At 69.3% G+C, this 97819-nt stretch carries 86 protein-coding genes and 2 pseudogenes (1 of these 88 cut by a window edge); 31 read left to right on the top strand and 57 right to left on the bottom strand.

From position 1 onward, the window contains the following. Positions 1-233 (bottom strand): helix-turn-helix domain-containing protein (locus tag AC0NZN_RS14440; protein ID WP_474593008.1); only part of this gene is annotated, 233 nt, incomplete at its 3' end. Between the two features lie 253 nt (positions 234-486). On the opposite strand from AC0NZN_RS14440, the gene AC0NZN_RS14435 reads away from it, so the two are divergent. Genes AC0NZN_RS14435 through AC0NZN_RS14425 form a run of 3 tightly spaced genes read left to right on the top strand, consistent with a single transcriptional unit; the run spans position 487 to position 3864 of the window. Continuing rightward, positions 487-1545 (top strand): ABC-three component system protein, encoded by a 1059-nt coding sequence (locus tag AC0NZN_RS14435; protein ID WP_474593007.1) that lies wholly within the window; start codon positions 487-489, stop codon positions 1543-1545. Then, positions 1533-2006, top strand: a complete 474-nt coding sequence (locus tag AC0NZN_RS14430) for an ABC-three component system middle component 2 (RefSeq protein WP_474593006.1) — start codon at positions 1533-1535, stop codon at positions 2004-2006. Before AC0NZN_RS14435 ends, AC0NZN_RS14430 begins: the two co-directional genes overlap by 13 nt. Then, entirely contained in the window at positions 1996-3864 is a 1869-nt protein-coding gene (locus AC0NZN_RS14425; protein ID WP_474593005.1) for an ATP-binding protein, read from the top strand. Before AC0NZN_RS14430 ends, AC0NZN_RS14425 begins: the two co-directional genes overlap by 11 nt. A gap of 213 nt (positions 3865-4077) precedes the next feature. Here the strand turns inward: AC0NZN_RS14425 and AC0NZN_RS14420 are convergent, their stop codons facing one another. The 5 genes and pseudogenes from AC0NZN_RS14420 to AC0NZN_RS14400 form a co-directional block, all read right to left on the bottom strand. Then, a complete protein-coding gene (locus tag AC0NZN_RS14420) occupies positions 4078-4827 on the bottom strand; it encodes a nucleotidyltransferase domain-containing protein (RefSeq protein ID WP_474593004.1) in 750 nt (249 codons plus the stop codon). Between the two features lie 382 nt (positions 4828-5209). Then, positions 5210-6616, bottom strand: a complete 1407-nt coding sequence (locus AC0NZN_RS14415; protein ID WP_474593003.1) for an IS1380 family transposase — start codon at positions 6614-6616, stop codon at positions 5210-5212. A gap of 78 nt (positions 6617-6694) precedes the next feature. Beyond that, a complete protein-coding gene (locus tag AC0NZN_RS14410; protein ID WP_474593002.1) occupies positions 6695-8353 on the bottom strand; it encodes a hypothetical protein in 1659 nt (552 codons plus the stop codon). A 216-nt stretch (positions 8354-8569) separates the two neighbouring features. Beyond that, positions 8570-8770, bottom strand: a pseudogene (locus AC0NZN_RS14405) (transposase); the annotation flags it as partial. After that, the gene (locus AC0NZN_RS14400; protein WP_474593001.1) at positions 8766-9095 is read right to left on the bottom strand and encodes a transposase; all 330 of its coding nucleotides are present in this window, start codon (positions 9093-9095) and stop codon (positions 8766-8768) included. The gene AC0NZN_RS14400 and the pseudogene AC0NZN_RS14405, both read right to left, overlap by 5 nt. Before the next feature lie 759 nt (positions 9096-9854). On the opposite strand from AC0NZN_RS14400, the gene AC0NZN_RS14395 reads away from it, so the two are divergent. Then, on the top strand, positions 9855-10331 hold the full coding sequence (locus AC0NZN_RS14395; protein ID WP_474593000.1) for a hypothetical protein: 477 nt from the start codon (positions 9855-9857) through the stop codon (positions 10329-10331). Here AC0NZN_RS14395 and AC0NZN_RS14390 read toward each other — a convergent pair. Both AC0NZN_RS14390 and AC0NZN_RS14385 read right to left on the bottom strand, forming a co-directional pair. Further along, positions 10328-11258, bottom strand: a protein-coding gene (locus AC0NZN_RS14390; RefSeq protein WP_474592999.1) for an IS5 family transposase whose coding sequence is annotated in 2 segments (ribosomal slippage) — positions 10328-10882 and positions 10884-11258 — 930 coding nt in all. Because the reading frame shifts where the segments join, the coding sequence is not laid out codon by codon here. The two genes, AC0NZN_RS14395 and AC0NZN_RS14390, sit on opposite strands and share 4 nt — an antisense overlap. A gap of 371 nt (positions 11259-11629) precedes the next feature. Beyond that, a complete protein-coding gene (locus tag AC0NZN_RS14385; RefSeq protein WP_474592998.1) occupies positions 11630-13432 on the bottom strand; it encodes an alkaline phosphatase family protein in 1803 nt (600 codons plus the stop codon). 666 nt (positions 13433-14098) lie between these two features. Here AC0NZN_RS14385 and AC0NZN_RS14380 point away from each other — a divergent pair. Beyond that, positions 14099-14617, top strand: coding sequence for a hypothetical protein (locus AC0NZN_RS14380; protein ID WP_474592997.1), 519 nt, complete (start codon positions 14099-14101; stop codon positions 14615-14617). Positions 14618-14727: 110 nt separating this feature from the next. On the opposite strand, the gene AC0NZN_RS14375 is transcribed toward AC0NZN_RS14380, so the two are convergent. Continuing rightward, positions 14728-15216, bottom strand: coding sequence for a hypothetical protein (locus AC0NZN_RS14375; RefSeq protein ID WP_474592996.1), 489 nt, complete (start codon positions 15214-15216; stop codon positions 14728-14730). Between the two features lie 399 nt (positions 15217-15615). On the opposite strand from AC0NZN_RS14375, the gene AC0NZN_RS14370 reads away from it, so the two are divergent. Next, positions 15616-17250, top strand: a complete 1635-nt coding sequence (locus AC0NZN_RS14370; protein ID WP_474592995.1) for an MFS transporter — start codon at positions 15616-15618, stop codon at positions 17248-17250. A gap of 154 nt (positions 17251-17404) precedes the next feature. Beyond that, entirely contained in the window at positions 17405-18070 is a 666-nt protein-coding gene (locus tag AC0NZN_RS14365) for a GTP cyclohydrolase II (protein ID WP_474592994.1), read from the top strand. Positions 18071-18118: 48 nt separating this feature from the next. Here the strand turns inward: AC0NZN_RS14365 and AC0NZN_RS14360 are convergent. Further along, positions 18119-19505 (bottom strand): annotated as a pseudogene (locus tag AC0NZN_RS14360) (pyridoxal phosphate-dependent decarboxylase family protein). 125 nt (positions 19506-19630) lie between these two features. Between AC0NZN_RS14360 and AC0NZN_RS14355 the strand changes: the two are divergent. Continuing rightward, a complete protein-coding gene (locus AC0NZN_RS14355; protein ID WP_474592993.1) occupies positions 19631-20944 on the top strand; it encodes a cyanophycinase in 1314 nt (437 codons plus the stop codon). 59 nt (positions 20945-21003) lie between these two features. Here AC0NZN_RS14355 and AC0NZN_RS14350 read toward each other — a convergent pair whose 3' ends face one another. The 11 genes from AC0NZN_RS14350 to AC0NZN_RS14300 all read right to left on the bottom strand — a co-directional run bounded on the left by AC0NZN_RS14350 (position 21004) and on the right by AC0NZN_RS14300 (position 34329). After that, complete coding sequence (locus AC0NZN_RS14350) at positions 21004-21867, bottom strand: MurR/RpiR family transcriptional regulator (RefSeq protein ID WP_474592992.1); 864 nt, start codon at positions 21865-21867, stop codon at positions 21004-21006. A gap of 27 nt (positions 21868-21894) precedes the next feature. Further along, complete coding sequence (locus AC0NZN_RS14345) at positions 21895-23088, bottom strand: M20 family metallopeptidase (RefSeq protein ID WP_474592991.1); 1194 nt, start codon at positions 23086-23088, stop codon at positions 21895-21897. Next, on the bottom strand, positions 23088-23885 hold the full coding sequence (locus AC0NZN_RS14340; protein ID WP_474592990.1) for an amino acid ABC transporter ATP-binding protein: 798 nt from the start codon (positions 23883-23885) through the stop codon (positions 23088-23090). The genes AC0NZN_RS14345 and AC0NZN_RS14340 overlap by 1 nt, the downstream gene beginning before the upstream one ends. Positions 23886-23893: 8 nt before the next feature. Beyond that, positions 23894-24826 (bottom strand): amino acid ABC transporter permease, encoded by a 933-nt coding sequence (locus tag AC0NZN_RS14335; RefSeq protein ID WP_474592989.1) that lies wholly within the window; start codon positions 24824-24826, stop codon positions 23894-23896. A 73-nt stretch (positions 24827-24899) separates the two neighbouring features. Continuing rightward, positions 24900-25874 carry an ABC transporter substrate-binding protein gene (locus AC0NZN_RS14330; protein WP_474592988.1) on the bottom strand — a complete coding sequence of 325 codons (975 nt, stop codon included), beginning with the start codon at positions 25872-25874 and terminating at the stop codon, positions 24900-24902. A gap of 105 nt (positions 25875-25979) precedes the next feature. After that, on the bottom strand, positions 25980-26900 hold the full coding sequence (locus tag AC0NZN_RS14325) for a S66 peptidase family protein (protein ID WP_474592987.1): 921 nt from the start codon (positions 26898-26900) through the stop codon (positions 25980-25982). Then, on the bottom strand, positions 26897-28828 hold the full coding sequence (locus tag AC0NZN_RS14320; protein WP_474592986.1) for a prolyl oligopeptidase family serine peptidase: 1932 nt from the start codon (positions 28826-28828) through the stop codon (positions 26897-26899). The genes AC0NZN_RS14325 and AC0NZN_RS14320 overlap by 4 nt, the downstream gene beginning before the upstream one ends. Continuing rightward, positions 28821-30542 carry a nickel ABC transporter ATP-binding protein NikE gene (gene nikE / locus AC0NZN_RS14315; RefSeq protein ID WP_474592985.1) on the bottom strand — a complete coding sequence of 574 codons (1722 nt, stop codon included), beginning with the start codon at positions 30540-30542 and terminating at the stop codon, positions 28821-28823. The genes AC0NZN_RS14320 and nikE overlap by 8 nt, the downstream gene beginning before the upstream one ends. Then, positions 30542-31459: an ABC transporter permease gene (locus AC0NZN_RS14310; protein WP_474592984.1), complete on the bottom strand. Its 918-nt coding sequence runs from the start codon at positions 31457-31459 to the stop codon at positions 30542-30544. Before AC0NZN_RS14310 ends, nikE begins: the two co-directional genes overlap by 1 nt. After that, a complete protein-coding gene (locus AC0NZN_RS14305; protein ID WP_474592983.1) occupies positions 31456-32487 on the bottom strand; it encodes an ABC transporter permease in 1032 nt (343 codons plus the stop codon). Before AC0NZN_RS14305 ends, AC0NZN_RS14310 begins: the two co-directional genes overlap by 4 nt. Positions 32488-32496: 9 nt before the next feature. Next, on the bottom strand, positions 32497-34329 hold the full coding sequence (locus AC0NZN_RS14300; protein WP_474592982.1) for an ABC transporter substrate-binding protein: 1833 nt from the start codon (positions 34327-34329) through the stop codon (positions 32497-32499). Positions 34330-34484: 155 nt separating this feature from the next. Between AC0NZN_RS14300 and AC0NZN_RS14295 the strand changes: the two genes are divergently transcribed. Continuing rightward, positions 34485-35834 (top strand): M20/M25/M40 family metallo-hydrolase, encoded by a 1350-nt coding sequence (locus tag AC0NZN_RS14295; RefSeq protein WP_474592981.1) that lies wholly within the window; start codon positions 34485-34487, stop codon positions 35832-35834. A 13-nt stretch (positions 35835-35847) separates the two neighbouring features. On the opposite strand, the gene AC0NZN_RS14290 is transcribed toward AC0NZN_RS14295, so the two are convergent. Continuing rightward, positions 35848-36684, bottom strand: coding sequence for a serine hydrolase (locus tag AC0NZN_RS14290; protein WP_474592980.1), 837 nt, complete (start codon positions 36682-36684; stop codon positions 35848-35850). A gap of 130 nt (positions 36685-36814) precedes the next feature. Here AC0NZN_RS14290 and AC0NZN_RS14285 point away from each other — a divergent pair, with 130 nt between their 5' ends. From AC0NZN_RS14285 to lysA, 4 genes are read left to right on the top strand one after another with little or no spacing between them, the layout of a single operon-like run. Next, a complete protein-coding gene (locus AC0NZN_RS14285) occupies positions 36815-37528 on the top strand; it encodes a hypothetical protein (protein ID WP_474592979.1) in 714 nt (237 codons plus the stop codon). Continuing rightward, positions 37518-38153, top strand: coding sequence for a MurR/RpiR family transcriptional regulator (locus tag AC0NZN_RS14280; RefSeq protein ID WP_474592978.1), 636 nt, complete (start codon positions 37518-37520; stop codon positions 38151-38153). The genes AC0NZN_RS14285 and AC0NZN_RS14280 overlap by 11 nt, the downstream gene beginning before the upstream one ends. Continuing rightward, on the top strand, positions 38153-39268 hold the full coding sequence (menC, locus tag AC0NZN_RS14275; protein WP_474592977.1) for an o-succinylbenzoate synthase: 1116 nt from the start codon (positions 38153-38155) through the stop codon (positions 39266-39268). The genes AC0NZN_RS14280 and menC overlap by 1 nt, the downstream gene beginning before the upstream one ends. Next, complete coding sequence (gene lysA / locus AC0NZN_RS14270; protein WP_474592976.1) at positions 39265-40518, top strand: diaminopimelate decarboxylase; 1254 nt, start codon at positions 39265-39267, stop codon at positions 40516-40518. Before menC ends, lysA begins: the two co-directional genes overlap by 4 nt. Before the next feature lie 18 nt (positions 40519-40536). Here lysA and AC0NZN_RS14265 read toward each other — a convergent pair whose 3' ends face one another. Genes AC0NZN_RS14265 through AC0NZN_RS14235 form a run of 7 tightly spaced genes read right to left on the bottom strand, consistent with a single transcriptional unit; the run spans position 40537 to position 47736 of the window. Beyond that, positions 40537-42150 carry an amidohydrolase gene (locus AC0NZN_RS14265; RefSeq protein WP_474592975.1) on the bottom strand — a complete coding sequence of 538 codons (1614 nt, stop codon included), beginning with the start codon at positions 42148-42150 and terminating at the stop codon, positions 40537-40539. A gap of 3 nt (positions 42151-42153) precedes the next feature. After that, entirely contained in the window at positions 42154-42786 is a 633-nt protein-coding gene (locus AC0NZN_RS14260; RefSeq protein ID WP_474592974.1) for a TetR/AcrR family transcriptional regulator, read from the bottom strand. Next, positions 42783-43595, bottom strand: a complete 813-nt coding sequence (locus AC0NZN_RS14255; protein WP_474592973.1) for an ABC transporter ATP-binding protein — start codon at positions 43593-43595, stop codon at positions 42783-42785. Before AC0NZN_RS14255 ends, AC0NZN_RS14260 begins: the two co-directional genes overlap by 4 nt. Next, positions 43592-44371, bottom strand: coding sequence for an ABC transporter ATP-binding protein (locus AC0NZN_RS14250; protein ID WP_474592972.1), 780 nt, complete (start codon positions 44369-44371; stop codon positions 43592-43594). The genes AC0NZN_RS14255 and AC0NZN_RS14250 overlap by 4 nt, the downstream gene beginning before the upstream one ends. Then, a complete protein-coding gene (locus AC0NZN_RS14245) occupies positions 44368-45231 on the bottom strand; it encodes an ABC transporter permease (RefSeq protein ID WP_474592971.1) in 864 nt (287 codons plus the stop codon). Before AC0NZN_RS14245 ends, AC0NZN_RS14250 begins: the two co-directional genes overlap by 4 nt. Further along, positions 45228-46178 carry an ABC transporter permease gene (locus AC0NZN_RS14240; protein ID WP_474592970.1) on the bottom strand — a complete coding sequence of 317 codons (951 nt, stop codon included), beginning with the start codon at positions 46176-46178 and terminating at the stop codon, positions 45228-45230. The genes AC0NZN_RS14245 and AC0NZN_RS14240 overlap by 4 nt, the downstream gene beginning before the upstream one ends. Before the next feature lie 10 nt (positions 46179-46188). Further along, positions 46189-47736 (bottom strand): ABC transporter substrate-binding protein, encoded by a 1548-nt coding sequence (locus AC0NZN_RS14235; RefSeq protein WP_474592969.1) that lies wholly within the window; start codon positions 47734-47736, stop codon positions 46189-46191. Positions 47737-48042: 306 nt separating this feature from the next. Here AC0NZN_RS14235 and AC0NZN_RS14230 point away from each other — a divergent pair, with 306 nt between their 5' ends. Together AC0NZN_RS14230 and AC0NZN_RS14225 are read left to right on the top strand one after the other, a co-directional pair. Further along, positions 48043-49236 carry a M20/M25/M40 family metallo-hydrolase gene (locus tag AC0NZN_RS14230; RefSeq protein ID WP_474592968.1) on the top strand — a complete coding sequence of 398 codons (1194 nt, stop codon included), beginning with the start codon at positions 48043-48045 and terminating at the stop codon, positions 49234-49236. Between the two features lie 98 nt (positions 49237-49334). Further along, positions 49335-49571: a hypothetical protein gene (locus AC0NZN_RS14225; RefSeq protein WP_474592967.1), complete on the top strand. Its 237-nt coding sequence runs from the start codon at positions 49335-49337 to the stop codon at positions 49569-49571. An 86-nt stretch (positions 49572-49657) separates the two neighbouring features. Here the strand turns inward: AC0NZN_RS14225 and AC0NZN_RS14220 are convergent, their stop codons facing one another. Next, positions 49658-50659 (bottom strand): LacI family DNA-binding transcriptional regulator, encoded by a 1002-nt coding sequence (locus tag AC0NZN_RS14220; RefSeq protein WP_474592966.1) that lies wholly within the window; start codon positions 50657-50659, stop codon positions 49658-49660. A 70-nt stretch (positions 50660-50729) separates the two neighbouring features. Here AC0NZN_RS14220 and AC0NZN_RS14215 point away from each other — a divergent pair, with 70 nt between their 5' ends. Genes AC0NZN_RS14215 through AC0NZN_RS14205 form a run of 3 tightly spaced genes read left to right on the top strand, consistent with a single transcriptional unit; the run spans position 50730 to position 53673 of the window. Further along, positions 50730-51914, top strand: a complete 1185-nt coding sequence (locus tag AC0NZN_RS14215) for a Gfo/Idh/MocA family protein (protein WP_474592965.1) — start codon at positions 50730-50732, stop codon at positions 51912-51914. Beyond that, on the top strand, positions 51911-52615 hold the full coding sequence (locus AC0NZN_RS14210; RefSeq protein ID WP_474592964.1) for a ThuA domain-containing protein: 705 nt from the start codon (positions 51911-51913) through the stop codon (positions 52613-52615). The genes AC0NZN_RS14215 and AC0NZN_RS14210 overlap by 4 nt, the downstream gene beginning before the upstream one ends. Beyond that, positions 52594-53673: a Gfo/Idh/MocA family protein gene (locus AC0NZN_RS14205; RefSeq protein WP_474592963.1), complete on the top strand. Its 1080-nt coding sequence runs from the start codon at positions 52594-52596 to the stop codon at positions 53671-53673. The genes AC0NZN_RS14210 and AC0NZN_RS14205 overlap by 22 nt, the downstream gene beginning before the upstream one ends. A 14-nt stretch (positions 53674-53687) precedes the next feature. On the opposite strand, the gene AC0NZN_RS14200 is transcribed toward AC0NZN_RS14205, so the two are convergent. Further along, the gene (locus AC0NZN_RS14200; protein WP_474592962.1) at positions 53688-53915 is read right to left on the bottom strand and encodes a hypothetical protein; all 228 of its coding nucleotides are present in this window, start codon (positions 53913-53915) and stop codon (positions 53688-53690) included. A 563-nt stretch (positions 53916-54478) separates the two neighbouring features. Here AC0NZN_RS14200 and AC0NZN_RS14195 point away from each other — a divergent pair. The 3 genes from AC0NZN_RS14195 to AC0NZN_RS14185 all read left to right on the top strand — a co-directional run bounded on the left by AC0NZN_RS14195 (position 54479) and on the right by AC0NZN_RS14185 (position 56540). After that, complete coding sequence (locus tag AC0NZN_RS14195) at positions 54479-54682, top strand: cold-shock protein (RefSeq protein WP_474592961.1); 204 nt, start codon at positions 54479-54481, stop codon at positions 54680-54682. Positions 54683-54904: 222 nt separating this feature from the next. Beyond that, a complete protein-coding gene (locus tag AC0NZN_RS14190; RefSeq protein WP_474593012.1) occupies positions 54905-55972 on the top strand; it encodes a fatty acid desaturase family protein in 1068 nt (355 codons plus the stop codon). A 91-nt stretch (positions 55973-56063) separates the two neighbouring features. Next, positions 56064-56540, top strand: a complete 477-nt coding sequence (locus tag AC0NZN_RS14185; protein ID WP_474592960.1) for a MarR family winged helix-turn-helix transcriptional regulator — start codon at positions 56064-56066, stop codon at positions 56538-56540. 45 nt (positions 56541-56585) lie between these two features. Here the strand turns inward: AC0NZN_RS14185 and AC0NZN_RS14180 are convergent, their stop codons facing one another. Beyond that, on the bottom strand, positions 56586-57293 hold the full coding sequence (locus tag AC0NZN_RS14180; RefSeq protein ID WP_474592959.1) for a phosphatase PAP2 family protein: 708 nt from the start codon (positions 57291-57293) through the stop codon (positions 56586-56588). 53 nt (positions 57294-57346) lie between these two features. On the opposite strand from AC0NZN_RS14180, the gene AC0NZN_RS14175 reads away from it, so the two are divergent. The 4 genes from AC0NZN_RS14175 (at position 57347) to AC0NZN_RS14160 (ending at position 61961) form a co-directional block, all read left to right on the top strand. Beyond that, entirely contained in the window at positions 57347-58243 is an 897-nt protein-coding gene (locus AC0NZN_RS14175) for a hypothetical protein (RefSeq protein WP_474592958.1), read from the top strand. 227 nt (positions 58244-58470) lie between these two features. Beyond that, positions 58471-59526, top strand: a complete 1056-nt coding sequence (locus AC0NZN_RS14170; RefSeq protein ID WP_474593011.1) for a zinc-dependent alcohol dehydrogenase family protein — start codon at positions 58471-58473, stop codon at positions 59524-59526. A 161-nt stretch (positions 59527-59687) separates the two neighbouring features. Beyond that, a complete protein-coding gene (locus tag AC0NZN_RS14165) occupies positions 59688-60446 on the top strand; it encodes a patatin-like phospholipase family protein (protein WP_474592957.1) in 759 nt (252 codons plus the stop codon). Positions 60447-60518: 72 nt separating this feature from the next. After that, the gene (locus AC0NZN_RS14160; RefSeq protein ID WP_474592956.1) at positions 60519-61961 is read left to right on the top strand and encodes an MFS transporter; all 1443 of its coding nucleotides are present in this window, start codon (positions 60519-60521) and stop codon (positions 61959-61961) included. An 8-nt stretch (positions 61962-61969) separates the two neighbouring features. On the opposite strand, the gene AC0NZN_RS14155 is transcribed toward AC0NZN_RS14160, so the two are convergent. The 6 genes from AC0NZN_RS14155 to AC0NZN_RS14130 form a co-directional block, all read right to left on the bottom strand. Further along, the gene (locus tag AC0NZN_RS14155; RefSeq protein ID WP_474592955.1) at positions 61970-64948 is read right to left on the bottom strand and encodes an alpha-mannosidase; all 2979 of its coding nucleotides are present in this window, start codon (positions 64946-64948) and stop codon (positions 61970-61972) included. A 189-nt stretch (positions 64949-65137) separates the two neighbouring features. After that, entirely contained in the window at positions 65138-66352 is a 1215-nt protein-coding gene (locus tag AC0NZN_RS14150; protein WP_474592954.1) for an ROK family transcriptional regulator, read from the bottom strand. A 105-nt stretch (positions 66353-66457) separates the two neighbouring features. After that, entirely contained in the window at positions 66458-67831 is a 1374-nt protein-coding gene (locus AC0NZN_RS14145) for an FAD-dependent oxidoreductase (protein ID WP_474592953.1), read from the bottom strand. Between the two features lie 51 nt (positions 67832-67882). After that, a complete protein-coding gene (locus tag AC0NZN_RS14140) occupies positions 67883-68944 on the bottom strand; it encodes a polyprenyl synthetase family protein (RefSeq protein WP_474592952.1) in 1062 nt (353 codons plus the stop codon). 43 nt (positions 68945-68987) lie between these two features. Continuing rightward, the gene (locus AC0NZN_RS14135; RefSeq protein ID WP_474592951.1) at positions 68988-69737 is read right to left on the bottom strand and encodes a demethylmenaquinone methyltransferase; all 750 of its coding nucleotides are present in this window, start codon (positions 69735-69737) and stop codon (positions 68988-68990) included. A gap of 13 nt (positions 69738-69750) precedes the next feature. Next, positions 69751-70428 carry a TetR family transcriptional regulator gene (locus tag AC0NZN_RS14130; protein WP_474592950.1) on the bottom strand — a complete coding sequence of 226 codons (678 nt, stop codon included), beginning with the start codon at positions 70426-70428 and terminating at the stop codon, positions 69751-69753. 194 nt (positions 70429-70622) lie between these two features. Here AC0NZN_RS14130 and AC0NZN_RS14125 point away from each other — a divergent pair, with 194 nt between their 5' ends. Further along, positions 70623-71990: a flavin monoamine oxidase family protein gene (locus AC0NZN_RS14125; RefSeq protein WP_474592949.1), complete on the top strand. Its 1368-nt coding sequence runs from the start codon at positions 70623-70625 to the stop codon at positions 71988-71990. Here AC0NZN_RS14125 and AC0NZN_RS14120 read toward each other — a convergent pair. Genes AC0NZN_RS14120 through AC0NZN_RS14095 form a run of 6 tightly spaced genes read right to left on the bottom strand, consistent with a single transcriptional unit; the run spans position 71987 to position 76821 of the window. Then, the gene (locus tag AC0NZN_RS14120) at positions 71987-72625 is read right to left on the bottom strand and encodes a hypothetical protein (RefSeq protein ID WP_474592948.1); all 639 of its coding nucleotides are present in this window, start codon (positions 72623-72625) and stop codon (positions 71987-71989) included. The genes AC0NZN_RS14125 and AC0NZN_RS14120 overlap by 4 nt on opposite strands. Then, positions 72622-73965: a DUF58 domain-containing protein gene (locus tag AC0NZN_RS14115; protein ID WP_474592947.1), complete on the bottom strand. Its 1344-nt coding sequence runs from the start codon at positions 73963-73965 to the stop codon at positions 72622-72624. The genes AC0NZN_RS14120 and AC0NZN_RS14115 overlap by 4 nt, the downstream gene beginning before the upstream one ends. Positions 73966-73984: 19 nt before the next feature. Further along, positions 73985-74995, bottom strand: a complete 1011-nt coding sequence (locus AC0NZN_RS14110; protein WP_474592946.1) for an AAA family ATPase — start codon at positions 74993-74995, stop codon at positions 73985-73987. Next, complete coding sequence (locus AC0NZN_RS14105; RefSeq protein ID WP_474592945.1) at positions 74992-75522, bottom strand: hypothetical protein; 531 nt, start codon at positions 75520-75522, stop codon at positions 74992-74994. Before AC0NZN_RS14105 ends, AC0NZN_RS14110 begins: the two co-directional genes overlap by 4 nt. Then, positions 75519-76235, bottom strand: a complete 717-nt coding sequence (locus AC0NZN_RS14100) for a DUF4129 domain-containing protein (RefSeq protein ID WP_474592944.1) — start codon at positions 76233-76235, stop codon at positions 75519-75521. The genes AC0NZN_RS14105 and AC0NZN_RS14100 overlap by 4 nt, the downstream gene beginning before the upstream one ends. Positions 76236-76281: 46 nt before the next feature. After that, positions 76282-76821, bottom strand: coding sequence for a DUF402 domain-containing protein (locus AC0NZN_RS14095; protein WP_474592943.1), 540 nt, complete (start codon positions 76819-76821; stop codon positions 76282-76284). A 40-nt stretch (positions 76822-76861) separates the two neighbouring features. On the opposite strand from AC0NZN_RS14095, the gene AC0NZN_RS14090 reads away from it, so the two are divergent. Next, a complete protein-coding gene (locus tag AC0NZN_RS14090) occupies positions 76862-78139 on the top strand; it encodes an isochorismate synthase (protein WP_474592942.1) in 1278 nt (425 codons plus the stop codon). 82 nt (positions 78140-78221) lie between these two features. Here AC0NZN_RS14090 and AC0NZN_RS14085 read toward each other — a convergent pair whose 3' ends face one another. From AC0NZN_RS14085 to AC0NZN_RS14060, 6 genes are all read right to left on the bottom strand, one after another. After that, positions 78222-79037: an ABC transporter permease gene (locus AC0NZN_RS14085; RefSeq protein WP_474592941.1), complete on the bottom strand. Its 816-nt coding sequence runs from the start codon at positions 79035-79037 to the stop codon at positions 78222-78224. Next, entirely contained in the window at positions 79034-80077 is a 1044-nt protein-coding gene (locus tag AC0NZN_RS14080) for an ABC transporter ATP-binding protein (RefSeq protein WP_474592940.1), read from the bottom strand. Before AC0NZN_RS14080 ends, AC0NZN_RS14085 begins: the two co-directional genes overlap by 4 nt. A 67-nt stretch (positions 80078-80144) precedes the next feature. Further along, positions 80145-81065 carry a permease prefix domain 1-containing protein gene (locus tag AC0NZN_RS14075; protein ID WP_474592939.1) on the bottom strand — a complete coding sequence of 307 codons (921 nt, stop codon included), beginning with the start codon at positions 81063-81065 and terminating at the stop codon, positions 80145-80147. Further along, the gene (locus AC0NZN_RS14070) at positions 81062-81412 is read right to left on the bottom strand and encodes a PadR family transcriptional regulator (protein WP_474592938.1); all 351 of its coding nucleotides are present in this window, start codon (positions 81410-81412) and stop codon (positions 81062-81064) included. Before AC0NZN_RS14070 ends, AC0NZN_RS14075 begins: the two co-directional genes overlap by 4 nt. Before the next feature lie 81 nt (positions 81413-81493). Next, entirely contained in the window at positions 81494-83410 is a 1917-nt protein-coding gene (gene menD / locus AC0NZN_RS14065; protein WP_474592937.1) for a 2-succinyl-5-enolpyruvyl-6-hydroxy-3-cyclohexene-1-carboxylic-acid synthase, read from the bottom strand. A 1-nt stretch (position 83411) separates the two neighbouring features. After that, the gene (locus tag AC0NZN_RS14060; protein ID WP_474592936.1) at positions 83412-83936 is read right to left on the bottom strand and encodes a PLD nuclease N-terminal domain-containing protein; all 525 of its coding nucleotides are present in this window, start codon (positions 83934-83936) and stop codon (positions 83412-83414) included. Positions 83937-83972: 36 nt separating this feature from the next. On the opposite strand from AC0NZN_RS14060, the gene AC0NZN_RS14055 reads away from it, so the two are divergent. Beyond that, the gene (locus tag AC0NZN_RS14055) at positions 83973-84329 is read left to right on the top strand and encodes a DUF4229 domain-containing protein (protein ID WP_474592935.1); all 357 of its coding nucleotides are present in this window, start codon (positions 83973-83975) and stop codon (positions 84327-84329) included. 24 nt (positions 84330-84353) lie between these two features. Here the strand turns inward: AC0NZN_RS14055 and AC0NZN_RS14050 are convergent, their stop codons facing one another. From AC0NZN_RS14050 to AC0NZN_RS14040, 3 genes are all read right to left on the bottom strand, one after another. Then, positions 84354-85316, bottom strand: a complete 963-nt coding sequence (locus AC0NZN_RS14050) for a 1,4-dihydroxy-2-naphthoate polyprenyltransferase (protein ID WP_474592934.1) — start codon at positions 85314-85316, stop codon at positions 84354-84356. 123 nt (positions 85317-85439) lie between these two features. Continuing rightward, positions 85440-86573 (bottom strand): AMP-binding protein, encoded by a 1134-nt coding sequence (locus AC0NZN_RS14045; RefSeq protein WP_474592933.1) that lies wholly within the window; start codon positions 86571-86573, stop codon positions 85440-85442. Continuing rightward, positions 86573-87508, bottom strand: coding sequence for a 1,4-dihydroxy-2-naphthoyl-CoA synthase (locus tag AC0NZN_RS14040; RefSeq protein ID WP_474592932.1), 936 nt, complete (start codon positions 87506-87508; stop codon positions 86573-86575). Before AC0NZN_RS14040 ends, AC0NZN_RS14045 begins: the two co-directional genes overlap by 1 nt. A 92-nt stretch (positions 87509-87600) precedes the next feature. Between AC0NZN_RS14040 and AC0NZN_RS14035 the strand changes: the two genes are divergently transcribed. Both AC0NZN_RS14035 and AC0NZN_RS14030 read left to right on the top strand, forming a co-directional pair. Then, positions 87601-88134, top strand: coding sequence for a hypothetical protein (locus tag AC0NZN_RS14035; protein ID WP_474592931.1), 534 nt, complete (start codon positions 87601-87603; stop codon positions 88132-88134). Further along, a complete protein-coding gene (locus tag AC0NZN_RS14030; protein WP_474592930.1) occupies positions 88131-91064 on the top strand; it encodes an ATP-binding cassette domain-containing protein in 2934 nt (977 codons plus the stop codon). The genes AC0NZN_RS14035 and AC0NZN_RS14030 overlap by 4 nt, the downstream gene beginning before the upstream one ends. 70 nt (positions 91065-91134) lie before the next feature. On the opposite strand, the gene AC0NZN_RS14025 is transcribed toward AC0NZN_RS14030, so the two are convergent. Continuing rightward, positions 91135-91824 (bottom strand): NADPH-dependent F420 reductase, encoded by a 690-nt coding sequence (locus tag AC0NZN_RS14025; RefSeq protein ID WP_474592929.1) that lies wholly within the window; start codon positions 91822-91824, stop codon positions 91135-91137. Positions 91825-91955: 131 nt separating this feature from the next. On the opposite strand from AC0NZN_RS14025, the gene AC0NZN_RS14020 reads away from it, so the two are divergent. Next, complete coding sequence (locus tag AC0NZN_RS14020; protein WP_474592928.1) at positions 91956-92465, top strand: MarR family winged helix-turn-helix transcriptional regulator; 510 nt, start codon at positions 91956-91958, stop codon at positions 92463-92465. Positions 92466-92468: 3 nt separating this feature from the next. On the opposite strand, the gene metH is transcribed toward AC0NZN_RS14020, so the two are convergent. The 3 genes in view from metH to AC0NZN_RS14005 are tightly spaced (at most 23 nt apart) and all read right to left on the bottom strand, a layout consistent with a single transcriptional unit that may run on beyond the window. Next, positions 92469-96092 carry a methionine synthase gene (metH, locus tag AC0NZN_RS14015; protein WP_474592927.1) on the bottom strand — a complete coding sequence of 1208 codons (3624 nt, stop codon included), beginning with the start codon at positions 96090-96092 and terminating at the stop codon, positions 92469-92471. Between the two features lie 4 nt (positions 96093-96096). Continuing rightward, positions 96097-96879, bottom strand: a complete 783-nt coding sequence (locus tag AC0NZN_RS14010) for an LLM class F420-dependent oxidoreductase (RefSeq protein ID WP_474592926.1) — start codon at positions 96877-96879, stop codon at positions 96097-96099. Positions 96880-96902: 23 nt separating this feature from the next. Beyond that, positions 96903-97819: the 3' portion of a permease prefix domain 1-containing protein gene (locus tag AC0NZN_RS14005; RefSeq protein ID WP_474592925.1), read on the bottom strand. It continues 64 nt past the right edge of the window; only the last 917 of its 981 coding nucleotides appear in the window; its start codon lies beyond the right edge, outside the window — the gene reads right to left on this strand; it ends in the stop codon at positions 96903-96905.

Below are 97819 nucleotides of genomic sequence, written 5' to 3'. Positions count from 1 at the left end.
GACACGATCCGCCGCTCCCGCCGCGTCGACAACTGGCTGGGCGAGTGCTCCGGACGCGAGGACCGGTCCGTCAGCGGCTGCCCCGCCCGATACCGTCGCGCCCACCGAGACGCGGTCGCGGGCGAAACCTGGAACCGTTCCGCCGCTCTTCTGACAGCCCAACCGTCATCGACGATCAGTGAAGCGAGTCGGCGACGCCCTTCCGGCGTCAAGGGCGCGTTAGCGTGAGACACGAAGACCTCCGTGGAGCGGATGTGAGGGTGGTACCCACATCGTCCCGGAGGTCTTCGCCTCACCTCACACGATCACAACGTGTCGAGGAAGAACAGCTAGTTCCCAACCAGGGACCGGCAAGCGGCGCTGTCCGACAAGTCGCCAATCGGTCGAGCGACAGACTGGTAGCCTCACGTGAAGACATGTACCTGAGCTGCAAGGACGCTGCATCGTGCGAGGAGAACCGGGGTGGCGCCCAGCAGAGAGTGCTCGATGAGCGATGACGCGCTGATTCCTCTGACAGTCGACCGATTGCAGCGCGGGCCGCGGATGCGTCCTGCAACGATCCTGGCCGCCTACGACGACCGCGAATGGGAGTCGTTCATCGAAGAATGGGCGACCACGAGGGAGCCGCACTACCTGTCGGTCCACCGCTTCGGTGGAAGCGGTGATCGCGGCATCGACATCGCGGGGTTCGTGAGCGAGCTCGGATTCGAGGGGGTCTGGGACGGGTTTCAGGCTAAGCACTACGTCCACAGCCTCGGGCCCGCCGCGGCGTGGCCCGAGGTCCTCAAGGTGATTCTGCTCCGCGTCGATACGCCGTCATACACGGTGCCGCGGAAGTACGTCTTCCTCGCGCCACGAGGAGTGACAACGAAGCTTGCGCACCTTCTGCACTCACCTAGTGAAATGCGAACGGCGTTCCTAGCCCAGCTCGATGACCCTACGTCCGAGCCATTTCGAGTGCTTTCCGATGAGCGACGCGCTGCGGTGCGGGAGCTCGCAGCTGAACTCGACTTCGCTATCTTCGACTCCTACGAGGCTGTGCAGCTGGTAAACGACGTTCGCGGGACACCGTCCTTCGCTGTCAGGTTCGGTGGGCCACTCCCCGACCGGGCGCGGGATTGGACGGTGCCCGCCGCCGTGCAATCTGGCGAGTCCGAGTATGTGGCCGCGCTGCTTGAGGCCTATCAGGAGAGGTTTCCGGGGGAGATATCTGACATAAGCAGTGTGGTGACGCATGGAGTCTCCGCGCCACATTTTAGACGCCAGCGCGAGTCCTTCTTTCGAGCGGAGTCTCTACGGGAGTTCGCGCGGGATTCAGTCCCGCTGGGAACCTACGAGGGCCTCCAGGAGGAGATCTACGACGCCGTCGTAGAGACAGTGGAATCTGATCATGCCGATGGCCTGGCGCGCCTTCGCAGCGTGCTGGATGCTGCTGTGCAAGCCCAGCTCACTTCCAACGCGCTCATCACCGTCCTTGAGCCCGGTGACCGAAAGGGCGTCTGTCACCAGTTGGCTAATGGCAAGCGAGTGAGATGGGTGAGATGACTCCTCGATCGTTGCTGAACTCGCCACTTGAGATTGGAATTCGGTGCGTGGCCATCTTGGTCGCGCTCTACCCGCGCTCAGCTGACGTTTCACGCCTGGTCCTTCTCGACCATGTGCTCCTGCACACAGCGGACTTTGGCGGCGCCCCGTCAATCCACCCGCCGGTGCCAGGCAGAGGGGGGCAGATCGGGATGAAGCGCGGCTTGATCAATGACGGACTGATACTCGTTGGATCCCGTGGCCTGGTCGAGCGAGTCGTCGGCAGTGAGGGCATCTCGTACGCGGCCGGCGAAGATGCGAATCCGTTTCTGGAATCGTTGGAGTCACTGTATTTGGCCGACCTGCGGGAGCGTTGCGAGTGGGTCGCGCGAACGTTCGGTGATGTCAGCGAGGATCAACTCAGAGGAGTGTTGATTGAAGTCGTCGGACAATGGCGGGAGGAGTTCGGCGATGAGGCTTAAAAGCAACGGGCGTCGCCTTGTGCTGGCGTACATCACCGTGGTGGGTGTCAACGTGGAGCCCGCCTCGATCGACTTCGGAGCGCACCTCACCGTCGTCCATGGCGCTTCTGACACCGGCAAGTCTCACATCCTCGAGCTTCTGGAGTACTGCCTCGGACTCCGACAGAAGATCGTTATGCCGCCGGAAGGCGACGGCTATCAGTATGCGATGCTCGGGCTGACGACTCCGGCCGCGGGCGAGGTGACGCTGGTTCGAGACCTTCACGGGGGAAAGATCGGTCTTTACCCGGGCCATCTGCGGTGGCTCCCCGTCGACCCGGCCCCTGAGTACGTGAAACCGAATCACACATCCAACGACCCGAGGTCTATATCTCGGTTGTTGCTCCGCGAACTCGGCTTGGATGAGTTGTTCGTGCGTCGAAATCAAAACAACGTGCTGCGCATGTTGGAGTTTCGTGATGTATTCAGACTCGCCGCGGTTGACGAGCAGAAGATAATTGCGAAGCGCTCTCCGATTGAGTTCGGGCAGTTTCAGGACCGGCCTGTCGAGTCCGCAGTCTTCCGACTCCTAATCCAGGGCGAGGATGATTCAGGCCTCGTCGAGATTCCCAAGGTTGCAGCGTTGAAGGAGGCCGCAACCAACAAGATTGCGGTCGTCGATCAGCTGATCGCGCGGCTCGAGGCTCAGCTTGTTGGTGTGCCCGAGCCAGCGGATCTGCAAGATCAGGATGCACGGCTGAGCAGGACGATCTCTTCTTCTACAGATGCCCTTGAAGTGGTCTCGGCGGGCAGAGACGAACTCATCGCCGAGAGGTCGGCGATCTCGCGGCGTATCGACGAATCGACGGGTCGGCTGGGCGAGATTTCCAGTCTCCACGCGCGATTCAGTCTCCTTCAGGACCAGTATGAATCTGACCTGAGCCGCCTCGAGGTGCTTCGTCAGGTGGGTGACGTGTTCCAGCCTCGCGACGGCTCGCCGTGTCCCTTCTGTGGTGCTGACTCGCATCACCAGGACTGGGGAGACGGCGGAGATGACGACGCAGGAGACATGCGGTCAGCGATCGACGCTGAAGCTGCAAAGATCTATGTTCTCAGGGGAGATCTCGCCGTTGCGTTGGCCGAAATGGTTCAGGAGCGCCAAACTCTTGCCGTTGCCGTCGGTCAACTCGACGACCGTAGGCACGAGCTGTCGCTGGAGATCGCCAGCCTTGACCGCGACATTTCTGCTCCTGCGAGGAGCCTTCAAGAGGTCGTTCGCCTGCAAGCCGACGTCCGCAAGAAGTTGGATCTCCTCGGGCAGCTGTCAGAGCTCGTTACGCTTCGTCAGGAACTTGCGACATTCGAGAAGCCGAAGACAGACGCCAGGGTCCCGATCAACTCGAGTGACCTCATAAGGTTCGACGCTGTCGCGTCTGACGTGCTCCGTGCATGGGCCTTCTCAACCGGTGAACCTGAAGTCCGATACTCGACCGAAGATCGTGATCTCGAAATCGACCGACGTACTCGTATTGAGCGAGGTAAGGGCGTGCGCTCAATCCTTCACGCGTTGTTCAACGTCTCCTTGGCCGAGTACTGCGCCAGCAGGGACATCCCTCATCCGGGGTTCGTGGTTCTGGACTCTCCTGTCGTTTCTTACCGTCATCCTGGTGAGTCCACTCCGACAGGCGAAGATGAGACAGTCTTGCTGAGCGTTGTCGACGCGTTCTATGCCTACCTGCAGGGGGCCTTCTCAGGGCAAGCCATCGTGCTGGAGAACAAGTCGCCAGTGTCACCGCTGCCCCCGGGCGCCACGGAGTACTTCTTCCGGGGGGTCGGTCAAACGGGAGGTCGTGAGGGCTTCTACCCGACCAGGCCTTGACTCGCCGCGTGACTGAGGAGCGGCTGTACCGCATGTGACTCGTCGGCCGGAGGTCGCCTTGCAGTGGACAGAAGTTCTCAATGGCGCTGCCGCTGTGCGCGAGGCGGGGCCCCGATTCGCTAGCTGACATCGGGTTGCGCGATAGCACGCCTTGTGAGCGGTGAAGGTGCTCACGACGCCCCCCAAACGTTCGACGCGCGGATAGGGATCGGATCAGGTCACGGGTGTGGCCAGTGCGTCGAATGCGGGTCGCAGTCGTCGCGCCCGGTCGGGGTCGGTCTTGGTGACCTCGTCAAGAAGCAATCGGGTCAGCGTGATGCGAGCACGGTCGAGATCGTCGGCGACGAGCTGGGCGGTCAGCGTCGCTTCCAGCCGGGCAAGGTCGTCCGCGGGCAGGCGGTCGATCTCGCGACCATGCCACGCAATGAGCCCGACTCGTGCGCACATGAGAGCGAGCACCTGACTGCGCAGTCCATCGAGCATCGACGTCGCCTGCCAGAGCTTGCCCCGCGCAATCGCCGAACGCGCATGCAGTGCGTACAACCAGCCCATCCCGACCATCGCCGACGCATCGGACGGAGCCGGCTTGGTGGCCGCGTTGGGTGCGCCGAACAGGACCCGGAAGCCCGGTTCGGTGGCGCGGAACTTGTCCCGCGGCCAGAACGACACATCGATCTGCAGCGAGTTGGTGAGGAGAAACACCCGATAGCGGGCACCAGCGGCCCACACATCGTGTGTGTCGGATAGGCCGTGCTCGTCGTTGATCGCCTGGGTCCACTCGTGGACCAGCCGCTCCTCGTCGACGCCATCGTCGAGCTGGAGAGCGAGGTCGATGTCAGACCAGTCGTCCTGGGACCCGCGCGCCGCCGATCCGACCAGTGCCGCGCCGATGACACGCTGATCGGCCTGCGCTCGCTCAATCAAGCCCGACTGGATCGTCGCCCGCTCCGTTGCAGAGAACATGGCACAACCCTTGCACGGACGCGGAACCTCTCACGTCCGTTGTCGCACCGACCGCGCCCGGCACGCCCCACCAGCGGCCAATGCCCGTTTACGGATCGGTGTGATCCCCGCGGGCGGGTTCCGGCTGGGAGACGGGGCGACGCGCGTTGGCGGGGCCGAAGTCGTGAGCCCTGAAACCGAGCGCATGGTTGAGCCAACTGGCAAGGTCTCGCTCGAGGCTTTCGGGAGTGCTCTCGCTAAGCCTCGATCCACCGACGAGCTTGGGGTGGCCGGGGCGGCGTGGTCGCTGCGGGGGTGACGTTGTCTTGGGCAGGGCTGAGTTCCGGGCGTCGCATCCCGGTCGTCCACTGGATTCTCGGTCGTGCCGCGGTCGCGGCGATGGTCAGTTGGCCATCGTTGGTGGTGGTGCGTGCGTGGCTGTGAAGAGCCGGTCGAACGCGGCCTGCCAGGGCCATGCTGCCGGGAGGTGCAGTGTGGTCCGGCGCGCGGACCTGGCCAGCCGTGCGGGCACTGCGATGAGGGTGCGGCGGATCGTCGCGGTCGTCGCTCTGGCGAGCCGTCCGGCGCGGTCGGCGATGAGTCCGGCAGCGCGGGTGAGGTTGAACGCGATCACGGCGAGCACGAGCCAGGCGCTGTTCGCGGTGAACACACCGGAAGGCAGGTGAGCGAGTGGCCCGTTCTTCAGGTCGGCGTGGACTTGCTCGATGATCGCGTGACCGCGGTGGGTCTTGTCCGCGACCACCGTGTCCATCACGTCAGGGTCGGTGGTGGTGAAGAACGCGTGGTGCCGGAACACGTCGAACAGCGTCGGCTGTTCCACCCGCGTCGGGTTGAGGTCAGGGATGCGCCGCACCACGAGCCGCCCCGGCATGCGCTCGGCCATCTTCCTCGACCGGAACGCGGTGAACGCCACCTCGGCGACTTCGGCTTTCGAGATCCATCGGCCGGTGGTCTCGTCGCGGATCGCGTCGGTGTATTCGATCGTCGTCCACGCGTCATCCGGGATGGTCGCGATCGCTGCTTTCACGGCGGGGTCCATCCGGACGGTGACCGACACGTCCGCGCCCGCGCGGATCGCGGTGCCGATGGTGGCGTGGCCGTAGAAGGCAGAGTCAGCGCGCAGCAGCGGCTGCGCCCCATTGCTGACGCCGGTGCGGCGGAGGGTGGCGAGGGCGTCGCCGACGATCCGGGCGGCGCCTTTCGGGGAGCCGGTCTTGCCCTGCCGCAGCCGCTGCCCGAGGATCACCGGCGCCGACGACGAGGTGCTGGCTGTCGCGATCAGGGCGTTCAGTCCGCGGACCCCGGAGTACCCGAACCCGGCGCCCTGCTTCTTGTATCCGTGGACCTCGATGATCGTGTCGTCCAGATCCACCATCACCCGCTCACCCGGACGGAGCTGCAGGAGCGGCGCCTGGCCGGCGAGGTTCTGCAGGACCCGGGTCGCGACCGCGTCGAGCTGGCGGACGTGCCCGAACCGGAACGCGCGCAGGAACGACCCCAGCGTGGATGGCGCATACGTCCGATCGAACAGACGACCCATGCCGCCGTGACGGAGCAGGTTCATGTCGTCGATCGAGTCCGCACCCGCGAGCATCCCCGCGACCAGCGCCATCACCTTCGACCCGGCGTTGGAGCCCTTGTCCGTCGGGACGCTCAACCGGGACTGCGCGAGCTTGTCGAGCCCTGCCTGCTGCGCGAGCCGGAGCATCGGGACCAGGCCCGCCACCGACACGAGATTCGGATCATCGAAGACCGCGGACAGCGCGGCCGGGGCATGCTTGAATTGCACCTACGAGATGCCTCTCGCTTCAGACAAATAGGACCTTAGACAAGCTCTATTTTCCCTGATCCGAGGGGCATTTCCGCGTTACCACGCCCGATCGGCACCGTGGCTCATCGGTGGATCGAGGCTAAGGATGCGAGATCGAAACACCCCTGCCAGGCTCGGGCTGCGTGTTTCGAGCCGTGCGTGGATCTCGTGGCCGAGCATCATTGCGATCTCGAACAGCGCGTTGGCGCGGGCTGTCTGAGTTCCGTCGCCTTCGGGTTCACGCTGAATCGCCGTGAGCAGTTCGCGGGCACCCACATGCCGGGACCGTTCCTGTTCGTGCGCGAACTCGCCGAGAGCCCGAACGAGGGGGCTCAACCCTTTCCAGCCGGCCGCTTCCACCCACCTTTGGGGAGTTGTGTTTTGGCCGCGCTGTTCCAGCTTGTCGGCTCGTTGAGGTTTGATCCGGTGTGTCCGTACTCGCGCCACCGACTCGAGCACCGTCCGCATGCAGGTGAGTGACTCGTCGACGTCCTGCAGCCACAGGATCCAGGAGGACTCGAGGGCAGATGCGGCCGCCCGGAGACCGTCCCGCTCGACTCCGTCCTCCTCGTCCGCGACGAGATGCGCCATCTCCGTGATCAGCTGGTACTGAAGCAGCGTTGCTGTAACGCTCACGGTATCGAACTGATTTCCGCGCTGGATCGCCTCCAACTCGAAAGCTCCGCGGGCCTCGTCAATCGCGCGAACCCAACGCTCCTCGATCGCCATCCACGAATCGAACGGCTCAAGACCGAGTGGCTGCGTTATGCGGCGGGCGATGCCCCGCCGGTACTTCTCGCCCCAGGTCGTATAGCGCGTGGCGTCAGCCGACATCACAAATGGGAAATCGAGCGGCTCCATGAAGACTTCCAGGAACTTGGGCGGATCCGCCGGCCGGGGGAGATCTATCACGCGAGCTTGAAGCGCCGCATACGAAGCGTCATCGAGGTTCCCGTGGTCCTGGGCGTACGAGGTGATCACGCCGCGAACCTGACGTAGCGGGATCTCCGCAGCCCGCACGATGAAGTTGTGCACACGTGCTCGCGCCGTGTCGGACATGGAGGCATCGACCGCCAGCGGAGTGCCGGCGACCACCACGGGCCGCCCGTGGAGCAGTTCGGACAACGTCGCCCAGTTCACCGCAACCTTTCCACGGTCGGGCATTTGCGGGTAAACGTCCCACACACATCCGATGTACGCGACGTCATCCTCACCGTCGGTGCGGGTGGTGCCCGTCGAGAACGCGAGGTTCGATGTCCATCTTTCGATATACCGCCTGGTGAGCGCCGCGGCTGCGAGGGTGTACCCGAACCGGAGGTGCCAGCAGATCCGCGCGAACGTATCCAGACCCTCACGCAGTCCACCGAGCCCGCGTTCTTCCATTGATGAATCACTGTCCGTACGGAACCACGGAGCGCCGTGCCTTTCAAGAACCACGTCAGCTGCCGCGATCGCGTAGCCCACCCGCCACCCGAAGCTCGAGAGCAGGTGTGGCTGCGCGGCGTGCGTGGCTGCCCGCGCCAGACAGCGTGCGTTCACGTGCGTCACGAAGCGGGTCGGATTTGCGATGACTAAGGACTCTAGTTCGGACAGGCCTCTCCCGTCGCCATCGACTTCCTCGGCGGGGAGGCTCGCCGTGAATCGCCGGAGCGTCTCCAGCTGTTGATCCCTGTCTGCCGCGGTCCGCTGTTGCTTCGCGCGACGCCCGGAACCCATCCCCCCAAGGTAGAGCACGCCCGAGTTTGAACCCCAGCACCGCATAACGATGCCAACACGGCGTCGTAGCGAGCTATCGATGGAACATTGTGCGGCGCACCGCCACCGTCCCAGCGGTCGCTGGGACGGGTGCAGCACCAACTTCTCTGCGGAACCGACGGTGACGTCCCGCTGGTTGGTGGAGTTTCTCGACACCGTGCGGGTCAGCTGATGTGATTATGCCGCGGTGAGTTCGGGGATGGCCACCTCCTCTGGTTCGGCGAGGAGGAGGGTCATGGAGTGCTCGGAGAAGTAGCGGCGGTCGGCGCCGTCCCATTCGTCGTGTTGCTCGATGAGGACGTGGCCGGCCAGCCGCAGCAGCGCGGCGGGGTTGGGGAACGTGCCGACCACGTCGGTGCGGCGTTTGAAGCTCTCATGTCAAGAGCTGGGCTCGGTTCGCGTCGCGGATCATGGTGCGGTGGATCGTGTTCGATAGGTGGCGCTTGAGGATGCGCATGGCTTCTCGGCGGGTGTGTCCGCGGCTGATAGCGGATAGGTAGAGCTCTTGGGCGCGTGGTTCGCAGCGCAGCTGGGTCACTGCAGCGCGGTGGAGCGCGGCGTTCAGTCGGCGGTTTCCGCCGCGGCTGAGTCGGTAGCGTCGGGGTCGTCCACCGCCTTCGCCGGAGCTCACCGGGATCGGCGCGGTGCCGTTGAATCGCGCGAAGCCGGCTTCGGTGAATCGACGTGCGTCCCCGACCCTCAAGCAGGATCTCGGCTGCGGTGCGGGCGGCGATCCCTGGGATCGATTGCAGTGTGGATCCGGTTGCAGCGACGAGCTTGGCGAGCTCAGCTCCGGCGACCTTGTCCTGGTCGAGGACGTCTTTGAGCATCGTGATCCGGTGACGGATGAGCTTCAGGCGCAGCCGTTGCACGGGGTCGGCGGGTCGTAGATGACCGAGTGCGGCGATCGCCGTGATCCGAGCACGTGCGGTGACGCGTTCGGGGAGTCGTGCCCGGAGTTGTTCGGGGAGGTCTTGGATGAGGGCGTCGAGTTCTCCGATCAGGTCGGTCCTGGCGTATCGCAGGGCACGGAGGTAGCGCCTCTTTGCAACGGTCCCGCAGGCTGGACTTGACTGCGTCCCGAAGTCACGTCCCGCCGTCGGTTCGGTGACGTCCCCTGGGGTGGTGTAGATCTCGGGCTCGAGGTTGGCCTTTCGGGCGCGGCGCGGACAGGGATGGCGACTGAGCGCGCCCAGCCGTACGCGAGGTCCCGCCATCGGGCAATGCTCGCTTACGGATCCTCACGGGGCGTCAGCAAGGTCTCGCACTGACCTTCCGCGAAGGCTCCTCGCCCCCGGGATGGCTACCCACCACCGCGGCGACCTGAGCCGAGTGCGACAGAGCTACATGCGCTGGTCGAGCAGTAGTTGCGCGCGCTCCGACGAGTCGTTCATCCCACCTCGAAGGAGCCTGTGACCGGCGGGTGGTTGCGGTCGCTCCTCGCGGCTGGTAGCCCTGCTCTATGCTGGACCGCTTCCTGCGACGATTCGCCATCGTGATGCTCGTCGGCTACACCTTGCAGTTCGTCCTCGGGATGACGCTCAACCTCTTCGTGAAGATTCCGGACGCTCACCCGGGGACTTCCGGTGAAGAGTACTTCAGTCGGTCGTTCACCAGTCTTGGCTGGGCACTGTCTGGAGCAGGCGGGCCAGCGCTGTTCACTCATGCGCTTCTCGGGGCCGTGCTCTTCACGGGTGCAGTCACCCTCTTTGTCATCTGCCTTGCCCGCCAAGCCCGCGGCTGGCGATGGCTCACTGGGATTGCCACCTTCTTCACGTTCGGTGCGTTCTTCAACGGAATGAGCTTTCTCGACTACGGCGAGGACTTCAGTTCAGCGATCATGGCGGGGTGCTGGCTGATTTCGACAGGTGCCATCGTCGTCGTACTCATCCGCCGTCAGCCGCACCAGGCTGACGCGCCGGTTGACTCCGCCGGCTAGGGCGTGTCTCCCAATAGTCGTGTCCAGGTGAGGATGGCGCAGAGGGCGACTCCGGCGCGGTAGGTGATCGCGAGCTTGTCGAACCTCGTGGCGATGCCGCGCCATTGCTTGGCGAGCGCGAAGCATCGCTCGATGACGTTCCGGTCTCGGTATGCGTGGGCGTCGAAGCCCGGAGGCCGCCCGCCGCGGCTGCCACGCCGCTTGCGGGCGGCGATCTGGTCTCGCTTGTCCGGGATGACGGCCTTGACCTTGCGGCGGCGAAGCTCGCTGCGGATGACGCCCGTCGCGTAGGCGCGGTCCGCTATCACAGCGTCCGGTCGGGTCCGCGGGCGACCCGGACCCAGCCGGGGAACGTGGATCTGGGCGAGCACGTGGGCAAGCATCACACCGTCGTTGCGCTGGCCTCCGGTGACGATCATCGCGAGCGGGCGGCCGTGCCCGTCGACGGCCTGGTGGATCTTCGTCGTCAGACCGCCGCGGGAGCGGCCGATGCCGTGACCAGGCGGCTCAATCTCGTGCCAGGGCAGATTCTTGTGATTCGATCCAGCCCCCCGTGTCCTGCTCGGGACGGGTGGTGTTCGTCGCGTGCTGATGCGCACGCGCGATCGTCGCGTCGATTGATACCGCCCAGTCGATCTTGCCGACCGCGTCGGCCTCAGCCAGGATCTGCGTCAGCACGCGATCCCACGTGCCGTCGCCCGCATACCGGCGGTGACGCTTCCACACCGTCTGCCACGGGCCGAACGGCTCGCGGGGAAGATCACGCCACGGGATCCCGGTGCGAAACCGGTACGCGATACCCTCCACGACCCGCCGGTTCTCGCCGAACGGGTGACCGCGGCGCCCCGAGTTCGAGGGCAATAACGGCTCGATCCGCTCCCACTGCTCGTCCGTGAACACCCGATACCGCGAACCCGTCGACCTCACCCAGCCAGCATCCCGCGAGCCCCACCGACAATATGGGAGACACGCCCTAGACTGCGGCTGGCTGCTGACTTCTCGGGAATGTCACGGTGATGTCCAGTCCCCCTGTCTGGGGTGCCACCGTTTCTACGGTCGCGGCGTGCGCGTGTCGGGCACCCCGTACACGTCGGCGTGCTTTGGAGACAGGGGCGTATTCGATGAGTCAGGCCCGCTGGACGCCGGTGAAGCGTCCGAGAATCGCTGCATCCTGCATCGTGTAAACCTCATCGCGCAGAACAGGATTTGCGATGTACGACGTCTGCAGGGTCACCCGCTGCGCCCTACGCGATGAGGCCGGGGCGCGCGCCCCGGCCTCATCGCCCGTTCGGTGTGCGTCAGTGCCTCGTCAGCCCCGGGAGGGCCTTCGTCCCCTCGGCGGTCACCGCGGTCAGTGCCTTCGGGTCGAGCCCGAGGGCCGACAGGATCGTAGGCGCGACCTGGGTGGTCTCCACGGCGGCGGACTGGACCTGCGCCGGGACGCCCGGGCCGTTCACGAGCATCAGCACGTGCTGGTCGCCCGGGTTCATGCCGCCGTGCTCGGCGAGCTTGGTCGGCTTCGCGTAGACGACGCCCTCCTGCACCTTGCCGAAGACGTCCGGGTACCGGCCGTCGTCCACGGCGACGCCGAAGAAGTTCGCGGCGGCGCTTCCGGCCCAGATCTCCGCGAGGCCGGAGTGCTGCACGGTCACCGGCTTCTTGTCGACGTCGTAGCCCTGGGCCGTGTGATTCCACAGGTAGGACTTCACGAAGTCGGCCGCGGCCTGCGATGTGTCGGAGAGGTACGACTGCCACAGGTCGTCGTCCGTCCCTGCGACGATGAGGCCTGTGTTCGCGGGGTGTGTCTTCGCCCATTCGGCGTTGATCGCGCTGATGATCGGGCCGTCCTGGATCGTGACGAGCTTGTTCGGATCCTGCGGAGACTGGCCGTGCTTCGCCGTCACGATGATCGTGGTCGAACCGGTGAGCCCCGCCTTGTGGATCGAGCGCACCATGCGGCCGAGCTGCGCGTCCACGTAGTCGAGCGCGCTCGAGAGCACGGGACCGGGAACCAGCTCGCCGCCGACCCACTGGTAGCCGCCGGCCTCGGGAGCGCTGGTCGTGTAGCTGCCGTCGGCGTTCTTGATCAGGGTGGTCGGCGTCGAGCGGATCTTCTGCGCCACCGAAACCGTCTGGAAGTTCATGCCGAAGATCGCGGGTGTTCCGACGTGGCTCTTGCCGGAGTGGTCGAGCCCGTCGATCTCGTTCACGACGGCCTGCACCTTGTATCCGTCGTACTGCTTGGTGGCAGCGTCGATGTGGGCCCAGTCGTCGTCCTGCGGGTACGGCACACCGTTCGGCATGACGGCCTGCGAGTCGATCTCGGGCGAGAACAGGTCGTCGATGCTCCGCCCGTTCGAGCCGGGTCCGTTGAAGGATGCGTAGACCTCGTGCTTGTCGGACCACGCGGTGCGCAGGCCCGCGTGGTGGATGACCTGGAAGATCGTGTTGTCGCCGAGGTAGTCCCAGGGCGTGATCGGCTGGCAGGTCTCGGGGTCCACCGGGAACGTCGCGGGGTTCAGCGACGTCGCGGGGTCGAATGTCAGGTTCATGATCGCGGCCGGGTTCTTGTCGACCCCCCGGGCGAACACGGACCCGTTCTCGTCGAACGACGGGAAGGTTCCGCTGGACGGGTCGATGAGGTCGGGCACGGATGCGAGCGCGTCGTCCGGCGAGTCGTAGATGACGTCGCCTCCCGTCGCCGCGCGGCCGGGCGTGCATGCCGCGCCGGCCTCGTCGACCTTGTGACTGTACTCGACGTCGTAGTACACGCCGGTCGTCCTCGGGTTGCCACCCGTCATGATTGCCGTGCCGCCCGGATCGGAGTCCGACGGATTGGAGGTCGACGCATTGGTGTACTCGCTGCCGCCATGCGTGAGCTTCGCGAGGGTCGAGTCCGGATGCTTCGCGATGTACCAATCGAGATCGCCCTGATGCATCCCGTCGACCGAGATCAGCAGGACGTGGTGCGATCGCCCGGCGGGGGCCGGCCGATCCGACGCCGAGGCGCTGCTCGCGGTCGTCGCGCTCGCGAGCGCGACGACCAGAGCCGCGACTCCGGTCGCGGCGACTGCCGCGCGGGTTCTCGCTGTACCGTTCATGGATTTCCTCCGTCACCGGCCCGAGCGCCGACGCCTGTGGGACGCCGTGGGGGTCACACGGGCACGGTGAAACGCTCATTCGCCGATGTGAACGTGGCCTGACGCCCGTATGACATCTGAATGAACCGCGAGCCCTCCTATGTTCGTGCTGTGGATGCCCTCTCGCGGGACTGTGGGCGGCCTTTTCCCGCACCGCCGACACGCGAAAGCGCCGATTCCTCTCTGAAGGCACGCGCACGTGAAGACCTGCAGCGGATTGGACGCAGCGCCACGGAAGTCTCATCGATCACGCCGGCGGGGTCATGGCCCGTCGCGGGCAACACCACGAGCCAGAACAGCCGCGGGGGCTCGCTCGCGCCGGCGTGGTTCGAGACGAGGATCAGGCCGCGCGGCAATGTCACCAGTCCGCAAAAAGTCCGCAGAATCCTCTCCGCAGCTCATTCCGCGCCATTCGAAGACAACCCGACTTCCGCGTAATTCCGCGGTTCTCGCCCTTGCCCGATGCCCGACAAACTGCCGGATGCCGTTCGTCAACTACCGCTGACACGAGCCCCTGACCTGGCGTTTCAGTCCGCACGGAGTCCACGTTCTGCGTCGATCTTCGAGTAACCGGGGTGAGGAACGGGGATGCGGACGCAAGCGATTGTCCACGCCGAGAATGGGCTCGTGGACCTCGACGGCGTAACACAGCCGCCGGCTGAACCCGCTGCTCCCCTCATGGCAACCGGGCTCATCTTCATCGCCAGGGAACCTGGCCTTCACATCCATACCGGCATCAACAGAGGCCCCGTCGTCCTCGATCTCGAGTTCCTCGAGACGCCGCCTGAAATACATGACGAAACGGAGGCGTGGGAGGACGTCGCGGAGTTCACGGCGGCTCACATCCCGGGCGATGCTGTGGCTGTGCACGGAGCGACGGAGTTTCCACCCGACGGTGCAAGCGTCAGTGTGGCCGGTGCGCCCTCCTTTGTGCGTCTGCGTGTCTCCGCGATGGGCCGCATGCTTGCTTTCGACGTGGTCGTCAGCGAACCCTGCGAGCGCTACCTGCTGCAGATCTGGCCCGTCTCAGACAGCGAGCAGCGCGTCGTCTCTTCGATCACTTCCACACGACTCATCCCGTCGAGACTGGATCCCCTTCCACCAGACAGTGCTGTGGTGATCGATACACCCCGACGCATCGGGTAGCTTCGCCGGCCCCTCGCGCGGTGGACCTGTTGTCGTCGTCGACGACAGATTCGCCGTGGCGGATGGGAGACATCGGGACTTGCTGTCGCGTCCCGGCTGGCGTCCCGCAGTTAGACGATCCTTCGCCGTCGGAGGACTGCCGATGCGATTCCCGTCGAGATCAAACCCAGCACAAGCAGACATGCAACGCCACATAGCGTCGATATCAGCAGGTTGCCGACCGTGACCCCGCTGCCGCTTCCAGCGAAAGCGATGCAGACAAGGATCACCACAAATACCGCCCCGGTGGCGGAGACGAGCAGAGCGAACGCGCGCGGTGTGTCGTGATCCCGGCCTGAGATATGGCGAACGGCAGCAGCGCCGGCGACCGCCGTTCCAGCCACCAGGAGCACAAGCATCGACGTGATCGCCGAATTGCTCAGAACCACTCTCCCCGTGCCCGAGCAGACGCCGGCGAGGGCGGCTACCTCGTTGTCAGCAACGCTGCGGCACCCTCCGAGGAAGAAGAACACCATGGCCGTCACACCGATGATGACGGAGAGGCCGTACACGGCGACTAACCAGAGCCATCCCGCAGTGATCGTAGTCAGCCGTCGCATGCGTCCTCATCCCTTCATTCGCCCTGGTTGCACGGCCATGTAATTGGTGCGACTGCCCCGTAGTTCAGTGACGACCAACATGCGTTTGGGCCCACCCAACCGCGCGAGTATGCGAGGACGTTCCTGCTGCTACCAGGTCCGGGCCAGAGGCATGGAGTGGAGCGTTTCATAGCTCAAGCGTTCGACCGCGTCTCGACGTACTTCGGTATTCGAGCACGGATTCCCTCTTCAGTTCATTTCATCCACGAATGTACTCACCTCTCTCGCGCCCGCGAGCCTCCCGGGTGGACGTGTTGTCGTCGTCGACGACAGATTCGCCGTGGCGGATGGGATACATCGTGCATGAATGTCTACTGCTAGATAAGCTAGCTACCAGCTAAGCGAGCGAAGGAAGACATCATGGCGCAGGGAACCCCGCAGTCGGCGCGATCGTCACGATGGGCGGGGCTGGTCTTCATCAGCCTCGCGGTGTCGCTGATCATCGTCGACTCGACGATCGTCAACGTGGCCGTGCCGCAGATCGTCGACGAGCTCTCGCTGTCGTCCACGCAGGTGCAATGGGTCCAGGAGGCCTACACCCTGGTGTTCGCCTCGCTGCTGCTCGCATTCGGATCGCTCGCCGACCGAGTCGGACGCCGACGGATGCTCGTAATCGGCACAGCGATCTTCACCGTGTCCTCTCTCTTCGCCGCGCTCGCCCCCACCGGAGAGCTGCTCATCGCCGCGCGCGTGCTTCAAGGAGTGGGGGGCGCGATGATGCTTCCCACCACGCTCGCGCTGATCAACGCGACCTTCCACGGCCGCGAGCGCGGTCTGGCGTTCGCGGTGTGGGGATCGACGATCGGCGGAATGGCCGCCGTCGGCCCGCTCCTGGGCGGATGGCTGACGACCGCGTACTCGTGGCGTCTCGCGTTCGGTATCAACATCCCCCTGGGGATCATCATCGCGATCGGCGTCCTCGTCACGGTGAAGGAGTCGAAGGACCCGGACGCGCGGCGCGTCGATGTGGTCGCCGCCATCCTCTCCGTCATCACGTTCGCCTCGCTCGTCTTCGGACTCATCGAGGGGCGCACACTCGGCTGGTGGCTCTCCGACAAGCCGTTCACAGTCGGACAGTGGACCTGGCCCTGGGAGCTGTCGCCCGTTCCGGTCGCCTTCCTCATCTCGGCGATCGCTGCGGCCGCGTTCATCGTGCGCGGCCTGCGCCGACAGAAGGCCGGCAAGCCGACGATGCTCGCCTTCAACCTGTTCCGCACCCCGAGCTTCCGCAACGGCAATCTGGTCGCGATGATCGTCTCGCTCGGCGAGTTCGGGATCATCCTCGCGCTGCCGCTCTGGCTTCAGTTCGTGCTCGGCTTCGAGGCCGTGCAGACCGGCCTCATCCTGCTGGCGCTCGCTGGAGGATCGTTCGCGGCGAGTGCGCTCACGGCGCCGCTGAGCGGCCGCATCCCTCCCTTGACGCTTGTGCGCTGGGGGCTGGTCGCTGAGATCGTCGGGATCGTGGGCCTCGGGGTGATGATCCACCCGGACGCCAACTGGGTCACGCTGCTGCCCGGCCTCTTCGTCTACGGCCTCGGAGTGGGGCTGGCGACCGCGCAGCTGACGGGCGTCGTGCTCACCGATGTGCCTGTCGCGCAGAGCGGCCAGGGGTCGGGAACGCAGTCGACGGCTCGCCAGGTCGGATCGGCGCTCGGAATCGCCATCCTCGGCACCATCCTCTTCTCCGTGACAGGCGGGATCCTGGCGGCCGACCTCGCGGACAAGGGCCTGCCCGCCCAACAGGCGAAGCAGGTCGTCTCGGCCGTCGTGGACAGCGCCGGCGCAGCCATTCCGGCGCTGCGCAACTCGCCCGCGACCGCGCCGCTCGCGGCTGCGGCGGAAGACGCCTTCTCGACCGGCACCCGGCTGGCGGCATTCTCGGCGGCGGCGTTCCTCACGGTCGGCCTGCTGGCGACCGGGTCGCTTCGCACGAGGCGGCCCGGGGCGCCCGAGCGGGATGACGTCGGCTCTGAGCAGGTGCGCACGACGGAGTGACACCCCCGTCGCAGCTCATGTTGCCCTCAGGTGTGATCACTAGCTAAACTAGCTACATCGTAAGCTAGCGAAATCGTCGGAAATAAGACGGACGGTTCAGTCCTTGAACATCTCCACAACCGACCAGCGCCCGCACCGAACGCGAGGAGAGGCAATGCTGACATTGCGCGAAGGCCGAGGAACGACCGCTGCAGCGAGCATCCGTACCGCCGTCACCGTTCCGATACGCTTCCCCGACGGCTATGCGACGGTCGCGCGGGTCCTGACCTTCGAAGGGCTGGAGGACGGACGGGAGCACCTTCTGCTCGCGTTCGGCGATGCGTGGAGTGAAGACGGGGCCGTGGATCCCCGTCCGTCTCCCCTGGTCAGGCTTCACAGCGAATGCCTCACCGGCGACGTGTTCGGGTCGGAGCGGTGCGACTGCGGACCTCAGCTTCGGGAGGCCGTCGAAGTGCTGGAGCGCGAGGGCGGACTGCTCCTCTACCTGCGCCAGGAAGGTCGCGGGATCGGCCTGTACTCGAAGCTGGACGCCTACGCGCTGCAGGATGCGGGGCTCGACACCTACGAGGCGAACCTCGCGCTCGGTCACGACGCGGATGAGCGGGACTACACGTGCGCGGCACAGATGCTGGCCGCCGTCGGCGTCGAGAGTGTGCGCCTGTTCACCAACAACCCGGACAAGTCGGGCCAGCTGCGCGATCTGGGCATCGGCGTGGACGCCGTCATCCCGACCGCGGTGCATCTGACGCCGGCGAACGCGCGCTACCTGCAGGCCAAGCGCGATCGCACGGGGCACCACCTCGACCTGCCGGCCGCTTGAGGCCCGCGAAGCTGCGCCCGAGCCCCTGAACCCCCGACCCGCGATCGGTCACTGCAGAGTGTCGAGCACGCCCTCCAGCATCTCCACCGAGGTGAGGGGGTTCACGATTGCGAACCGCAGCACAGGCTCGCCGCGGAACGAGCTCGGCACCACGAACGCGCGCTGCTCGTCGAGGAGTCGGTCCGACCACGCCTGATAGTCGTCCTGTGACCAGCCCACGCGCTGGAAGACGACGACGGAGAGGTCGGGCTCGCGCACCAGCGACAGGTGCGGTCGCTCGCGGATCTCGTCCGCGATGAGCGACGCCATGCGCATACCGTGCTCGATGGCTTCCCGGTACGCATCGGTGCCGTGGGTGGCGACCGAGAACCAGAGCGGAAGCCCACGGGCGCGCCGGGTGAGCTGGATGCCGAGATCCGAAGGATTCCAGTCGGTGGATTGGGTGAGGGTGTCGAGGTACTCGGCGTGCTGCGTGTGCGCGCGGAATCCGTCCGCCGGGTCCCGATAGAGCAGCGCACACGCATCGAACGGTGCGAAGAGCCACTTGTGCGGGTCCACGATCAGCGAGTCCGCGCGCTCCACGCCCGCGAACAGCGGACGAACGCTGTCGACGAGCATGGCCGCCAAGCCGTAGGCGCCGTCGATGTGCAGCCAGATGCCGCGCGACTTCGTCGCCTCGGCGACCGAGGCGATGTCGTCGACGATCCCGAAGTTCGTCGTGCCGGCGGTCGCGACCACGGCGAACACGGCATCCCCCGCCGATTCGAGCACGGGATGCAGCGCATCCCCCCCGCATCCGCCCTTCCCCGTCCACGGGCACGGTGACGACGTCCACGTCCATCACGTCGGCCGCCGATCGCACCGACGAATGCGCCTCCGCACTGCACACGACCACCCAGCGTGCGGGAGCGGGATGCTGTGCGGCGGCGAGGCGCCGGCGCGCCGCGGCTCGCGCGGCGACCAGGGCCGACAGGTTGCCGATCGTGCCGCCCTGCAGGAAGACCCCGCCGGCGCTCTCGGGCAGTCCGAACTCGTGGGCGAGCCAGCCCAGCACCTCGTTCTCGGCGTAGACCGCGCCGGACCCCTCCATCCAGGAGCCGCCGTAGATGGACGATGCCGATACGGCGAGGTCGAACGCGGTCGCCGCCTTGCTCGGTGCCGACGGGATGAACGACAGGTAGGCCGGGTGGTCGGTGGACAGACAGGCCGGCGCGAGCACGTTCTCCCACAGGGCGGCCGCGCGGTGCGCGCCGATGCCCGAGCGGGAGATGGAGCCGGACGCGAGCCGAGCGAGCTCGAAGTGCTCCAGCGGCTTGTCGAGCGGCACCGATTCGAACAGCACCCGGCGGCGTGCGTAGTCCAGGACGGTGTCGACGACAGCGGTGGTGTGCTCGCCGATCGAGTGCATTTCCTGGGCGGTGACGATCGTCGGCATTCTGGCTCCTTCGCAGGCGAATCGGGATGACGAGCCGGGAGAAATGCTTCCCGAGCGTATGTAATGTACGTTACATTTGTCTCAATCGGTTACCAAAGTGTATCTTCCGTTTCGAAGGAGAAGCGATGCATCGATCACTCGTCCACGCCCTCACCGGGGCCGTCGCCACGGCGACGCTCCTGGCGGGAGCGCCCGCATCCGCGGCCACCGGTCACACGCACGCCGCAGCACAGGCCCCCTCCCCCTCCGTCGTCCTCATCGGAGGGAACCTGAAGGAGAACGCCGAGATCCTCCAGAAGATCGTGGATCTCGCAGACCCCGACGGTGCCGGACCGGCCAAGGCGCGAATTGCGATCTTCACAGCTGCGGCCACCCCCGCGAAGAGCGCAGCCGATGCCGCCGACCCGGACAACAACAACGCCGCAGCGAACGCGCTCTACTACTCGGAGCTCTTCGCGAAGTACGGCGCCGAGAGCTACTCCGTGCCGATCGACACCTCCGTCGACTACCCGGGCGACCCGTTCACGCCGGCCAACGCGTCGAGCGCCGACGTGGCCGCCGAGGTGCGGTCATCGACCGGAGTGTTCTTCGGCGGCGGCGACCAGATGGACTACGTGCGCACGCTCTTCACGTGTGCCGCGGCGCCACAGGACGCGTTCACCTCCTGCACCGACACCCCGGTCATGACCGCTGTCCGCGACGTGGCCGCGCGCGGCGTCGTCGCCGGCGTGAGCGCAGGCCTCACGATCCAGCAGGGCGCCGACATGGTCACCGGCGGCGAGTCGTACCAGTCGTGGCGAGACGGAGCACAGGCCGGCTACCTCGACGATGCGTCGGCTCTCGGCTATCTGCCCTCCGGCGGCTTCGGCTTCGTGGATTCGGCGCTCATCGACAGCCACTTCGCCACGTGGGGTCGCGAGGGTCGCGCCGTGAAGCTCGCTCTCGCGACGCACCACCCCTACGTGCTGGGAGTGGATGAGACCACGGCCGTGGTGCTCGATCGGCGCACCGGCAAGGGCACCGTCATCGGCGAGCACGGCGCCTCCCTCATCGATGTGCGGCATGCCGTCACGACGGCGACCGGTGTCCGGGGAGTCCGCTGGAGCTATCTGAACGCGGGAGACTCCCTCGCCCTGCGCCGCAATGCCGCGGTGGACCCGGGCGAGGGTGCGAAGAAGGCCGCCCGCTCGGGCGCCACCCCGCCCGTGCAGCGCGACGTGTGGGACTCGATCGACGGCCCCGGCGGCACCTACTCACTGCGCGACCTCGCCCAGGAGACCGCGACCTCTCGCGCCGGCGTGGGCACCGGCCTCTCCTTCGAGACCGGCCCGCAGTTCGCGACGACGGTCGCGCGGGACCGCGACACCGCGGTGTGGACGACGGCCGGTGGGAAGATCTCCTTCGCGGGCCTGACGATGGCGATCGACCGGCTCCCCTGACCCTCGACCACGAAATGCCCGGTCCGTCCAGGACCGGGCATTTCGTCGGACAGGGGCAGTCAGTACAGGCCGAGCTCCTCCGCCGTACGATCGGCGCCCTCCATGCGCTTGGTGGCCGCGTCGCCCAGGAGGTCGAAGCATCCCGCCACCACCGTCTCGATGAGGGCGAGCACGGGGGTCATCGCGTCGAACGGCGAGGGCGCCGGAGTCTCGCTGGCCAGCACCACCTCGGCATCCGAGGCGATCGGCGAGAGCCACGCATCGGTGAACAGGACGATGGCAGCGCGCCGGGAACGGGCGCGGCGGGCGAGGCGCTGCGTCGCATCCTCGTAGCGCCGGAAGTCGAACAGCACCACGACGTCGCGACGGGTGAGGTCCTCCATCATGGCGGCGCGCGAGGACGGCTCATCGGGAAGCATCGTCACGTGCGACCGCAGCTGCTGCAGGTGAAGGGCGAGCAGGCGCGCCAGGAGGGTGCTGTAGCGGCCGCCGGCGATGACGACGGATCCGGATGCGCGCGCGAGCAGCTCGACCGCGCGGGTGAGGTCGTGCGCGGTGATCGACTCGAAGGTGCGCGTCAACGTGTCGACGGCGATGGCGGCAGCCCGCTCCCGGAGGGTGCCCTCGACGTCCGGAGCGCCCGTCGACACTCGGTCCTCGTAGATGCGCAGCGGGGAGGCCGAGCGCACGTCCAGGTCGTGGCGCAGCGCCTCCTGGAAGTCGGGGAAGCCGCGATAGCCGAGCCGATTCACGAACCGGATGACGGTGGGTCCGCTGACACCGGAGCGTTCGGCGAGTCGCGCGACCGTCTCGAAGCCTGCGGACGGATAGGCCGCGAGCAGCACCCGCGCCACCTTCCGCTCCGCCGGCGAGCAGTCGCCCATCCCCCGGCGGATCGCATCGGCGACGCTGGCTTCGGCCATCTGGGTCACCTCCGACTCCGACAGTACTCAGTCCTCCGCGATGCGGACGACCAGACGCGCGAGCAGGGCGGCCCGCTCGGGCACGCTCGCCAGATCCAGCCATTCGGACTCGGCGTGGTCGTCGCCGCCGATGGGGCCGAGCCCGTCGAGCACCGGCACGCCCGTGGCAGCGGCGAAGTTCGCGTCGGAGACACCACCCGTGCGCGACCCTCGGATCTCGATGCCGAGGTCGGCGCCGGCGCCGGCGGCGAGGGCGAGGAGGCGCTGGGATGCCGCCGGCTCCAGCGGCGGGCACAGCTCCTGCCGTTCGACGCGGATCTCCACGCCGGCCACGAGCGCCTCGGCGGCACGGGCGTCGATCGCGTCGAGGGTGGCGTCGAGGTCGGCGAGCGTCCAGGCCCGCACCTCGCCGCTGAGACGGGCGTGCGCCGGGATGATGTTGCGCTTGTCGCCGGCATTCACCGTGCCGACGTTGACCGTCACGCCGCGGCTCGCGTCGTTGAGGGACTGCAGGAACAGGAGCAGGTGGGCGGCTTCGACAGCGGCGTTCGCCCCGCGGTCGGGCTCGATCCCGGAGTGCGCGGCCCGGCCGCGCACGTCGATGACGACATCGGCGATGCCCTTGCGGGCGGAGACGAGATCACCGTTCTCGCGGGCGCACTCCAGGCACAGCGCGGCATCCGCCTGTGCCGCCAGCTCGCGCAGCAGGGCGCCGGATGCCGGTGATCCCACCTCTTCGTCCGGGGTGAAGGCGACCACGAGCTCGCCGAACCCGTCGTAGCCGGCATCCCGCAGCAGACGCATCACGAGAAGCGCGGTGGCGGCTCCGCCCTTGTCGTCGGACACCCCCGGGCCGTAGGCTCGGCCGCCCTCTTCCCGGTAGGGCCGGGCGCCGGCGGTCCCCTTCTCGAACACGGTGTCGAGGTGGGCGAAGAGCAGGATGCGGCTCGTGCCTCTGCCGCCGCGCCGTGCGACCATCGCGCTGCCGTAGCGGATACCGTCCACCAGGGGCATCGGGATCAGCTCGGTTGTGAAGCCCAGCTCGACGAAGCGCTCCGCACTCCAGCGCGCGGCGGCATCAACGTCAGCCGCATCCAGCGATCCGGAGTCGATGGAGACGAGCTCCGCCAGCTCGCGGCGGAACTGCTCCAGTCCTGCCTCCGCACGCCGGCGAAGGGATGCCGCGGTGGGCGGAGCATCCACGCCCAGAGCCGACGGCATCACAGCACCTTGGCGAGGAAGGCCCGGGTCCGCTCCTCGCGGGGGCTTCCGAGCACGTCGGCCGGCGTGCCCTGCTCGACGACCACTCCGCCGTCCATGAAGACGACGAGGTCGCCGACCTCACGGGCGAAGCCGATCTCGTGGGTCACGACGATCATGGTCATCCCGGACGCGGCGAGGTCGCGCATGACGTCGAGGACGTCGCCGACGAGCTCCGGGTCGAGCGCAGACGTCGGCTCGTCGAACAGCATCACCTCGGGGTCCATCGCGAGCGCCCGGGCGATCGCGACGCGCTGCTGCTGTCCGCCGGAGAGCGCATTGGGGTACGCCCCGGCCTTGTCGGCGAGGCCCACACGGTCGAGCAGCTCGAGCGCCCGCGCGCGGGCCGCCACCCGTCCGAGGCGTCTCACCTGCGTCGGCGCCTCGACGATGTTCTCGAGCGCGGTCATGTGCGGGAACAGGTTGAAGCGCTGGAACACCATCCCGATGCCACGGCGCTGGCGGGCGACATCCTTCTCGCGCAGCTCGTGCAGACGTCCGCCGCGGTCTTCGTAGCCGACCGTCGTGCCCGCGACGCGGATGGAGCCGCCGTCGATCTTCTCCAGGTGGTTGATGCAGCGCAGGAACGTGGACTTGCCCGATCCCGACGGGCCGAGCAGGCAGGCGACCTGGCCCTTCTCGACCTGCAGGCTGATGCCCTGCAGGACGTGCAGCGGGCCGAAGCGCTTGTGGACGTCTCGGGCGTCGATGATCGCCGTCGAGCCGGTCTCGGCGGATGACGTGTCGGTGGGGGTCATGAGCGTGGTCACTTCTGTCCGGCCTTCCAGGCGCGCATGAGGCGCGTCACGAATCCCTCGCGGGCGCCTGTGACGCCCCGTCCGTAGCGGTGCTCGAGCCAGGCCTGCGGCACGGCGAGGATGCTCGTGAGGATGAGGTACCAGATCGCGGCGACGATGAGCAGCGGGATGATCTTGAAGTTCTGGGCGTAGGCCGCCTGCAGGTTCGACATGAGGTCGTGCCCGGCGATCACCGAGACGAGCGCGGAGGTCTTCAGCATCGTGATCACCTCGTTCCCCATCGGCGGCACGATGACCCGCATCGCCTGGGGCAGCACGATCCTGAGCATCGTGCGCGAGGGGGTCATCCCGAGCGAGTGCGCCGCCTCGGTCTGACCGCGATCGACCGATTGGATGCCGGCACGCACGATCTCCGACGCGTATGCCATCTCGTTGAGGCCGAGCGCGAGCAGAGCGGCGACCACCGCGGGGATGAGGTCGCTCGTGCGCGCCGACCAGAACACGACGTCGGTGAAGGGGACGCCGAGGACGATCTTCGGGATGAAGGCGCCGATGAAGCCCCAGAAGATCAGCTGCAGCAGGACCGGGGTGCCGCGGAAGACCCACACGAACAGCCCGCTGACCACGCGCAGAACGGGGTTCGGCGACAGGCGCATGATCGCGACGACGATGCCGCCCCCCAGGCCGATGACCATCGCCGCGGCGGTGAGGGAGATCGTCGTGGTCAGACCCTGCAGCGTGAGGGGTGCGAAGAGGTACGCCCAGACCGTCGGCCAATCCAGGTTGGGGTTCTGCGCGAACGCGGCGATCACCGCAGCGGCGCCGAGGCCCACCAGGATTCCCGAGATCCAGCGGCCGGGGTGCCGGAGCGGCACCGGGGCGGCACCGGCGTGCGCGCCGGCGCCGATGCGGACATCGCTGTCCTGTCTGATCGCAGTCATTGGTTCCTCACTGAGGTCGAGCCGAAGAAGACGGGAGGGAGGGCGCGGCCGACGCGCGGCCGCGCCCCGCGCCTCAGCTGTTGGCAGCGCCGTTGATGGTCGCCTTCGTCACACCGATGCCGGCGACGCCGTAGTGGTCGAGGATCTTCGCGTAGGTGCCGTCATCCATCAGCGACTGCAGAGCGCCCTGGATCGCCTTGGCGAGCTCGGTCTGGTCCTTGAGCACGCCGATGCCGTTGAGCGTCGCCTTGTAGCCGGTGGGGGCGGCGGGGTCTTCGACCACCATGAAGGTCTTGCCGCTGTTGGTGGTCTTGGCCACGAAACCGGCGCTCGGCTTCGTCATGAGAGAGGCCACGGCCTTGCCCGCGGTGATCGACAGTTGCGCGTCGGAGTCGGAGGGGTACTCGCTCAGGTGGATCGCGTCGTGGCCGGCCGCCTTGCACTCGGCCTGCCACGTGTTGTTCACCAGGTCGGCCTGGCTGGTCGCCTTCTGGACGGCCACGTTCTTGCCGCAGAGGTCGAGGTACGTCTTGATGTGGTCGGGGTTGCCGGTGCGGGTCAGGATGCCGGTGCCCGAGGCCGAGTAGTCGACGAACGTGAGGACGTCCATGCGGGCGACGCTCGAGGTCATGGCGGACATCGCGACGTCATAGTTGCCGGCTTGCAGGGCGGGGATGATGCCGTCGAAGCTCTGCTGCGCGAAGTCGAAGGTGATGCCGAGCTTGGCGCCGATGGCGTGGCCGAGCTCGACGTCGACGCCGGTGAGGTCCTTCGAACCCTCGGAGACGAACATCTCGAAGGGAGCGTACGGGGCATCGGTGGCGACCTTGACAGCGCCCGCCTGACGGATGTCGGCCGGCAACGACGCGTTGAGCGTGTCGTCCACGGAGATCTTCGTGCCCAAGACCTCGACGCCGGAAGAGGCGGCGTGCGTGGCCTCCTCACCCGCGGCGGGCGACGAGCACCCTGCGAGCAGGAGACCCGCGATGACGAGAGCGGACAGCGGTGCGCCCGCGCGCATCGCGCGGGAGGCAAGCGGGTGGTGCATCTGTGGACCTTTCTCGGTGCCCTCTACGGTGAGCGGCTTGAGAGAGATTCTGTAACAAAAGTTTCAGATTGTCCAATCCAAATGCATTCTGTAATGAACGCCACTTCACCCCTCGATCGACAGGACAGCCTCATCCCCCGCCGAGAGCGTGGCGCGCACGCCGAGCGGGATACTCGGGGCCGCCTTGTCGTGTCCGAAGCCGAGCTGCCAGACGAGCGGGATCCCGAGCGGCACGAGCAGCTCGTCGACGACGGCACGGATCTCGGCGAGGTCGCCGCAGTCCAGCCAGCTGCCGAGCGCGATGCCGACGACACCGTCGAACCAGCCCGCCCGCAGCAGCTTCACCAGGAGGCCGTCGATCCGGTACGGCTCCTCTCCGACGTCCTCGATGAGGGCGATGCGTCCGGTGTGGTCGAATGCAGACCGGTCCTTCGCCCCGAGCGTCATGGCCAGAAGGCTGAGATTGCCGCCGACCAGCACCCCCGACGCCTCGCCGCGCACGAGGGACACCGCATCGGAGGAGGTGTAGCTGCGACCGGGCACCGGTTCGAAGACCGCTCGCCGCAGGCTCTCCGTCGCCTCGGCGTCATCGAGGAGGGCACCCGTCGCAAGCATGGGGGTGAACCACGTGGCGACCCCCAGCCGCTCGCGCCAGAACTCGTGCACCCCCGTGACGTCCGAGCTGCCGAAGAGCGGCTTGGGCCGCGCGCGCCGCAGCGCGTCCACATCGAGCCGATCGAGAAGCCTCACCGAGCCGTAGCCGCCGCGCATGCAGAACACGGCGTCGATGGTCTCGTCGCACCAGGCGGACTGCAGGTCCTCGGCGCGCTGCGCATCCGTTCCCGCAAGATACGGGAGCGTGGGATGCGTCGCCCGCCCGCTCGGGTACACGACCGGGTCGAGCCCCCAGCGGTCGAGCAGGGCGAGGGACTGATCCAGCCGCTCTTCATTGATGGGTCCCGATGTCGCGACCAGCGCGACGCGGTCGCCCGCCTTCAGGGGCGCGAGCGCCATGGTCTCCGTCATCGATCCCCCTCCGGGTCGCTGATGCCGAGGTGACGCCGGAGGAACCGCAGTTCGCGGGCCGCGGCATCCGCCACGGTCGATGCCGCGCGGAACCCGTGCTGCTCTCGTTCGTAGCCGATGTACTCGAATGTCTTCCCCGCTGCAGCGAGTCCGTCGACGAACCGCTGGGTGGTCTCGGGGAGACAGATCCGGTCGTCGAGACCCTGCAGGATGAGCATCGGACCGTGTGCGAGGTGCGGCCGTTCGGCCGGCGATCGCTCACGGTACCGCGCCTCGTCTTCGGGAAGGGATCCGACGAGGCTCACCAGGTACTGCGACTCGAGATCGTGGTTCTCGCCCGACATCCATGCGAGAAGGTCGATGACCGGGTAGCGGATGAGCGCCAGCGCGAACGGCGAGGCGACCGTCATCGCCGCCGCGCTTGTGAAGCCTCCGGCACTGCCGCCTCGCACAACGAGTCGGTTCGGGTCCGCCAGCCCCTCCCGCACGAGCGCCTCGGCCACGTCGATGGTGTCGTGGAGGTCGACGACGCCCCACTGCCGGTCGAGCCTGTGACGCCACGCCCGCCCGAATCCGGTCGAGCCGCCGTACTCCGGCACCGCGACGCCGATGCCCCGCGACGTGAACGCGGCGATCTCGAGGTCGAGGGTGACGCCGTTCTCGCCCGTCGGGCCACCGTGGACGTGCACGACGAACGGAGGACGCTCCCCCACCGGTGCGACCGTGTCCGGATGCGCCGGCGGGTAGACGGTGACGGGGATCTGCGCCCCGTCGCGGCCCTCCACCCACCGGAACTCCGGCTGGGGCAGCCACGCATCGTCGAGCGGTGCGCCTGCGACGACGGGGACGGATGCGTGGGAACCGCGCGTCGCCGTGCCCTCGTCATCCGACCAGGTCACGAGTCGCGGCAGACTGCGCGGCCCGTAGCCTGCCGAGGCGAGCCGGCCGCCGTCGGCGGAGAGAAAGGCGCTCCAGGTGGTGACGAGCCCGTCGTCCGCCGGATCGAGAAGGGTGAGGGTGCCGCGGTTCCCGTCGAGCACGGCCGGCTTGCCGTGCACGAGCACGCCGTACCGGCGGGCTCCGAGCACAGCAAGCCAGCTGGTACCGGGCCGCCACAGCGGCCCGCCCAGCTCCTGTGTGACCTCGAGGACCGGCCCCGCCTCGCCCAGTCGATGGAGGTTCCACCAACCGCTGGTGTCCGAGAGGAAGACGAGCGAGCCGTCCACGTCCCACTCCGCCTGGCAGATCGACTCTCCGCGGCCGCCCGCCACCACGCGGGCGTCGACGAATCGACCCTCACGGATGTCGGCGACCACGAGCTCGGTCTCGTTCCACGGCATGTGCGGGTGGTTCCACCCGATCCAGGATGCACGAAGGCCGTCGGCGGAGACGCGCAGGCAGGAGAGGAATCGATGGTCGCCGCCGAGGAGGCGGATGCGCTCCGGCGACGTAACCCCCGACCCGTCGAGCGGCACCGCCACGAACGTGCGCTGCAGATCGGTCGGCGACGCGCTGAAGAACTCCTCCCGCATCACCCAGACCTCGTCGCCGACGATGAACGGCTCGGCATACCGGTACTGGGCCTCGAACGCGGGGACCGGCGTCAGTGGCCGCACCCCCTCCGCAGTGCCCGTGTAGAGGCGCTGGTCGCTCCACTCGGTGATGACGAAGCCGTCGCCGCCCGCGGCCCAGGGCAGGCCGCCGTACTCGTGGACCCGGTTGCGCACGTTGACGCCCACGGGGGTCAACCGCCGGTGCGATTCGCCGTCGAGGAGGTAGAGCGCCAGGCGCCCGTCGTCGGCGGGGTCGCTCTCGACCCACCACAGCTCTCCCCCGGGCTGACCCACCCAGCTGATCGCCGAGTGCGCCGCGGCGATGTCTTCCGGGCCGATCGGCGAGGACCAGGTCCCGTACGGGCGCTCAGGCACGGACGCCCACGGTCTCCGGCTCGCAGCATCGCGCGCCGTCATCGTCGGACGCATCCTCGCCGTCCACCAGCGCACTGGGCACGACGGACAGCAGCTGCCGGGTGTACTCGTGCTGGGGAGACAGCAGCACCTCCTCGACGGGCCCCTCCTCGATGATGCGTCCCTGCTTCATCACCACGACCCGGTCGGCGATGTTCCAGGCGAGCCCGAGGTCGTGGGTGATGATGAGCGCTCCGAGACCGAGCTCGTACTTGAGCCGCATGAGGAGCGCGAGGATCTCACCGCGCGCGGAGGCGTCGAGACTGGCCACCGGCTCGTCGGCGACGATGAACCGCGGATCCAGGGCGAGGGCGCCGGCGATGACCACCCGCTGCCGCTGTCCGCCGGAGAGCTCCTGCGGGATGGCGTCGAAGAACTGCTCGGGAGGCGACAGCTCTGCCTGCCGGAGCGCGCGCGCGACGCGCTCGTGCTCGTCGCCCGCCAGACGGTGCAGCCTCGGTCCCTCGGCGACGGACTCGTAGACGCTGTGCTTCGGGTTGAGCGAGGCTGTCGGGTCCTGCAGCACGAACTGCACCTGACGGCGGTACTCCTTGAGCGCCCGCTGCGAGCGGCCGAGCGGAGCGCCGCTGAACAGCACCTCTCCGGACGTGGGGCGCTGGAGCCCCAGCACCGTTCGGGCGAGGGTCGTCTTGCCCGAGCCGGACTGACCGACCAGGGCCACGATCTCGCCCGCCCCGCACCGGAGGTCGACATGGTCCACGGCGCGCACCGCGCGGCCGCGGGCCGAGAAGCTCACGCACAGGTCGCGCACCTCGAGCACCGTGTCGTGCGCATCCCGTCCGGCGGGCGTGGGGGTGCCATCCTGCGCGGGAGCATCCGGAGCGGTGTAGCTCGGGAGCCGCTTGCGCGAGGACCAGTCGCCGATGGTCGGGAACGCGGCCGCGAGCGCCTGGGTGTGGGGGTGCTCGGGGGCGCTCATCACGCGGGCGCTCGGGCCCTCCTCCACGATCCGGCCGTTCTGCATGACGATGACGCGCTCGCACGTCGCGGCGAGCACCGAGAGGTCGTGGCTGATCATGACGAGCGAGAGACCGCGATCCCGCACGAGGCCGGTGAGGACGTCGAGAACCTGCGCCTGCACGATGACGTCGAGCGCCGTCGTGGGCTCGTCGGCGATGATGAGCTCCGGATCGCACGCGAGGGCCATCGCGATCATGATCCGCTGTTTCTGGCCGCCGGACAGCTCGTGCGGGTACGACAGCCCCTTGTCGGCGTTCAGATCGACGAGTCGCAGCAGCTCGTCGACGCGCGCGTAGCGCTTCTCCCGCGTCGGATACTCCTTCGCCAGGTGCGTCTCCAGGGCCTCCGCGATCTGGTCGCGCACACGCGTGACGGGGTTGAGGGAGTGCATCGCGCCCTGGAACACGATCGCCGCCTCGGTCCATCGCACCGCGCGCAGTTTGCCCCACGACAGCCCGAGCATGTCCTTGTCGCCGAACCGGATCGCTCCGGTCAGCGTGGCGTTCGGCGGCAGCAGCCGCAGCACCGACATCGCCACCGTCGACTTGCCGGATCCCGATTCGCCCGCGATGCCGAGGGTGCGGCCGGTCTCCAGCGTGAGGCTCACCCCGTCGACCGCGGTCTTGTGGATCGGTCCGTGCTCTCCGGTGACGGTGTAGGTGATGTGCAGGTCTTCGAGCTGCAGTGTGGGCATCAGCGTCCTCGCAGAGTGGGGTTGACGACGGCCTCGGTCGCTCGGCCGACAAGGGTGAAGCACAGCACGACGAGCACGATGGCGATGCCGGGCGGCAGCACGAACCACCAGTAGCCGGCTGTCGCTGCGCCGGTGTCCAGCGCGCTCTTGAGCATGCTCCCCCAGGACATCTGGGTGGGATCGCCGAGGCCCAGGAACGAGAGCGTCGACTCGGCGATGATGGCCGATCCGACGGCGAGCGTCGTGTTGGCCAGCACGAGCGGAAGCACGGCGGGGAGGATGTGACGTCCTAGCACGTGGCCGTGACCTGCGCCGAGCGCCCAGGCGCGTTCGATGTAGGGCCGAGACTCGATGGTCAGCGTCTGCGACCGCACGAGCCGGGCCGTCGCCGCCCAGCTCGTGACGCCGATGGCGATCACGATCGTCAGCACTCCGCGCGAGAGCACGGTGGAGAGCACGATCGCCAGCACGAGCGAGGGCAGGACCAGGAAGAAGTCGATCACGCGCATGAGCACCGCCTGGGTGCCGCCGCCGTAGTGGCCGGCCGACATGCCGACGACGGTGCCGATGACCATCGACACCGCGGTGGCCGCGAAGCCCACCAGGAGAGACACGCGCGTGCCCCACAGGAGCATGACGAGCACCGACCGGCCAGCCGGGTCGGTGCCGAGCGGATATGCCCACGACGGCGGCTGGTTCGGCGGAGCGGTGGCCTTCGTCACGTCGAGCAGTTCGGCGGGCGCGATGAACGGCACGAGGACTGCCACCGCCACGACGAAGACGAGGATGACGAGGCCGATCATCCCGGACCGGTGGCGGCGGAATTCTCCCCACGCTCTGGCGGCGCTCTGGCGGCGGCGGCTGCGGCGCACCGCGTGCGAGGCACTCCGGGGCGACGAGCTCTGGATGGCGGTCACGATGCCTTCAATCGGGGGTCGATGACCCGGTAGACGACCTCGGCGGCGAGGTTCATGATGATGACGATTCCCGAGAACACCACGAAAGTTCCCTGGAGCAGCGGCAGGTCCGGGGCCGTGAGTGCCTGGAAGGTGAGGTAGCCCAGCCCCGGCCATGAGTAGACCGTCTCGACGGTCACTGCGCCGCTGATGAGGCCTCCGATGGTGAGGAAGATGAGCGTGATGGTCGGAAGCAGGGCGTTGGGGATGGCGTGTCGGCGCCGTACGACGTCCTCGCGCAGTCCCTTCGCGCGAGCAGTGACGAGGTAGTCGCTCGTCATCTCCTCGAGCAGCGACGCACGCATCACCATCAGGTACTGCGCATAGACCACGGCGACCATCGTCGCCACGGGGAGGACGAGGTGGCGGGCCACATCCCACACCCCGGTGACGCCGCTCTCGTCGATCCCGGGCGTCGTCATGCCGCCTGTCGGGAACCACTGCAGCCAGCCGCCGAAGACGAGGAGCAGGATGAGCCCGAGCCAGAAAGTGGGCACCGACCAGAACACCAGGGCGACGCTCGTCGCCGAGCGGTCGAAGCCCGAGCCGCGTCGCCAGGCCGCCCGCTGTCCCAGCCAGAGGCCGAGGACGATGGAGATGAGTGCCGCGGTCCCCGTCAGGAGAAGGGTGGGGCCGACGCGCGTCGCGATGAGGTCGGAGACCGGCTGATTGTACGTGTACGAGATGCCGAGATCGCCGTGGAGGAGCCCGACGAGGTAGTTCCAGAACTGCACGAGGAGGGGCTGGTCCAGTCCGAACTGGTGGCGGAGCTGGGCGACCTGCGACGCACTGACACGGCGACCGCGGGTCATCGAGATCGCAGGGTCACCGGGAAGGATGCGGAAGGCGAAGAAGCCGACAGCCACGACCATGATCAGGCTGACGGCCGCCCCGCCTCCCTTGACGGCCAGATACCGGCCCCAGGTGGCGCCGCGAGGAGTCTCCTCCTCGGGCGCCGCCTGGGCCAGTTCTGCCGCTGGAAGCGACATCGTCATCTGCTACTGCCTGTCGTCCGCTGTCGCACGACGCCGACGGACGACGAGGAGGGTCACGACTCCGCCGACCACGATCACGGCCACGACGATCCCGATGATCAGTCCGGGGTTCGGAGCATCCGCGGGCTTCTCCGAGCTCACCGGAACCGCGCTGTACAGACCCCAGTACCCGTTCTGGTTGGTGATGACGCCGTTGCTCGCCGGCTGCTTCTGGAAGCCCGTGAAGCGGTCGGACCGGTAGGCCTCGAGCGCGTCCGCGTACCAGATGACCGTGTTGGTGGCCGCCTTGTACATGGTAGCCATGGCGTCCTTGACCAGATCGGCACGCTTCGCCGGGTCGAGTTCGGTGTGCTGCTGCTGGTAGAGCTTGTCGAACGCGGGGTCGCACCAGTTGTTCTCGCTGGTCGCGCCCGAGCCGTCGGCGTTGGGGCGCGCTGCGCAGATGTTCAGGACCAGCTGCGAGTCGGGGTCGGGGTCGACGCCCCACCCGGTGAAGTACATGTCGTACTTGCCGAGGGTCGAATCGTCGTTGACCTGGTTGTCGCTCTCGGTCGTGAAGGAGGCCTTGACGCCGATCGCCTGCAGCCACGGCACGATGTAGCCGGCCATCTGAGTGTGCAGCGGGTTGCTGCTGCGGCCGAGCAGGCGCAGGTCGAGCGGCTTGCCCGTCGTGTCGAGGCGGATGCCGTCCGCGCCCTTCTTGTACCCGGCGGCGTCGAGCATCTGGTTCGCCTTGGCGGGATCGAACGGGATGGTGTCGGCCTTGTCGATTCCGAAGTACGCCGGGTACACCGGCGGGATCTCCGTCTGACCGAGCGTCCCCAACCCGCCCGCGACCTTCTCGAGCAGCGTCTTCTTGTCGATCGCCATCACGATCGCCGTGCGCAGGGTCTTGTCCTGCAGGGCCGGGTTGCCGTCTCCGAGCACGTCGCCGTTCGCATCCTTGGCCCCGGGGTTGATGGCGAGAGCGGAGTGCCGGCGGCCCACACCGGCGTTCAGGCCGATGTTCTTGACGCCCTTCAGCGACGTGTACTGGGCCGGAAGCAGCCCGCCCACGACGTCGATCTCACCGGTGCGCAGAGCCTGCACCTCGGCGTCGCCGTTCTTGTAGTAGACGTACGTGATGCCGTCGATCTTGGGCGCCCCGCGCCAGAAGGACTTGTTGGAGACGAGCTCCACCGACTGGCTCTGCGCGTAGTGCTTGACGGTGAAGGGACCGGAGCCGACCACATCCGAGTCATTGGCGAACTTCGCCGGGTCCTTCACCTTGCCCCAGATGTGCTGGGGCACGATCGGCACGCTCGCGCCGGGGTTGGGGGCCTGCGGCTCGCTCAGCGTCAGCACGAGGGTCGTGGCGTTCTTCGCCTGCGCCTTGACCACATTGGCGATGTCACCGCCGTGCGCCTGCTGGAGCTCCTTGTCGTCGATGATCGACGTGTAGGTGAACGCGGCGTCCTCGGCCGTCACCGGCTTGCCGTCGGACCATTTGCGGCCCTCGGGGATCGTGAAGGTCCAGGTGAGGCCGTCGCTCGACGTCGACCACTTGGACGCCATGCCGGGGACGATCGCGTTGTCCTTCGCCCCGTACGCGACCAAGGTCTCGTACTCGAGACCGACGATCGACTGGCCCGAGGCCAGGATGGTCGTGAACGGGTTCAGCGTGTCGATGTCGGAATCCGTCGCGATCTTCAGGATGTGCGACGCAGGCGGTGCGGCGGCGATGGCAGGCGACGCCAAGGCCGCGGCGCCCAACGTCATCACCGCGACCGTCGCGGCCGCGCCGACGAGGATCCTCTTTGTCGAATGTGCCCGTTTCGGGCTCGTGGTTCGGGTCACGTAGCAGTCCTTTGCGTGAGATTTACGTGTCGCATAAATCAGGTTGAACATGAGTTTGTGGGTCGGAAGCAAGAAAATCAAGCGTGATTCTGACCAATCTCGTCACGATCTGTGCGAACATGCGAAACGTAACATCGCTGAAACGAAAGGTCGACATGACCGCAGAGGCAACCGGCCCCGTCACCCGGACCCGCATCCAGACCGTTGCCGAGCTGTGCGCCGAACTCATCAGGTTCGACACCACCAACTACGGGAACGGCCGCAGCGAGGGCGAGGGCCGCCTGGCACGTCACATCGCGGACCTCCTCACCGAGGCGGGCTACGACCCGCTGCTGGTGGGTCCCTCGCCCGAGCGCGCAAGCGTGGTGCTGCGGGTGCCCGGCATCGACAGAACGCTCGCCGGCCTCCTGGTGCACGGTCATCTCGACGTCGTGCCTGCCGAGGCCTCCGACTGGACCGTGCCGCCGTTCGCCGGAGTGATCTCCGACGGGTACGTGTGGGGCCGGGGCGCCGCCGACATGAAGGACATGGTCAGCATGATGCTCGCGACCCTCCTGGATTGGGCCGACACCGGGATGCGCCCACGACGCGACATCGTGTTCGCGTTCGTCGCCGACGAGGAGGACCGCGGCGAGCACGGGGCCCAATGGATCGTGCGGGAGCGCCCGGATCTGCTGGCCGGTGTCGGGGCCGCGATCGGAGAGAGCGGTGGCGACGCCACGCAGGCGATCGCCGCAGACGGGACACCGGTGCGGCTGTACCCGATCGCGACGGCGGAGCGCGGGACGATGCATCTGCGCCTGACCGCGACGGGGCCCGCCGGCCACGGATCGCGCCCGACGTCCGAGAACGCCGTCGCCGCCGTCGTCGACGTCGCCCACCGGCTGGCCCATCATGCGTGGCCGGTGCACCTCTCCGACACCGTGCGGGCGCACCTCACCGAGGCCAACGCCGCCCTCGGGTTCGAGGTCGCGCTGGAGACTGAGGACGGCGTGCTGGCCGCGGTCGAGCGCCTCGGCGCGGCAGGAGAGGTCGCGCGCTACACGGTGCGCGCCTCCGCCACTCCCACCGTGCTCAGCGCCGGCTACAAGGTGAACGTCATCCCCACGCTCGCCGCCGCCGAGTTCGACGTTCGATGCCCGCCGGGCTACGAGACCACGATGCTCGCGGAGCTCGAGCAGCTCCTCGGCGACGAGGTCGAGCACGAGTTCCTGTCGCTGCAGCCTCCCGTCGAGGCACCGATCCGCTCCGGCTGGTTCGACGCGATGGCCGCCGCCGTGCGGCGGTTCGATCCGGAGGCCGCAGTCGTGCCGTTCTGCATGGGGGGAGGCACGGACGCGAAGGCCTTCACGCCGCTCGGGATCGCGTGCTACGGATTCGCGCCGCTGGGTCCTGACCCGGACGGTCGCACCGTCGCCGGCGTGCACGGCATCGATGAGCGGATGCCGGTCGCGGCGCTGGAGTCCGGACAGCGCATCCTCGACGACTTCCTCACCACCGTGTGAGGGCGGCGGGCGATCAGGGAAGGCTGGCCCTGATCGCCCGCCCCACATCTGCCATCGTCGCGAGCACGCGGCCGCGGGGATCGTCCTGCGCGCCGTCCCAGTTCGCACCGACCGCGTACGCGATCGCACGCCCTCCGGCGGCTGCGACCCCGACGTCGATGCGAGCGGTGCTGATGGTTCCGGTCTTGTTGCGCAGGAGGACGCCGCGATCGCTGTCCGCATGGGCCAGCGGATCCAGTCCGAACGCCGAAGCGACCATCGACAGGTCGGTGTTCAGCGCGAGCCACGACAGCACGCGGTCCGACACTGCCGGCGAGACGATCTCGCCACGGTGCAGACGCCCCAGCAGCGCAGCCAGTTCGCGACCGGTGCCCCGGGACAGGGTCGGCGGATGCTCCGCAAGACGCTCCTCGCGCACCCGGTCGAGCAGCGCGGAGTCCACGAACCCGAGTGCGCGACTGGTGTCGCCGATCGCATCGATGCCGATGCGACGCACGAGCACGTTCGTCGCCAGGTTGTCGCTCACGGCACCGATCAACGCGCAGACGTCGGCGATCGGCAGCGTCTCGACGACCAGCGTGTGCCAGATGCCCGAGTCGGCGACGATCTCGTCCGGTCTCCGGGTGACGCCCTCTCCCAGATCGAGGATCCCCTCCGCGGCCTGGCGCGCCACCTCGATGAGCAGGAAGATCTTGCCGACGCTCGCGGTCTTGAGAATGCGGTCCGGGTCGTGCTCCCACAGCACGTCTCCGGTGAGCGCGTCGGTGACGGATGCCGTCCAGTGGACTCCGGGCACCCGTTCCAGTTCGGCGGTCAGAGCATCGGCGGGGAAGGTTCGTTGCGCGGGCATTCCGACACGGTAGTGGATGCGGTGCCCCCACGCCAGCTCGAAGATGCAAGATAGGCTCCGTATGTTGTGGCAGAGCTGTTATGAATTCAGCATTGCGATGGGTAACGGTCGTGAGATACGTTCTGTATCTATGACCACCACGACCACCGGCCCAAGGGTCGACGTGCGTCGGATCGAATCCTTCGCCGAGCAGCGCCGCGCCGCGGAGCTGTACCGTTCGGTCTTCGCCTACTCCGACCACGCGTTCGCCGTGAGTCCTCGCCTGATGCGGGGCCTGCTCGACAATGGAGGCACGGTCCTCGGCGCCTTCCTTCCCTCGGGAGACATCGTCGGGTTCTGCTACGGGTTCACGGGTGTCGGCGATGGCGGGGTGTTCCACTACTCGCAGGCCACCGTCGTCGCCGCGAGCGCTCAGGGAGCAGGTATCGGTCGCCGACTGAAGATGGCCCAGGCCCAGGAAGCCCGGGCGACGGGCGCACGGGCGATGCGGTGGACCTTCGACCCGTCCATGGCGCGGAACGCCTCGTTCAACCTGAACGGACTGGGCGCACACGGCATCCGCTTCCTCGCCGACTACTACGACGAGCCGGGCACGGACCGGATGCTCGTGGAGTGGCCCCTCGATCCCGCGGCGATGGAGGCGAACCGGCGCACCGTGGAGCGCCTGCGCGCGGTGGCGGATGACGAGAGCGAAGCGCATCGGCGAGGCCTCGTCCTCGCCCCGGTGGATGCACCGGGGGACGGACTGCGGCGGGCGTTCGAGGCCGGGCTGAATGCACTGGCCTGCCTTCCGCGCTGTGATACTGCTGTCTATGTCTTCGGAAGGACGCCCGATGGAGCGTGACCAGCAGACCAGTCCGAGTCAGCGCTTCGATGCGCGCGTGCAGCGCCGCTCGGCGCTGGTGCTGAAGCGTCGGGTCGTCGAACAGGAGCGCGAGCAGATCCTGCGCGCGCTCGACTGGGCTCGCGACGATTCGTCGTTCGAGCGGATTGCGGCCCTGATCGTCGCCGCCCGGCGGCGGTTCGTGCTCGGCGCGGCGAAGTCGTTCACCTACGCGTCGCTGCTCGCCATGGACCTGAGTGCGGGGCTGGCGAGCGTCACCCTCATCGACGGGACGATCGTTCGCCCCCTCGATGTGCTGACGGATGTCCGCTCCTCCGACGTGCTCGTCGCGATCTCGCTCTCGCGATACCGCAAGTACACGGTCGAGCTGGCCGAGCACTTCAAGAAGGCGGGCGGAACCCTCGTCGTCATCACGGATGCGCCGGACGCACCCCTGGTCGCGCTCGCCGATGAGGCGCTGATCGTCAACACCGCGAGCGCATCCTTCGCGAACTCCCCCACGTCGGTCGCGCTCGTCATCCATATCATCAGCACGCTGACGACGGCGAGCGCCAAGGGAGCCGCCCGTCGGCTCCTCGAAAGAGATCGGCTGAGCGACGAGCTCGGCCTCTATGTGGAGGATTAGTGCGCGTCATCGCAGCCACCGTCGACCGCGTGCGACTTCCGCTGGTCCATGAGTTCCAGACCAGCTCTCACAGCAAGAAGCATCTCGAGCACCTCATCATCCGCCTGGAGGATGAGTCCGGTGCCGTCGCATGGGGCGAGGTCGCGTCGCCGAGCGGCCCGTTCTACGGAGCCGAGACGACGGACACCTGCTGGATCGTCGTCACCCGTCACCTCCTTCCGTCCCTGCTGGGCGTGCACTGGGACACGCCGGCCGAGGCCGCCGCGACGTGGGCGAAGGTCCGGGGCAACAACTTCGCGAAGGCGGGGGTGGATGCCGCGGTGTGGGGTCTGTTCGCATCCATGACGGGTCGGAGCCTGGCAGCGGCCCTGGGCGGAGAGCGCAGCCAGGTTGCGGCGGGCGTCTCCCTCGGCATCGAGCCGTCCGTCGGCGCGCTGCTCGAGCAGGTCGCCGCCCAGATCGAGGCCGGGTACCGCAGGGTGAAGCTGAAGATCGCCCCCGGGTGGGACATCGAGCCGGTCGCCGCGGTGCGGGCCGAGCACCCCGACCTGGATCTCCACGTCGACGCGAACGGCGTGTATCGAGAAGAGGAGGAGCACCTCGACGCCCTCGTCGCGCTCGACGAATTCGGACTGACGATGATCGAGCAGCCGTTCGCGCCGCACGAGCTGCTGGCGCACGCCCGACTGCAGAGGCGACTGTCCACCCCGCTGTGTCTCGACGAATCGGTCGAGACCGTGGCGCAGCTGCGCACCGCTCTGGAGCTCGCAGCGGGCCGGATCCTCAATATCAAGGCGTCGCGGATGGGTGGCCTCTCCCCCGCCCTCGAAGCGCACGCTGTCGCGCGCGAGGCAGGGATGCCGGTGTGGTGCGGCGGCATGCACGAGTTCGGCGTGGGTCGAGCGGCGAACATCGCCCTGTCCAGCCTGCCCGGCTTCGTCCTGCCCTCCGACGTCTCGGGATCCGACAAGTACTACGCGCGCGACATCCTGACCGAGCCGATCCTCGCCGACGGCGGCATGGTGCAGGTTCCGTCGTCGCCGGGCCTCGGCGTAGAGGTCGACGAGCTCTTCCTCCGCGAGCGCAGCGTGCGCCAGGAGGATGTGAGGCTGTGAGTCCGGGATACGCGTCAGCGGCCGCAGCCGCAGCCGAGCACGGCACGCCGGTGTGGGTCTACGACGAGGCCACGATCCTGCACCAGGTGGAGCGTCTGCGCCGGTTCGACACCATTCGCTTCGCACAGAAGGCCTGCTCGAACACGCACATCCTGCGCGTGCTGCGCGAGTCGGGCGTGTCGGTGGATGCCGTGTCCCGCGGCGAGATCCTGCGGGCGCAGCGCGCCGGGTACCCCGCGAGCGGCGAGGGCGATCCGCTCGTGTTCACCGCGGACCTTCTCGATCGGGCCACTCTGGCACTGGTCGTGGATGCGGGCATCACCGTGAACTGCGGATCGCCCCACATGCTCGAGCAGATCGGAGCCGTCTCACCGGGCCACCGCGTGTGGCTGCGGATCAATCCCGGCTTCGGACACGGACACAGCCGCAAGACGAACACCGGAGGCCCGTTCAGCAAGCACGGCATCTGGCACGAGGATCTCGAACAGGCCCTGGCGATCGCTCGACGGCACCGACTCGACGTCGTCGGCCTGCACATGCACATCGGCTCGGGTGCAGACATGGAGCATCTGGCCCGCGTCGCCGGCACGATGGCCGATCTGATCGTCGCGACGGGGCTGGATGTCGAGGCGATGTCCGCCGGGGGCGGACTCCCCGTCCCGTACGGACCGGGTGAGGCCGATGTGGACACCGACGCGTACTTCGACGTCTGGGACGGCGCACGCAACGCCGTGGCCGCCCACCTGGGTCATCCGGTGCGGCTCGAGATCGAACCCGGCCGCTTTCTGGTGGCCGCAGCGGGCTCGCTCGTCGCCGAGGTCCGCGCCTTCAAGCGGATGGGCGAGAATCGCTTCGTCCTCGTCGACACCGGATTCAACGACCTCATGCGACCCGCGATGTATGGCAGCAGCCATCGTGTGACAGCCCTCTCCCCGGACGGCACCCCTCGTCGCGAGGGTGTCGTGGACACGGTGCTCGCGGGCCCCCTGTGCGAATCGGGGGATGTCTTCACCCAGGCCGCCGACGGGACGGTCACGTCGATCCCGTTGCCGGCGGTGGACGTGGGCGACCTCGTCGTCTTCCATGACGCGGGCGCGTACGGGGCGAGCATGTCCTCCACCTACAACACGCGTGGTCTGGCCCCCGAGGTGCTCGTGACGGGTCCCGGCATCAGCCGCGTCATCCGCCGCCGGCAGAGCATCGACGAGCTGCTCGACCTGGAAGAACCAGCCGGCAGCCCCGCCTTCTGAGATCGCGACGCACTGCCGTCAGAGCGAGCGCGCGATGCCGTCCAGCAGCGTCGCGAGCACCGGGGCGGCGGCCACCGTCTCCGCCGGAGCGGTCACCGGGTCCACGGCGAAGACGGTCATGTCGGCGTTTCGACCGATCTCGAGCGTGCCCACACGGTCGCCCCACCCGATGGCGCGTGCCGCGGCGCGCGTGTAGCCCTCGACCGTGTGAGCAGGCGTCAGCGCCTGGCGAGCGAACGTGGTGCCCGACCGCGGCCGGTCGTGCGGGCGGCGCAGCCGAGCGTCCGCGATCACCCCGCGGGGGTCGTAGGGCGCGACCGGCCAGTCGGATCCGAGAGCGACGGTGACCCCGGCATCGACCAGGTCGCGGAATCGGAAGCCGTTCAGCCGCCCCCGTGTCGGTCCGAGGCGCCTGCTCCACTCGTCCTGATGGTCGGGCCAGACGTACAGGGTCGAGTGCGTCGGCTGCATGCTCGCAATCGCCCCGGATGCGACGAAGGCGCGGACGAGCTCGTCGGGCATCGTCTCGATGTGCTCGATGCGGTGCGGGGCGCGGGCCTTCTCGGCATCCGTCAGCGCAGCGATTCCTTCGACGGCGTGGCGGATCGCACGGTCGCCGATGGCGTGGGTCGCCGTCGCGATCCCGAGACGTGCGAGACGGTGCAGGGCGACACGATACCGATCGGGGTCCTGCCAGAGGCTGTGGGACGAGTGGCCGCACGTGTCAGGCTCCTCGAGCCATGCGGTTCCGTTGTCCACCGTGCCGTCGAGCACGAACTTCACGCCCTCGATGCACCATCTCCGACCGGAGACCCCCTGCAGACCGATCACCCGGTCCAGCTCCTCGGCGAACGGCAGCGCGGGATCGAAGACCGGCGAGCACCGCAGGCGGAGGGGCAGGTGGCCCTCCTCCTCCAGCGCTCGGAGGATCGCCAGGGTGCTCTCCTCCAGGTCGAGAAGCGACAGCGTCGTCAGGCCCGTCGCGGCCATCCGCTCCAGCAGGGCGCGGAGGGAGCGCGCCTGGTCCACGGGCGAGAGCGGCGGGATGCGGCGTCGCACCAGCTGCATCGCGTCATCCTCCAGCAGCAGGCCGGTGGGTGACCCGTCGGCATCTGTCGCAACGGTCGCGTTGGAGCCGAATCGCTCGCGTCCGGTCACCCCGCCGCGCTCCAGTGCGGCGCGGTTCGCGATCCCCGAGTGACCGTCGGCCATCTTCAGATAGACCGGTCGATCGGTCCGACCGTCGAGGAAGGCGGAGCCGACGGCGCGGCCGGCGAAGAGGTTGGGATCCAGCGACCAGCCGAGCACCCAGTCGGTGTCCGGCTCGTCCGGCTGCCCCATGACCGTCTCCGCCACCTCCTCCAACGTGGAACAGCGCGAGAGATCCACCCCGCGACGAGCGACTCCTGCCGAGACGGCGTGAGAGTGAGCGTCGATGAAACCCGGGGTGATGGTGGCATCCCCGTAGTCGATGCTCCCCTCGACCGACTCCCAGCCGGCAGCGTCGGAACGCGTGCCGAGTGCCGCCACGCGGCCCTCTCGGACACCGACGGCCTGCACCGGAGCCTGGTGGGCATCGATGCGGATGCGGTCGGCCAGGATGACACGATCAAGGCCTGCGCTGCGCGTCATCTCCTAGCCCTCCTGCCCGGCGCCGACGATCGCGGCATCGACGGGCGCACTCCAGAGGAGGAATGAGTCCGTGAATGCACGGCAGACCGCGACCGCATCCTCGTGCGTGAGGTCGCCGTAATCGACGACGAGGCGCAGCGCGAGACCGTCGAGGAGGGCCGAGAAGGCCTGGACGAACGCGGGGATGTCGAGCGCCCCCGGCAGCTCGCCGCGCTCGATGGCGTACTCGAGCACGTCTCGCAGACGACGCTGCCAGTCCACCTCCAGGGAATGCACGACCTCGCGGACCTCGTCATCGTGGGCGGCCGCCGCCCAGGCCTCGAGCCACAGTGCGAGGTTCGGGTCGCGCTCTCCGATCGGCGTCGCCGCATCCATCAGCCATTCCCAGCGCCCGCGTGCAGTGGGGATCTGCGCGAACGCCTCCTCGGTCCGCTCCCGCAGGTCGTTCTCGACGGTGCGCAGGGCGGCGAGGAACAGCGCCGTCTTGCTCTCGAAGTAGTAGAGCAGGTGCGCGCCCGTCATCCCGATGCTCTCGCCGATGTCGGCGAGCCGTGCATTGTGCAGCCCGTTCTCGCTGAGCGGCTTGATCGCGGCGCGTGCGATGTCCTGCGCCCGACCCTCGCGTCTGCTGGTCATCGTGTCTCCATCCCTGCGAAATCCGGAAGCTGAGGCGATGCGTCGATGAGCTCGCGCGTGTACTCCTCCTGAGGGTGATCGAACAGCAGGTCGACGGGGCCCGACTCCACGATCCTCCCGCCGTTCATCACGATCGCCCGATCGCACAGGTAGCGCACGAGGTTCAGATCGTGCGCGATGGAGATCAGGGTGATGCCCGAGTCGGCTCGCAGCTCCTGCAGGAGCTCGAGCACAGAGGCCTGCACGATGACGTCCAGGGCGCTCGTGGCTTCATCGGCGATCAGGATCTGCGGCTCGAGCGCGAGCGCTCGCGCGATGGCCACGCGCTGCTTCTGGCCGCCGGACAGCTCGCGCGGGTAGGCGCGATACACGGTCGACGGCAGGCGCACCCGATCGAAGAGCTCGCGCACGCGCGCCTGTCGCGACCCGGCAGGCACGATGCGGTGGACCCGCAGGAGCTCCTCGATGGCGTCGCCGACCCGACGAGTCGGGTTGAGCGTCGTCCCGGGGTCCTGGAAGACCATCTGGATCGCGCGGCGGGATGCGGCGGACCGACGGGGACCGAGCACCTCGCCCTCGAAGCGGATCACGCCCTCGTCCACGGGGACGAATCCCATCACGGCCCGCATGATCGTGGTCTTGCCCGATCCCGATTCGCCCACGATGCCGAGGGCCTCTCCCCTGTCGACGCGGAAGGCGGCATCCGAGACCGCGGCCGGTCGTGGGTCTTCCGCTCCGGGGCGGCGACGCCAGACCTGCGCCGCATGCCCGTATCTGATGGTGACGTGATCCAGCTCGAGAAGGGTCATCGGGTCGCGCCTTCGACGGGTGCGGCGATCGCCGCGCGGCGGGAGAGGTTGGCCTCGAGCAAGGCGCGGGTGTACGCGTGCTGCGGCCGGGACAGGACATCCTGTGTCGCACCCTGCTCGAGCAGAGCGCCCTTGTTCATGACGAGGATGCGCTCGCAGACCGAGCTGACGACGGCGAGGTCATGGCTGACGAACACCATCCCGAGACCCCGCTCGCGCACGAGCGTGGCGAGCAGCGCGAGGATCTGGGCCTGGACGCGGACATCCAGGGCGGTCGTCGCCTCGTCGCACAGGAGCAGCTCCGGCTCGGTCGCGAGCGCCGCGGCGATCACGATGCGCTGCTTCATGCCGCCCGACAGCTCGTGCGGCCAGGCCCCGTAGCGGGATTCGGCGTCGCGTATGCCGACATGCGTCATCAGGTCGATGGCGGCGAGACGGGCCTCGCGATCGGAGCAGCCGCGGTGATGACGGCGCCACGTCAGTCGCAAGAGGGTTCCCACGCGCAGCGTCGGGTTCAGCGCCAGCGTCGGCTCCTGGAAGACCATCGCGGCCTTCGGTGCGACGGTGGATGCGCCGCTGATCGAGATCGTCCCGCTGACGGAGAGCGACGGCGGGAGGATGCCCATGACGGCGCGCAGCGTGAGGCTCTTGCCGCTGCCCGATTCGCCGACGATGCCGACGGTCTCGCCGGGCGCGACCTCGAGCGAGAGGCCGTCCACGAGGGGCCGCCCCTGCGCATCCGCGATCCGCAGGTCGGCGATGCTCAGCAGGCTCATCGTCGTCCCTCCGTGTGCAGTGCGTCGCCGATCAGCGCCAGTCCGAGAGCGAGGACCGCGAGCACGAGGCCGGGGGCGATCGTGAGCCAGGGCGCAGGGGCGATGTACTGCTGGGCGGCGGCGATCATGTTTCCCCACTCCGGCGTCGGGGGCTGGACTCCGAGGCCGAGGAAGGAGAACGAGGCGAGTGCCGTGATGGCGAAGATGAGATCGGAGGTGAAGTACACGATGGTCTGCCGCATCGTGTTGGGGAGCACGTGCAGCAGCATGATCCGTGGATGCCGCAGGCCTGCTGCCGTGGCGGCCATGACGTAGTCCGACTGCCGCACGCGAAGGGTCTCGCCACGGGTCAGCCGGGCGTAGACGACCCAGCCGACGGCTGTGAAGGCGATGATGAGCGAGCCGACACTCGGCCCGAGAACGAAGACGAGCACGATCATGAGGATGTACGTCGGGAAGGCCTGCAGCAGGTCAGCGGTGCGCATGACCGCGACATCCACGCCCTTGCCGAAGTAGCCGGCGAGCAGACCGAGCGCCGTTCCCACGGCACACGGCAGGACCGTTCCGAGGAGCGCCACGAGCAGATCGATCCGCGCGGCGACGACCACTCGGCTGAACGCATCGCGGCCGAGCTCGTCCGTGCCGAGGAGGTGCGAGGGCGACGGCGGCTGGAGCGCGTTCGCGACGTCCTGTGCCAGCGGGTCGAAGGGCACCACGAGGGGTCCGATGACGGCGAGCACGATGTAGACGGCGACGATGCCGATCCCGATCCACAGCTGGATGCGGCCGGGGCGTCGTCGGGGCCCTGCCTTCGGCGGGTCGGAAACGACCGCCGGGGGTGCGGTGACGGCGGAGCTCATGCGCTGATCCTCACTCGCGGATCGATGACCGACGTGATCGTGTCCGCGATGAGGAACAGCAGCACGATCAGGATGGCGAACACCAGGGTGTAGCCCTGGACGAGCGGGTAGTCGCGCATGCCGGCGGCGATCACCAGTCCCTGGCCCATGCCCGGAAGGCTGAACGCGACCTCGACGATGACGGTGCCGAAGAGTGCGTAGCCGGCCTGCACAGCCGTCACCGTGATGAGCGGCGGCAGCGCGTTTCTGAGCACGAAGCGTCGCATGAGCCCCGTGCCGTGGAAGCCGAGGGTGCGCCCAGCGAGCACGTACTCGGTCGTCTGCAGCTCTGCGATCGTCGTGCGCAGACTCCGGATCATGGGCGGGCAGATGCTGATCGCGACCACGACCGCCGGCAGGACGATCGCCCGCACGTGGTCGAGCGGCGTGTCGCCGAAACCCGCGACCGGGAACCACCCGGTCGGCAGGGCGACGTACGTGATGAGCATGATCGCGAGCCAGAACGACGGCAGGCCGATCCCGAGCACGCTGAAGCCCCGGACGACGTGGTCGCCGAAGCGACCGCCGCTTCGCGCTGCGAGAGCCGCGAGCGGCACCGAGATGAGCACCGCGAGGAGAACCCCCGCACCGGCGATCATCAGCGTGACCGGAAGCTGCTCGAGGATCTGGCCGCTGACCGATCGACCCGTCTTGAACGACAGACCGAGGTCGCCGTGGAGCGCGCCCAGCAGGTAGGAGACGTAGCGGATCCACATCGGATCGTTGAGTCCCAGCTGCTGCCGAGCGCGCTCCACTTCGGCCTGCGGAGCACGGGGGCCCACCACCAGCCGCGCGGGATCGCCCGGCGTGAGCTCGAGCAGGAGCATCACCACCAGCAGGATCCCCAGGAGCAGAGGGATCAGGCTGGCGATCCGCCGGAAGACGAATGCGTAGCGGTGTGTGGACATCGTGCTCTCGCTACTTGGTCTTCCAGACGTTCTCAAGGGCATACGTGCCCCAGAGGGTCAGCTGGACTCCGCCGATGTCCTTCTGCGCGGCGCCGAGCGACGTGAGGTGGGCGAGGGAGACGAACGGTGCCTGCTGCATGAAGAGGTCCTGGACCGCCGAGATGGCCGCCTTCTTCTTCGCGCTGTCGGATGCCGCCTGGTAGGACGAGATCTGCTGATCGAGCACGGGTGAGGTGAAGCCCGTGAACATGCCGCTCGTGGAGGTGATGTAGGAGATCGGGTCCGACACATCCGGCGAGATCGCGTTGTAGGCGAAGGATGCGAGCTGGTACTTGCCGCTGGTGAGGTTGCTGAAGCGGGCGCCGGCGTCCTGGGCCTGCAGATCGACGGTGATGCCGATCTTCTTCAGGTCCTGTGCGACGATCTGCGCGAGAAGGGTCGCGCTGCCCTGGCTCGTGTAGATGAAGGTCAGTGAGGTCGGAACCTTCTTGCCGACGAGCAGCTGCTTGGCCTTGGCCAGGTTCTGCGTGAAGTACGGGGAACTCGGCGGCGCCCAGTTGGCGAGGCCGGTCGGAAGCGCACCGGTCGGCTGGGATCCGTACGAGCCGTAGACGCTCTTGAGGATGGCCGGGTAGTCCAGCGCGTAGGCGATCGCCTGGCGGACGGCAGGGTCGGAGAGCGCCGGGTCCTGGGTGTTCATCAGCAGGAGGGGCGTGTTGTGCTCCTTGACCGGGAGAACGAGCGACTGGTCGAGCCCGCGCGCGAGCACGGGGCTGATCTCGTCCGCGACGTCGATCTGGCCGGACTTCAGCTGCAGGGAGAGCGAGTTCGAGTCGGAGGCGTAGCTGCTGACGACCTTGTCGAGGTAGGGCTGGCCCTTCTTGTAGTAGTGCGGGTTCTTCACCAGCACGACGTCGCCGGTCGACGACCAGTTCTGGACGGTGAAGGGGCCGGCACCCACGGGCTTCTGCCAGAAGTCTTTGGCGCTGCGGCCGCCGAAGTCGGCGGGAACGACGCCGGCGTTCGCCCACGAGAGGAAGGCGGGCAGCGCCGAGTCCGGTTGCGTGAGATCGAGGCGGATGCTGTGGTCGCCGAGCACCTCGGTGTGGTCGATCACCGCGTAGGTGGCACCGTAGTTCGCGCCCGCCTTCCACGTGTCGACCGAGAACGCCACGTCCTTCGCGGTGACGGGCGTGCCGTCACTGAACTCGGCCTTGGGGTCGAGCTCGAGGGTCAGCTGGGTGTTGTCCGCGTTGAACGTCCAGCTCGACGCGATGCCGGGCTTCAGCTCGGTCCCCTCCGGGTTGGTCCGGATGAGCGGCTCGATGACCGCCTCCGACAGCTGGAAGCTCGCGTTCAGGGTCTCCTGGTCGAGGTCGAAGCCCTCGAACAGATTGCCGCGAGCCACCTTGAGGGTGCCTCCCTTGACGGGGCCGCCGTGGTCGGCGGTGCCGGCCGCTGCGCTGGCGGACGAGCATCCGGCGAGCATGGCGACGGCGATGAGCGGAACGACGGCGCGAAGCGCGCGGGCGCGCCGGCGAGAGGCTGAAGCAGGCAACGTTGTCTCTTCCTTGTGGTTCGGGTTCGGGTGGGCAAGACGAGCTTGAATTGCGTTTGAAATCCGAGTCAAACTAACAGACTCGCGGCGGGAGAACGCCGACGGTGCGGCTTCCTGGCCGTCTGCACGGGCAGTTCTGCACGATGAGCACGACCGGTCGGCCACCATCGGCCAGCGTCTCCGGCACACCCCTCGTCGCAGAATTAGGTTTCACATCTTGGAAGATAACCGCGCGAATGCAAGGATGACAAGCGTCCTAACCAAGTCATTTGTAACGAATGATGCACTCACCCGTGAGGTTGCGAAGTGAACACCGATCTGGATGCAGGCGCCGTGACGGCGTCGAGCGAGCAAGCGATCGACCGCCTCCGGCGGCTCGTGATGGTCGAGACACCCAGCGGGGACGTGCCGGCGCTGACCGCCTTCGCCGATCTCCTGACTGAGCGCTGGGTCGCGATCGGGCTGGTCGTGCGCCGCATCGTGACACCCTCGGGGCCCGTGCTCCTCGGTGATCTGCCCGGAGCGGGTTGGGGCGCGGCGGCGGCACCCGTCCTCCTCATCGGCCACTCGGACACGGTCTGGCCACGCGGGACTCTCGGCTCTCAGATGCCGTGGGAGGAGACCGAGGACATCGTCCGGGGGCCCGGGGTGTTCGACATGAAGTCGGGGCTCGTCGTCATGGAGGAGATCGCGCGGCGTCTCGCGGAGTCACCCGCCCACCCTCCCCTGCGCCTCTATGTCGCGCCGGACGAGGAGACCGGGTCCGTCGACTCTCGCGAGCATCTCGCCGCTGCAGTGGTCGGCTGCCGCGCAGCTCTCGGATTCGAGGCGCCGCACCCGGACGGGGCGCCCAAGGTGGGCCGCTTCGGCAGCGTCCGCGTGCGGCTCGGCGCGTCGGGGCGAGCGGCGCACGCAGCCTTGAACCCGGAGTCCGGCGTCTCGGCCATCGAGGAGCTCGTGGATCAGCTGGCGGACCTCCGTGAGGGCGCCATGCGCCTGAGCACGCCGGAGGAGCCGGTGCTGTTCAACGTCGGCTCCTTCACCGCACCCGGACAGGCGAATGTGGTGCCCGCATCCGCGACGGCCCTGCTGGGCCTGCGCTTCGCCCACCCCGACCAGGAGCGATCGTTCCTCGAGGCGCTGTCGCGACGAGAACCTCGTCGGCCGGGGGCGTCCCTCGCGGTCACGGTGCTGTCCCACCGCCCGACCTGGAAGGCGCGACCTGCGGACATCGAGCTCGCCCGCCGGATCCTCCCCGATCTCGAGCACGCGCGGTCATCACGGGGCGCGGCCGACACGAACCTGCTCGGGCCGACAGGCGTGGCGCGCGTGGACGGTCTCGGCCCCTGCGGCGCCGGGGCGCATGCCGCGCACGAGCACATCATCCGCTCCTCGCTGCAGGAGCGCGTCGACGTGCTCGTGGCCGCCCTGGCCGATCGACGGTTCGGGTTTGGCCAAGACCCGCAGCTGGACGTGAACGTGGAGGACGCGCTCGGCTGATCCGGCCGCGAGAGCAATAGCTAGCCAAACTAGGTATATTTCGCTAGTTTGGCTAGTGAAGCACGGTGTCGTGCTCTCCCGAGAGAAGGGTTTCAGCGATGCGAAAGAAGATCATGATGGCGATCTGTGCCGGCGCTCTGGTCGCCGGCGCGATGATGGCCACGCCGAGCGCCGCGATGGCGGACGGCTACGGCGTGCAGATCAACGACGGATGCGGGGCCACTTACGGCCAGCTCGTCTCGACCGCGCGACAGAGCGGCCACATCACCGGCGGCGTGCACGGGGCGGCTTACTGGATCAACAGCGGCCTGGCCGCCGCCCACGGCTGCAGCTGAGCCAGTCAGCAGCACGCCGGGGGACGCCCGCCGATCGAGCCCCACGCTCTCGGCGGGCGTTTTCCTGCGGGAGCTCGTCGCCCGGGTCAGGTCGAATCGCGCCGGAGGAGATCGGTCGGGAGCTCGATCCTCCGCTCCGCGATGCGCTCCCCACGTCGCAGACGGTCGACCACGTCGATCGCCCTGGCCGCCATCTCGCGGATGGGCTGGTTGATGCTCGTCACCGCCAGCGGCGCACCCGGCGGACGCGGATCGCCGTCGAACCCGACGACACCGACGTCGTCGGGAACCCGCACGCCGGCCCGCAGCAGCGCCGACACGACCGCGTTCGCCATCACGTCGGTGAGCGCGAAGACGCCGATTCGTCCGGCCGCGGCAAGGTCGACGAGCCGGTCGATCGTCGCCCGCGAGACGCGCCCATCCCACCCGACCTCTACGGTGGCCACGTCGGCGACGCCGGCGGTCGACATCGCCCGACGAAAGCCTCGCACCCTGGCTCGGCCATACCGATACTGAACAGGGCTGAGGGCGAGCGCGAAGCGCTCGTAACCCAGGTCGATGAGGTGCCGCCCCGCCTCGAGGCCGCCGCGCTCGTTCGTCGCCGACACCGTCACGAGGTCCCGATGCGGCTCCCCGTGCGGGTCCAGCAGCACCGTCGGGATCGCGAACTCGGCGAGATAGTCGATCTGACTCGCCGTCGGGGTGACCACTGCGGTGATCACCCCGGACGAATGGCGCGCGGCAGCGCGAACGTGCCAGTCATCCGCCGACGTCTCGCGCTCCTGAGTGAGAACGAGGTCGTAGCCGAGGGCGAAGGCCTGCTCGTGCGCGCCGACGACGGCCCGACTCACCCATGCCCCCGTGAGATGACCGAACACCAGCTCGATGATCCGTGCGTCCGGCGGCCGGGGACGACCGCGCTGGGTCGATCCGCGGTCGTACCCGAGAGTCGCCGCCGCATCCAGAACCCGACGCCGCGTCTCGGGAGAGAGCTCGCCGCGACCGGTGAGGGCCCGCGATGCGCTCCCGGGGGACACGCCGGCCAGGGCCGCCACATCCGCCAGCGACACCCTCGAGCGATCGATCACGGATCCATTTTTGCGCACGAGACCTCGCCGCGGAGTTGCCACGTGCCACGATCGACCGAGGAGGTCGAAGATGACTCAGAGACTAGGGGTCGCGCTCATCGGCACGGCGTTCATGGGCCGCGCGCATTCCCACGCGTGGCGTTCGGCGCACCGGTTCTTCCCGTTGCCGCTGGAGCCGGAGCTCGCCGTGCTGGTGGGCTCGGACGCGGACCGGACGCGGGAGCGCGCACAAGTGCTCGGATGGGCCGACTCCGCCACCGATTGGCGGGCGGCGATCACCCGCGACGACATCGACGTCGTCGACATCTGCGTGCCCGGCTACCTGCACGAGGAGATCGCGCTCGCCGCCCTCGACGCGGGCAAGCACGTGCTGTGCGAGAAGCCCCTGGCGAACGACGTCCCGTCGGCGGAGCGCATGACGGAAGCGGCAAAGGATGCGGCGGCCCGCGGCATCCGGTCGATGTGCGGCTTCAGCTACCGGCGCACCCCCGCGCTCGCCCTCGCGAAGCAGTTGATCGATCGCGGCGACCTGGGCGCGATCCGCCATGTGCGCGGCCAGTACCTGCAGGATTGGCTCGCCGACGCGAGCGTGCCGATGAGCTGGCGGCTGGACGCATCCCTCGCCGGATCGGGCGCCCTCGGCGATATCGGCGCGCACAGCATCGACACCGCCCAGTGGCTCACGGGCGAGCGGATCACCGCGGTCTCCGCGACCCTGCGCACCTTCGTCGACGAGCGCCCGCAGGCGGCGGCCGGCGGCGAGCTCGGGGGTGTGGCGGATGCCGACGCGCCGATGGCTCGGGTCACGGTGGACGATGCGGCCGCCTTCACGGCGGAGTTCTCCGGCGGAGCGCTCGGGGTGTTCGAGGCCACGAGGTTCGCGACGGGCCGGCGGAACGCGAACCGGATCGAGATCAACGGCGAGCTCGGATCGATCGCGTTCGACTTCGAGCGGATGAACGAGCTCGAGTACTTCGACGCGCGCGAGCCGCGTGAGACGCAGGGCTTCCACCGCATCCAGGCGACGGATGCCGTGCACCCCTACGCCGAGCACTGGTGGCCCGTCGGGCACGGCCTCGGCTACGACCACCTCTTCACCAATCAGGTCGCCGACTTCGTGACCGCGATCGCGGCCGCGACGCAGCCCGCGCCGAGCTTCGACGAGGCTCTCGACGTGCAGCGGGTGCTGGCGGCCGTCGCCGCGAGCGCGGCGCACTCCTCGACATCGACACCCGTGAACAGAGGCACAGCATGACAGAGAACAGGCACGCACTCGTCGTCCGCGGCGGCTGGGACGGCCACCAGCCGGTCGCCGCCACGGAGCGCTTCCTCCCCTTCCTGAGCGAGAACGGATTCGACGTGCGCGTCGAGGAGTCCACCGCGGTGTACGCGGACGCGGACGTCATGGCCGAGACCGACCTCATCGTGCAGAGCGTGACCATGTCGCAGATCGAACGAGATGAGCTCGCCGGGCTGCGCGCCGCGATCGAGGCGGGCACCGGGTTCACCGGATGGCACGGCGGGATCGCGGACTCGTTCCGCGCGTCCTCCGACTATCTCCAGCTCGTCGGCGGGCAGTTCGCGACGCATCCTGCCGTCGGTCCGGGTGAGACCCGGCTCGAGGGCGAGGAGAACTACCGCGACTACACGGTGAACATCACCGAGCTCGGGCGCACGCATCCCCTCACCGCCGGGCTCGATGATTTCGAGCTGCACACCGAGCAGTACTGGGTTCTCGTCGACGACCTCAACGACGTGCTGGCCACCACCACGCATCCTGCCGAGGACTGGCAGCCCTGGCACCGTCCGCACACCTCTCCTGCGGTGTGGACACGAGAATGGGGCCGCGGCCGCATCGTCGTGACCACCCCGGGACACAGCCTCGACGTCCTCGACAATGCGTCGGTACGGACCATCATCGAAAGGGGAATGCTGTGGGCCGCTCGCACCGCGTAGGCATCGTCGGGCTCGGGGTCATCTCCCGCGCCTACCTCGACACCCTCGTCCCGTCGTCGGAGGTCGAAATCACCGCCGTGGCGGACCTCGACCGCGAGCGTGCCGAGGGAATCGCCGACACCCTGCGCACCGCCCGCGCCGTCACGGTGGATGAGCTCGTGTCCTCCGACGACGTCGACGTCGTGCTCAACCTCACCACGCCCGGCGCCCACGCGGAGGTGTGCCTTGCGGCCATCGCCCACGGCAAGGACGTCTACACCGAGAAGCCCCTCGCGGCCACCCTGGAGGACGCGCAGCGCATCATCAGGGCCGCGGCGGACGCCGGCGTCCGTGTCGGATGCGCCCCGGACACCGTGCTCGGCACCGGGATCCAGACGGCGCGCGCCGTCGTCGACGCCGGAGAGATCGGGATGCCGGTCGCGGCCACCGCGATCATGGCCACGCCCGGACATGAGCGGTGGCACCCGAACCCCGACTTCTACTACCTCCCCGGCGGCGGTCCGCTGCTCGACATGGGTCCGTACTACGTGTCGGCGCTCGTCCAGCTGCTCGGGCCCGTCGTCTCGGTGGTCGGCGCCAGCAGCAGGCTGCGCGCGGAGCGGGTCATCACCAGCGGACTGCGTGCGGGGACGCCGATCCCCGTTGAGGTCGACACCCACGTGTCCGGGATTCTGACGCATGCGTCGGGTGCGCTCTCGACGCTCACCACGAGCTTCGACTCCGTAGGCACCACAGCACCCCCCATCGAAGTGCACGGAACGGATGCGTCGCTGACCGCGCCGGACCCGAACCTCTTCGCCGGCGACGTCACGCTGCGCCGCCTCGGCGACGACGATTGGCGCCTCGTCGCTCCCCGCGCCGGCTACCGCGATTCGGCGCGAGGCATCGGGCTGCTCGACATGATCCGCACGCCCGAGCGTGCCGACGGTCGCGCGTCCGGCGCCATGGGACTGCACGTGCTCGAGGTCATGACGGGCCTGCTCAGGTCCGCGGCATCCGGCACGCGGGTGGACATCGCCTCCGCGGTGGAGCGCCCGACCGCGGTGCCGTACACCTGAAGCGTGGAGACGCCCTACGCGGCGATCTCTCCGTTGGCGACACCCTCGATCCAGTCGATGGCGTCGTCGGGCAAGCCGAGGCGGCCGACCTCGTCGCGCGACCACCAGGATGAGTCGGGGCTGCCGCCGTTCGCGGCGAGCAGGTCCGCGAGGATCGCGGGGGGAAGGGCTTCTCCGTTATGAGCGATGAGCCACTTCCGGGTTTCCGGACGAAGGTGCGGCCACACGGCCTGAAGCTCCATACCCGAATACTCGCACTCGGTTCCGACATTCGACTCGGATCCGCACATCTGGGGCCTCTCACACGTGCAGCGCACGCCGTAGGGTAGAGTGGTGGGGTTGGTTGAGTCGTTGCCGTGTTCCGTATCCGGCGATCTCCCAGTCATATCGGCGCCGATCCTGGCGCCTCACACGAGAATCCGTGTGTCCACCCCTTCTTGCGATGTGCCGACGAAGGCACGCTCCCTGAGTTCAGCGAATCGAAATCTCATCTCCTCATCCATCCTTGGCATGCCGTCGCACGGCGACCTGAGCTGGCTCCAACCGGCCGACGATGTGCACGTCGCGACACACGACGGCGAGTACGCGGGGCACGTCGTGGTCGACGACCGCGGCTTCGCCGTGTTCGGTCCGACCGGACAGACCCTCGGCGGCTCGACGAGCCTCATCGCCGCTCGACGAACGCTGCAGGCGTTCACTGCGCGCGGACACTCCGCATCTCGACCTCCCCATACTCCGCGCCGGCGCCGCCGCGCGCGGTCTCACGGATCACTCCCGTGGTCCCGCACAACGAAGGAATGACGTTATGGCCACCGGCACCGTCAAATGGTTCAACTCCGACAAGGGCTATGGATTCATCGCCCCCGACGACGGGTCCGCCGACCTGTTCGCCCACTTCAGCGCGATCCTCGGATCCGGACACCGCAACCTCGAGGAGAACCAGAAGGTGGAGTACGACGCCGAGCAGGGTCCGAAGGGCCCGCAGGCTGCGAACATCCGCGCGCTCTGATGACACCGAACGGGTGAGCCGGCGTAAGCCGGCTCACCCGTTCGCGGCTCTCACGGCGTTTTGCCGCTGTGCATACAGCTGGCGGCATGTTCGACGGCGTAGCGTCAAAGGTAGCGATCGGCATCCGCCCGTGGCTTCAACCCAGTCGCCCATCCGTGACTGGCCCGACCAAAGGCGTCGATCATCAGCGCTACACCTTCGACGGCACCGACTCTCGGGGCCATCCGACAGACCTATGCCCGCACGGAGGACTTCCCGCCGATCACTCGGGCCTACACTCACGTCTCCAACGTCGTCCGGGAGACCGGGCTTCTACGGCGCGCCCGGTGGTTCTACCTGCTGGTCGCCGCGGCTCTGACAGTCGCGTTCGGCGGCGCGATCACCGGCTTCGTCCTGCTCGGCGCGAGCTGGTTCCAGCTGCTCATCGCGGGGGCGCTCGGCATCCTGTTCACGCAGGTCGCGTTCCTCGCCCACGAGGCTGCACACCGGCAGATCCTCGTCACAGGGCCAGCCAATGACCGACTCGCCCGGGTCCTGGGTGCCATCGTCGGCATGAGCTACTCGTGGTGGGATTCGAAGCACAGCCGCCACCACGCCAACCCGAACCGCGTCGGCAAGGACCCCGACATCGAGATCGACACCATCTCCTTTCTCGACGAGGATGCGGCGAAGGCCCGCGGCCTGCGCCGTCTCATCACGCGCAAGCAGGGATGGCTGTTCTTCCCGCTGCTGACTCTGGAGGGGTTCAACCTCTACTTCCTGAGCTTCCGTCACCTCACCGCCCGCGGACACGTGAAGGGTCGCTGGGCAGAGCTCGGGATGCTCACGCTGCGGTTCGCGATCGTGCTGACCCCCGTGTTCCTGTTCCTGCCGGTCGGGATGGCGTTCGCCTTCGTCGGTGTCATGACCGCCGTCTTCGGCGTGTACATGGGCGCCTCCTTCGCCCCCAACCACAAGGGCATGCCGGTGATCGCACCGGACGCGAAGCTCGACTTCTTCTCCAAGCAGGTCCGCACCTCCCGCAACATCCGCGGTGGCTGGTGGGCGACCTGGCTCATGGGAGGCCTGAACTACCAGGTCGAGCACCACCTTTTCCCCAGCATGGCGCGCCCGCACCTCGCCAAGGCTCGGGAGATCGTCCGCGAATACTGCGCGAGCAACGACGTCCCGTACACGGAGACCTCGCTCGGACGCTCCTACGCCATCGTGATCGAGTACCTCAACCGCGTCGGCCTCGCGGCACGCGACCCGTTCGACTGCCCCCTCGCCTCCGAGCACCGCCGGGTCTGAGGCGGTCCTCACTTCAGATCCGGACTTTTCGATATCGAAATTTCCGGATTCTCATATCTCCGATACCGAGCGATATCGGTACGCTGGTTCGATGGGCGAAGAGCGCCAGGCCAGCCGTGCGAAGATCCACGCACTCATCGACGCCGTGGAGCGGCTTCGGATTGCCCAAGCGCACTCCGGTCGGCGCCGAGCCGACCGTTCCGGCCTGAACAGCACCGACCGCGCCGCCCTGCGATCCATCTGGGAGGGCGGAGACCGCGGCATCGAGGTCACACCAGGCATGCTCGCCGCTCGCCTGCACCTCTCGCCGTCGTCGATCACCACTCTTCTCGACCGGCTCGTCGCCAAGCGGATGATCAGTGTCGAACCCCGGCCGAGCGATCGGCGGAGCAAGCGCGTCCTGGCGTTCGACCGCACGCTTCGGCCCGTCGACGTCGTCGACCCCCTGGCCGCCAGAGTGGAAGAGATCTCGGCGTCTCTATCCTCAGCCGACGCACGAGTCATCACCGCCTACCTCGACGACATCACGCAAGCCCTGCGGGCGCAGACGGCGCGTCTCGCGGACTGATCAGAAGATCGATCGCCACTGAGTCCGGCCCCGCGCACTCGACCCTCAGGGCCGGAGCAACGGGATGCGCGGCATGAGCCAGTCGACCAGGACGACACGCGCTCCCGGGGTCACGGTCACGCCCCAGAGCATGGAGGCCACGGCATCCGTCGGGTAGTGCACGGCGTCGATCGCCACCGCGAGCGCGATTCCGATCACGGCGAGCGCGCCGGCGACGATCCAGACCGGCATCCATCGCGTGTCGCGCAGGATGAACGCGAGTGCGATCACGAACGTCGTCACGAACACCACGTGACCGCTGGGGTACGACGCGTCCAGCTGCGCCGGCGTGAACGGATACGTCAGCAGATGCCCATCCGGTCGCACCCGGTGGACGAAGATCTTCACCACATCCGACGACAGCCACGTCACGGCGACGACGCCCGCGAAGGCTGCCGCGACCGGCAGCCGCCGTGTGACCGCCCAGATGACGCCCGTCACGATGACGGTGAGGACGATCGCGGGCACCGGCCCGATCCCCGAGTACGCGACGCTCGTCGCGATGCCGATCGCGCCCGTGTGCAGCTGGTTGAGCGCGTGCGAGAGCGCCTGGTCGATGTGGTGCGCGCGCAGCACCAGACCGGTCGCGGTCACGAGCGCGGCGCCGAGCACCGCGATGACCACCACGAACACCGGGTGCCTCGAGGGGCGCAGGATGCCGTTGACGGTCGGGGATGCCGGCGCGGAGGTCAGAAAGTCGACGTCGGTGGTCACTGATCGAGCTTCGCAGGTGGATCCTGTGACTCAGGTGAAGCTCCTCCGGCAGCGTGTGGATCGGCCCGCGTTCGTGCGCCGCGTTGTCGATGAACGCCGGATCGATCACGTCACGCCCGCATTGCCGCGGTGAGAGCGCCCTCTTAGAATTGCCGTACTCACAGGGCGGGCGAATTATGGCCGATTCTCCTCCACCGCGCGATCGTCGGCCCGGATGGCCGACATGGGTGAAAGCCACGATCGCCACAGCGGCGACGGCGGTCGTCGTCGGCGTGGCCACCACTGTGCTCGTTCCGGTTCTCAGCAAGCCGGTCAGCGACCTGATCAGGAATGCCACGACGAGCGGACCGCCGATCAAGATCCACGCCCACGTGACCGCCACCACCGACGACGTCGTTCTGCCGACGGGGCAGACCCTGTCGGCCGACGACCTGGCGATGCTGTCGGACCTGTCTCCTCAGGATGCCGTCAACTGGCTGACGACGCACAGATCGGGGATCGTTGCTGCTACCCGCTCGCTGGTCCTCACGATGACCGGCAATCGGCCCGATTCCGTCCGGATCACGGGCGTGGATGTCGCCAGCTCCTGCCGACCGCCGGACCGGGGAACCATGGTCCGGATGCTGGAGGGACGCGGCGGCGGCGTGGACTCGGAGCGCATGCAGATAGACGCCGCAAAGGTGAATCCGACGCCCTACCGCGTCAGTGAAGGGGGCAAGGAGCAGCCCTACTTCCCCTACCGCACCATCGTCCTGAAGAAGGGCGAAACGGAGACCCTGGTGGTCGATGTGAATCCGACGTACGACGCCATGGACGATCCTGCCAATGAGCAGGTCTGCGATGTGCGACTGACCCTCGACCTTCTGCAGGGAGACCAGGAGTCGACCGAGAAGGTGCCCGCGATCGTCCGTGTGATGGGCGCCGAGTCCGAGGCGGCCGACGCGCGCTAAGGGGCTCTGTATCTGGGTACGGGGCTCTGCAAGACCTTCGTCCCTGCGCACCCCGGCTGGCTGTCGGACCTCGGTGCGTCGTGTGGTCCGGGCAACCTGCAGGACCGGTGACCGCGACGCGCGACGCGTGGCGGAAGGCGGGACTTAGGGCCCGCCGACGCGCGAGAGGCGGCACGAGGATACGGATGTCGACCGCGTGTGCAGAGGAAGGGATGCGGATCATGACCATGAAGGCACTCGTCTATCACGGGCCCGGATCGATGTCATGGGAGGAGGTGCCCGAGCCCGTCATCCAGAAGCCGACGGATGCCATCGTCAAGATCGAGCACACCACCATCTGCGGCACCGACCTGCACATCCTCAAGGGCGATGTCCCCGAGGTGGAACCGGGTCGGGTCCTCGGCCACGAGGGCGTCGGAGTGGTGTCCGAGGTCGGCGAGGCCGTCACAGACCTGAGGGTGGGCGACCGCGTGATCATCTCCTGCATCTCGGCGTGCGGCAAGTGCAGCTACTGTCTGAAGGGCATGTATGCGCACTGCCAGGCCGACGAGGGAGAGTCCGGGACGGGATGGATCCTCGGCCACCTCATCGACGGCACGCAGGCGGAGTCCGTGCGCATCCCGTTCGCCGAGACCTCGTTGCACAAGCTTCCCGAGGGCCTCGCTCCCGAGGATGCTGTGCTGATCAGCGACATCCTGCCTACGGGACATGAGATCGGCGTGCGCTACGGAGCCGTGACGGCCGGCGACGTGGTCGCCGTCGTCGGCGCAGGGCCTGTCGGCCTGGCTGTGATCGCCACCGCGAACCTCTACGGTCCGAGCCGCATCATCGCCATCGATGTCGATGCGAACCGTGTCGAACAGGCGCAGCGGTTCGGTGCGACGCACGGAGTGGTGGCGACGGATGCCGACTGGCGCGAGCAGGTGATGGCCCTGACGGATGGACTGGGCGTCGATGTCTCGATCGAGGCGGTGGGCGTGCCGGCCACCTGGGACATGGTGGCGTCGCTCGTGCGGCCGGGTGGGCACGTGGCCAATGTCGGCGTGCACGGCAAGCCCGTCGAGTTCCACCTCGAGGATGCCTGGATCCAGAACATCACCATCACGACAGGTCTGGTGAACACCGACACCGCGCGCACGCTGATCAAGCTCCTCGCACAAGGCCGGATCGACGTCGCCGGCTTCGTCAGCCACCGCTTCGCGCTGAACGAGATCGAGGCTGCCTACGACACATTCGGCCGCGCCGCCGAGACCAAGGCTCTGAAGGTGCTCATGACCGCATAAGGCGAGAGAACGCTGACGGTCGGTTGTCGAGGTGCTGAGAGGGCGCCGCCGGATCCGCGGAATCCCGGCGATTCCCCTTCATCGAGACTGAGGGTGGCCAGCGGTTGCACAGCCGGCCGCTGTTAGCTTCGTGCGAACACCTCGACGAATCTGGAGCCCCCGTGCACGACGACCCCGCCCTCGGCCTCGCCCTCGGCGGCGGCGGCGCGTTCGGCGCGGCGCACGTCGGAGTCCTCCAGGTGCTCGCAGAGCGCGGACTGCGCCCCGGCATCACGACAGGCACCAGCTCGGGCGCGCTCGTCGCCGCGGCCCACGCCGCGGGGTTCGCGCACGGCGACATCGAGCGCGAGGTGCTCGGCTTCCGGTGGACATCGATCGCCAGATGGTCGCTCCGCCCGCGCTGGGGCCTCCTCGACACGCACGCGGTGACCGACGCCGTGCACCGCATCTTCGGCCACGACCCCCACATCGAGAACCTGCCGCGCCGCTTCGCCGCGCTCGCGACCGACCTCCGCACCCGACGGGCCGTGATCCTCGACAACGGGCCGCTGAGCAGTGCGCTCCGCTCGAGCATCGCCGTCCCGGGTCTGCTTCCCCCCGTGCGCCGCAACGGTGCGCTGCTCATGGACGGCGGCATGGTCGACAACGTCCCGGTGTCGGCCGCACGCGCCCTCGGCGCGACGCGCACGATCGTCGTGCGCCTGCACGCCAAGTGGGAGAACGTGCGCATGATGCGCACCGTGACCCGCACCGCCGACCTCGCGGCCGACCCGTCGGTCGTGCTCATCCAGCCCGAGATGGAACGCATGGCGCAGTGGTCCATGGGCGATGTGCCGCGGCTCATCGCCGAAGGCCGTCGGGCCGCAGAAGAGGCTCTGGATGCTGCGCTCCTGCGCGACGATGTCATCCTGACCGCCTGACGCCATTCCGCGGACGGGGAATAGCCCGCGTGCGACTTCGGGTTGCACCCCCGTGTGGCGAACGACATCGGGTTGAGATCAGACAGAGGCGCGATCCTTCTCGCCGTGATGGTGGCCACGGGGCTGGTGGCCATCGACACCACGATCATCGCGACTGCGGTGCCCTCGATCGTCAACGACCTCGGGTCGTTCACGTCGTTCCCGTGGCTGTTCTCGATCTACCTGCTGACCTCGGCGGTCACCGTTCCGGTCTACTCGAAGCTCGCCGACACGATCGGCCGGCGGCCTGTGCTGATGTTCGGGATCGCCGTGTTCCTGGTCGGCTCGATTCTCGCCGGAGTCGCGTGGAGCATGCCCGCGCTGATCGTCGCCCGTGCCATCCAGGGCATCGGCGGAGGCGCCATCCTCCCCCTCTCGATCACCATCGTCGGCGACATCTACACGCTCGAGGAGCGCGCTCGCGTGCAGGGCTACATCGCCAGCGTGTGGGCGATCGCCGCCGTCGTCGGCCCGACGCTCGGCGGGATCTTCGCCCAGCTCGACATGTGGCGCGGCATCTTCCTCGTGAACATCCCGCTGTGCATCGCTGCCGCGTGGCTGCTCCGTCGCAATTTCCGCGAGACCGTGGAGAGGCGTAAGCATCGCATCGACTACGTCGGTGCCGCACTGCTCACAGCGTCGATGACCCTGATCATGCTGGGCGTGCTCGAGGGCGGCACGGCGTGGGCGTGGAACTCCCCCATCGGCATCGGCATCTTCGCCGCAGGTGCGGTGCTGCTCGCGGTGTTCGTGATCGTGGAGAACCGGGTGTCGGAGCCCGTGCTGCCCCTCGCCATCTTCCGCCGCCGGATCATCTCGTCGACGACCGTCCTCGGCTTCGGCATCGGGATGGGGCTCGTGGGCCTCACGGCCTTCATCCCTACCTACCTCGAGGTCGGCACGGGTGCCTCGCCGCTCCTCGCGGGACTCGCGCTGGCCACCTTCACGATCGGCTGGCCGATCGCTGCCGCCCTCGCAGGGCGGTTCTACCTGCGCTGGGGCTTCCGCGCGACCTCGATCGGCGGAGGTGTGCTCGTGCTCGCCGGCACGATCGTGCTGGCTCTGCTCGCGCCGCATCCATCCGTCGCGCTCGTCGCGATCAGCTGCTTCTTCATCGGCGCGGGCTTCGGCTTCGCGGCCGTCCCGAGCCTCGTCGCCGCGCAATCCAGCGTCGACTGGAGCGAGCGCGGCGTGATCACCGGCGCCAACATGTTCGCCCGCTCGTTGGGCCAGGCGCTCGGCGCCGCGATCCTCGGCGCGATCGCGAATGCGATCATCGCGCGCATGGGCGGCGACGCACACGACGCGCACACGATCGTGACGGCATCCGTCGCGGTGTTCATCGGCGTCGCGGTGGTCGCGGTCGGCATCCTCCTGTCTGCGATCTGGATGCCGGCGGTGGTCAAGGTCGCCGGCTCGCAGGGGGCGATCGAAAAGGCTCCCGATGTGACGGGCCCGGTGCCCACTGCCGGGTAGTCCTCGGCTCAGGAGCGGCGGGCGCGCAGCGTGACGATCTCGAACGGGCGCACGGGCAGGTCGATGGTCGCACCGACCACCGGCTCCGAGACGGGGTCCTCGAGCAGATCCGTCTGCACGATCGACGCGACCTCCGCGTCGAAGGTGACGGATGCGCCGGCCCGGCGCCCGAACGCCTCGTACAGCCGCACGATCACGTCGCCGGAACGGTCCTCGGCCAGCTTGACCGACTCCACCACCACGCCGTCCGCCCGGACGATCGGCGCGCCGGCAGCACCACCGGGACGCAGCCCGAGGTTGAGGCGGTAGCCCTCGGCGACGGCATCCGGCACCTCGGCGCCGACCGTCATCGACGACCGGAACACGTGCCTGCCCTGATCCGCCTCGGGATCGGGGTAGAGCGGAGCCCGGAGCAGGGACTGGCGCACAAGTGTCGTCGTGCCGCCGCCCTCCCGCGCGTGGCGGGTGACGTCGTGACCATAGGTCGCGTCGTTCGCGATCGCGACGCCGAACCCGGGCTCGCCCACGTGGACCCACCGGTGGGCGCTCGTCTCGAACCGCGCCTCGTCCCACGACGTGTTGCGATGGATCGGTCGCACCACATGACCGAACTGCACCTCGGAGGTCGCCGTCGTCGTGTGGATGTCGAGCGGGAACGCGAGCTTCAGCATCCGCTGGCGCTCGTGCCAGTCGACCTCCGTCGTCATCTCGATGCGCGCGGATCCCGCGGACACGGAAAACTCCTGCGCGATCCGCGAGTCGCCGAAGGCGCGCTCGACGCGAACGGCCACGCGCTGCGGCGACTGCTCGACGACGGCGATCGACTCGACGGATGCCAGGACCTCGCCGTGACGCCGGTAGTTCTCGTCGACGTCCCAGGCGTCCCACTGCGCCGGGATGTCGCGGAACACCTGCAGCTCGCCGGCGGTGCGACCGGGGGCGATCGACTCGCGGCCCGTCTCGGCATCCACCGCCGACGTGATCCGGCCCGACGCGTCGAGGACGAAGCGGGCGCGGTCGGTCGAGAGGACGTAGGCGTCGCCGTCGCGGGAGATGCTCGCGTCCGAGGCGGCCGTCACCGGTCCCGAGCCGAGCGCCGGAACCCCGTCGATCGGGAAGGGGCCGGCGTTGGACAGCACGCCGTCGATCGCGCCGCCGAGGGCGGCGAGGGCATCGGCGATCACCCCCTCCAGCGCGGCTTGCACCCGGGCGTAGCCGGCCTCGGCCTCGCGATGGACCCACGCGATCGACGTACCGGGGAGGATGTCGTGGAACTGCTGCAGCAGCACGGTCCGCCACGCGTCCTCGAGCACGTCGTAGGGATAGTCCGCGCCCGCACGCACGTGCGCGGTCGTCGCCCACAGCTCCGCCTCGCGCAGCAGCAGCTCGCACCGGCGATTGCCGCGCTTCGTGCGGGCCTGCGACGTGTACGTGCCGCGATGGAACTCGAGGTACAGCTCTCCCGCCCACACGGGCGGGTGCGCGTACTCCTCACGCGCCTGTGCGAAGAACTCCTCCGGGCCGGTGAGCCGCACGCGCGGCGATCCCTCGAGCGACTCCGTGCGGGCGGCGGCCGCGAGCATCTCGCGCGTCGGTCCGCCCCCGCCGTCGCCGAAGCCGAACGGCACGAGCGACGAGTTCGCGGCGCCCTTCTCCGCGAACTGGCGCTCCGCGCGCGCGAGCTCGTGTGCGCGGAGCTCGGCGCCGTACGAGTCCACGGGCGGGAAGTGCGTGAACACCCGGGTGCCGTCGATGCCCTCCCACTCGAAGGTGTGGTGCGGGAAGGCGTTCGTCTCGTTCCACGAGATCTTCTGCGTGAGGAACGCGCGGATGCCTGCACCCGCCATGATCTGCGGCAGCGCGCCCGTGTATCCGAACGAGTCCGGGAGCCAGCCGATCGTCGACCGGCGACCGAACGCGCGCTCGAAGAAGCGCTGCCCGTACACGAATTGGCGTACGAGCGCCTCTCCGCCGACAAGGTTGGTGTCGGCCTCGACCCACATGCCGCCGACAGGCACAAACCGCCCCTGCGCGACGCGCTCGGCCAGCCGGCCGAACAGCTCGGGATACCGTTCCTCGATCCACGCGTACTGCTGAGCGGACGAGGCGGCGAAGACGAAGGCGGGGTCGGCATCCATCAGGTCCAGCACGTTCGAGAACGTGCGCGCGCACTTGCGGATCGTCTCACGCGTGGGCCACAGCCAGGCCGAGTCGATGTGGGCGTGGCCGACGGCCGCGACCCGGTGCGCGCTGGCGTTGGCGGGTGCGGCGAGCGCGGGCGCGAGCACCTCGCGGGCGATGGATGCCGTGCCGCCGATGTCGTACGGATCCGACGCGTCGACCGCCCGTTCGAGTGCACGTAGGATCTCGGCCGCGCGCGACGAGGACGGAGGGAGCTGGCTGCACAGTCCGCGCAGGACGACGACATCCTGGATCAGCTCCCACGCCTCGCGATCCCGCAGCACGAGGTCGGCACGACGGAGGGCGTAGAGCGGAGTCGTTCCCGCGGTCGCCTTGTCGCCGAGACGGGTCGGGGCGAAGGTCCAGTTCTGGCCGATGTCGGGGTTCGCTGCGGCTTCGACGTAGACATCGATGACATCGCCCGACACCGGGATGTGCGTGTTCCGCGGCTCCAGGGCCTTGATGATCCGGCCGTCCGGCGCGAACACGAGACCCTCGGCTTGGAATCCGGGCTGGCCGAGGTGGAATCCCAGGTCGACCTCGAGCTCGACCAGTCCCGCATCCCAGCCGTCCGGGACGCGTCCTTGCAGCCGGAACCACGTCGTGCCCCATGGCTTGCCCCACGGGGTGCCGACGACGTAGGGGACGAACTCCTGTGCGACGGCATCGGCGAAGGGCACCGGCTCGTCCGGCACGTTCCACGCGGTGATGTCGAGCGGCACGCAGGCGCGTTCGACCGCCGGCGCTAAGCGGTCACGGATGAATCGATCGACACGTCTGAGAACGAGGGCGGAGTCGTCGAACACGGGGGGATTCCTTCCGTCGACGGAGGCGGGAGGGGCGGTACCGGGCGGGCGAAGACTTCCCCCGAATGTCTCTGCGCTTCGCGCTTCCACCCCCTGTGGAGGCGCGAGAGTCGATGGCCCGCCCGGTACCGCATGTTCTTGCTTCAGTATAGATTTTATAACGTTTGGATGAAAAAGGAAAGACCTTCGTCACCGCGCGATCAGCAGACCTTCGGGGCGCGGCGAGAACGCGTGATCGAGTACCAGCGTCGCAGCGCCCACGGCGGCGACATCGTCGCCGAACTGCGAGCGCTCGAACCTGATCTCGTGCGGCAGCACCCAGAGCGGCGAGCTGTGGACGCGATCCGGGATGCGGGAGAGCAGGAACTCCTCCGCTGCCGGAAAGAACGGACCCCCGAAGTAGACGTGGTCGACATCGAGGAGGTTGGCGAGCTGGACGAGGCCCTGCGCGATATCGTCTGCCGCGGCATCCAGAATCGCGATCGCCTGCTCGTCGCCGTCCGTCGCCGCCTGCACGAGCTGACCGAAGAGCTCCCGGACCTCCTCGGTGCCGAGGGACCCGTCGTGCGCGTGCAGCACGCCCCGAGCGATCGCCGCATCAACGAGCACGCTCGGCATCGCGGTGATGGCGGGCCGACGAGGCTCGCCGTCGGCCGACCCGACCGTCAGCGCGGCGATGTCGCCGGCGTTGCCGGTCACGCCCCGCACGACCTCGTTGCGCAGGATGATGCCGGTGCCGAGCCCGGTGCCGTAGTAGAAGAAGATCGCGTTGCGGTCGTTCGCCGTGCCGCCGGCCCAGAGCTCGGCGACGGCAGCGGCCGTGACGTCCTTCTCGAGGAGCACGGGCATGTCGAGGGCTTCGGCGAGCTCGTCGCGGATCGCGACATCGCGCCAGCCGTGCAGGAGAGGCGGGTTCAGGACCGACCCCGCCCCCACGTCGATGGGACCGGGAGCAGCCACGCCGACGCCCATGATGCGCGTGCGGTCCACTCCCGACTCGGTGATGAGATCGTCCACGGTCTCGGCGATGCGCGCGATCGTGACCCGCGCCTCGGCGGACTCGGGAGTGGCGATGACGCGGTCGGCGACGACGTGCGATGCGAGGTCGAGGAGCACGACCGTGATGACCGTCGGGTCGAGATGCACGCCGATGGCGTAGCGGCCGCCGGCGTCCAGACGCAGGATCGTGCGCGGCTTGCCGACGCCCGCCGAGACAGTGCCGGCATCCACGATGAAGCCCTCGTCGAGAAGGCGCCGCGTCACGTTCGAAACCGTCTGCGGGCTGAGGCCCGTGCTCTCCGCGAGCTCCACGCGACTGACGCCGCCCGTTGAACGCCGCACTGCGTCGAGGATCACCGCCTGGTTGTACCCGCCCACTGCGGGCAGATTGGCCCCTGCCTGCATTGGCCCTCCCGATCTGTAGCGACGACATTACCGCGCCGCGTCTGCTCGCACCGTACCGTGACGCGCTGACCGTATGCCGGTGGCGCGCTGTCTGTGATCGCGACGTTACTGCGCGCGGGACGCGGCGAGCATGTCCTCCCGGGGGACGACCTTGATGCGGGCGCGCTCCTCGGCCGCACCGAGCGACATCTCGTGGTTGTCGAGGCGGTGCCAGCCTTCGAGGTCGGTCCACTCGATGCCGCGGGACTCGAGCAGGGCCGGGATGCTGGCCTCCGACGGATCCTCGGGATCCCACCAGGCGCCCTGGCCGTTGATCAGGTGGCGGATGGTCTCCATCGCGTCGGACTTCGTGTGGCCGATCAGACCCACCGGTCCGCGCTTGATCCAGCCGGTCGCGTAGACGCCGGGAACGCGCTCGTTCGAGTCCTTGTGCAGCACCTGACCCTCGCGGTTCGGGATGACCCCATGCCGCTTGTCGAAGGGCACGCCCGGCAGCGGCGAGCCGAAGTACCCCACCGCGCGATACAGCGCCTGGATCTCGACCTCGCGCAGCTCGCCGGTGCCGACGACGCCGCCCTCGCCGTCCGGACGGGTGCGCTCGTAGACCAGCGCGCAGACATGGCCCGCGTCATCCGTCTTCACCTCGACGGGCTTCGCGTAGAAGTGCAGATGAAGACGGCGGGATGCCTCTCCCCCGGCGTTGTTCGCACTCGGCCGCTGGCGCCACGACTGCAGCACGCGGTCGATCACCATCACCTGCTTGTTGCTCGCGATGGCCGCGCGGGCCGCCTCGTCGTAGACGAAGTCCTCGTCGTAGACGACCAGGTCCACGTCGCGCAGCTCGCCGAGTTCGCGCAGCTCGAGCGGCGTGAACTTGACGTTGGCGGGGCCGCGGCGCCCGAAGACGTGGACGTCGGTGACGGCACTCGCCTTCAGGCCCTCGTAGACGTTGGCCGGGATCTCGGTCGGGAGCAGGTCGTCGGCGTGCTTGGCGAGCATGCGGGCGACGTCGAGGGCGACGTTGCCGTTGCCGATGACGGCGACGGACTCGGCATCCAGCGGCCACTCCCGCGGGAAGTCGGGATGGCCGTCGTACCAGCTCACGAAGTCAGCCGCCCCGTACGAGCCCTCGGCGCCGATGCCCGGAATCGCGAGGTCGGCGTCGCGGATGGCGCCGGTCGCGAAGATGACGGCGTTGTAGTGGCGCTTGAGGTCCTCGAGCGTGATGTCGGTGCCGAACCGCACATTGCCGAAGATGCGGATGTCGCCGCGATCGAGCACCTCGCGCAGGGCCGTGATGATGCCCTTGATGCGCGGGTGGTCGGGGGCGACGCCGTAGCGGACGAGGCCATACGGCGCGGGGAGCTGGTCGAACAGGTCGATCGAGACGTCGAACTTGCGCTCGGCCTTGAGCAGGATGTCGGCGGCGTAGATGCCGGCGGGGCCCGCCCCGACGATCGCGAGTCTGAGCTTGGTCATGGATTCCTCAACTGGAGCGGTCTGCTCCCTCAACTGGAGCGGTCTGCTCCCTCAACTGGAGCGGTCTGCGACGGCTTCGGCGAACAGGGTCAGGGCCTCGCGCACGGGCCCCTCGGGCAGTGGCGCGATGGCGTCCACGGCGCGCTTCGACCAGTCGTGGGCGAGTGCGAGGGTCGCCGCGGTGGCATCGTCGTCGCGCAGGGCGATCAGGTCGGCGTCGAGGACCGACGGCTCGGCGCCCTCGGCGATGCGGGCGACACCCTCGTCGATGCGCGCGCGCAGGTCGGCGGCCGCGGCATCGGTCCGCTGCGACAGCAGCAGATACGGCATCGTGGGGACGCCCGCGCGCAAGTCGGTGCCGGGGACCTTGCCGGTCTCGTCGGCGTCGCTCGACAGGTCGATGACGTCGTCGAGGAGCTGGAAGGCGATGCCGGCCGCCTCGCCGAACTCGAGCATCGGCTGCTCGAACTCCTCCGGGCCGTTCGCGAAGAGCACGCCGGCCTGCGCGGCCGCGGCGATCAGCGATCCGGTCTTGTCGGAGAGCACCTGGATGTAGAAGGCGACCGGGTCGTCGCTCTTCTGCGGGCCCACGGTCTCGTGCATCTGCCCGAGCACGAGACGCTCGAACGTGTCGGCCTGCAGCTGGATGGCCCGGTCGCCGTGGCGCGCCATGATCTGACTGGCCCGCGAGAACAGCAGGTCGCCGGTGAGGATCGCGACGCTGTTGCCCCACACCTCGTGGGCGCTCGGGACGCCGCGGCGGACGTCAGCGCCGTCCATCACATCGTCGTGGTACAGGGAACCGAGGTGGGTGAGCTCGAGCGCGGTGGCGCCTTGGATGACGGCATCCGTCGGTCCCTCGCCGAGCAGCGAGGCGAGGATCGCGAGCATCGGGCGCACCCGCTTGCCGCCCGCCTCGTACAGGTAGCGACTCGTCGCATCGGCCAGGGGGTCGGCGATGCTGAGCTCGGATGCCAGCTGCTGCTCCACGCGCGCCAGAGCGGCTTCGACCGTCTTCAGCAGGCGCCGCGACCGCACGCCCGCGAAGACGCGGTCGGTGAGCCCCAGACGACCGGCGATGTGCGAGCCGGGCAGGGCAGGGCGCGGAGTCACACCTCCAGCCTACCGATCACGCTCTGGAGCGATCGCTTCTGCGTCAGACCGCGTGAGTCGAGCTCGCCGCGGGTGCCGTCGCCGGCTTGACGGCGCGGTGGAGAGCGACGATGCCGAACGTGAGGTCGCGGTACGCGACATCCGTCCATCCCGCCTGCCGGATGCGGGCCATGAGCGGCTGCTGGGCGGGCCAGTCGCGGATCGACTCGTTGAGGTAGTCGTACGCCTCGGCGTTGGAGCTCACGGCCTTCGCGACGACGGGGAGGATGCGGTCGTTGTAGAACGAGTACAGCGCGGCGAGCACCGGCGACTGCGGATGCGAGAACTCGCAGATGACGAGGCGCCCGCCGGGCTTCGTGACGCGGAGCATCTCTTGGAGCGCCTTCGCCGTGTCCACGACGTTGCGCAGGCCGAACGAGATGGTGACCGCGTCGAACTCGTCGTCGGCGAAGGGCAGGTCCGTCGCATCCGCCTCGACGAACGAGAGATTCGGGATGCCGCCGTGCCTGCGCTCGCCCTCGGCGATCATGCCCGGCGAGAAGTCGCCGGCCACGACCTGTGCGCCGCTGCCGGCGAGCGCGACGCTGGAAGCCCCCGTACCGGCGGCGAGATCGAGGATGCGCTCGCCGCGCGCGGGGGCGATCGCATTGCGCGTGGCGATGCGCCACAGCCGGTCCTGGCCGAGGCTCAGGATGTCGTTCGTGCGGTCGTAGCCTGCGGCGACCTCGTCGAACATGCCGCTCACGCGCTTCGGGTCCTTGTGCAGGTCTGCGCGATTCGGCTCGTGGGTCACCGTTCGAGTCTATTCACCGGGGTTGACCGGTCGCCCAGCCGCGGCCGGAGCCCCACACCGAGTAGAGGCCGGTGATGATCGACTCGACACCCAGGCGGAAGAGGGCGTCGCGAGGGCGCTCCCCCTGATCGTCGACGGATGCCGCGAACGCGGCATAGGTGCGTGCGAGCAGCGGCTCCTGCGCCGAGCTGCGCGGCGCGTAGACGTCGTCGGGCGACGGCGAGTCGAGCGCCGCCCCGAAGATGTAGGTCTCGAGGACGCTCATCGAGGCGATGATGCTCTCCTCGGGCCAGCCGGCGGCCGCGTATCCCGCGATCACCCGCTGGTACATGAGCGACGTGTGCGGGGTCTGTGCCAGGGGGACCTCGACGATGACCGGCACGAGCTCGGGGTGTGCGCGGAGCTGTCGCAGGTAGCTCCACGCCCAGCGCGACAGCGCCTCCCGCAGCGGGAGCGTTCCGAAGCCGGAGGTGTCCAGGCCTGCGGCGAAGCGCTCCTGCACCGCCGCGAGGACGGCCGCACGCGAGGGCAGGTGGTGGTAGATCGCGCTCGGCGCGACGCCGAGCCGGTCCGCGAGCGCACGCATGGTGAGGCCACGCGCGCCTTCGCGCCGCAGCACGGCGTACGCGGCATCCGTGATGCGCTCCGCATCCAGCACCGCCTCGCGCGGACGTCCGCGTGCTCTGTCCATGCCCTCTCTCAAATGAACATCGGATGCGTCGCATCCACTTCTCTTTCCTTCATTGTCGAGCCGAAATTGAACACGAGGGCGATTTCGCTCGGTCGACGGATGCCGGCATCCCTACCATCGTCAGGCCGGCCCGCGTGGATGCGTCCGGCGGGGCCCGGCGCATCGTCGCGTCGCCTGCTCAGAAGGGACCTTCCATGTCAGTTTCCGCACCCGTCGAACTCGAGCGGGACGTCGTCGTCGGAGCAGGCATCAGCGGCCTGATGACCGCCCGTCGCCTCGTCCAGGCCGGCCACAGTGTCGCCGTGCTCGAGGCGCGCGACCGGGTCGGCGGCCGGACCTGGTCGCAGGAGATCGACGGATCGCTCTTCGAGATCGGCGGCCAATGGGTCTCGAGCGACCAGCACGCGCTCAAAGCGCTGCTCGTCGAGCTCGGCAAGGAGACGTTCACCCGGTACCGCGAGGGCGACTCCGTCTATCTCACGAGTGACGGCGATCGCCGGCTGTTCCGCGGGGACTTCCCGGTGTCTGCACGGACGCTCGATGAGATCGACCGGCTCGTCGCGGCATTGGATGCGCTCGCCGCGGAGATGGATGTCGACGCACCGTGGGCGCACCCGCTGGCCGCGGAGCTGGACGCCATCCCGTTCAGAACCTGGCTGGCGTCGCTGTCGGACGACGAGGAAGCGCGGCGGATCGTCGACCACTACATCGCGGCCGGGATGCTGACCAAGAGCTCGCACACATTCTCGGTGCTGCAGGCGATGCTCATGGTCGCGTCGGCGGAGAGGTTCGAGAACCTCATCGACGAAGGCATCCTGCTCGATGCGCGGGTCGTGGGCGGCATGCAGTCGGTGTCAGAGCAGATCGCTTCCGAACTCGGGGATGCGGTGTTCTTGGACGCACCGGTGCGGACGCTGTCGTGGGGCGCGTCCTCCGTCGTCGCACATGCCGACCGTGTAAGCGTGCGGGCGCGCTTCGCGGTCGTCGCAGTGCCGCCGCCGTTGTACTCGCGGATCTCGTACGAGCCCGCGCTGCCGCGCCTGCGGCAGGTGGCGCACCAGCACCAGTCGATGGGTCTCGTCATCAAGGCGCAGGCCGCGTACGACCGGCCGTTCTGGCGCGCCGCGGGACTGTCGGGGACGGGATTCGCATCGCACGAGGTCGTCTGCGAGGTGTATGACAACACCTCTCCTCACGAGGAGCGCGGGATGCTCGTGGGCTTCATCGCCAGCGAGCGGGCCGAGGAGATGTGGGCTCTGCCCGACGATCTTCGTCGCACAGCCATCCTGGAGTCGTTCGCCGCGTACTTCGGGCCCGAGGCGCTGGATCCCGCCGCGTTCTCCCTCGCCGACTGGGGCAGCGAGGAGTGGACGCGCGGCGCCTACGCGTCGAGCTACGAACTGGGCGGGCTCAGCCGATGGGGCCACCTGCAGAACGAGCCGGTCGGTCCGATCCACTTCGCGAGCTCCGACATCCAGGGCGCCGGCTACATGCACGTCGACGGCGGCGTCCGCATCGGAGAGGCCACGGCCGCACGCATCTCGGAGCGGCTGCGCGCCTAACGCCGGGGGGACGACAGCGTCAGCACGACGGCGATCAGCCCCACGCACACCGCGGCGACGACCGCGAAAAGCGCGGCGGTCGGCGCATCGAACGGGTGCACACCGCGCAGGGATGCCGATGCGAACAGCACGCCGGCGAGCAGTGCCTGCGCCGGCACCTCGATCACCAGCCATCTCAGGAGCGGTCGCCGCAGCACCCGCACCTGCATGCGGGAGCGTGCCGGCACGACCATGGTCAGTCCGCCCAGCACATGCAGGAGGTGGACGACCGCCAGCGTCGCGTAGGGGCGCCAGTCGGCGGCATCCGCCGGGCGCGCCAGCGGGGCCAGCCCGATCACGAGCGCGCAGCCCCACGTGCCGAGCGAGCCGGGTGCGAACGCGCCGACCACCGCGAGCGCCACTGCGATCACGGCGTAGGGCGGGTCCATGACGGCGAACGCCGACGTCGCGAGCATCACGACAGCCACCCGCGGCACGACCCCGGAGACGCTTCCGGGCACGAGGAACCGGCTGCGCAGCAGCGTCCCCCGCCGGCCCGCGAAGCGGGACGCCGCGGCCCGGCCCGTCCCGTCAGGCGAGGCCTCGCCCGCTGTCGCGATCCCGTCGCCCTGAGCGACGCCCTCCGACACCGTCATCGCCGCCTCCGCATCCGCGTCATCGACCTCAGCGTCGCGATGCGCTCCGCCTCCGACGCATCCCACGCCAGCAGGTCCGCACCCACCGCCCGGACGTCGGCCAGCCGGTCGTCGCGCTCCCCGAGGATCACCCGCGCCGCCGCCTGCATCTCGCGGCGCATCCGCTCCGGCAGCAGGCGCGGCAGCGTGTCGACCGCGAGCACCCGGTGACCCGCGGCCCGCCACAGCCCGACCAGGCGCACCGGTTCGTCGTCGAGGAACGTCGAGAGGAGAACGACCAGCGCCCCGGGAGCGACCGTCGGCGTTCGCACCCGCGCGTACCGCACCTGCGGCGACGCGTGCACGATCGCGGCGCGCAGCCGCTCCCGGTGCCGCGCCCCCGACCCGCGCGGCACCGCACCGCGCGCCCGCGACAGCACCTGGAACGACACCTGATCGGCGGTCGCCAGATACGCGGACGCGAGACTCCACGCCGCCTCGCGCGCGATATCCATCGATGTGGGATGCGGTGTCATCCTGTCGCCGAGGATCCACCCGTTGAGCAGCCCGTCGAGGTCGTCCCCGTCGTCGATCACCAGCGCCACGTCGAGGTCGGAGGTCGCGAACGTCCGCCGCACGTACAGGTCGCCGGGCCGCCGCGCGAGCCGTGCCGTCGCCTTCCAGTCGACCCGCCGCAGCCGATCGCCCGGCGCGTACGGGTGGATGTCGCGGAACTCCCCGCCGTCGCCGGCGCGCGTCGCTTCGTGCGCACCCGTCAGACCCCGCAGCGCCGCCGGCAGCGGCAGGAACGGCATCGGCACCGCCCGCGGCTGGATGACGCGACGGATGCGCACCCCCTGCGTGGGCTCGCCGATCCAGACCGCGTCGGCGCCCGCGGCGCGCACGCTCGCCGACACCACGTCCAGCTCGCCCGAGTGCAGGATCGGCACCCGCACCACGGCGGACGCCTCAGGGCCGGCGAACACGGCGCGCAGCGTCTCGGCCTCACGCGCGACCGCGGTCACGACCACGACCTCGGCATCGGGCGCATCCACATCCACACGGATGCGGGCCGCCGTCGGGTCCGCGGCATCCCTCGCCTGCTCGGCCAGGTCGACATCGGGGGCCGTCTCCGGGCGACGACGGGCGAGGGAGACCGCGACAGCGACGATGAGCACCATGCCGAAGACCACGACGTCGGCCCGACCGGCGATCGCGCCGACGGAGAAGAGGATCGTGCCGGCGCCGATTCCGACGCCGGGCGCCGGGGTGAGACCGCGCCGCTGCGGGACGCGTCGTCGCCGCTGCGCGGCGGGAGGCTGAGGCAGCGCCGCGTCGGCCTCCTCACCCCACCTGGTCACGCCGTGCCGCCGATCCCGCTCAGCCGCGCCCGACGGACGCCGGACCGGGAACGCGCCCGACGATGCCCGCGACGACGGTCGCCGCATCCGTCCCCGCCGCCCACGCGGCCGGCGTGAGCGTGAGCCGGTGCGCGAGCGCCGGAACAGCGACGCGCTTGACGTCCTCGGGACTCACATAGTCGCGGCCCTCGATCACCGCGAGCGCCCGCGCGACGAGCATCAGCGACTGCGACCCCCGCGGCGACGCCCCGACCTCGACCGACCGGTCGGCGCGGGTGGCAGCGGCGAGGTCGACGCAGTACCGCATGATGTCCGGATCGACGTGGAGCCGCTCCACCCCCGCCTGCATCGCCAGCATGTCGTCGCCGGAGACGACCTGCGGCACCTCGGACGCCTCCTTGCGACGCGCGACGCGGTTCGCGAGGATCCGCTCCTCCCCCTCGCGATCCGGATACCCGACCGCGAGGCGCACGAGGAACCGGTCGAGCTGCGCTTCCGGCAGCGCGTACGTGCCCTCGTACTCGATCGGGTTCGCCGTGGCGATCACGTGGAACGGCCGCGGCAGCGGATAACTCGAGCCCTCGACCGTCACCTGCCCCTCGGCCATCGCCTCCAGGAGCGCCGACTGCGTCTTGGGCGCGGTGCGGTTGAGCTCGTCCGCGAGCAGCAGCCCCGTGAAGACCGGCCCCCTCCGGAACACGAACTCCCCCGTCCCCGGCGAATACACGAACGACCCCGTGATATCGGACGGCAGCAGGTCGGGCGTGCACTGCAGGCGGCGGAACGGCAGGCCCATCGCGGCGGCCAGGGAGCGGGCGGCGAGGGTCTTGCCGAGACCCGGCACGTCCTCGAACAGCACGTGACCGCCGGCGAGGATCGCCGCGAGCGCGATGCGCAGCGGCTCCTCCTGCCCGACGACGACCGTGCCGACCGCCGACAGGATGGCGTGCGCCGACCGGGACACGTCGACGGCGTCGAGCGCGTCGACGGCGGGCCCGACGGATGCGGGGGCGGATGCGGGGTCTGTCACGGAGTGGGTCGTCCTTCCTGGAGGGCGGGAGCGGGTCGCCCGGGTGCGATCGCGTCCAGCGCGTCGAGGCAGTGCTCGATCGCGCTGAGGGCAGGGCGCGGCCCGCCGCTGCGCAGGAGCAGCGCGGAGGCGCTCTCGCCGATCAGCGCCTCGATCCGCTCCCGGTGCGCCGGATCGTCGAGGTCGAGACCGTGGCGCGCGAGGCGGCGGCGGGCGAACACGCGGATGCGCTTCTCCCCGGGCTCGCTCACCTGGCCGTCGCGGTCGCGCAGCGCCCAGGAGAGCTGGGCCATATCCGACCGCACGCCAGGGCGAGGTCCGGGCCGAAGGCGGTAGGCGGGCGGGGCCGTCGACCCGGCGTAGCCTCCCCACGCGATCCCGGCGGCGAGGACGGTCACCGCGAAGGCCAGAGTCGACGCGACCGAGATCCCGACGAACCAGAGGAACAGGCCCGCCGGCACGGCGATCGCGAGCGCGCCCGCGATCGACCCGAACGGGATGGCGCGCTCGCGCCTGGGCATGCTCACTGCGGCACCTCCTCGCGGTGGGGGGCGCTGTCGTTCCATGACGCCTGGAGCGCGAGCAGGCACCGCCGTGCGGTGGCGACGGCCGCCGCATCCGCCGGTCGCCCGCTGAAACGCACATCCTCGTACACCTGCACGAGCTCCACGGCGGCCGCCCGATCGGCGTCGAAGCGCGAGATGATCCGGACCGCATACTCCGTCGGCGTCTCCGACGGGCGCCGCGCGGCGCCGGCGGCGACGGCCGCATCCTCGAAGCCGAGCCACGCCTGGACCACGGCGTCCGACGGATCCCGGCGCTCGTCGAGCGCGGCGAGGGCGCGTGCGATGCCGCGACGCACGACGGGCGCCTCGATGATCCCACCGTCCGGGGCGGGAAGCGCGGCATCGTGCAGCGTCGGCACCCCCGCCATCCGCCGGGCGTCGAGGCGCACCCGGATGCGCATGAGCGCACGCAGCAGCAGGATCATCAGCGCGAGCGCCCCCAGGATGATCAGCGCGTTCTGGATGAGCTGCACGAGGTTCATCGTGTCGTCCGGCCGGCCGCCGGCCGTCTGCACCGGCTCCGGCGTGCGGGTGACGGGAGGCGGGGCGGCCAGCTGACCGCTCCACCGCGGCTTCTCGATGAAGATCGGTCCTGCCAGGAGCACGCCGAGGACGGCGCCGACGGCGAGGATCACGACCGCGACAACCAGTCCCTTCGAGCGCGGATGGCCCATGCCGTTCACGCTACGGCCTCGGCGGCATACCCGGCCAGAGGTACGCTCAGAGGCCGAGCGCCAGCAGCCGGTCGAGCCAGACGTCACCGGTCGCGGTGTCGAAGGGCGGCTCCTCGGCTCGCACGCGCCTCTCGAGGTCGATCGCCAAGGCCTCCAGATGCTCCATGACGTCCGCGGGATACGCGAAGCGCACGCTGTGCTCGGCCCACTCGTCGCGGTCGTCGATCCAGATGCCTCGGCCGTCGTCGGCACGCACGACGTCGAGGTCCATGTCGATCGCCTCGGGGACGCCGGCATCCGTCCACCGCAGATCCCACGCGAGGTCGATGTAGAACCGCACCCTGCGGGGATGATCGCGGTTCATCGTGGCCGCGTAGTCGCCGCTCGGCGGCAGCAGCGTGACGTTCGGACCGGCAGCCGTGAAGGACGCCCCCGGGCGCCTGCTCCCCCAGCCGACGGGCTGGCCGACCCAGTCGCCCCACCGGTCGCTGCCGAGGTAGACGACGTCGTTGATCCAGTGCGGAGAGCCGTCCCACTTGCGCCACCGGAAGGCGAGAGGGGTTCCAGGATCGGGTCGGTCGCTCACCGCGCCAGTCTAGGTTCGGGCGCGAGTCTAGGCTGGAGGCGTGCAGCACCTGGTGGTCGAGACCCGCGAGATCGCCCCGGTCGAAGACCTCCTCGAGTTCACCGACCCCACCGCGCCCCTCGCCTGGCTCCGTCGCTCGGACGGCTTCGTCGGCGCGGGACCTGTCGTGTGGCGGCTGGATGCCGGCGGCTCCGGTATCGTCGCAGAGCACGGTCGCACCCGCTTCGATGCGCTCAGCCGCTTCTGGGCGGAGCTCGTGGCTGACGCATCCGTCGACGATCAGGTGCAGCTTCCCGGAACCGGGCTCGTGGCCTTCGGCGCCTTCGCGTTCGACGAGGGCTCCACCATGCCGTCGTCGCTCATCGTCCCGTCGCTCATCGTCGGTCGCCACGGCGGCCGCGGCTGGGTGACGCGCATCTCGATCGGCGAACCCGCGGGCGACCCGCATCCCATCCCCTACGGGCCGTACTGGGCGGGGACGCTCGGTCCCGGTGCACTCGGCCCCGAGGGCTATCAGTCGGCGGTGCGGCAGGGACTGGACGCCATCGCCTCGGGCGAGGTCGGCAAGGTCGTGCTGGCGCGCGACCTCGTGGGCAGCGTTCCCGCGGGCGCCGACCTGCGCCGCCTCGCCCGTGCGCTGTCAAGCGGTTACCCGGATACCTGGACGTATGCGGTCGACGGCATCATCGGCGCCAGCCCCGAGACGCTGGTGACGGTGGCAGGCGGAACCGTCACCGCACGGGTGCTCGCCGGCACGACTCCGCGCGGAGCGGATGCGGACGCTGACGTCGTCGCCTCCTTCGCTCTCGCCACCTCCGCGAAGGACCTCGACGAGCACGAGTACGCCGTGCAGAGCGTGCTCGCCGCCCTCCGGCCGCACACCACGGCGCTCGCCGCGAGCGAGCAGCCGTTCACGCTCAAGCTGCCGAACGTGTGGCACCTGGCCACCGACCTCGAGGGCGACCTCGCGGATGGGTCGAGCGCGCTCGATCTGGTGCGCGCACTGCACCCCACCGCCGCGGTCGCCGGAACGCCGACGGATGCCGCGATCGCGGCGATCCGCCGCATCGAGCCGTTCGACCGCGGGCGCTACGCCGGCCCTGTCGGCTGGATCGACGCGGACGGCGACGGCGAATGGGCGATCGCCCTGCGCTGCGCGCAGTTCCCGGGACCCCTGCCCCGTGGGCATGCGGAGTACACGGAGGGTCAGCGGGTCGTCGCACATGCGGGCGCGGGGATCGTCGCGGGGAGCAACCCCGAGTCGGAGCTGGTGGAGACCCGCGTCAAGTTCCGGCCGATCGTCGACGCTCTGGCGTGACGGTCGCTGAGCCCGGCCCCCGGGTTCGGCTCGGTGGAGGCGGGCTCAGTCCGACGTGCGGCAGTACCGTGTCGGGCGCCCGTCAGAGCGCGCGCTGGTAGCTGCGCAGCGAGCGCACCGCCCACACGAACGCCAGCATGGCGAGCATAGCCAGGCCGCCCGCCTGCCACCACCCGGCATCCGGATACGAGCCGTCCAGTCCTCCGCGGCCGAGCTCCACCGCCCACGTCATGGGATTCCACTTCGAGACGTTCGCGACCCACTCCGGCATGAGGGATGCGGGCATCATCGTCGTCGACAGGAAGGTCGCCGGCAGCACGATCAGCTGCGAGAGGCTGATGAGTGCGATCTGGCTGCGCGAGATCAGTGCGACCGCGGTCGAGCAGCAGCAGAAGATCGTGGCGAGGAGCGTCGCCACACCGAGGGCGACGAGCATCCCGCCGACCCCGCCCGGGTAGCGCGCCCCGGCGAGCCAGCCGATCCCGAGCACGACGATCGACTGGGCGATGTTGATGATGAGCTGCTGGATCAGCTGTCCCGTGATGATCGCCGAGCGCGAGATCGGCGAGGTGAGGTACTGGTCCATGACCCCGGAGCCGATGTCGTCGATGTAGCCGGTGCCGGCCCACGCTCCCGAGTACAGCACCGTCATCATGAGGATGCCGGGCACCAGGTAGTCGATGTAGCCGGCGCCGCCGAACTGCGGCAGCGCGCCGAGCGAGTGGAAGACACTGCCGAACAGCACGATCCAGATGACCGGCTGCACGAGCGACATGACGGGGCCCCACACCTGGCGGAGCACCGCGATGAGCCAGCGGCGCAGCACCTGCCCCGTCTGGGTGAACCAGCCCGCGGCCGCGGGGCGCGCCGTCGTGATCGGCGCTGCGAGAGTGGTCATGCTGCCTGTCCTTCCAGGGCGTCGCCGGCGCCCTGTGCGCCGTCGAAGGTGTGACCGACGAAGTGCAGGTACACGTCGTCGAGGGTGGGGTGGGATGCCGAGACCTGGCCGTAGCGGATGCCGGCGGCATCCAATGCGGCGATCACTGCTCCCACCGCGGCGGACGCGTCGTCCGTGCGGGCGGCGAGGACGCCGTCGACACCGGAGGCCTCGACCACCACGTCACGGAGGCCGGGAACGCTCGCGATCGCCGCCCGGACCCGGGCCGCATCGGGCTCGACGAGGCTCACCCGCACGGAGTCGCCGTGCAGGGCGGCCTTCAGCTCGTCGGGCGTGCCCTGCACCACGGCGCGGCCGCGGTTGACGATGAGCAGCTCGTCGGCCAGGCGGTCGGCCTCCTCCATGTAGTGCGTCGTCAGGATGACGGTCATGGGCTGTGCTCCGTCGCGGGCCGAGGACTCCTCCCCCGACAGCCGGCGGATCTCGGCCCACATCGCGGCACGCGCCTCGGGGTCGAGGCCCGTCGTCGGCTCGTCGAGGAACAGCACGCTCGGCCGGTGGACGAGGGCCGCGGCGACGTCGAGGCGGCGACGCATCCCGCCCGAGAAGGTGCCGACCGGGCGCCGGGACGCCTCGGAGAGCCCGAAGTCCTCGAGCAGTCGCTTCGCGCGCGCAGTCGCCTCGGAAGAGCCGATGCCCCGCAGCCGTGCGGCGATGGTGAGGTTCTCGGTCGCCGTGAGGAGCGGATCGGTGCTCGCACCCTGCGAGACGTAGCCGATCGCTGTGCGGACGGCCGCCGGGTCGCGCAGGACGTCGTGGCCGCCGACCTGGGCAGTGCCGCTCGTCGGACGCGAGAGCGTCGTGAGGATCTTGGTGGTGGTCGACTTGCCGGCGCCGTTCGGGCCGAGCAGTCCGAAGACGCGGCCCGCCGGAACCGTGAAGCCGAGTCCGTCGAGGGCGCGGACGGCGGGCCTGCGGCCGCGTCCGGGATAGACCTTCACGAGGTCTTCGGCCGAGATGGCCGGGGTGTTTTCAGGCATGGCGAAGCATCCCTTCCTGGGTGTCGTGGTGTTGAGAGGTGGTCGCCCCACGGGGGCGAACCGGGGGTCAGGACTTGTGGCCGAACATCATCCGGGCGAGGACGAGCATCATGACCGCGAACCCGCCGACCAGGGCGAGCGGTGCCCACCACCAGCCGACCGTGAAGATCAGCACGGCGATGACCACGAAGGTCACGAGCCAGATGACGGCGGTGTAGATGCCGAACCGCGCGGCCGAGTCCGGGTCGGTCTCGAATCGGTTGGGCGGCATGGTGCGCGCCATCTCGCGGGTCCAGGCCTTGTGGCGGTTCGTCTGCGTCGCGCCGAGCCAGCTGAACAGAGCGAGGGATGCGACGAGCAGCAGGGCCGCGACCACCACGAGCCAGACCGCCTCGAGGTGGATGACGAATGTCGCGCCGAGCGCGAGGGCCGCGAGTGTGCCGCCGGTCGCCAGCCCGAAGCCGACGGCGCGCGGCGCCGGCAGCGGGTGGTTGGTCGTGGTCTCCTGCAGCAGTGAGTCGCCCGCCACCACCCCGAGCGCGACGGCGAAGACGAGCCCTGTGGCGACGAGCCCGGCCGTGCCGAGCGGCACGAGGCCGAAGATCCCGAGGGCGAAGAGGGCGAGGGATGCCGCGGCGAGGATGCTCAGAAGCACCGTGCGTACGACGAACCCGGGCTTCGGCCGCACCCGGCGGCGGCCCATCGCCTCGAAATCGTAGGGATGGCCGGCGCTCGGAGCCGCCGAGGTGTCACGCGGACCGTTGTCCGGTCCGGTGACGCCCGTATCCTCGTCGAGGAGTGCATGGATGTCGCCCAGCTCCGCGATCGCGCGGCGCGCGGCATCCGTCGGCGAGACACCGGAAGCCTCGAGCTCGTCGACCCGCGCGATGAGGTTGGCGCGGATCTCCTCCTTCAGGTCCTGCGTGTCCGGGGTCATCTCGACGCCGGCGAACGCCTCGTCGAGCAGGCGGTGGATGTCGGTGTTCATGTCGTTTCCTTCACGTCGAGAAGAGCGTCGATGATCGCGCGCGTCGCGACCCAGGCAGCGACGTTGGACTTGTAGACCGCGCGTCCCGCGTCGGTGATGCGGTAGTACTTGCGGCGACCGCCCTGGGTCTCGTCGCCCCAGTAGGACTCGACGAGTCCGTCTTTCTCGAGGCGGCGATACGTGGCGTAGAGGGTGGCTTCCTTGATCTCGCGGTCGCCGCCGGTGGCATCCCGGATCGCCTTGTAGATCTCGAAGCCGTAGCGGTCGCCCCGGCGCAGCACACCGAGCACGATCGTGTCGGTGTGGCCGCGCAGCAGGTCGGCCGCGAAGGCGTCGTCCTTGGTCATGTCAAGTACTGTATCAGATCAAGTACTAGTCCGTGCAGAATACTTTGCCTGACCGATCGGCGGCATCGATCGCGAAGGCGCTCAGCGGGCGAGCGGGACCTCGATGATCTGCGGTCCGCGCACAGGGGAGGTCAGCGCCTGGTCGAGGAGCGAGCGCGTCGAGACGACCGTGTGCTCCCACCCGTAAGCCGCCGCGAGATCCGCGACGCTCACGCTCTGCGGCGTGTACATGACCCGCGCCATGTCCTCGGGCTCCGCGACGCCCGCGACCTCGAGATCGTCGAAGATCGTGCCGCCGCCGTCGTTTCCGACGATGACCTGGATGCGCGGTGCGACCTCGGACGGCGACATGAGGAGCGCGCCGACGTCGTGCAGCAGTGCGAGATCGCCGAGCAGGACCCGCGTGATGCCCGCCGCGCCGCGGCTCTGCGAGGCGAGGGCGATGCCGAGCGCGGTCGAGACGGTGCCGTCGATGCCGGCGAGTCCGCGGTTGGCGTGGACGGGCACCTTCTTGCCCGGCAGCACGGCGTCGGCCACCCGCACCAGACGGGACGACCCGAAGACGAGACGATCGTGCGGCCAGGACGCGCGCCACACCGCGTCGACCAGCGCGATCCGGTCGACAGGGGCGCGCAGCACCCCGACCTCGGCGGCGATCGCCCCGAGCCGCTCGTGCGGGACGGCGGATGAGAGGCCGGCCGCGTCGGGCGGCGGCGGGGCGAGATCGACGGATGCGTCGCGCGATGCGTGCATCCACTCGGCGAGCCACTCGCGATCGGCCTCGCCGCCGCCGACGGCGACCCGCGCGACCGAGGCCGTCTCGCCGTTGAGGTTCAGCGGCTCGCCGGGACCACGCAGCGCGATGACCTCGACGTCCGCGCGCGACAGGAGCGCCGTGACCTCGCGGCTGAGGGTCGGGTGGCCGAAGACCACCGCACGCTCGATCCGGCCACCGAGCTCGGGATCGCGCAGCAGCCGGCGGTACCCGTGCACGAGGCGCCGGCCGTAGCGGGAGCCGCTGACGATCTCGGCCACGAGCGGCCAGTTGCCGACGTGTGCGAGGATCTCGGCGTCCGGCCCGGCGTCCGCTCCGGCGATCACGATCGTGCGCGGTCCCCGTGCCAGGACGAAGGTCGCGTCGTCGACGGGCTCGTCGGTCTCGCCGACGCCTCCCCCGCCCTGGTAGAGGGCTCCGGATGCTTCGTCCTCGGGGAGGATCTCGGAGTCGACGTCTGCGGAATGGTGGGGTCCGTCGTGCGCGGCGGCGCCCCCCGGTTCACCGGCAGCGGCGAGATCCTGCGTGTCGTCTCGCTCCGCTCGCCCGACCTCCGGGCGCTCCACGGGGATGTACGCCGCGGCGAACCAATCCGGGAGGCGACCCGCGAGCGGCTCGCGGTATGGCAGGTTCAGGTGCACAGGACCGGCCGGGATCTCGTCGGTGCCGAGCGCGGCGCGCAGCGCCTCGAGGCCCACAGCCCGCAGGAGGGCGGTCTGCTCGCCGGTCCCGTCGGGGTCGACGGCATCCGGCACGGGGAGATCGGCATCCATGCGCACCGCCGCGCCGTACACGCCCGGCTGGCGCGTGGTCTGGTTCGCGCCGACGCCGCGCAGCTCGGGCGGTCGGTCCGCGGTCAGCAGCAGCAGCGGCACACCCGCATGGTGCGCCTCGAGCACGGCGGGGTGCAGGTTGGCGACCGCGGTGCCCGATGTGCAGACGACGACCGCCGGCATCCCCGATTCGCGTGCGATGCCGAGTGCGAGAAAGCCGGCGACCCGCTCGTCGATGCGCACGTGCAGGTCGATCGCGTCCGTGCGGGCGAGGTGCGCGGCGGTGAGGGCAAGGGCCTGCGAGCGGGAGCCGGGGCTCAGGACCACATGGCGCACGCCGGCGTCGACGAGGGCGCCCAGCAGGGCAGCGGCGGCATCCGATGCAGGGGACGCATCCGAGGGGACGGCAGAGACATCCACGCCGTCGGCGGCGGTATGCGCGTGACCCACGTCAGCCGTTCGCTCCGTGGAAACCGCGCCCGTCTGCGTCGCCCTCACGGGGCGAGGAGGTGTCGTCGGTCGGGGATGACGGCGTCGGCGCGCCGTCGGCGGCGCGCCGCGGCTTTTCCGGCCGGTCGGAATCGGGCTTGCTCTTGTCGGGTTTCGGGGGCTTGTCGGCGCGCGACTTGTCGCTCTTGGACCGGGGCGGCTGGTCGTCCTCCGCGTCGAGGCGGGCGAGCTCCTCCTCCAGCTGGCGGATGCGCTCGTCCTGCGCCGACAGCGACGGAGCGGACCTCAGGAAGGCGGGGTCGTCATCCGGCGAATCCGGGATGGTGATCGCGACCTCGCGCCCGCGCACCCGGCCGACCAGGAACCACAGGACGCCGCCGAGGACGGGGATGAGGATCACGATGAGGATCCAGACGGGCTTGCTCACGCCGCGGTGACGGATGGACGGCTGCGCGGCGCAGTCGACGACGCTGAAGACCCAGAACAACAGGACCAGCGGTACCAGGATGATCAGCAACCGCGTCACAGCTTCATCCTAGGCTGGCCCGCCTAGGATGGCTCTGTGAGAATCCGCTCCACCCTGGTGTATACGGTGCTGCGGCTCCTGGCCTTCCTCGTGCCGTTCGGCATCATGATGCTGTTCCCGGTGTTCCAGCAGCTCTACTGGCTCGCCGCGGTCTTCGCCGCCCTGATCGGCCTCAGCCTGTCGATGCTCTTCCTGCGCCGGCCCCTGAACGACATGTCGGCGGGCATCGCCGAGCGCCGCAGCGCGCACCCGCGGAAGAAGCCCTCGGATGAGGACCTCGAGGATGCGGCCGACGACTCGATGCACGAGTACGACGAGTCCGGCATTCCCACCGCGCCCGCCGATGCGCCGGCGGATGCCGCGGCATCCCGCCCCCGCGACGACCAGCGCTGACGACCCCTGCCCGCCGCCGGCGGCTCAGCCGACGAAGGCCCAGAACAGCAGCGCCGCGTACAGCAGCGAGCCGAACGACGTCAGCGACAGCGCGACGACGAGCTCGCGCGGCGCCTTGTACGTCCACACGATGAGGATGGCGGGCCCGACCAGGAGCAGAGTCATCAGCGTCAGCCACGCGATCGGGTAGAAGAACGCGATGAACACGCCGATGCCGAGCGCGAGGGCGACCAGCACGGTGTACGTCACCTGCGTGCCACGACGGCCGATGCGCACCGAGAGCGTCATCTTGCCGGCCTGGCGGTCCTGGTCGATGTCGCGCAGGTTGTTCGCGAGCAGCACGGCACACGCGAAGAATCCCGCCGCGACGGCGCCGAACCACGCTTCCTGAGGGAGCGAGCGCACCAGGATCCACGTCGTGCCGAGCGTGGCGACGAGACCGAAGAACACGAAGACGAACAGCTCGCCGAGGCCCGCGTAGCCGTACGGGCGCTTTCCGCCGGTGTAGAACCACGCGGCGACGATGCACACCGCCCCGACGGCGATCATCCACCACTGCTGCGTGCGGATGACGAGGGCGAGGCCCGACAGGGCAGCGAGCCCGAAGAAGACGAGCGCGACCGTCAGCACGGTGCGGGGCTTCGCGCGCCCGGCGCCTGTGAGCCGCGCCGGGCCGACGCGGAAGGCGTCCGTGCCGCGCACCCCGTCGCTGTAGTCGTTGGCGTAGTTGACGCCGATCTGCAGGAAGACCGCGACCGCCAGGCATCCGAGTGCCAGCACCCAGTGCAGCAGCCCGTCGACCAGGTGGGCGGCGCCGGTGCCGATGATCACCGGCGCGACGGCGAGGGGCAGCGTGCGCAGGCGGGCCGCGCCGACCCAGTCCCGGAACGTCGCCGGCGTGACGAGGACCTGGGGTGATTTGGCGGGGTTGCCGCTGCGTCCGCTCGGCGTCCGGTGCCTGCTGTTCTTCGCTGTACTCGCTGCCACCCCCGCATTTTACGGCTCGGCGGCATGAGGACCTCACGTCGCACGGGGGGTTCCGGCCGCGCGGCGGCGGCGCTCCCGGGCAGAGGCGGGCATCCGGTGCAGATCTCCGCACTCGCGGAGGAGTCAGGGATGCATCAGGCCCCGGCGGATCTCCTCACGGTCGGGCTTTCCCGACGACAGCTCGGGGATCGCGTCCACGCGCACGAGCCGCGACGGTCGCGCGGGCGAGCCGACCTCGGTGGCGACGACCGCGCGGGCCTTGGCCAGGAGGGCGGCGTCCTCGTCGCTCCATGCCGAGACGACGATGACGGATGCTTCGCCCCACCGCTCGTCCGGCACGCCGACCACCACGGCGTGCTCGAGGCCCCTCACCGTCTGCACCGCGCGCTCGACGCGGTCGAGCGAGATGTTGATGCCACCCGACACGATGACGTTGTCGATACGGCCTCGGACGCGCAGCACGCCGTCCTCGATCACGCCGGCGTCGCCCGTGCGATACCAGCGCGTGCCGTCCGCATCCCGGGGGAACGCCGCAGCCGCCCGGGCGTCGTCGCCGAGGTAGCCGTCGGCGAGCGTCGGACCGGACAGCTGCACCTCGGCATCGACGATCCGCGCCTCGACGCCGCGCAGCGGAACGCCGTCGTAGACGCATCCACCGCTCGTCTCGGTGGATCCGTACGTCCGCACGATGCGCGCGCCGAGGTCGGCGGCGCGGTCGCGGACGGCGGGCGCGAGCGCCTGACCTCCGATGAGGATGGCCTCGAACGACCGCAGCGCACGGGCGGTCTCGGTGTCGGCGTCGGCGGCGTCGAGCAGGCGCGCGAGCTGAGCGGGCACGAGTGACGTGTAGATCGGCGCGCCATCGCGCCGGGCGAGCGACAGGGCTGCCGTCGTGAACGACGCGGGCGAGAACGCCCCTTCGAGGATCGCCGGCTCGCGGCCGGCGATCAGCGACCGCACGAGCACCTGGAGCCCGGCGACGTAGCTCGCCGGAAGGGCCAGCAGCCACGATCCCTCGCCGATGCGCGCCGCGGTCGCGACGGCGCTCGCCGTGAGCGCGTCGCGGCTGAGCACGACGGATTTCGGGATGCCGGTCGACCCCGATGTCGTGACGACGACGGCCGTGCGATCCGGCACGATGCCGTGCGCGGGGGCGAGCATGCCGAGCCCGAGAGCGGGGCCGCGTCCGACGAGCGCTCCGCGCAGGGACTGCAGCACCTCGTGCGGATCGTCCCCCGACAGGGGCTCGAGCCTCATCAGAAATGCCAGGGATACGGCGACCAGTCGGGATCGCGCTTCTGCAGGAACGCGTCGCGGCCCTCGACGGCTTCGTCGGTGCCGTATGCCAGCCGCGTCGCCTCCCCGGCGAAGACCTGCTGCCCCACCATCCCGTCGTCCACGGCGTTGAAGGCGAACTTCAGCATGCGGATCGCCGTCGGCGACTTCGTGAGGATGGTGCGGGCCATCGCGATCGCCTCACGCTCGAGGTCGGCGTGCGGGACGACCCGGTTCACTGCGCCCATCTCGTACGCGCGCTGGGCGGAGTACTCCTCGGCGAGGAAGAAGACCTCGCGCGCGAACTTCTGGCCGATCTGCCGGGCGAAGTACGCGGAGCCGTAGCCGGCGTCGAACGAGCCGACGTCGGCATCCGTCTGCTTGAACCGCCCGTGCTCCGCCGAGGCGATCGAGAGGTCGCAGACGACGTGCAGCGAGTGCCCGCCGCCGGCGGCCCAGCCCGGGATGACCGCGATGACGACCTTCGGCATGAAGCGGATGAGCCGTTGCACCTCGAGGATGTGGAGGCGGCCGAGGGATGCTGCGGACGGAGACGGAGCGTGCTCGGACGCCGGGCTCGGGCCGGTGAGCGACGGTGCCGGCTCGTACTGGTAGCCCGATCGGCCTCGGATGCGCTGGTCGCCGCCCGAGCAGAAGGCCCAGCCGCCGTCCCTCGGGCTCGGGCCGTTGCCCGTGAGCAGCACGACGCCGATGCGCGGGTCCTGCCGAGCGACGTCGAGGGCGCGGTAGAGCTCGTCCACGGTGTGCGGCCGGAAGGCGTTCCGCACCTCCGGACGGTCGAACGCGATGCGCGCGATTCGGCCGTCGGTGGAGACGTGCGCCGTGATATCCGTGTAGTCGTCCGCGCCGGGCGCGAGGGCCCACGCGGACTCGTCGAAGAGCTCCGAAACCGTCACCGGTCCAGCCTACGCGCGGGGCCTTCGCGCACGCCTGCCACGACGGCGTCACACGGCGACGGCGGCGACGAGACGGCCCCTACCCTGGAGAAGTGACGTTCCGCTCCGCTCTCGCCGCTGCCGCCGCATCCGCCGCCCTCCTGATCGCCCTCGCGGGCTGCGCGACCGCAACCCCCTCGGCGGGGTCGTCGGCATCGCCCGCCGCGAGCGCCGGCGCGACCTGCGCGGGCGTCACGGTCATAGTCGATCCGGGCGACCTGAAGGTGCCGGCATCCGCCAAGAAGAGAGCGTGCGTCGCGACCGACGCCCCGATCACGGCCGCGGAGGCCTTCGCGAAGACCGGAGTGACGACGGAGGGCACGAAGCAGTACGGCGACCAGGTCGTGTGCCGCGTCAACGGCGTTCCCTCCGCGACCCTCGACATCCCGGCGAAGGACGGCAGCACGTACCACGAGCAGTGCCAGGGGATGCCCGCGGCCTTCGCCTACTGGGCGCTCTGGCTGAAGCCCGCGGGCGGCGCCTGGGCATATGCCCAGGACGGCATGTCCGCGCAGAAGGTCGAGCCCGGCCAGAGCGTCGAGCTGCTGTTCACCCTTGACGGCAAGCCCGCGACTCCCGCGCCATGACCCTCAGGCCCGCGCCGTTGCGCGCGGCGGCGATCCTGGCCGCCGTGTTCATCGGGGCGCGGGTGGTCTACCGCATCCTGTTCGACGGGGCGGATGCCGGCGGCCCGGTGCTCGTGCCGCTGCCGGCGATGCGGCTGCCCGAGCCGTTCGCGCACGTCGTGCTGCTCGGGCCGATCACCGCGGGCGGGCTGTGGGATGCGGTCGCCTCGGCGATCCCGATCGCGGCGCTGATCCTCGCCTTCGGGGTGCTGAACGCGCTGGTGGACCTCTCTCGCGGTTTCACGGTTCTTGCGCGGCGCGGACCGCTGCGGGCGGTCGCACGCATGCTGGCGGTCGCATGGGCGACGCTTCCGGCGCTCGCCGACGCCGCGCGCGCGGTGCGGTTCGCCTTCCGGCTGCGGGGCGAGCGCTTCGGGGCGCGCGCCCTCGTGCCGATCCTCGAGAGGACCCTCGAGCGGGCGTCATCCGTCGCCGCTGCGCTGGAGCTGCGCGGCTTCGGGGCGTCGGACCAGACGTCGCCGCTCGCCGCGGACTGCGCGCATCCCGTCGTCGTCGCGGATGCGGTGTTCTCCTTCTCTCCGTCCCCCTCCGGTGCCTTCCTCCGTCCTGAGCCGTCGGATGCCGTCGCCGAACGTGACGGACGAACGCAGGGCGAACCCTTCGCAGGAGTGCGGGTTCGCGAGTTCGCGCCGCCGGTCGGGTCACTCACCGTCGTGACGGGGGCGACGGGCGCGGGGAAGTCCACGCTGCTGCGCGGGCTCGCCGGACTGCTCTCCCATGTCGACGGCGGTGCGCTCGACGGCGTCGTGCGGATCGCCGGCCTCGACCGCGCCGCGACCCCGCCGCGCGAGACCGCGCGGTTCATCGGAGTCGTGCTGCAGAATCCCCGCGAGGCGTTCGCGACCGAACGCGTGCGCGACGAGATCGGGCTCGCCCTCGAGCTGCGGGGCGTCGCATCGGTCATCGTCGCGGCGCGCGTCGCCGAGGTCGCGGAGCGGGTGGGGGTGGCGCACCTGCTCGAGCGGCCGGTGCGCACGCTGTCGGCAGGCGAGGCCACTCTGGTCGCGATCGCCGCCGCGGTGGTCGAGCGTCCCATCCTGCTGCTCGTGGATGAGCCTCTGGCCGATCTCGACGCCGACGCTCGCGCGCGTGTCGTCGGGGTGCTGGATGCGCTGGCGCACACGGCCGGTGTGTGCGTGGTCGTGGCCGAGCACCGTTCCGGCCCGTTCACGCCTGTCGCGGATGCCTGGGCGGCGATCGCGGACGGCCTGCTCGCGCCGGGGTCTGCGCCGGCGGTGGCACCTGCTCCGCCGGCCGTGGTGCACCCACCGACCCTGCACCACGTCCTGGCCGCGGAGCACCTCTCCATCCGCCGCGAGCGCGCCACGGTGGTGCAGGATGCGTCGCTCACGCTCGGTGCGGGCGAGGTCGTGGCGCTCATCGGGCCGAATGGCGCGGGCAAGTCGACGCTGCTCGCCGCGCTCGCACTGCCCGAGAGGGACATGCCCATCGTCGCGGGCGGCCGCGTCGCCCTGGTTCCCGACGCCTCGGACGACCTCTTCACGCGCGACACCGTCGGAGCGGAGCTGCGGGCCGCCGACCGGCGCGCAGGCGCTGAGCGAGGCGTGTCGGCTGCGCGACTGGCCCATCTGCTCGGCGGCGAGCGGGTCGATCCGCGTCGGCATCCGCGCGATCTCTCCGTCGGCCAGCGCCGCTGCCTCGCGATCGCCCTGCAATCGGCGGGAGATCCGCAGGTGCTGCTGATCGACGAGCCGACCCGCGGGCTGGATGCGTCGGCCCGTGAGCTGGTCGCCAGGGCACTGCGTGCGGCAGCGGATGCGGGTTCCGCCGTGCTCTTCGCGACACACGACGCCGACTTCGCCGCAGCGCTGGGTGCGCGCATCCTGCCGATGCGCGACGGGGTGGCACCTGCGGCCCCGCGCTCCGATTCCCTCGGCTCGCTCGACGGTGCGCGAGATGCCGGACCGCTCCCCCGTGCCCGATCTCAGTCCGCACCCGCTGAGCGAGGGATCCAGGCCCGGAACGGCGCGGCGCGTGCGGATGGCGCCACGATCCCGGCTGAGATCGGGCTCGCGATGCGGGCTGCGGACCGGGTGGCGTCGCGGCCCGCACGGCACCGGCTGCCCCTCGTCGCCCTGGTGGCGGCCAACCTCGTCGCTCTCGCAGCCTTCTGCTGGCCGCTCGTCGCCACGGCACTGCCGAGCGAAGCCGCCGCGGCCGCGCCGTTCGCCGCGATCGCGCTGGCACCGCTCGCGGCCATCGCGGTCGCCGCATCCCTCGACGGCACCGTCCGCTCGGCCCACACGATCGCGCTCCTCGGCGTCCTCGCCGCGGTCGGCGCGGCGGTCCGCATCGCGAGCACCGGGGTCGGCGGCGTCGAGGCCGTGTTCATCCTGCTGATCCTTGCGGGACGCGCGTTCGGCGCCCGCTTCGGCCTTCTGCTCGGCGTCGCCACCATCGCGATCTCAAGCGTGATGTGGGGCGGCTTCGGCCCCTGGACGCCCTTCCAGATGTTCGCCTGCGCCTGGGTCGGTGCGGCTGCGGGTCTTCTGCCTCGCCGGGTCCGCGGCTGGGCGGAGATCGGGATGCTGTGCGCCTACGGCGTCGTCGCGTCCTACCTCTTCGGTCTGCTCATGAACCTCTGGTTCTGGCCGTTCGCCGTCGGGGCGGGGACCGGCATCTCCTACGTCCCCGGGGCGCCGATCGGCCAGAACCTCGTGAGCTTCCTGGTGTACTCGCTGATCAGCTCGACCCTCAGCTGGGACACGCTCCGCGCGATCACGACCGTCATCGGCGTCGTCGTCATCGGACGCGCCGTGCTCGCCTCGCTCCGGCGGGCGAAGCCGGTCACCCGGCCCGTCCACCCCCGTGCCCGCATTCTCGTGCCCGCGGGCCCGGCGAGCGACTGAGCCGGTCGCGCCCTCCCGGCCCACCCGGCAGTCGTCGCGACCGCATGCCGGCCGCGCCGCCCGCGGACGATCACGAGACGCGCCCCCGGGCGGCGGCCACGAACAGGCCCCGCTGCGAGCGCGGGAAGCGCTCGATCATCGCCGCGAGCTCTGCGGCATCCACGTCCGCGCCGAACGGCTCCGTGCCGGGCTCCAACCGCATCCCCTCGGCAAGGCGACCCGCGATGACCGGATCGAATCCGAACTCGTCGACCAGCCGGGCGACGGCCGCCACGTCATCCGGATCGTCGCCCGCGATCGCGATCGCCTTCCGGCCCTCGGCACCCGGGGGCCGGGCCTCCTCCTGGAGGTCCTGGTAGCCCATGTGGTTGAACGCCTTGACGACCCGGGCGCCCTCCAGGAACGCCTGGACGGTCTCGCTCGTCGAGGTCAGCGGATCCTCGAAGTCGGGGCGGTAGCCGTCGACATCCCACCAGTAGTTCATGGCGTCGATGACCAGCGTGCCGCGCAGCGGCTCGACGGGGAGCGTCCGGTGCTGGCCGAGGGGCAGCGCCAGGATGACGACGTCCGCGCGGGTCGCCGCATCCGTCGTCGTCGTCGCCTCCGCATCCGGCGCGAGCACCGCGACCGTCCGGGCGATGCGCGCGGGATCGCCGGACCCTGCCACCAGGACGTGGTGACCGGATGCGACGGCGAGCCGCGCGAGCACGAGCCCGACCCTGCCGGCGCCGAGGATGCCGATCGTCCGCGAGTCGCCCACGGATTCCAGACTATGCAGGGCTCATCCGAGTCGGGCGCCCGGAAGACGACCGATGTCCGAGCGTGTCGGATCGTGGGAGTGGCGCCTCGCTCATGTGAGACTTCGTGTCACACATTGTTCGAAGGGGACCAATGCTTCAAGAGGCGACCCGCGAGCGCCGCTCGCCCACGACGCACGAGCTCGCAGTCTGGCGAGACTTCATCGAGACGACCGCACTGCTGCGCGCGCAGGTCGCCGCACGGATACAACGGGACTCCGGACTGTCCATGGGCGATTACGCCGTACTGCTCGCACTGACCGAGGCCGACGGGGAATGTCTGCGCTCGTCCGTGCTCGCGACGGCGATCGGCTGGGAGCGAAGCCGCCTCTCCCACCACCTCGCGCGCATGCAGCAGCGCGGACTCATCGAGCGCCGCGGCAGCGAGGGCGACAATCGGGGCACGGAGGTCACGCTGACGCGCGCGGGGTCGGATGCCTTCCGCCGCTCCACAGCACCGCACCTGCACGTTGTGCGAGAGCTCTTCATCGATGCGTTCGACACCGGCCAGCTCGTTCAGCTCGTGGAGCTCACCGGGGCGCTGCGCACACACCTCGGTCCCGCCGCCTGCGACACGGCGGATGCGGCCGCAGACGACTGCTGACCGTCAGACCGAGAAGTACTTCGCCTCCGGGTGGTGGAAGACGAAGGCGTCGGTCGACTGCTCGGGATGCAGCTGCAGCTCCTCGCTCAGCTGCACGCCCATCCGCTCGGGGCGCAGGAGCTCGACGACCTTGCGGCGGTCCTCCATCTCGGGACACGCGGGGTAGCCGAGCGAGAAGCGCGCGCCGCGGTACTCGAGCTTGAACAGCCCGGCCTTCTCCACCGGCTCCTCGGCCGCGAAGCCGAGTTCCGACCGGATGCGGGCGTGCCAGAACTCCGCCAGCGCCTCGGTGAGCTGCATCACGAGACCGTTGAGCTCGTAGTAGTCGCGGTAGCGGTCTTCGGCGAAGAGCTTCGCGGTCACCTCGTCGATCGCGGCTCCGGCGGTGACCAGTTGCACCGGCAGGACGTCGACCTGACCGGACTCGCGCGAGCGGACGAAGTCGGCCAGGCACAGGTGCCGGTCGCGCCGCTGGCGCGGAAACGAGAACCGCAGGCGGTCGGTGCCGATCGCGCCGCTGCCCCCGTCCGGGGCGAGCAGCCCGGCCGCGCCCAGAACGCCGGTCGGATCGTCGGCGTGGTGCAGCACCACGACATCGTCGCCCTCCGAGACGACCGGGAAGTACCCGTAGGCGACGGAGGCGTCCAGCATCCCCTCCGACAGGATTCGGTCGAGCCAGTACCGCAGTCGTGGCCGGCCCTCGCGCTCGACGAGCTGCTCGTAGGTGAGGCCCTCGTCGCCGCGACCGGGTTTCAAGCCCCACTGCCCCATGAAGGTCGCGCGCTCGTCGAGGAAGGCGGCGAAGTCCGCGAGCGCCAGGCCTCGGACGATGCGGGTGCCCCAGAACGGCGGCGCGGGCACGAGGTTGTCGGCCGCGACGTCGGAGCGGGCGGGCATCGCCTCGGGCTCCGTGAGGGTGAGCTGCGAGCCGGCCCGGTGGATGCGCTTCTTCAATGCGGGAAGCCCGACCGCGGACGGATCCTCCCCGCGCGCGATGCGCACCAGCGGCTCCATGAGGGCCAGGCCCTCGAACGCATCCTTCGCGTAGCGCACGTGGCCGTCGAAGATCCCCGCGAGGTCGTCCTCCACGTACGCGCGGGTCAGTGCGGCACCGCCGAGGATCACGGGCCATCGCTTCGCGATGCCCCGAGCCTGCAGCTCCAGGAGGTTCTCCTTCATCACGACCGTCGATTTCACGAGGAGGCCCGACATGCCGATGACGTCGGCGTCGTGCTCTTCGGCGGCGGCGATGATGTCGGCGATCGGCTGCTTGATGCCGAGGTTGATGACGTCGTAGCCGTTGTTCGTCAGGATGATGTCGACGAGGTTCTTGCCGATGTCGTGCACGTCGCCGCGGACCGTGGCCAGCACGATGCGCCCCTTGCCCGACGCATCCGCGCGCTCCATGTGCGGCTCGAGCAGAGCCACGGCCGTCTTCATCACCTCGGCGGACTGCAGCACGAAGGGCAGCTGCATCTCTCCCGCGCCGAACCGCTCGCCGACGACCTTCATGCCCTCCAGCAGGTGGTCGTTGATGATCGCCAGCGGCGCCATCCCGTCGGCGCGGGCGAGGTCGAGATCGGCCTCGAGCCCCTTGCCCTCGCCGTCGATGATGCGTCGCTGCAGGCGCTCGCCGACCGGCAGTGCGGCGAGCTCGGCGGCGCGCTGGTCGCGCAGGGCCGCGGTGTCGACGCCCGCGAACAGGTCGAGCATCGTCGCCAGCGGGTCGTACGTGACGTTGCCGTCGACGTCGTACTCGCGGCGGTCCCACACGAGGTCGAGCGCGACCTGGCGCTGCTCGTCCGGCAGCGTGGCCAGCGGCACGATCTTGGCCGCGTCGATGATGCCGCTCGACAGGCCCGCCTCCGCGGCCTCGTGGAGGAACACGGAGTTCAGCGCGACGCGGGCGGCGGGGTTCAGCCCGAACGACACGTTCGAGACCCCGAGGGTCGTGTGGATGCCGGGGTACTTGCGGGTGATCTCGCGGATCGCCTCGATCGTCTCGATGGCGTCGCGTCGGGTCTCCTCCTGGCCCGTGGCGATGGGGAAGGTCAGGCAGTCGACGATGATGTCCTCGACCCGCATCCCCCACTCCCCGACGAGGGAGTCGACCAGGCGCGATGCGATCGCGACCTTGCCCTCGGTGGTGCGGGCCTGGCCGTGCTCGTCGATCGTGAGCGCGACGACCGCGGTGCCGTGCTCCTTCACGAGCGGCATGATGCGGCCGAAGCGACTGTCCGGGCCGTCGCCGTCCTCGTAGTTCACCGAGTTGACGACCGGGCGCCCGCCGATGAGCTCGAGCCCGGCCTGGACCACCGGCGGCTCGGTCGAGTCGATCACGAGCGGAAGAGTGGATGCCGAGGCGAACCGGGAGACGACCTCCCGGATGTCGGCGACGCCGTCGCGTCCGACGTAGTCGACGCAGACGTCCAGCAGGTGCGCCCCCACGCGGATCTGCTCGCGTGCGATCTCGACGCAGTCGTCCCAGCGCTCCTCCAGCATCGCCTGGCGGAAGGCCTTGGACCCATTGGCGTTGGTGCGCTCGCCGATGGCGAGGTACGAGGCATCCTGGTCGAAGGAGACGTGCTGGTAGAGGGACGCGACGCCCGCATCGATGTCGCTCGGCGCGCGGTCGGGCGCCGCCGCCCGGTACGGCGCGAGGCGATCGACGACCGCGGCGAGGTGCTCGGGCGTCGTGCCGCAGCATCCGCCGATGAGCCCCAACCCGAACTCGCGCACGAACTGCTCGTGCGCGGTGGCGAGCTCCGCCGGCGACAGCGGATAGTGCGCGCCGTCCGCCGTGAGCACCGGCAGACCGGCATTCGGCATGCAGGCGATCGGCACGGTCGAGTGCTTCGACAGGTGCCGCAGGTGCTCGCTCATCTCGGTCGGACCGGTGGCGCAGTTCAGGCCGATCGCGTCGACGCCGAGCGGCTCGAGCGCGGTCAGCGCGGCGCCGATCTCGGAGCCCATGAGCATGGTGCCGGTCGTCTCGACGGTCACCTCGACGAAGATCGGCAGACGGATGCCGCGCGCCACGATCGCCTGCTTGCAGCCGTTGACCGCAGCCTTCGTCTGCAGCAGGTCCTGCGAGGTCTCGACGAGGAACGCGTCCGCTCCCCCGTCGATCAGCCCCTCGGCCTGCAGCGCGAAGGTCTGCTTGAGGTGGTCGTACGTCGTGTGACCCAGCGAGGGCAGTTTCGTGCCGGGGCCCATCGAACCGAGGACCCACCGCATCCGTCCATCGGCCGCCTCGGCGGCCTCCGCGCGCTCCCGCGCGATCGCCGCGCCCTTCTCCGCGAGCTCGGCGATGCGGTCGTCGATGCCGTAGTCGGAGAGGTTCGACCAGTTGGCGCCGAACGTGTTGGTCTCGACGGCATCCACACCGACCGCGTAATACGCGTCATGGATGCCGCCGACCACGTCCGGGCGCGTGACGTTCAGGATCTCGTTGCAGCCCTCGAGCCCCTCGAAGTCGCCCTCGACCGACAGATCGTGGCGCTGCAGCATCGTGCCCATCGCGCCGTCGGCGATGACGACACGGTGGTGGACGGCATCCAGGAGCGCCTGAGAGCGTGCGGGGCGCTCGACGCCGTCGATGTCCAAGGCGAAGCGGGGCGGCGTCATCCGTTCAGCCGTTCTTCGCGTCGCGCCAGTTCACCCAGTGCTGCACGAGGTCGCGGTCGTAGTGCGGGCCGGAGATGCCGAGCGTGAACAGCCGGACCCCGGCGTCGTAGAGGGCGCCCGCGGTCTCGACGTCCCGCCGGGCGAGCTCGTTCGAGACGACCAGGTTCGACGTGTCGCGTCCCTCCTTCTCCGCCCACTGCTCGATGACCGAGACCTTGTGCGCGATCGCATCCGGCCTGACGAAGGAGTGCCAGATGTCCGCGTGCTTCGCGACGAGCCGCAGTGTCTTCTGCTCGCCCGCCCCTCCGATGAGGACCGGGATGCGACGGGTCGGCGCCGGGTTCAGCTTCTCCCAGCGCGCCTCGATGCGCTCCAGGCCCGCGGCGAGGTCGTTCAGGCGCGAGCCCGGGGTGCCGAACTCGTAGCCGTACTCGTCGTAGTCGCGCTCGAACCAGCCCGCGCCGGTGCCGAAGATGAACCGTCCGCCGGAGATGTGGTCGAGCGTGCGGGCCATGTCGGCCTGCAGGTCGGGATTGCGGTAGCTGTTGCAGTTGACGAGGGCGCCGAACTCGACGCGCTCGGTCTGCTCGGCCCAGGCGCCGAGCATCGTCCACGACTCGAAGTGCAGGCCGTCGGGCTCGCCGGAGAGCGGATAGAAGTGGTCCCAGTTGAAGAGGATGTCGACACCCATGTCCTCCAGGCGTCGCACGGTGTCTCGGATCTCGGTGTACGTGGCGTGCTGCGGCTGGATCTGCACGCCGAGGCGCGCGGGAGTGTCGAGGAGCATGCGACCAGCCTAGAGGCGGGCGGCTACACGGGGCCCTGTGTTTCCGGGCGGCCCGGGCCGCGGCCACGCGCCTTGAGGAACGCGTCCAGCACATCCCAGACGGCGATCGCGGCGAGCCCGAGACCCAGGAGGATGCCCAGGATGCGAGGAACCTCCGCTGACGTCGCATCCGCGAGTGCGCTCACGAGCTCGGAGTTCAGCAGGCGACCCTCGACGAGGAGGGAGATGATCCCTCCGAAGAGGAGGAGGTCCAGGATGCCGTGCACCGCGGCCAGCGGGTAGGACCATCCGCCGCGCTCGTAGACGAGGAGGCTGACGACGGCGAAGGCCGCGAGGATCGCGAACAGGGCGATCATCCACCAGGGCCACAGCGCGGGGTTGAAGACCGGCATCCACGTGCCGTTCGCGAACGCGAGGCCGCGCAACGCGTCCCAGAGGATCACCCCGGCCACGAGCACCAGCCAGACGAGTGAGAGGACGAGGTCGCTCAGGCGCGCTCCGCGTTCGCGCGGCATCGGGAGGCGATCGGGTGTCCAGGCGCCGGCATCCATCGCGGGGCGTCCGGTGCGCTCCAGCACGGCGAAGACCACCGTCACCCAGAACGACACGTGCACGATGGACGACAGCGCGCCGATCACGGCCTGGCTGACGACCGTTCCGACCGAAGCCTGCGCGATCAGCTGGCCGAGTGCGATCGAGAAGGCCACGCAGGCGGGCACGATCCACAGCAGCAGCTTCAGCAGCCGCCACCAGTCGAGGTAATAGCGCGGCCCGATGAGACGCAGCGCGCGCCCGGTGTAGCCGGCGGCGAGTGCGTCCGGGTCGCCCAGATCCGTGAGCACCGCCCGCTCGGCGGCCGCGGCGTCCTCACCCGCGTCGATGCGCGCATCGACCTGATCGGCGATGGATGCCTTCAGCTCTGCGGCGAGGTCGGCCCGCT

Source organism: Microbacterium sp. sgz311019 (assembly GCF_056135325.1).
The sequence above is the reverse complement of the archived record's forward strand: the minus strand, read 5'-3'. Positions and strand labels throughout refer to the sequence as shown.

Excerpts from the sequence above, each read along its gene's own strand:
- AC0NZN_RS14250 (WP_474592972.1), bottom strand. The coding sequence starts at position 44,371 with ATGAGCCTGCTGAGCATCGCCGACCTGCGGATCGCGGATGCGCAGGGG.
- AC0NZN_RS14215 (WP_474592965.1), top strand. The coding sequence starts at position 50,730 with ATGACTCAGAGACTAGGGGTCGCGCTCATCGGCACGGCGTTCATGGGC.
- AC0NZN_RS14410 (WP_474593002.1), bottom strand. The coding sequence starts at position 8,353 with ATGGGTTCCGGGCGTCGCGCGAAGCAACAGCGGACCGCGGCAGACAGG.
- AC0NZN_RS14130 (WP_474592950.1), bottom strand. The coding sequence starts at position 70,428 with ATGGACAGAGCACGCGGACGTCCGCGCGAGGCGGTGCTGGATGCGGAG.
- AC0NZN_RS14420 (WP_474593004.1), bottom strand. The coding sequence starts at position 4,827 with ATGTTCTCTGCAACGGAGCGGGCGACGATCCAGTCGGGCTTGATTGAG.
- AC0NZN_RS14335 (WP_474592989.1), bottom strand. The coding sequence starts at position 24,826 with ATGACTGCGATCAGACAGGACAGCGATGTCCGCATCGGCGCCGGCGCG.
- AC0NZN_RS14145 (WP_474592953.1), bottom strand. The coding sequence starts at position 67,831 with ATGACCAAGCTCAGACTCGCGATCGTCGGGGCGGGCCCCGCCGGCATC.
- AC0NZN_RS14385 (WP_474592998.1), bottom strand. The coding sequence starts at position 13,432 with ATGAACGGTACAGCGAGAACCCGCGCGGCAGTCGCCGCGACCGGAGTC.
- AC0NZN_RS14295 (WP_474592981.1), top strand. The coding sequence starts at position 34,485 with ATGACCGCAGAGGCAACCGGCCCCGTCACCCGGACCCGCATCCAGACC.
- AC0NZN_RS14355 (WP_474592993.1), top strand. The coding sequence starts at position 19,631 with ATGCATCGATCACTCGTCCACGCCCTCACCGGGGCCGTCGCCACGGCG.
- AC0NZN_RS14240 (WP_474592970.1), bottom strand. The coding sequence starts at position 46,178 with ATGTCCACACACCGCTACGCATTCGTCTTCCGGCGGATCGCCAGCCTG.
- AC0NZN_RS14395 (WP_474593000.1), top strand. The coding sequence starts at position 9,855 with ATGCTGGACCGCTTCCTGCGACGATTCGCCATCGTGATGCTCGTCGGC.
- AC0NZN_RS14075 (WP_474592939.1), bottom strand. The coding sequence starts at position 81,065 with ATGAACACCGACATCCACCGCCTGCTCGACGAGGCGTTCGCCGGCGTC.
- AC0NZN_RS14245 (WP_474592971.1), bottom strand. The coding sequence starts at position 45,231 with ATGAGCTCCGCCGTCACCGCACCCCCGGCGGTCGTTTCCGACCCGCCG.
- AC0NZN_RS14225 (WP_474592967.1), top strand. The coding sequence starts at position 49,335 with ATGCGAAAGAAGATCATGATGGCGATCTGTGCCGGCGCTCTGGTCGCC.
- AC0NZN_RS14325 (WP_474592987.1), bottom strand. The coding sequence starts at position 26,900 with ATGACGGAGACCATGGCGCTCGCGCCCCTGAAGGCGGGCGACCGCGTC.
- AC0NZN_RS14430 (WP_474593006.1), top strand. The coding sequence starts at position 1,533 with ATGGGTGAGATGACTCCTCGATCGTTGCTGAACTCGCCACTTGAGATT.
- AC0NZN_RS14290 (WP_474592980.1), bottom strand. The coding sequence starts at position 36,684 with ATGCCCGCGCAACGAACCTTCCCCGCCGATGCTCTGACCGCCGAACTG.
- metH (WP_474592927.1), bottom strand. The coding sequence starts at position 96,092 with ATGACGCCGCCCCGCTTCGCCTTGGACATCGACGGCGTCGAGCGCCCC.
- nikE (WP_474592985.1), bottom strand. The coding sequence starts at position 30,542 with ATGCCCACACTGCAGCTCGAAGACCTGCACATCACCTACACCGTCACC.
- AC0NZN_RS14045 (WP_474592933.1), bottom strand. The coding sequence starts at position 86,573 with ATGAGGCTCGAGCCCCTGTCGGGGGACGATCCGCACGAGGTGCTGCAG.
- AC0NZN_RS14330 (WP_474592988.1), bottom strand. The coding sequence starts at position 25,874 with ATGCACCACCCGCTTGCCTCCCGCGCGATGCGCGCGGGCGCACCGCTG.
- AC0NZN_RS14260 (WP_474592974.1), bottom strand. The coding sequence starts at position 42,786 with ATGACCAGCAGACGCGAGGGTCGGGCGCAGGACATCGCACGCGCCGCG.
- AC0NZN_RS14200 (WP_474592962.1), bottom strand. The coding sequence starts at position 53,915 with ATGGAGCTTCAGGCCGTGTGGCCGCACCTTCGTCCGGAAACCCGGAAG.
- AC0NZN_RS14120 (WP_474592948.1), bottom strand. The coding sequence starts at position 72,625 with ATGACGGTGTCGGAGGGCGTCGCTCAGGGCGACGGGATCGCGACAGCG.
- AC0NZN_RS14010 (WP_474592926.1), bottom strand. The coding sequence starts at position 96,879 with ATGCTCCTCGACACTCCCGCGCGCCTCGGCGTGCAGATCCAGCCGCAG.
- AC0NZN_RS14080 (WP_474592940.1), bottom strand. The coding sequence starts at position 80,077 with ATGCCTGAAAACACCCCGGCCATCTCGGCCGAAGACCTCGTGAAGGTC.
- AC0NZN_RS14425 (WP_474593005.1), top strand. The coding sequence starts at position 1,996 with ATGAGGCTTAAAAGCAACGGGCGTCGCCTTGTGCTGGCGTACATCACC.
- AC0NZN_RS14285 (WP_474592979.1), top strand. The coding sequence starts at position 36,815 with ATGACCACCACGACCACCGGCCCAAGGGTCGACGTGCGTCGGATCGAA.
- AC0NZN_RS14435 (WP_474593007.1), top strand. The coding sequence starts at position 487 with ATGAGCGATGACGCGCTGATTCCTCTGACAGTCGACCGATTGCAGCGC.
- AC0NZN_RS14100 (WP_474592944.1), bottom strand. The coding sequence starts at position 76,235 with ATGGGCCATCCGCGCTCGAAGGGACTGGTTGTCGCGGTCGTGATCCTC.
- AC0NZN_RS14365 (WP_474592994.1), top strand. The coding sequence starts at position 17,405 with ATGCTGACATTGCGCGAAGGCCGAGGAACGACCGCTGCAGCGAGCATC.
- AC0NZN_RS14020 (WP_474592928.1), top strand. The coding sequence starts at position 91,956 with ATGCTTCAAGAGGCGACCCGCGAGCGCCGCTCGCCCACGACGCACGAG.
- AC0NZN_RS14370 (WP_474592995.1), top strand. The coding sequence starts at position 15,616 with ATGGCGCAGGGAACCCCGCAGTCGGCGCGATCGTCACGATGGGCGGGG.
- AC0NZN_RS14305 (WP_474592983.1), bottom strand. The coding sequence starts at position 32,487 with ATGTCGCTTCCAGCGGCAGAACTGGCCCAGGCGGCGCCCGAGGAGGAG.
- AC0NZN_RS14375 (WP_474592996.1), bottom strand. The coding sequence starts at position 15,216 with ATGCGACGGCTGACTACGATCACTGCGGGATGGCTCTGGTTAGTCGCC.
- AC0NZN_RS14070 (WP_474592938.1), bottom strand. The coding sequence starts at position 81,412 with ATGACCAAGGACGACGCCTTCGCGGCCGACCTGCTGCGCGGCCACACC.
- AC0NZN_RS14340 (WP_474592990.1), bottom strand. The coding sequence starts at position 23,885 with ATGACCCCCACCGACACGTCATCCGCCGAGACCGGCTCGACGGCGATC.
- AC0NZN_RS14195 (WP_474592961.1), top strand. The coding sequence starts at position 54,479 with ATGGCCACCGGCACCGTCAAATGGTTCAACTCCGACAAGGGCTATGGA.
- AC0NZN_RS14265 (WP_474592975.1), bottom strand. The coding sequence starts at position 42,150 with ATGACGCGCAGCGCAGGCCTTGATCGTGTCATCCTGGCCGACCGCATC.
- AC0NZN_RS14345 (WP_474592991.1), bottom strand. The coding sequence starts at position 23,088 with ATGCCGTCGGCTCTGGGCGTGGATGCTCCGCCCACCGCGGCATCCCTT.
- AC0NZN_RS14185 (WP_474592960.1), top strand. The coding sequence starts at position 56,064 with ATGGGCGAAGAGCGCCAGGCCAGCCGTGCGAAGATCCACGCACTCATC.
- AC0NZN_RS14255 (WP_474592973.1), bottom strand. The coding sequence starts at position 43,595 with ATGACCCTTCTCGAGCTGGATCACGTCACCATCAGATACGGGCATGCG.
- AC0NZN_RS14030 (WP_474592930.1), top strand. The coding sequence starts at position 88,131 with ATGACCCTCAGGCCCGCGCCGTTGCGCGCGGCGGCGATCCTGGCCGCC.
- AC0NZN_RS14170 (WP_474593011.1), top strand. The coding sequence starts at position 58,471 with ATGAAGGCACTCGTCTATCACGGGCCCGGATCGATGTCATGGGAGGAG.
- AC0NZN_RS14210 (WP_474592964.1), top strand. The coding sequence starts at position 51,911 with ATGACAGAGAACAGGCACGCACTCGTCGTCCGCGGCGGCTGGGACGGC.
- AC0NZN_RS14150 (WP_474592954.1), bottom strand. The coding sequence starts at position 66,352 with ATGCAGGCAGGGGCCAATCTGCCCGCAGTGGGCGGGTACAACCAGGCG.
- AC0NZN_RS14085 (WP_474592941.1), bottom strand. The coding sequence starts at position 79,037 with ATGACCACTCTCGCAGCGCCGATCACGACGGCGCGCCCCGCGGCCGCG.
- AC0NZN_RS14280 (WP_474592978.1), top strand. The coding sequence starts at position 37,518 with ATGGAGCGTGACCAGCAGACCAGTCCGAGTCAGCGCTTCGATGCGCGC.
- AC0NZN_RS14125 (WP_474592949.1), top strand. The coding sequence starts at position 70,623 with ATGTCAGTTTCCGCACCCGTCGAACTCGAGCGGGACGTCGTCGTCGGA.
- AC0NZN_RS14350 (WP_474592992.1), bottom strand. The coding sequence starts at position 21,867 with ATGGCCGAAGCCAGCGTCGCCGATGCGATCCGCCGGGGGATGGGCGAC.